The sequence below is a fragment of the Alkalihalophilus lindianensis genome (genome assembly GCF_032843265.1).
GTDB lineage: Bacteria > Bacillota > Bacilli > Bacillales > Bacillaceae_D > Alkalihalophilus > Alkalihalophilus lindianensis.
This window is the reverse complement of record NZ_JAWJBA010000007.1, coordinates 1-115,343: the sequence shown is the minus strand read 5'-3', so window position 1 is coordinate 115,343 and position 115,343 is coordinate 1. Positions and strand designations below refer to the sequence as shown.

General features: G+C 40.2%; 93 protein-coding genes, 1 tRNA gene, 2 pseudogenes and 1 riboswitch (1 of these 97 running past the window's edge). Of the genes and pseudogenes, 19 read left to right on the top strand and 77 right to left on the bottom strand.

All coding sequences use genetic code 11. The annotated features are described in order from the left end of the window. Together RYX56_RS17935 and RYX56_RS17930 are read right to left on the bottom strand one after the other, a co-directional pair. On the bottom strand, window positions 1-210 hold the 5' portion of the coding sequence (locus tag RYX56_RS17935; RefSeq protein ID WP_317123415.1) for a YlbF/YmcA family competence regulator. The gene continues 147 nt to the left of window position 1, outside the view; 210 of the gene's 357 nt are visible here — the first part of the coding sequence; it begins with the start codon at window positions 208-210; the stop codon falls past the left edge of the window. 115 nt (window positions 211-325) lie between these two features. Continuing rightward, window positions 326-1,465: a DUF445 domain-containing protein gene (locus tag RYX56_RS17930; RefSeq protein WP_317123414.1), complete on the bottom strand. Its 1,140-nt coding sequence runs from the start codon at window positions 1,463-1,465 to the stop codon at window positions 326-328. 144 nt (window positions 1,466-1,609) lie between these two features. On the opposite strand from RYX56_RS17930, the gene RYX56_RS17925 reads away from it, so the two are divergent. The 5 genes from RYX56_RS17925 to RYX56_RS17905 all read left to right on the top strand — a co-directional run bounded on the left by RYX56_RS17925 (window position 1,610) and on the right by RYX56_RS17905 (window position 4,800). Beyond that, window positions 1,610-2,077 carry a hypothetical protein gene (locus tag RYX56_RS17925; protein ID WP_317123413.1) on the top strand — a complete coding sequence of 156 codons (468 nt, stop codon included), beginning with the start codon at window positions 1,610-1,612 and terminating at the stop codon, window positions 2,075-2,077. A 70-nt stretch (window positions 2,078-2,147) separates the two neighbouring features. Continuing rightward, window positions 2,148-2,363, top strand: coding sequence for a YheE family protein (locus RYX56_RS17920; RefSeq protein ID WP_317123412.1), 216 nt, complete (start codon window positions 2,148-2,150; stop codon window positions 2,361-2,363). 52 nt (window positions 2,364-2,415) lie between these two features. Continuing rightward, complete coding sequence (locus RYX56_RS17915; protein WP_317123411.1) at window positions 2,416-2,589, top strand: hypothetical protein; 174 nt, start codon at window positions 2,416-2,418, stop codon at window positions 2,587-2,589. 111 nt (window positions 2,590-2,700) lie between these two features. After that, complete coding sequence (locus RYX56_RS17910) at window positions 2,701-3,588, top strand: PucR family transcriptional regulator (protein ID WP_317123410.1); 888 nt, start codon at window positions 2,701-2,703, stop codon at window positions 3,586-3,588. A 111-nt stretch (window positions 3,589-3,699) separates the two neighbouring features. Next, complete coding sequence (locus RYX56_RS17905; RefSeq protein ID WP_317123409.1) at window positions 3,700-4,800, top strand: ABC transporter ATP-binding protein; 1,101 nt, start codon at window positions 3,700-3,702, stop codon at window positions 4,798-4,800. Between the two features lie 44 nt (window positions 4,801-4,844). Here RYX56_RS17905 and RYX56_RS17900 read toward each other — a convergent pair whose 3' ends face one another. From RYX56_RS17900 to RYX56_RS17845, 12 genes and pseudogenes are all read right to left on the bottom strand, one after another. After that, complete coding sequence (locus RYX56_RS17900) at window positions 4,845-5,081, bottom strand: hypothetical protein (RefSeq protein ID WP_317123408.1); 237 nt, start codon at window positions 5,079-5,081, stop codon at window positions 4,845-4,847. 74 nt (window positions 5,082-5,155) lie between these two features. Continuing rightward, window positions 5,156-5,359, bottom strand: coding sequence for an alpha/beta-type small acid-soluble spore protein (locus RYX56_RS17895; protein ID WP_012957684.1), 204 nt, complete (start codon window positions 5,357-5,359; stop codon window positions 5,156-5,158). Between the two features lie 144 nt (window positions 5,360-5,503). Then, complete coding sequence (locus RYX56_RS17890) at window positions 5,504-7,453, bottom strand: AMP-binding protein (RefSeq protein ID WP_317123407.1); 1,950 nt, start codon at window positions 7,451-7,453, stop codon at window positions 5,504-5,506. Between the two features lie 66 nt (window positions 7,454-7,519). Then, window positions 7,520-9,049 (bottom strand): acyl-CoA carboxylase subunit beta, encoded by a 1,530-nt coding sequence (locus RYX56_RS17885; protein WP_317123406.1) that lies wholly within the window; start codon window positions 9,047-9,049, stop codon window positions 7,520-7,522. 11 nt (window positions 9,050-9,060) lie between these two features. Beyond that, complete coding sequence (locus RYX56_RS17880; protein WP_317123405.1) at window positions 9,061-9,843, bottom strand: enoyl-CoA hydratase; 783 nt, start codon at window positions 9,841-9,843, stop codon at window positions 9,061-9,063. Further along, the gene (locus RYX56_RS17875; protein WP_317123404.1) at window positions 9,843-10,760 is read right to left on the bottom strand and encodes a hydroxymethylglutaryl-CoA lyase; all 918 of its coding nucleotides are present in this window, start codon (window positions 10,758-10,760) and stop codon (window positions 9,843-9,845) included. The genes RYX56_RS17880 and RYX56_RS17875 overlap by 1 nt, the downstream gene beginning before the upstream one ends. A gap of 63 nt (window positions 10,761-10,823) precedes the next feature. Further along, window positions 10,824-11,036, bottom strand: a complete 213-nt coding sequence (locus tag RYX56_RS17870; RefSeq protein WP_317123403.1) for an acetyl-CoA carboxylase biotin carboxyl carrier protein subunit — start codon at window positions 11,034-11,036, stop codon at window positions 10,824-10,826. Next, on the bottom strand, window positions 11,033-12,394 hold the full coding sequence (locus tag RYX56_RS17865; protein WP_317123402.1) for an acetyl-CoA carboxylase biotin carboxylase subunit: 1,362 nt from the start codon (window positions 12,392-12,394) through the stop codon (window positions 11,033-11,035). Before RYX56_RS17865 ends, RYX56_RS17870 begins: the two co-directional genes overlap by 4 nt. An 80-nt stretch (window positions 12,395-12,474) precedes the next feature. Further along, on the bottom strand, window positions 12,475-14,121 hold the full coding sequence (locus tag RYX56_RS17860) for an AMP-binding protein (protein ID WP_317123401.1): 1,647 nt from the start codon (window positions 14,119-14,121) through the stop codon (window positions 12,475-12,477). 40 nt (window positions 14,122-14,161) lie between these two features. Further along, window positions 14,162-15,307, bottom strand: a complete 1,146-nt coding sequence (locus RYX56_RS17855) for an acyl-CoA dehydrogenase (RefSeq protein ID WP_317123400.1) — start codon at window positions 15,305-15,307, stop codon at window positions 14,162-14,164. A gap of 316 nt (window positions 15,308-15,623) precedes the next feature. Further along, window positions 15,624-16,022 (bottom strand): universal stress protein, encoded by a 399-nt coding sequence (locus RYX56_RS17850; protein WP_317123399.1) that lies wholly within the window; start codon window positions 16,020-16,022, stop codon window positions 15,624-15,626. 17 nt (window positions 16,023-16,039) lie between these two features. Further along, window positions 16,040-17,493: pseudogene (locus RYX56_RS17845) on the bottom strand (SulP family inorganic anion transporter). Between the two features lie 230 nt (window positions 17,494-17,723). Here RYX56_RS17845 and RYX56_RS17840 point away from each other — a divergent pair. Beyond that, window positions 17,724-19,103, top strand: a complete 1,380-nt coding sequence (locus tag RYX56_RS17840; RefSeq protein WP_317123398.1) for a sodium-dependent transporter — start codon at window positions 17,724-17,726, stop codon at window positions 19,101-19,103. Between the two features lie 49 nt (window positions 19,104-19,152). Here the strand turns inward: RYX56_RS17840 and RYX56_RS17835 are convergent, their stop codons facing one another. The 12 genes from RYX56_RS17835 to RYX56_RS17780 form a co-directional block, all read right to left on the bottom strand. Further along, on the bottom strand, window positions 19,153-20,355 hold the full coding sequence (locus RYX56_RS17835; RefSeq protein ID WP_317123397.1) for an aminotransferase-like domain-containing protein: 1,203 nt from the start codon (window positions 20,353-20,355) through the stop codon (window positions 19,153-19,155). A gap of 68 nt (window positions 20,356-20,423) precedes the next feature. Then, window positions 20,424-22,403: a sensor domain-containing protein gene (locus RYX56_RS17830; protein ID WP_317123396.1), complete on the bottom strand. Its 1,980-nt coding sequence runs from the start codon at window positions 22,401-22,403 to the stop codon at window positions 20,424-20,426. Between the two features lie 338 nt (window positions 22,404-22,741). Further along, a complete protein-coding gene (locus tag RYX56_RS17825) occupies window positions 22,742-24,550 on the bottom strand; it encodes an ABC transporter ATP-binding protein (protein WP_317123395.1) in 1,809 nt (602 codons plus the stop codon). A gap of 15 nt (window positions 24,551-24,565) precedes the next feature. Beyond that, window positions 24,566-26,317, bottom strand: a complete 1,752-nt coding sequence (locus RYX56_RS17820) for an ABC transporter ATP-binding protein (protein WP_317123394.1) — start codon at window positions 26,315-26,317, stop codon at window positions 24,566-24,568. 175 nt (window positions 26,318-26,492) lie between these two features. Further along, the gene (locus tag RYX56_RS17815) at window positions 26,493-27,005 is read right to left on the bottom strand and encodes a YusW family protein (protein ID WP_317123393.1); all 513 of its coding nucleotides are present in this window, start codon (window positions 27,003-27,005) and stop codon (window positions 26,493-26,495) included. Between the two features lie 142 nt (window positions 27,006-27,147). Continuing rightward, on the bottom strand, window positions 27,148-28,557 hold the full coding sequence (locus RYX56_RS17810) for a SpoVR family protein (protein WP_317123392.1): 1,410 nt from the start codon (window positions 28,555-28,557) through the stop codon (window positions 27,148-27,150). Between the two features lie 138 nt (window positions 28,558-28,695). Then, entirely contained in the window at window positions 28,696-30,432 is a 1,737-nt protein-coding gene (locus RYX56_RS17805; protein WP_317123391.1) for a phospho-sugar mutase, read from the bottom strand. 163 nt (window positions 30,433-30,595) lie between these two features. Further along, window positions 30,596-32,263: a glycerol-3-phosphate dehydrogenase/oxidase gene (locus RYX56_RS17800; protein ID WP_317123390.1), complete on the bottom strand. Its 1,668-nt coding sequence runs from the start codon at window positions 32,261-32,263 to the stop codon at window positions 30,596-30,598. Between the two features lie 142 nt (window positions 32,264-32,405). Further along, on the bottom strand, window positions 32,406-32,930 hold the full coding sequence (locus RYX56_RS17795) for a FixH family protein (protein WP_317123389.1): 525 nt from the start codon (window positions 32,928-32,930) through the stop codon (window positions 32,406-32,408). Window positions 32,931-33,035: 105 nt separating this feature from the next. Then, window positions 33,036-34,583: a GNAT family N-acetyltransferase gene (locus tag RYX56_RS17790; protein WP_439108511.1), complete on the bottom strand. Its 1,548-nt coding sequence runs from the start codon at window positions 34,581-34,583 to the stop codon at window positions 33,036-33,038. 96 nt (window positions 34,584-34,679) lie between these two features. Beyond that, window positions 34,680-35,162 (bottom strand): chemotaxis protein CheX, encoded by a 483-nt coding sequence (locus tag RYX56_RS17785; protein ID WP_047973911.1) that lies wholly within the window; start codon window positions 35,160-35,162, stop codon window positions 34,680-34,682. Window positions 35,163-35,215: 53 nt separating this feature from the next. Further along, entirely contained in the window at window positions 35,216-35,914 is a 699-nt protein-coding gene (locus tag RYX56_RS17780; RefSeq protein ID WP_317123387.1) for a DUF2225 domain-containing protein, read from the bottom strand. A 241-nt stretch (window positions 35,915-36,155) separates the two neighbouring features. Between RYX56_RS17780 and RYX56_RS17775 the strand changes: the two genes are divergently transcribed. From RYX56_RS17775 to RYX56_RS17760, 4 genes are read left to right on the top strand one after another with little or no spacing between them, the layout of a single operon-like run. After that, window positions 36,156-37,310, top strand: a complete 1,155-nt coding sequence (locus tag RYX56_RS17775; protein WP_317123386.1) for a glucose-1-phosphate adenylyltransferase — start codon at window positions 36,156-36,158, stop codon at window positions 37,308-37,310. A gap of 16 nt (window positions 37,311-37,326) precedes the next feature. Then, entirely contained in the window at window positions 37,327-38,433 is a 1,107-nt protein-coding gene (glgD, locus tag RYX56_RS17770) for a glucose-1-phosphate adenylyltransferase subunit GlgD (protein ID WP_317123385.1), read from the top strand. A 23-nt stretch (window positions 38,434-38,456) separates the two neighbouring features. Then, a complete protein-coding gene (locus RYX56_RS17765) occupies window positions 38,457-39,896 on the top strand; it encodes a glycogen synthase (RefSeq protein WP_317123384.1) in 1,440 nt (479 codons plus the stop codon). Continuing rightward, a complete protein-coding gene (locus tag RYX56_RS17760; protein ID WP_439108509.1) occupies window positions 39,880-42,318 on the top strand; it encodes a glycogen/starch/alpha-glucan phosphorylase in 2,439 nt (812 codons plus the stop codon). The genes RYX56_RS17765 and RYX56_RS17760 overlap by 17 nt, the downstream gene beginning before the upstream one ends. Before the next feature lie 96 nt (window positions 42,319-42,414). Here the strand turns inward: RYX56_RS17760 and RYX56_RS17755 are convergent, their stop codons facing one another. The 10 genes from RYX56_RS17755 to RYX56_RS17710 all read right to left on the bottom strand — a co-directional run bounded on the left by RYX56_RS17755 (window position 42,415) and on the right by RYX56_RS17710 (window position 53,894). Next, a complete protein-coding gene (locus RYX56_RS17755) occupies window positions 42,415-43,272 on the bottom strand; it encodes a carbohydrate ABC transporter permease (RefSeq protein ID WP_317123383.1) in 858 nt (285 codons plus the stop codon). Further along, on the bottom strand, window positions 43,256-44,158 hold the full coding sequence (locus RYX56_RS17750) for a carbohydrate ABC transporter permease (RefSeq protein ID WP_317123382.1): 903 nt from the start codon (window positions 44,156-44,158) through the stop codon (window positions 43,256-43,258). Before RYX56_RS17750 ends, RYX56_RS17755 begins: the two co-directional genes overlap by 17 nt. 103 nt (window positions 44,159-44,261) lie before the next feature. Further along, on the bottom strand, window positions 44,262-45,518 hold the full coding sequence (locus tag RYX56_RS17745) for an ABC transporter substrate-binding protein (protein ID WP_439108510.1): 1,257 nt from the start codon (window positions 45,516-45,518) through the stop codon (window positions 44,262-44,264). 35 nt (window positions 45,519-45,553) lie between these two features. After that, entirely contained in the window at window positions 45,554-47,674 is a 2,121-nt protein-coding gene (locus tag RYX56_RS17740) for an amylo-alpha-1,6-glucosidase (RefSeq protein ID WP_317123380.1), read from the bottom strand. A 94-nt stretch (window positions 47,675-47,768) separates the two neighbouring features. Next, on the bottom strand, window positions 47,769-48,788 hold the full coding sequence (locus RYX56_RS17735; RefSeq protein WP_317123379.1) for a LacI family DNA-binding transcriptional regulator: 1,020 nt from the start codon (window positions 48,786-48,788) through the stop codon (window positions 47,769-47,771). 129 nt (window positions 48,789-48,917) lie between these two features. Continuing rightward, complete coding sequence (locus RYX56_RS17730) at window positions 48,918-50,195, bottom strand: MFS transporter (protein ID WP_317123378.1); 1,278 nt, start codon at window positions 50,193-50,195, stop codon at window positions 48,918-48,920. Window positions 50,196-50,284: 89 nt separating this feature from the next. Next, window positions 50,285-51,325: an ArsR/SmtB family transcription factor gene (locus tag RYX56_RS17725; RefSeq protein ID WP_317123377.1), complete on the bottom strand. Its 1,041-nt coding sequence runs from the start codon at window positions 51,323-51,325 to the stop codon at window positions 50,285-50,287. Window positions 51,326-51,444: 119 nt separating this feature from the next. Then, complete coding sequence (locus RYX56_RS17720; protein WP_317123376.1) at window positions 51,445-52,188, bottom strand: glycerophosphodiester phosphodiesterase; 744 nt, start codon at window positions 52,186-52,188, stop codon at window positions 51,445-51,447. A gap of 187 nt (window positions 52,189-52,375) precedes the next feature. Next, window positions 52,376-52,525: a YfhD family protein gene (locus tag RYX56_RS17715; protein ID WP_317123375.1), complete on the bottom strand. Its 150-nt coding sequence runs from the start codon at window positions 52,523-52,525 to the stop codon at window positions 52,376-52,378. Between the two features lie 94 nt (window positions 52,526-52,619). Continuing rightward, entirely contained in the window at window positions 52,620-53,894 is a 1,275-nt protein-coding gene (locus tag RYX56_RS17710) for a GntP family permease (protein ID WP_317123374.1), read from the bottom strand. 228 nt (window positions 53,895-54,122) lie between these two features. Here RYX56_RS17710 and RYX56_RS17705 point away from each other — a divergent pair, with 228 nt between their 5' ends. Further along, on the top strand, window positions 54,123-55,499 hold the full coding sequence (locus tag RYX56_RS17705) for an alanine/glycine:cation symporter family protein (protein ID WP_317123467.1): 1,377 nt from the start codon (window positions 54,123-54,125) through the stop codon (window positions 55,497-55,499). 67 nt (window positions 55,500-55,566) lie between these two features. Further along, the gene (locus RYX56_RS17700) at window positions 55,567-56,211 is read left to right on the top strand and encodes a class I SAM-dependent methyltransferase (protein ID WP_317123373.1); all 645 of its coding nucleotides are present in this window, start codon (window positions 55,567-55,569) and stop codon (window positions 56,209-56,211) included. Between the two features lie 32 nt (window positions 56,212-56,243). Here RYX56_RS17700 and RYX56_RS17695 read toward each other — a convergent pair whose 3' ends face one another. From RYX56_RS17695 to nfsA, 5 genes are all read right to left on the bottom strand, one after another. Next, on the bottom strand, window positions 56,244-56,870 hold the full coding sequence (locus tag RYX56_RS17695; RefSeq protein WP_317123372.1) for a fumarylacetoacetate hydrolase family protein: 627 nt from the start codon (window positions 56,868-56,870) through the stop codon (window positions 56,244-56,246). A 17-nt stretch (window positions 56,871-56,887) separates the two neighbouring features. Beyond that, a complete protein-coding gene (locus RYX56_RS17690; protein ID WP_317123371.1) occupies window positions 56,888-57,949 on the bottom strand; it encodes a tartrate dehydrogenase in 1,062 nt (353 codons plus the stop codon). A 113-nt stretch (window positions 57,950-58,062) separates the two neighbouring features. Further along, complete coding sequence (locus RYX56_RS17685; protein WP_317123370.1) at window positions 58,063-58,959, bottom strand: manganese catalase family protein; 897 nt, start codon at window positions 58,957-58,959, stop codon at window positions 58,063-58,065. 71 nt (window positions 58,960-59,030) lie between these two features. Then, entirely contained in the window at window positions 59,031-60,209 is a 1,179-nt protein-coding gene (locus RYX56_RS17680) for a pyridoxal phosphate-dependent aminotransferase (RefSeq protein ID WP_317123369.1), read from the bottom strand. Between the two features lie 86 nt (window positions 60,210-60,295). Continuing rightward, window positions 60,296-60,398: riboswitch (SAM riboswitch) on the bottom strand. Window positions 60,399-60,493: 95 nt separating this feature from the next. Continuing rightward, on the bottom strand, window positions 60,494-61,252 hold the full coding sequence (gene nfsA, locus RYX56_RS17675; protein ID WP_317123368.1) for an oxygen-insensitive NADPH nitroreductase: 759 nt from the start codon (window positions 61,250-61,252) through the stop codon (window positions 60,494-60,496). 166 nt (window positions 61,253-61,418) lie between these two features. Between nfsA and RYX56_RS17670 the strand changes: the two genes are divergently transcribed. After that, window positions 61,419-62,621, top strand: a complete 1,203-nt coding sequence (locus tag RYX56_RS17670; RefSeq protein WP_317123367.1) for a DUF418 domain-containing protein — start codon at window positions 61,419-61,421, stop codon at window positions 62,619-62,621. A gap of 12 nt (window positions 62,622-62,633) precedes the next feature. Here the strand turns inward: RYX56_RS17670 and RYX56_RS17665 are convergent, their stop codons facing one another. From RYX56_RS17665 to RYX56_RS17635, 7 genes are all read right to left on the bottom strand, one after another. Next, window positions 62,634-63,086, bottom strand: a complete 453-nt coding sequence (locus tag RYX56_RS17665; protein WP_317123366.1) for a GNAT family N-acetyltransferase — start codon at window positions 63,084-63,086, stop codon at window positions 62,634-62,636. A 108-nt stretch (window positions 63,087-63,194) separates the two neighbouring features. Next, a complete protein-coding gene (locus tag RYX56_RS17660) occupies window positions 63,195-63,923 on the bottom strand; it encodes an IucA/IucC family C-terminal-domain containing protein (RefSeq protein ID WP_317123365.1) in 729 nt (242 codons plus the stop codon). Beyond that, window positions 63,898-64,740 carry an ABC transporter ATP-binding protein gene (locus tag RYX56_RS17655; protein ID WP_317123364.1) on the bottom strand — a complete coding sequence of 281 codons (843 nt, stop codon included), beginning with the start codon at window positions 64,738-64,740 and terminating at the stop codon, window positions 63,898-63,900. The genes RYX56_RS17660 and RYX56_RS17655 overlap by 26 nt, the downstream gene beginning before the upstream one ends. Before the next feature lie 27 nt (window positions 64,741-64,767). Then, entirely contained in the window at window positions 64,768-66,750 is a 1,983-nt protein-coding gene (fhuB, locus tag RYX56_RS17650) for a Fe(3+)-hydroxamate ABC transporter permease FhuB (protein WP_317123363.1), read from the bottom strand. A 1-nt stretch (window position 66,751) separates the two neighbouring features. Next, window positions 66,752-67,750 carry an ABC transporter substrate-binding protein gene (locus RYX56_RS17645; RefSeq protein WP_317123362.1) on the bottom strand — a complete coding sequence of 333 codons (999 nt, stop codon included), beginning with the start codon at window positions 67,748-67,750 and terminating at the stop codon, window positions 66,752-66,754. A 157-nt stretch (window positions 67,751-67,907) separates the two neighbouring features. Then, window positions 67,908-69,083: a sporulation protein YhbH gene (gene yhbH, locus RYX56_RS17640; RefSeq protein WP_317123361.1), complete on the bottom strand. Its 1,176-nt coding sequence runs from the start codon at window positions 69,081-69,083 to the stop codon at window positions 67,908-67,910. Window positions 69,084-69,388: 305 nt separating this feature from the next. After that, window positions 69,389-71,284 carry a PrkA family serine protein kinase gene (locus RYX56_RS17635; RefSeq protein WP_047974129.1) on the bottom strand — a complete coding sequence of 632 codons (1,896 nt, stop codon included), beginning with the start codon at window positions 71,282-71,284 and terminating at the stop codon, window positions 69,389-69,391. Window positions 71,285-71,465: 181 nt separating this feature from the next. Here RYX56_RS17635 and RYX56_RS17630 point away from each other — a divergent pair, with 181 nt between their 5' ends. Then, window positions 71,466-73,325 carry a transglycosylase domain-containing protein gene (locus tag RYX56_RS17630; protein ID WP_317123360.1) on the top strand — a complete coding sequence of 620 codons (1,860 nt, stop codon included), beginning with the start codon at window positions 71,466-71,468 and terminating at the stop codon, window positions 73,323-73,325. 39 nt (window positions 73,326-73,364) lie between these two features. Here RYX56_RS17630 and RYX56_RS17625 read toward each other — a convergent pair whose 3' ends face one another. From RYX56_RS17625 to queG, 6 genes are all read right to left on the bottom strand, one after another. Next, window positions 73,365-73,922 carry a YufK family protein gene (locus RYX56_RS17625; RefSeq protein ID WP_317123359.1) on the bottom strand — a complete coding sequence of 186 codons (558 nt, stop codon included), beginning with the start codon at window positions 73,920-73,922 and terminating at the stop codon, window positions 73,365-73,367. Between the two features lie 71 nt (window positions 73,923-73,993). Next, window positions 73,994-74,299, bottom strand: a complete 306-nt coding sequence (locus tag RYX56_RS17620; protein WP_047972836.1) for an antibiotic biosynthesis monooxygenase family protein — start codon at window positions 74,297-74,299, stop codon at window positions 73,994-73,996. 313 nt (window positions 74,300-74,612) lie between these two features. Further along, entirely contained in the window at window positions 74,613-75,086 is a 474-nt protein-coding gene (gene trmL, locus RYX56_RS17615; protein ID WP_317123358.1) for a tRNA (uridine(34)/cytosine(34)/5-carboxymethylaminomethyluridine(34)-2'-O)-methyltransferase TrmL, read from the bottom strand. Window positions 75,087-75,230: 144 nt separating this feature from the next. Next, window positions 75,231-76,163 carry an amidase domain-containing protein gene (locus tag RYX56_RS17610; protein ID WP_317123357.1) on the bottom strand — a complete coding sequence of 311 codons (933 nt, stop codon included), beginning with the start codon at window positions 76,161-76,163 and terminating at the stop codon, window positions 75,231-75,233. A gap of 110 nt (window positions 76,164-76,273) precedes the next feature. Further along, entirely contained in the window at window positions 76,274-76,804 is a 531-nt protein-coding gene (locus RYX56_RS17605; protein WP_317123356.1) for a methylated-DNA--[protein]-cysteine S-methyltransferase, read from the bottom strand. Window positions 76,805-76,852: 48 nt separating this feature from the next. Next, window positions 76,853-78,031 carry a tRNA epoxyqueuosine(34) reductase QueG gene (queG, locus tag RYX56_RS17600; protein WP_317123355.1) on the bottom strand — a complete coding sequence of 393 codons (1,179 nt, stop codon included), beginning with the start codon at window positions 78,029-78,031 and terminating at the stop codon, window positions 76,853-76,855. A gap of 74 nt (window positions 78,032-78,105) precedes the next feature. Between queG and RYX56_RS17595 the strand changes: the two genes are divergently transcribed. Together RYX56_RS17595 and RYX56_RS17590 are read left to right on the top strand one after the other, a co-directional pair. Further along, window positions 78,106-78,789 (top strand): B3/B4 domain-containing protein, encoded by a 684-nt coding sequence (locus tag RYX56_RS17595; RefSeq protein WP_317123354.1) that lies wholly within the window; start codon window positions 78,106-78,108, stop codon window positions 78,787-78,789. Window positions 78,790-78,880: 91 nt separating this feature from the next. Further along, the gene (locus RYX56_RS17590) at window positions 78,881-79,321 is read left to right on the top strand and encodes a Dps family protein (RefSeq protein WP_317123353.1); all 441 of its coding nucleotides are present in this window, start codon (window positions 78,881-78,883) and stop codon (window positions 79,319-79,321) included. Window positions 79,322-79,406: 85 nt separating this feature from the next. Here RYX56_RS17590 and RYX56_RS17585 read toward each other — a convergent pair. The 3 genes and pseudogenes from RYX56_RS17585 to RYX56_RS17575 all read right to left on the bottom strand — a co-directional run bounded on the left by RYX56_RS17585 (window position 79,407) and on the right by RYX56_RS17575 (window position 84,458). After that, window positions 79,407-80,820: pseudogene (locus RYX56_RS17585) on the bottom strand (NAD-dependent succinate-semialdehyde dehydrogenase). Between the two features lie 109 nt (window positions 80,821-80,929). Continuing rightward, window positions 80,930-81,538 carry a DUF3298 and DUF4163 domain-containing protein gene (locus RYX56_RS17580; RefSeq protein ID WP_317123352.1) on the bottom strand — a complete coding sequence of 203 codons (609 nt, stop codon included), beginning with the start codon at window positions 81,536-81,538 and terminating at the stop codon, window positions 80,930-80,932. Window positions 81,539-81,644: 106 nt separating this feature from the next. Then, entirely contained in the window at window positions 81,645-84,458 is a 2,814-nt protein-coding gene (locus RYX56_RS17575) for a 5'-nucleotidase C-terminal domain-containing protein (RefSeq protein WP_317123351.1), read from the bottom strand. A gap of 452 nt (window positions 84,459-84,910) precedes the next feature. Here RYX56_RS17575 and RYX56_RS17570 point away from each other — a divergent pair, with 452 nt between their 5' ends. Then, window positions 84,911-86,539: a PAS domain S-box protein gene (locus RYX56_RS17570; protein WP_317123350.1), complete on the top strand. Its 1,629-nt coding sequence runs from the start codon at window positions 84,911-84,913 to the stop codon at window positions 86,537-86,539. A gap of 34 nt (window positions 86,540-86,573) precedes the next feature. Here the strand turns inward: RYX56_RS17570 and RYX56_RS17565 are convergent, their stop codons facing one another. The 13 genes from RYX56_RS17565 to RYX56_RS17510 all read right to left on the bottom strand — a co-directional run bounded on the left by RYX56_RS17565 (window position 86,574) and on the right by RYX56_RS17510 (window position 101,925). After that, on the bottom strand, window positions 86,574-86,939 hold the full coding sequence (locus tag RYX56_RS17565) for a rhodanese-like domain-containing protein (RefSeq protein ID WP_317123349.1): 366 nt from the start codon (window positions 86,937-86,939) through the stop codon (window positions 86,574-86,576). A gap of 46 nt (window positions 86,940-86,985) precedes the next feature. After that, window positions 86,986-87,111 (bottom strand): polysaccharide deacetylase family protein, encoded by a 126-nt coding sequence (locus RYX56_RS17560; protein WP_317123348.1) that lies wholly within the window; start codon window positions 87,109-87,111, stop codon window positions 86,986-86,988. A gap of 11 nt (window positions 87,112-87,122) precedes the next feature. After that, a complete protein-coding gene (locus tag RYX56_RS17555; protein ID WP_317123347.1) occupies window positions 87,123-87,428 on the bottom strand; it encodes a polysaccharide deacetylase family protein in 306 nt (101 codons plus the stop codon). Between the two features lie 276 nt (window positions 87,429-87,704). Next, window positions 87,705-88,070: a YidH family protein gene (locus tag RYX56_RS17550; RefSeq protein WP_047973082.1), complete on the bottom strand. Its 366-nt coding sequence runs from the start codon at window positions 88,068-88,070 to the stop codon at window positions 87,705-87,707. Between the two features lie 386 nt (window positions 88,071-88,456). After that, window positions 88,457-89,284, bottom strand: a complete 828-nt coding sequence (locus RYX56_RS17545) for an SPL family radical SAM protein (RefSeq protein WP_317123346.1) — start codon at window positions 89,282-89,284, stop codon at window positions 88,457-88,459. Window positions 89,285-89,850: 566 nt separating this feature from the next. Then, entirely contained in the window at window positions 89,851-95,397 is a 5,547-nt protein-coding gene (locus RYX56_RS17540) for a GH32 C-terminal domain-containing protein (protein ID WP_317123345.1), read from the bottom strand. Window positions 95,398-95,524: 127 nt separating this feature from the next. Next, window positions 95,525-97,042, bottom strand: coding sequence for a glycoside hydrolase family 32 protein (locus RYX56_RS17535; RefSeq protein ID WP_317123344.1), 1,518 nt, complete (start codon window positions 97,040-97,042; stop codon window positions 95,525-95,527). Beyond that, on the bottom strand, window positions 97,029-97,721 hold the full coding sequence (locus tag RYX56_RS17530) for a YesL family protein (RefSeq protein WP_317123466.1): 693 nt from the start codon (window positions 97,719-97,721) through the stop codon (window positions 97,029-97,031). The genes RYX56_RS17535 and RYX56_RS17530 overlap by 14 nt, the downstream gene beginning before the upstream one ends. A gap of 15 nt (window positions 97,722-97,736) precedes the next feature. Beyond that, complete coding sequence (locus RYX56_RS25770) at window positions 97,737-98,315, bottom strand: PfkB family carbohydrate kinase (RefSeq protein WP_336623180.1); 579 nt, start codon at window positions 98,313-98,315, stop codon at window positions 97,737-97,739. Beyond that, on the bottom strand, window positions 98,272-98,688 hold the full coding sequence (locus RYX56_RS25765) for a PfkB family carbohydrate kinase (RefSeq protein WP_336623179.1): 417 nt from the start codon (window positions 98,686-98,688) through the stop codon (window positions 98,272-98,274). Before RYX56_RS25765 ends, RYX56_RS25770 begins: the two co-directional genes overlap by 44 nt. 31 nt (window positions 98,689-98,719) lie before the next feature. Further along, complete coding sequence (locus RYX56_RS17520; protein WP_317123343.1) at window positions 98,720-99,568, bottom strand: carbohydrate ABC transporter permease; 849 nt, start codon at window positions 99,566-99,568, stop codon at window positions 98,720-98,722. Window positions 99,569-99,573: 5 nt separating this feature from the next. Then, a complete protein-coding gene (locus RYX56_RS17515) occupies window positions 99,574-100,518 on the bottom strand; it encodes a carbohydrate ABC transporter permease (protein WP_317123342.1) in 945 nt (314 codons plus the stop codon). Window positions 100,519-100,626: 108 nt separating this feature from the next. Further along, the gene (locus RYX56_RS17510) at window positions 100,627-101,925 is read right to left on the bottom strand and encodes an ABC transporter substrate-binding protein (RefSeq protein ID WP_317123341.1); all 1,299 of its coding nucleotides are present in this window, start codon (window positions 101,923-101,925) and stop codon (window positions 100,627-100,629) included. Between the two features lie 530 nt (window positions 101,926-102,455). Here RYX56_RS17510 and RYX56_RS17505 point away from each other — a divergent pair. Next, complete coding sequence (locus RYX56_RS17505; protein ID WP_317123340.1) at window positions 102,456-103,454, top strand: LacI family DNA-binding transcriptional regulator; 999 nt, start codon at window positions 102,456-102,458, stop codon at window positions 103,452-103,454. Window positions 103,455-103,533: 79 nt separating this feature from the next. On the opposite strand, the gene RYX56_RS17500 is transcribed toward RYX56_RS17505, so the two are convergent. From RYX56_RS17500 to RYX56_RS17475, 6 genes are all read right to left on the bottom strand, one after another. Further along, window positions 103,534-105,912 (bottom strand): GH32 C-terminal domain-containing protein, encoded by a 2,379-nt coding sequence (locus RYX56_RS17500; RefSeq protein ID WP_317123339.1) that lies wholly within the window; start codon window positions 105,910-105,912, stop codon window positions 103,534-103,536. A gap of 339 nt (window positions 105,913-106,251) precedes the next feature. Beyond that, the gene (locus tag RYX56_RS17495; protein ID WP_317123338.1) at window positions 106,252-107,586 is read right to left on the bottom strand and encodes a glycoside hydrolase family 68 protein; all 1,335 of its coding nucleotides are present in this window, start codon (window positions 107,584-107,586) and stop codon (window positions 106,252-106,254) included. A 55-nt stretch (window positions 107,587-107,641) separates the two neighbouring features. Continuing rightward, the gene (locus RYX56_RS17490; protein ID WP_317123337.1) at window positions 107,642-108,973 is read right to left on the bottom strand and encodes a glycoside hydrolase family 68 protein; all 1,332 of its coding nucleotides are present in this window, start codon (window positions 108,971-108,973) and stop codon (window positions 107,642-107,644) included. Window positions 108,974-109,707: 734 nt separating this feature from the next. Further along, the gene (locus RYX56_RS17485) at window positions 109,708-110,997 is read right to left on the bottom strand and encodes an ABC transporter substrate-binding protein (protein WP_317123336.1); all 1,290 of its coding nucleotides are present in this window, start codon (window positions 110,995-110,997) and stop codon (window positions 109,708-109,710) included. 68 nt (window positions 110,998-111,065) lie between these two features. Next, window positions 111,066-112,238 (bottom strand): response regulator, encoded by a 1,173-nt coding sequence (locus RYX56_RS17480; protein WP_317123335.1) that lies wholly within the window; start codon window positions 112,236-112,238, stop codon window positions 111,066-111,068. Continuing rightward, window positions 112,216-114,024 (bottom strand): cache domain-containing sensor histidine kinase, encoded by a 1,809-nt coding sequence (locus RYX56_RS17475; RefSeq protein ID WP_317123334.1) that lies wholly within the window; start codon window positions 114,022-114,024, stop codon window positions 112,216-112,218. The genes RYX56_RS17480 and RYX56_RS17475 overlap by 23 nt, the downstream gene beginning before the upstream one ends. Window positions 114,025-114,840: 816 nt before the next feature. Here RYX56_RS17475 and RYX56_RS25835 point away from each other — a divergent pair. Next, window positions 114,841-114,927: a spore germination protein GerPB gene (locus RYX56_RS25835; protein WP_369293553.1), complete on the top strand. Its 87-nt coding sequence runs from the start codon at window positions 114,841-114,843 to the stop codon at window positions 114,925-114,927. 246 nt (window positions 114,928-115,173) lie between these two features. On the opposite strand, the gene RYX56_RS17470 is transcribed toward RYX56_RS25835, so the two are convergent. Further along, window positions 115,174-115,255 (bottom strand) — tRNA-Leu (locus RYX56_RS17470). Window positions 115,256-115,343 lie beyond the last annotated feature (88 nt).

The following is a 115,343-nucleotide window of genomic DNA, read 5'->3' as shown; positions in this document are numbered from 1 at the left end:
TTGAGCTTGTTGAGCTTCTTCTTCAGAAATCTGAATACCTTGCATTTGCTTTTGTTGAAGCTCTAACTGCAAGTTACGGAAGTTCTCAAGCATCTTTTTCGCGATATCATCCGCTTCAATTTGTTCATGCATTGATTGAAGTGCAGAGAATTCTTCACTTTCAGCAATTGCTTTCTTTAATTCATGAGCCTTATCGTATACATTTGACATTCTATAACGTCCTCCTAAAAAAATAGTCTTTACGACTATAACATGTCTAAACCGACAATTCATCCTATTAGGCGAATTTAAACAATATTTACAGTCTCACTCTCTCATAGTCACTTTACCCGAGTAACAAGACAACTAAACCTTGAATAAAGCCAATCATTCCACCTAATAAAGCACCTAAATAGGTAATCATTTTAAATTCTCTCTTAGAAATCGTTAATACCAGCTCCTCTAAACGTTCTACAGAGAAAGCCTCCACCTGTTCCCGTACGATCTCTTCAAGATGTAATCTCTCTAACAATCCTTCTAAGTGACTTGCTAATAAATCAGATGTTGCATCCACCATTTTCGGTACCCATTCAGTCAGCAAGCGTTCCTCGAATGAGCCGGTCCACTTATAAAATGGCTGCTCGATCCATTGATAGAGGGGGACATTTTTTTCAATTGAAGACGTAACATACTGAATAATATCTTCTTTATTAAGATGGGATTCAATCATTGCTACATCTTTTTGCTTTAACTTATGCCATTCCTTGTGCAAAATATCTTCGACCATCCGTTTTGTTCCCGCATCACGCATAAACTTCATCAGTTCCGGCTGTAATTTATCGACAAGTCGCTCATTGCCTAGAAACATCGAAATCATATTTCCAAGTGTGCCTTTATTTAATAAGAAGCGGTCAATCATCTGACTTAATCGTTCTTTTCCTTCCTCGCTACTGAAGAGAGTTTGTCCTCTTTCTAATAAGAAAGTCGCAACAAGTGGTACACTCTCATCTAACTTCTTACTTACACCAACAGGTAACACTTCTCCAATTGGTTGATGACGCCTCTCTGCAAAAAAGCGATTGTAACTTCTTTCAATAATCTCTTCTGTTTTTTGGACAAATGCTTGCTTTGGTTGGTCCACTCCTAATTTTTCTTCTAGTATGTTTGCTACAGTTTGCTCACTGCGGAGCAGCTTTTCTAGCTCAGAACGTAACCACTCATTCATCGCATCCATAAAGGCTGTGCTCTTCAACTTATTTCCAAGGCCTTCTGCTGTTAATAAGTACTGTACAACCATTTGACCAAGTTGAGTTGCAAGCTCTTGGTGTCTTTTGGGGATTAAACCCGGTGTAAAAGGAACCTTCCATTTCCCAATTCGTTTTTCAGTATAAGGTCTAAATAACATTTTAATTGCTAATGAATTGGTCATGCCACCGATAACAGCTCCAATAACCATCATAAATCCAATAAACCATGCAGTATGCAACTAGTGTCACCCTTTCTGTGAATCACCCTATAGGCACATATCACATAGTATACGATATCAAGCTCCGTGTTCGCTAGTTCAAGATTTGCTTTAAACTGGATATTTGTCTCTTTCTTTTGATTAAGAAAAAAGGAGGAAACTGCGATGAAAATCGTTAGTCTCTCGTATGATAATTGGGAAAAGTATCGTCGTCCACTTATTCGTTTTTCAAAAAGATATGATAAATCTCCTCGACAAAGCGTTTATTCATGGATCTTCCAATTGAAAAAACATCATATTGAGGATGCTGGTACTTCTATTAAAATCGCTCTTTGGGAAGGTAAAATTATTGCCTGCTCGGTTGTCTCACATTATGGTTCGAAGTTATCTAGTATGCTTATCTCTCCTAAATATAAACAAACTCACTTGTTGGCAAACTTAACAGAGGCAACACTGCAAGACTTAGGTGTATTGTATAGACGAATTCGCTATAATGATGAAGCAGGAATTAAAATGGCTCTGCAAGCTGGACTCGTCTGTTTTTCTTATTTAGAGGATCGTGATAGGCAGGTGTATCTATGGTTTGGCGGTGGTCATTGGCATTCCGATGATATTTCTGAAAAAGAAGCCTAACACAATAAACCCTGGCGTGATATAGTAAATGTAATCGCTTTAGTACAGTCGCATCAGGGAGGTTTTTTAAATGATTTCTCATTTTCAGTGGAAAGAAATTCGTAATAATTTAGTCCGACGTGAATGGGCCTTTTCCTTTTTCCATCAAGGTCTTTATCATACGGGATCTTATCATAAAGACGGAACGATTGAGTGGAGTAATCCCATTCCCTCAGATGAAAAGAAAAAAGAGCTTGAGCCTAAAATTCATGATTTAATGCTTTATCATGTATATGAAGAACATTAATGCATAGATTGTTTACTCCTAATCCATCCTATTTAAAAAGGAGGGATGAGCGATGTCAGACAAGAAAAAAGAATCATGTAATGAAGGACGCGACGAATTTTTTATGGATATCGATCGGATGATTAATGAGGGGCTTGGTGGCGGAGTTGTCAATGAAACACACGCCGGAATTATTGAGGAAACAAGAGAATTAGAAAAAGAAGATCGTCCAAACGAAAATAAATAAGAAACACAAAATCCTTCTCAATTAAATGATGAGAGGGATTTTGTGTTTTTTAGGCGGGCGTTGTTTGATATACTTCAAAAACAGACGGATTCAAACGAGGTGTACGGAACGATGTTAAACGACAAACTAAACCGCTTATTTGAAGGGGCTCTTGTCCCCCAAAAGCTAACCCCTCCCCATCCAGATGTATTATGGCTTGTAGATGAGAGTGGCAGACCTACTGGCTTTTGGAAAAATCAACTAACGGAAAAAGAAAAAACACTCTTAATGCTTCTTTATAAAGAATACCAGCATACACCCACACCAACTAATGAGGTCGACAAGCAGTGGGCAGAATGGTTACTAGAAGAAGGTAACGTTCCAAATGGAGTAGAACACGTACATTTGGTTCATTTTTATTTAAGTGAAGTACTTGACGATTATGAAGCCTTCACGTCGACCTGGCATGATGCATACCCCCATGTCAAAACACTGCTATGGATCAATCAACAATACGGTGTTCTTGTCTTAGACGGAGCAGACCAAGAAGAAGCAATAGAATACGAAAACTTTGCAGAAGCGATCTCAACGGACTTCTACGTTGATTTATATGTTTTTATTGGTATCCAATCAAACGTATCCGACTCAAGGGAATCCTTTTTTAGGCAAGAGCAATCCTTTCACTACCTCTTGAGTAAAAGTCGCACGAAGCATGTGTATCAGGAACACGAAGTCCTTCCACTTTACTTGATGCGCTTTGTCCCCGAAACAGAAATAACTTCATTACTTGATCGTTTAATTACGGCAGATTTACTTGAGGATAAAGAACTTCTATCAAGTATTACGACCTATTTTGAGCATAACTTAAATACAACGCAAGCTGCTAAAGCTCTTCATATGCACCGTAATAGTTTACAATACCGGATTGATAAGTTTGTTGAACGAACAGGAATCGATATTAAACAATTTCCCCAGGCTACTCTTGTTTATTTCCTTCTATTGCTCCATAACCATTCTTAAGTGAATAGTCAGAGTGCACAGTTTGAACAGAAAAGCTTGTGCACTCTGACCATAGCACACAAGAAATGAAAGGGGTTACAATGAGAGTACAAACAAGCAGGGGGAATTAAAATGGCAGATATCCACTTGAAAAACATTTATAAAATATATGATGGTGATGTAACAGCTGTTACCGATTTTAACCTTGATATTAAAGACAAAGAATTTATCGTATTCGTTGGTCCGTCTGGTTGCGGTAAATCAACCACTTTACGAATGATTGCAGGACTTGAGGATATTTCAAAAGGAGATCTATATATCGGTGATCGCCGTGTAAATGATGTTGCACCAAAAGATCGCGACATTGCGATGGTTTTCCAAAACTACGCTCTTTATCCACATATGAACGTTTATGAAAATATGGCATTTGGATTAAAACTTCGCAAATTTAAAAAAGATGAAATTGACCGTCGTGTTCGTGATGCTGCAAAGATCTTAGGACTTGAAGAAATGCTTGATCGTAAGCCTAAAGCCATGTCTGGTGGACAACGACAACGTGTAGCCCTCGGCCGTGCAATTGTTCGTGACCCACAAGTATTCTTAATGGATGAACCATTATCTAACCTTGATGCAAAATTACGTGTTCAAATGCGCGCTGAGATAACAAAGCTTCACAAGCGTCTTCAAACAACGACAATTTATGTTACACATGACCAAACAGAAGCAATGACAATGGCCTCTCGTATCGTCATTATGAAAGACGGCTTTATTCAACAAGTTGGTTCACCTAAAGAAGTTTATGACAACCCTGAGAATGTCTTTGTTGGTGGTTTCATCGGTTCTCCTTCTATGAACTTTATTAGTGGCAGAATTGATGGGGATACATTTAAAGTTGGAGATGTATCAATCAAAGTTCCAGCTGGTAAGCTCTCTACTTTACGCGAGAAAGGTTATATAGATAAAGAAATCATCCTTGGAATTCGTCCTGAGGATATTCATGACGAGTTATTATTCATTGAATCTTCACCTGAAACGAAAATTACAGTGGATATTGATTTAGCAGAGTTAACTGGGGCAGAAACGGTGCTTTATTCTTCACTACATGGTCAAAACTTTGTTGCACGTATCGATTCACGTACAGACATCGCGGGCGGCCAATCCCTTGATTTAGCATTCGATATGAACAAAGTGCACTTCTTTGACCCAGAAACAGAACTACGCATTCGTAATTAATCCAATCAAAAGCGACTTTACCATCTCAGTGGTAAGTCGCTTTTTTATGATTCCATAAAGATATAGATATATGAGGACTTACACGCCTCACAGCCTACATAATGCGGGCATCCATTCTCTTGAGTTGGGCTTTTCGTCTCATTTGTTAAATCATATTCTTCGTATGCACTGTAGTCATCTTGGTAATCATAAATGCGTCCATAGATTTTCAAAGACTGACCACACCCATCGCATGCTCGCATAGATGAGATTAATCCATTACAAGCAGGACACATCGCCATCCTTTTAACCTCCCATTCTCTAGTAAATAAAGAAGAGGTGAGCGAACTCACCTCTTGTAAGCCATTATATTTGATTATTTTTGGTACCCACCCATTTGTTGTTCAGCCATTTGAACTAGACGTTTAGTGATTTCACCACCTACAGATCCGTTAGCGCGAGCTGTAGCGTCTGGTCCTAGTTGTACACCAAATTCAGAAGCGATTTCATATTTCATTTGATCAAGTGCTTGTTGTACGCCAGGTACTACAAGTTGATTTGAGCTGTTGTTGTTAGCCATGTTTCTCACCTCCTTGTGTACTCATAGTTTGGTTTTTTTCAATTGACTTATGTACAGTATTTTAATTATTTTTTTGGTAATTAGCGGTAAATTGGAATGTAAAATGAAAAACGGATAAGACACGATGTCTCATCCGTTTTTCTCCTATTTCTTCACGTTTTCTTTTAATTTCTCAATTTCCCTTAGCACTTGTGGGTTTTCTAGAGCTGATAGATCGCCTGCCTCCAGTCCAAGATAAGCTGTTTTGATGGCACGACGCATCACTTTCGCATTACGTGTTTTAGGAAGATCACTCACAAAATAAAGATCTTTCGGTTTTAATGCTTTTCCAAGTTTTTCTGATACAAGCATTAAAAGCTCATGTTTAAGAGAGTCAGACTCAGACAAATGTTGTTGAAGTACAACAAAGCAAATAGCTGCTTCCCCTTTCACTTCATCAGGTATACCGATTGTCCCTGCTTCTTTTACTGCCTCATGTGCAACTAACACCGATTCCACTTCGGCAGGCCCCAAACGCTTACCTGCAACATTTAAAATATCATCGGAACGACCTGTAATTGTCCATTGGCCTTCACTGTCTTTAATGACCCAATCGCCATGAACCCATGTTTGGTCAAAGCGATTCCAATACGCATTCAAGTAACGTTCCGGATCGCCCCAAAAGCCTTTTGTCATTCCAACCCAAGGTTTTGTAATAACTAGTTCACCAACCTCATTCGTAACCGGCTTGCCATTTGGATCATATACATTAGCCGCCATTCCTGGTAGAGGAGAATTAAAGGTTATAGGACCAATCGGACGCACTAACACATTTCCAAGAATGCCTCCTGCTATTTCTGTTCCACCCGAATAGTTAAAAATCGGGATCTTTTTCTGCCCAACACGTTCAAATAACCACATCCATGGCTCAGGGTTCCACGGCTCACCGGTTGAACCAATCACTCGTAAAGTTTCCAAAGAGTGTTGATCGATATTCTCTTCATCTTGTCCCATTAAAGAACGAATTAATGTTGGTGAGATACCTAAATGAGTAACTTTATGCTTAGCAACAAGCTCCCAAATCCGATCAGTCTTAGGGAAATCTGGTGTTCCCTCATATAACAAAATTGTCGCCCCATTGACGAGACCGCCATATACGAGGAAGGGCCCCATCATCCAGCCCATATCTGTATACCAAAAAAGGACATCTTCTTTTTTTACATCCATCCCTATCCCAGCATCAAAGGCCGCTTTAATTGGAAAGCCACTATGTGTATGCACAGCCCCTTTTGGCTTCCCTGTGGTTCCGGATGTATATAAGAGCATGAGCGCATCTTGGCTATCCATTTCCTCTGTCTCTTCATAACTCTCAGAGTTACGCATATCTTGCCAATCTACATCTCTTGTTTCATTCCATTCAATATTGGCCTTCAGCCTTCTCACTACTACGACTTTTTCCACGGAAGGCGAAAGCTCTGCTGCACGGTCGGCCTCTTCTTTCATCATCACAGCCCTACCTCGTCTCATAAACCCATCTGCTGTGATCAATACTTTTGCCTCGCCCGCGTTCAGTCTAGTTGCGACAGCTTCGGCACCGTACCCTGAGAAAACAGGAGCAAACACAGCCCCCATTTTTGAAATGGCCATCATCGCAATAACGGTTTCAGGAAGCATCGGCATATAGATTCCAACTACATCGCCCTTCCTCAAGCCAATCTTTCGCAATCCTGCTGCCACTCGGTCCATTTCTTCTTGCATGTCTGAAAAAGTAAAGGTCCGCGTCTTTCCGTCTTCCCCTTCCCATATAAGTGCCTTCTTCTCAACCATATTAGAGTCTTCCGCCCACTTACCGATCGATAGATGAGCAGCATTTAGGGATCCATTTTCAAACCAAACAGGCCACTCAATTCCATTAGCATCATTCAAAGTTTTCGTATAAGGCTGGTACCAAGGAATATCTAATTCTTTTTCTGCTTCAGACCAAAACCAGGAAACATCCTCAATCGTTTTATTGAAAAAAGAATCATAATCTGAATGTCCTAGTTTTTTCATCCACTGATAAAGACGGGTTTTCTCTATATATTCTGATGTGGGATGCCATACAGTCTTACTCATCTTATATCCCCCTCACTTTTTGAAAAACGGACACATAGATTCACTGTGCCCGTTTAAATGGATTGTTTATACTGGGTAAACTGGATGCTTGCGGTGAGTGAAATCTAATTCTTTTGTACGATAAGCTTCAAGACGAGTTACTAATTCCTTACGCAAATCATTACCTTGGACAATGCCATCAATGACCATTTCTGAAGCCAATCGATAAACGTCAATATTCTCTTTATATTCTTTTCGTTTTTCTTCTACGAATGCTGCTCGCTCTTCTTCAGGAAGCTCAGAGATTTTCTTAGCATAAACAGCGTTCACTGCTGCTTCTGGCCCCATAACAGCTATTTGTGCATTCGGCAATGCCAGACAACAATCCGGTTCAAATGCAGGACCAGCCATTGCGTAAAGACCAGCACCATAAGCTTTTCTAACGATGATGGAGATTTTAGGAACAGTAGCTTCTGACATCGCAGAAATCATTTTAGCCCCATGACGAATGATTCCTGCTCTTTCTACTTTTGTACCGATCATAAAGCCAGGAATGTCTGCTAAGAAGACAAGCGGAATATGATAAGCGTCACATAAATTGATAAACTTCGCTGCTTTATCGGCTGAATCATGGAACAAGACCCCGCCTTTAGCCCGCGGTTGGTTAGCAATAATTCCAACTGGCTTACCATCCATACGAGCAAGTCCTGTAATCAGCTCTGGTGCGAAAAGCTTTTTAATTTCAAAGAATGATCCTTCATCGATCACTCTCTCAATCAAGTCATGCATATTAAATGGGGCATTTTGGTTTTGAGGAATGATCTCATCAATGCTTTTTTCAAATTGTTTCGGCTCAGCTGAAACCTTCTCAGGAGGCAATTCGCCGTAGTTTGCAGGAAAGTATGATAAGTATTCACGTGCCATTGAAATCGCTTCTTTCTCCGTTTTCGCTAGCACATCTCCACATCCTGAAACCGAGCAATGCATCTTCGCACCACCCATTTCCTCAAGTGATACTTTTTCGCCAATAACCATTTCAGCCATTCGTGGAGAGCCAAGGTACATCGATGCGTTCCCGTCCACCATGACAACAATGTCACAAAATGCTGGAATGTAAGCCCCACCTGCTGCAGATGGTCCGAATAATAGACAGATTTGCGGAACACGTCCAGATAGTTTAACTTGATTGTAAAAAATGCGTCCTGCTCCTCTACGTCCTGGGAACATTTCAACTTGGTCCGTGATACGTGCACCGGCAGAATCAACAAGATAAAGCATAGGAACGTTTAATTTTTCAGCCGTTTCCTGAATGCGGATAATCTTCTCAACCGTTCTTGCTCCCCAAGAACCTGCTTTAATAGTTGAATCATTGGCCATCACACAAACGGTTTGACCGTGAACTTTCCCAATCACTGTTACGACACCGTCAGCAGGTAATCCATCTGCTTGGCAATTGGCAAACAAGCCATCTTCTAGTTCAACACCCTCGTCAAATAATTGCTCTAAGCGTTCTCGTACAAATAACTTACCTTTTTCTGCATTGCTTGCGTGGTATTTCTCAGCTCCACCTTTTTTGATTTCCTCTACTCGCTCTTGTAATACCTCTTCAAATGACATGCGAACGCCTCCTATTCTCCTTTGTAGTTCGGTTTACGCTTTTCTTTAAAAGCTTGTAACCCCTCTAGTCGGTCCTTTGTTGGAATCGTTTGCTCATAAGCTAGCTTTTCAATTTCAAGTCCTGATGCAAGATCTACTTGCATGCCAACCTGAATCGCACGCTTCGCTTGTTTAATTGCAATCGGCCCATTTGAAGCAATCTTATCTGCAAGGGCATAAGATTGTTGCAAAAGTTGATCTTCGGGTAAGACTCGTTCGACAAGTCCAATGGCCAGAGCCTCATCAGCCTCCACCCTCGCAGCACTAAAAATCAATTCCTTTGCTTTTCCAAGTCCAATTAGCCTCGGCAGACGCTGTGTGCCACCAGCTCCTGGAATAATGGCTAAAGCCGTTTCTGTTAAGCCATAGCTGGCACCACTTTTCGCAAAACGAATATCACAACTAAGAGCGAGCTCAAGTCCGCCCCCAAAAGCTCCTCCATTCATTGCAGCAATTGTTGGTTGAGGGAGAGCTTCGACTTTATCCATTAACGTGCGGATCAAGGTAACAGTTTCCTTTACTTCTATTGGATTCATTGTCGCTCGCTCTTTTAGATCGGCTCCTGCACAAAATACCTTCTCTCCTGCATTTGTGAATAGTACCACTCGAACCTCTTCATCAAAAACGAGCTCATCAAGTGTGGAATGCAGCTGCTTTAACATGTGAACAGAGAGAGCATTGGCTGCTTCAGAACGATTTAATGTAATTAGAGCTATACCATGCTCGTTTTTTTCTATTAATACATTTGCATCCATTACACTTCCTCCTTACAAGAACCACTTGCTAATCGTGCTTGTAAATTATGACTAGGAAGTGCTCTCCCTACCTTTTGATGAATGAATTCTGCACTATCTAATAGTTGGTTAAGAGATACATCTGTGTCCACACCTAGTCCATTAAAAAGATAGATCATGTCTTCTGTTGCTACATTTCCAGCAGCACCTGGCGCATAGGGACAACCACCAAGTCCAGCTACCGCTCCATCAAAACGACGAACACCTAGTTGATACGCCTGATAGACATTGGCAAGTGCCGTTCCTCTCGTATCGTGTACGTGCAGAGCTAATTTATCGATAGGAATGGTATGAGTTAAAGCTTTAATTACTTCTTCTATTTGATTTGGGGTTGCAACACCGATTGTATCTCCTAAGGATAGTTCATCAATGCCCATTTCCATTAATTTTTCTGCTGTATGTACTACACGATCAATGGAAACATGACCTTCATATGGGCATCCAAATACAGTTGATATATACCCTCTAACTGACTTTCCTGCACCCTTCGCATCACTCACAACCGATGCAAGCACCGGGAACGTCTCATCCATTGATTTGTTGATATTCTTTTTGTTATGCGTATCGCTCGCAGACATAAAAACGGACACTTCATCAATATTAGCTTCTAATGCGCTCTCAAGACCTCGTTGATTCGGTACAAGAGCGGCATAGGTCACGCCAGGCTGCCTGTTTATTTGCTTGACTACATCAAGGGAATCAGCTAAAGCAGGAATCCACTTTGGGTGTACAAATGAAGTAACTTCAATATAAGAAAGACCTGTTTGGGATAATTGATTAATCCAGGCAACTTTATCCTTGGTTGAGATCATCTGTTTTTCATTTTGCAGACCATCTCTTGGTCCAACTTCACGTATCAATACTTTTTCTTGTAGCACCAAAATCCTCCTTCATAGGGCAAGCTGAAGTGTTAAGGTCACTTCAGCTTGCTCATTCATTTATTATTCAAGCTCGAGTAGAACCTCACCTTCATCTACAAATTCCCCTTCAGGCTTGTGAATCACTTTCACTGTTCCTGAAACTTCAGCTGCAACAGGGATCTCCATCTTCATTGATTCTAAAATAGCTACATCTTGACCTTCTTCTACTTGGTCCCCTTCTTTCACTAACATCTTCCATACATTCCCTGCCATATTTGTTGTTACTTTCATCATGATCGTTTTCCTCCTTGGGCTGGTTGTAAATTTTCTGCAACAAAAGCAGTCGTCGCTTCACCTCGTTTAAATACAGGGTGAGCTATTACTTCTTTTAACATTGGAATATTAGTTTTAATGCCTTCAATTGTGTATTCCTCAAGCGCTGCCACTAATCGTTCAATTGCCTCGTCTCTTGTAGGAGCTGAGACGACAAGCTTTGCAATCATTGGATCATAAAATGGTGTGACAGCTGAACCAGCGCTCACCGGACATTCATGACGAATGTATGGTGCTTCTGGCAAGTTGATGTCTGTGATCGTTCCTGGTGATGGGAAAAATGTTTTTGGGTCTTCTGCGTAAATACGAACCTCTATCGCATGCCCCTCAAGCTTTATTTCCTCTTGCGTGAAACCAAGTGTTTCCCCAGCAGCAATTCTTAGCTGCCACTCAACTAGATCAAGACCAGAGATTTCCTCAGTCACTGGATGCTCCACTTGAAGTCTTGTATTCATTTCTAAGAAATAAAACTCTTTATTCTCATCTACCAAACATTCAATCGTACCAGCATTTGCATAACCGATTGCTTTAGCTGCAGTAACAGCCATTTCACCCATTTTCTTACGTGTCGCTTCATCTAAAAATGGAGAGGGTGCTTCTTCTACTACTTTTTGATGACGACGTTGCACAGAACAATCCCGCTCCCAAATATAAACAGTGTTGCCTTGTTGGTCAGCTAATACTTGGATTTCAATGTGACGCGGATTTTCGATGTATTTTTCAACAAACATCGCTCCATCCCCAAAGAAAGATTGCGCTCTTGTTTGATTTCCAGCAAAAGCTTTCCTACATTCTTCTTCATTGTGAACAATTTGCATGCCAATTCCACCACCACCTGCTGATGCTTTTAACATCACCGGGTACCCAATACGTTCGGCTACTTCAGCAGCTTCATCGACATCCTTCAGTGCATGTTCAATCCCTGGCACTACTGGAACTCCAGCAGCTTCCATTGCTTTTCTCGCTTCAATTTTACTGCCCATTTTAGCGATGACTTCCGGAGATGGACCAATAAAAGCAAGGCCTTCTTCGACACAACGTTTGGCAAAGGCGCTGTTCTCGGATAGAAGTCCATAACCAGGATGGATCGCCTCAGCACCACTTTCTTTTGCTATTTCCATAATCTTATCTACTTGTAGATAACTTTCATTTACACGCGGCTTCCCTACTAAATAAGCTTCATCAGCTAGCTTTACATGAAGAGCATGCTCATCTGCTTCAGAGTAAATAGCAACTGTCTTAATTCCCATACGTTGACATGTTCTGATGACTCTAGCTGCAATTTCGCCTCGGTTTGCAATTAATACTTTCGTAAACATCCTCTCACCTCTTAAGGAGGTCAGATGAATGCCGAAATTAATTCGACATCATCCGACTAATTTTGATAACGCTTACAATACTATTCATTGGTTACACGGCTAAATGTTTCTTCTGCTTGTTGTCTTAATTTAAATTTTTGAATCTTACCAGAAGCAGTCATTGGATACTCATCTACAAAAGCAATGTAGCGTGGAATCTTATAAGCTGCAATTTTACCCATGCAGTCCTTACGTAATTCGTCAACTGTTGTCGATTCTCCTTCTTTTAATTTAATCCAAGCAGACACTTCTTCACCGTATTTCTTATCTGGAATCCCTACGACTTGTACGTCTAATACTTTTGGATGCTGATATAAAAATTCTTCTATCTCACGAGGGTAAATATTCTCACCACCGCGTATGATCATATCTTTTAGTCGACCTGTAATTCGGCAATATCCATTTTCATCCATCACTGCAAGATCACCAGTATGTAACCAGCCGTCTTCTGAGATCGCAGCTTTTGTAGCTTCTGGATTTTTATAATAGCCCTTCATTACGTGATAGCCTCTTGTACATAGTTCACCTTGTACACCTCTTGGTACTTCATCATTCGAACCAGGTTCAATAATTTTCACTTCTACATTCGGCAAAGCACGCCCAACTGATTCCACTCGTAACATAAGTGGGTCGTCCACCCGGGTTTGAGTAATAACAGGGGATGATTCCGTTTGGCCATAGGCAATCGTAATTTCATTTGCTCCCATTTTTTCAACTACAGCTTTCATTACTTCAATAGGACAATTTGAGCCAGCCATAATGCCTGTACGCAAGCTTGATAGGTCATATTGATCAAACTCAGGGTCATTTAGTTCACTGATAAACATCGTCGGCACACCATGAAGTCCTGTACACTTCTCTTTTGAAACAGCTTCTAGCACCGCTTTTGGATTGAACTCCTCCACTGGCACCATCGTCGCTCCAACAGAAACACAAGCAAGAGTTCCAAGGACGCAGCCAAAGCAGTGGAAAAAAGGAACAGGAATACAAAGTCTGTCTTCATTCGTTAAATTCATGCAACCAGCAATATTCACAGCGTTATTGGCTAAATTATGATGTGTCAGCATAACCCCTTTAGGGAAGCCTGTGGTTCCGGATGTGTATTGCATATTAATCACATCATCTTTATCAAGACTATCCATTCTCGCATCTAGCTCTTCTTCGCTAACCGTCTCTCCAAGCTTCATTAATTCGCTCCATGAGTACATCCCAGGATAAGCTTCATCCCCAAGAAAAATGACATTTTTCAACTTAGGTAGTTTACTAGATTGTAAGTTTCCACGAGGGGCTCCCTTTAATTCAGGAACGATTTCATACAACATCTCCACATAAGAAGCATCGCGGAATTGATCCATTAAAATAAGGGTTGTTGCATCAGATTGCTTAAGTAAGTATTCAAGCTCAGATGTTCGGTAATTCGTGTTAACAGTAACTAATACAGCGCCCATCTTTCCTGTTGCAAATTGACTTGTTAGCCATTCAGGTTTATTGGTCGACCATATTGCCACATGTTCTCCGCGTTCAATACCAAGAGCCATCAATCCTTTGGCAGCCTTGCGACATTCTAAATCAAATTCTTCATACGTATACCTCAAATTTCGATCTGAGTAAACAACGGCTTCTTTCTTTGGTTGTCTCTTCGCTACATCTTCTAATAGCTTTCCAATAGGCACTTGAATATCTGACATCTTAATCCCCCTTATCATTTAAGTGGAACTACCATCTCTTTTAACGGCAGCCTAGTTGTCTTGAAATAACTAGTCGTTGAATCTCAGATGTTCCTTCACCGATTTCAAGCAGTTTAGCATCACGTAACATACGCTCTACTTCATATTCGCGCATATAGCCGTACCCACCATGGATTTGAATCGCTTGATTTGATGTGCGAGTCGCAGTTTCAGATGCATAAAGTTTCGCAAACGCAGCTTCTTTACCAAACGAACGATTTTGATCTTTTAACCAAGCTGCCTTCATCACCATGTTACGAGCAAGCTCAATTTCCATCGCCATATCCGCTAACTTGAATTGAATCGCTTGGAAGCTAGAAATCGTTTTTCCAAATTGCTTACGTTCTTTTGAGTAAGCGAGCGCGCGTTCAAAAGCAGCTTGAGCAATCCCTACACCAAGAGCAGCAATAGAAATTCTTCCTCCGTCTAATGTGTAAAGGAATTGTTTAAACCCTCCTTGTGGGTCACCTAATAGATTCTCCTTTGGTACACGAACATCCTCTAAAACGAGCTCACAAGTATTGGATGCACGAACACCCATTTTTTCATAATTACTATTAATCGTGAATCCTGGAGTGTCTGTAGGTACAATAAGCGCCGAAATGATGTTTTTACCTTTTTCGTCCTTACCTGTGACTGCTGTTACGATTACCGTTTTTGCAAAGCTCGCATTCGTAATCCAGCATTTTTCTCCATTAATCACATATTCATCGCCATCAAGTACAGCTTTTGTTTGTGTGCCACCAGCATCAGAGCCTGCATTTGGTTCCGTTAAACCAAATGAACCAAGAGTCTCACCCGATGCTAATGGTGTTAAGTATGTTTGTTTTTGTTCTTCTGTGCCAAAGTAGTAAAGTGGACTTGCTCCTAGCGAAACAGCAGCTGCATAACTTAACCCTGTTCCCCCACAAGCACGACCTATTTCTTCTACAGCTAATGCATATGAAACGGTATCCCCGCCAGAGCCTCCATATTGTTCTGGGAAAGGGATCCCTAACAACCCTAGCTCACCCATCTTTTTAAATATGTCTTCTGGAAACTCAGCACTTGCATCTCTTTCTTCAGCTCCAGGAGCAATTTCATTTTGAGCAAAATCTCTTACCATATCACGGATCATTTTTTGTTCTTTCGTTAAATCAAAGTTCATCGCATTTCCTCCCTAATCGTTCTCCATTTAATTCTGAGCGGTTGTTCAGATTTTAAGTAAATAAAGCATTTAATGAAAGCGCATTCAAAAAATATGTCGTTTTTTATACTGACTAGTTAGTTTTTGAGTTGCACTCCTTTCCTTAATGAAATTCTCGACCCTCTTTATTATACAGATAATGTATGTTTAATTCAAATTTTTCTGAATGTTATTGCCGTTATTATGACTTTTAGATCCTTTCTCCCATTAATTAAACCAACAAACAAAAGTTTGTTGGTTTTAAAAAAAGTCGTACTCATTTTACTATTAATACAGGTCATTTCGCTCGTTTAGCTACCTTGTGACTAACACTGCCTAATACAAGCTCTTGAATGCCATCTAAGCCACGACTTCCAACAATTACAATGTCAAAACCTTGTTCATTTGCATGTTTAATAATAGCAGGGCCGGATTCATCATGTAATATTTTAATGGTATAGTTTATTCCTAACTCTTCCGCCTCTTTTGTGACCCCAATTAATAACTCTTTACGCTTTTGATCGACACTTAGTGAATTCCAATTGCTTAATACATCATGTTTTGCTTTGTTTCCATCTACAACATACACAAATTCAATCATCGAATCCCTATTGCATTGAGCAATATTTAACGCATGTTCCCCAGCTCGCTTTGAATATTTGGAACCATCATATGCTAATAAAATTCTTTTGTACATTCATTCACCTTCAAGGTTTAATGTCCACCTAATTTATTGGCTAGTTTATTCACAAGTTCTGAGCTATCTTCATTTAGTCCTTTAATATTAACGTTTACTCCATTTTCTTTAAATTTATATACGATCTTATCAATTGCAGCCACTGCAGAATCACCAAATGTGAGCTCGAGACAGATCGATAATGACATCTTCAACGGTTTCTTTATAATCAAACTTATTAATGAGATCCGTAACTGATGCAAAAAAGAGTTGTCCATCTAGTTTATACATTCTTATGTTATGTTCGGGATGAAATGAACTTTCTACTTTCACATTGGATATTTTTGATACGAAGAAAATGGCACTTAACAGAATACCTGCAAACACACCTATCGCTAAATTATGAGTAATGACAACTGTTAATACGGTAACAATCATTACTACAGCATCCGTTCTTGGGACGATATGAATTGTTTTAAGGGAATTCCAATCAAATGTACTAATCGAGACCATAATCATAACACCTGCTAACACAGCCATTGGAATTTGGACGACTACATCTCCTAACACCACAATTAAAAACATCAAAAAGAGACCCGCTACTAGTGTTGATAATCGACCTGATCCTCCTGATTTCACATTAATGACTGATTGGCCTATCATTGCACACCCTGCCATCCCACCGAAAAGCCCGACCGCTATATTGGCTATACCTTGACCTCTACTCTCAATATTCTTCTCGCTTTCTGTATCGGTCATATCATCGACAATAGACGCTGTTAAAAATGATTCAATTAATCCTACAGTAGCCAAAGCTAAAGAATAAGGGAGAATAATCATTAATGTTTCCATATTAAAAGGAACATTGGGAAATAGAAATGTCGGGAGTGTCTCAGGGATGGCCCCCCATATCTCCAACTGTCCACGTTTGCATATTTACCAACACAACTACTGAAGTTACTACAACTATTGCTACAAGTGTGGAAGGGACGACTTTTGAAATGAAAGGAAACAGGTAAATAATAAGCAATGTTAAGATGACGACTCCATAAATCATTGGACGCTCTCCGATAAAATATTCGAGTTGAGACATGAAGATGAGGATGGCTAGCGCGTTAACAAATCCTACCATAACGGATCGTGGAATAAACCTCATATATCGCGCAAGTTTAAATACTCCAAAAAGAATTTGCAAAACACCAGTTAATATCGTGGCGGCAAGTAAATAGTATAGACCATGGTCAGCAACTAATGACACAATGACAAGCGCCATCGCCCCTGTAGCAGCGGAGATCATTCCTGGCCTTCCTCCAACAAAGGCAATCACTACTGCCATAACAAACGATGCATAGAGACCTACCATCGGATCTACACCCGCGATAATTGAAAATGCAATCGCTTCAGGGATTAAAGCAAGGGCTACTACAACTCCTGATAAAATATCTCCTTTTATATTTCCTTGCCATGATCCTTTATAGCTACTTTCATCCACCGTACTCCCTCCTTTATATGTATAGTATTTATTAATACAGCCATTTTATTTATCAGTTTGAAAATAGTATTCTAATCAAAGATTCGTTACTTTTTACTAACAGAGATCTCTTTATGAAGCATTTGTATGAGAAATACCTAAAAAGTCAGAAAATTCCCTATTCACATTTAAACTTTTATGCTATAGTAAGTTCACGAAATTATTTTATTGTATTAAAGGGGGAATACGTTGTGTCACTAAAGGAAAATGTAGGTCGTGAGCAATGGGGCTCAAGGCTAGGATTTATTTTAGCTGCGATGGGTTCTGCAGTGGGGCTAGGTAATGTATGGCGCTTTTCTTATGTAACCGGAGAGAATGGTGGAGCAGCCTTTTTACTTATTTACTTAGCTTGTATTTTATTAATTGGTATTCCAATTGTTATGGCAGAGTTCACAATTGGACGTAAGGCAAAAAGTGATGCAGTAGGTTCTTTTGAGAAACTAGCACCAGGAAAGCCTTGGATGATTGCTGGTTTATTAGGTGTCGGAGCAGCATTCATGATTCTTTCCTTTTATGGGGTCATCGCTGGTTGGATTTCTTACTATTTCGTTAATTACTTAACAGGAAACCTTTGGAGCCCTCCAGAAGGTGGATATGAAGGTTTTTTTGTAGACTTCATTACGAATCCTTATCATCCGCTATTATGGCAGTTCTTATTTATGGCAGCCACTATAGCAATCGTCTTTATTGGAGTTAAAAAAGGAATTGAGCGTTCAAACAAAATCTTAATGCCATTATTAGGTATCTTATTAATCGGTCTTTCAGCTTATGGATTAACACTAGGTGGAGCAAGAGAAGGGCTAGCATTCTTATTTAGCCCTGATTGGAGTGCACTAGCAGATCCTAACATTTACTTAGCTGCACTAGGTCAAGCATTCTTCTCCTTAAGTCTTGGTATGGGGGCCCTTATTACGTATGGTAGTTATTTGTCAAATAAAGAACGCCTACCTGGAGCAGCAGCAAGTGTCGCTGGTTTAGATACATTATTTGCGATTGTTGCAGGGATCATGATCTTCCCCGCCGTATTTGCTTTTGGAATCGAACCTTCTTCTGGCCCTGGTCTTGTCTTTATGATTATGCCTGATGTGTTCGATAGTATCTCGATGGGTTGGTTATTCGGATTATTGTTCTTCTTCTTACTGGTAGCCGCTGCGCTATCTTCAGCTGTTTCGTTACTTGAAGTTGCCGTTGCTTATTTCATCCGTCGCTTCCAGTGGTCACGTCAAAAAGCTGCAATTATTATTGGTTTAATTATTTTTGCACTAGGAATTCCGTCGTCATTAGGTCAAGGTATCCTCTCTGATATTTCGATAATTGGTGGTCGTGACATCCTTGATTCCATTGACTTTATTGCTTCAAATATCTTTTTGCCACTAGGCGGTTTAATGATTGCCTTATTCATGGGTTGGGGCTTTAAGAAAGCGGATGCTCTTGCTGACTCAGACTTTGGTGATACGTGGTTAGGAAATGCGTGGTTATTCTTGCTTCGCTATTTCGCACCAGTTGCTATCTTCATTATTTTCCTTAGCTCGGTTGGGCTACTAGATATGATTCTAAATCTCTTCCGATAAGTAAACAAAAGCGTGTGAGCTATCCAGCTCACACGCTTTTTCTTAGTTGTTAGGAATAAATATGAGGGCTTTTACTCTTTTCTTTTAATAACTCTAGTAATAAGCCCATGCCTTTTTCAATTTTCTCAGGCGTAGCATGCGTATAATTTAAACGCATCGTATTTTTTTGAGCGACATCTGCATAGAACGGTTCGCCTGGTACGTAAGCTACACCTGCTTCTACTGCTTCTGTTAATAAACCCGTTGTATTGATCTCCGGAGCTAATTCAAGCCAAAGGAACATGCCACCTTTTGGCTTAACAAAGCGCAATTGATCAATATTTGCTCTTTCAATGCAGTTTACCATGACGTTCATTCGACTCTCATACACTTTAATTAACCCTTGGATATGAGCATCTAAATCAAAATTCACGCATAACTGATAAAGGGCTTGTTGAGAGAGTGAATTAGAATGAAGATCATTCGCTTGCTTAGCTTGAGCCATCATTCGAATCACTTGGAATGGACCAGCAATCCACCCTGTACGAAGAGCCGGAACTGCCGTTTTTGAGAAAGTACTCGTATACAATACTTGCGTTCCATTATCTAGTGCTGCAAGAGGAGTATAGGTTTCATCTTGACGGAATTGAATATCACCGTACGGATCATCTTCTAAAATGATCACATTCCCTCGTTCTGCTTGTGTCAGTAATTGTTGTCTTCTCTCTAACGACCATACTCTTCCTGCTGGATTTGAGAAGGTTGGTACCACATAGATCGCTTTTGGCTTATATTGTTTCATCTTCGCTTCTAAGTCATCAGGTAGCATCCCGTGGTCATCTGAAGCGACTGCAACGACTTTTGCTTCATACGATTTAAATACTTGAAGAGCAGCGAGATAAGTTGGATCTTCTGTTAAAATGACATCCCCTGGATTTAGCATCACACGCGAAAATAAATCAATCGCCTGTTGGGAGCCTGTGGTTAGCATAACATTGTCCGCAGAGAAATCCGTTATTCCTTTTCTACGCATTCTTTCTAAAATGACTTCACGCAATGGTAAGTACCCTTCTGTTTCCATATATTGAAGTGATTTTTTACCACTGTCAAAAACACGACCAAATGCCTCCTCAATTCCTTCGATCGGGAAGAGCTCATCATCAGGTAAACCACCTGCAAATGAAATGATATCTCCTCTTCCTACGACCTTTAAAATATCACGAATGGCTGATGATTGTAGATGACGGACTCTCTTTGCAAACGCGTATTTCATCTGTGACACCTCTAACATTTTATATTTGGATAATAGTTCAATAGTATCTGATTTATTAGAAATGTCAATCAATTTCTCGCTGTTTGTAGTGGGAAAGCTTCTGCACCTTTTAATTTTGTCAATAAATCTGCAAATGGAAGTGGTTTTGTCCAGACAAATCCTTGCATTTCATCACACTCTAATCGTTGCAGGAGGGCGACATCATCAAAGGTTTCCACCCCTTCAGCAATCACTTTCATCCCCATGTTATGCCCCATTGAAACAATAGATTTGATAATCGTTTGATTGGTTTTCGTTTGAACCCTTAAAAACGACTTATCTATTTTTAATTTATCAATGGGATATTGACTTAAATACTGCAACGACGAGTAGCCTGTACCAAAGTCATCAACCGAAACGGCAACCCCTAATTCTCGAAGGGCAATCAGCTTTTCCATCACCTGTTGCTCATCTTCCATCGCCACGGACTCGGTTATTTCTAGCTCTAAAAATGATGGATTAAGTGTAGCATCAGAAAGGGCTTTTGTGATGATTTCTACTAGATTAGGTTGGACAAATTGAACTGGTGATAAATTTACCCCCATGCGAACTGGTCGATTTAATTCTTTTGCAAGGTTTGCAGCATAGTGACACGCTTGTTCAATTACCCATTTTCCAATAGGAATAATTAAGCCGGTTCTCTCTGCAACTCCAATAAATTCCAAAGGGGATACTTGGCCAAGTGCAGAACTATTCCAGCGTAACAAGGCTTCGACACCGGATAACTGTCCAGTAGCCAAGCAGGCCTGTGGGTGAAAAGCCAATGAAAATTCTTGCTTCGATACCGCATGCCGTAGCTCGTTTTCAATAATCATCTCACGAATGGAACCTGTGCTCATTTCCTTTTCATACACTTGAATAGATCCATGCGTAGAATCTTTAATCGTATGTAGGGCAACTTCCGCTTGTCTAATTAACTCATTCACATCCATGGTGACCTGATTAGACATACTAATTCCCGCACAAAGATGAACATGGAAATAAAACTCATCTAATTGCAGAGGTTCATCAAAGCAATGCAGGATCTCTTCAACCATTGAAAGGATAGACTCTTCCTCTATTTTAGTCGTAAAAGCTATAATAAATTCATCCCCATCTAAGCGAGCTACAAGAAGATTCGGGGCACACTTTTGCTTCAGAATCTCACTTACTTCCTTTACTAACCGATTACCTGCTTCAATCCCCATTGCGTCATTTACCGTTTTCAAACGATTCAAACCTATTGTCGCTACAACAACAGACTCTTCACTCTTAAGCTCACTAAGTTGTCTTGTTACCTTTTCTTGAAATGCTCGACGATTCATTAGTCCTGTCACTTCATCATGATAAGCTAAGTAGGTAATTCTATCTTCTTGTTGCTTACGCTCTGTGATATCCCGTAGTGCAACAAGGCGAACTTCTTTTTTCTTATAGGGGTAAGGACGACCTTGAACCTCGACATAGATGGTCGAACCGTTTTTATGTAAACCTTTCAATTCAAAGGGCTCTTGTTTTCTATTAACAATTGCATCTTGAGCTTTAGTCCATTCTTCAGGGGAAATTAGTTCAAAGACGGATAAATGAATCAATTCTTGACGCTTATAACCAAACAATGTTGCTGATCTTTCATCAACGTCGATAATTTTACCAAGATCATGAATTAAGGTGCCTTCAAATCTCGTATTTACAATTTGCTCTAACTGTTGCTCAATTTCACTCATTAACTCTAAACGATTATCAGCAGGATAAAGCAAGAGATAGGAATATCCTTTTATTTCTTTTAGCTGGTTTTTATAGACTATGAAAGCTTGTCCTTGTAATGTTAGTTCTTGCTTGGTCACTTGGTTTGGTGACTCAGCAAGCTGATGTAGGACCGTTTTTAACTGCTTCATCGGATGAACCAACAACTTTTTTGTGCAGTCATTATAAGAAATGATTTTATTTTCATCAGAGACAATTGCAACCGACAAATTGAGGTCTGTACACACCTGAAATATAGGAGACCACTTCTCCCCCTTTTCACTTTCCATCTTTCATCCCTCCTTACATCACTTCTATTCTGTTCTTACTCACCAATCTAATCCTATTATACCATGCAGCAAGGCTTTTCTTTTACAATTAGTACAAGTATTTACATAAGAGGGAGTATTAAGAACCATATTAGCTAAAGCGAACGATGCTCCTGCCTTCTTTGTTACGAAAAGGCACATTCCTCCCCCACCTAACCACTAGCTTCGTCCTTATCGTGTTTTGAGGAAGGGGTATCCTACCCATAGGGAATGAAAAGCTTTCATTTTGAAAAGAAGATTTCTTTCACAAGAAAAAAGACTTATAAATGGACGAACCATTTATAAGTCTCCTTCATCAGTTATTCAGCGGTCATGGCCGCATATTGTGATTGAACCAGTTTGAAATAAATACCTTGCTTGTTCATCAATTCATCATGAGCCCCTGCCTCCATTACCTCACCATGGTCAAGAACGATGATATGATCTGCATCACGAATCGTCGATAAACGATGAGCAATCATGATCGCGGTACGATTATGCAAAAGCTTTTTAAGTCCTGCTTGAATCGTCAACTCTGTCTCTGTATCAATACTTGCTGTTGCCTCATCTAAGATTAGAATTTTCGGATCAGCAAGAAGAGCTCTAGCGAAAGATAACAGTTGTCTTTCACCTACCGACAGCACATTCCCTTTCTCCTCTACTTCTGTTTTATAGCCCTCTTCTAATCTTTCAATAAAGGAATGCGCCCCAATGGCTTTAGCTGCAGAAATGACTTCCTCATCTGTAGCCGTTGGCTTACCGAACCTAATATTATCCATGATCGTCCCAGCAAATATGAAGGTATCTTGTAAGACATAACTAACATTTGTCCGCAAATCATCTAATTTCAAATCTCGTAAGTCCACTCCATCTAAGGTAACACTCCCTTTAGTAGGGTCATAGAAGCGGCTCATCAAATTGACAATCGTCGATTTACCAGATCCAGTATGTCCTACAAGAGCAATCGTCTGCCCTGCTTTAAAGGTAAGGTTGACTTCATGCAGAGCTTTGCGTTTGTTATCATATGAAAACTCAACGCCTTTAAACACGATTTCTCCTCTTACATCTTTAATCGTCTTAGCATTCTCTTTTTCTGGAACTGACGGTTTCTCATCAAGGAATTCAAAAATTCGCTCAGAGGAAGCCATCCCAACTAATAATTGATTGTAAACTTGCCCTAAGCGAGAAATTGGCTCCCAGAACATCCCAAGGTAAAAAGCAAACGAAACGAAGACGCCAATTGTCACAGCACCGGTTTGATAAAGATGTGAACCATACCAAATAAGAACGACTGCGCCAATCGCACTTGCCATCTCAACAAACGGACGAAACATCGCGTTCATCTTCGTGGCCGTCTTCCAACTCTCAAAGTTATCGGTATTGACTCGATTAAAAAAGTCCATATTCTCTTTTTCTTGTGAATACGCTTGAGTAACACGAATCCCTTGAATACTCTCATTTAAATGGGAGTTCAGCTTTGATTGACGGACCCTCACTGTTTGCCAAGACCGACGTATCTTTCGGCGAAGTTGCGTCGAGATCATAAACATAATCGGAAGAACAATTAATACTAAGATTGCAAGCTCTGGGCTTAATGTAAATAAGATGATAATAATCCCCACAAGCATAATAATATCCATTAATAAGTTCACTACACCATTTGTGAATAAATCTTGCATCGAGTTGACATCATTAATAACTCGAACGAGAATAGACCCGCCAGAGCGTTGGTCGAAGAAACGGTGGGAAAGCCTTTGAATATGTTTGAAAAGAGCTTTTCTAATGTCATAAATAATATGTTGTCCCAGCTCATTCATCCATCTAATTCGAAAGACATTGGCGACATATGCTACAAGGTATAGCGCAAGAACAATCCCCGCATACGTATAAATCAGGGATAAATTATTCTGGTCAATCGCTCGATCTAATGCATATACCCCAATAAAAATCGGTACAATTAACCGAACGGCTGTGGCAAGTAACATGACAATAATTGTCTTTGGTAAGAGTGTCCAAGCATAAGGCTTCATGTAGCCTAACAGTCGAAGCATCTGCATCCAGTTGAAGGGCTTTTCGATCACTTGTTCCGTCGAATAATGAAACCTAGCTTTCTTTTCTGTATGTTGCATAATGGCTACACCTCCTTATGCTTGCTGCAACACATATTCTTGGTCTTGATTTTGGATATCATAAATTCTTTTATATAGACCATTTTCTTGTTGTAATAATTGTTGATGCGTCCCTCGCTCAGTGATCTCACCACGGTCTAGAACGAGAATTTCATCAGCATGCTTCACAGACGAAATGCGATGAGCAATGATGAAAGTCGTGCGTCCTTTCATTAACTCCCGAAATGCACGCTGGATTTTCACTTCCGTTTGCATATCAACTGCACTTGTAGCATCATCTAAAATGAGAATACTCGGATTCATAATAATTGCTCGTGCAATCGCAATACGCTGTTTTTGCCCACCAGACAAGCCGAGACCACGTTCCCCTAGCACCGTATCATAACCATCAGGAAGTTCCGAAATGAATTCGTGAGCATCTGCCCGTTTAGCTGCAGCGATAATGTCCTCCATCGTAGCTTCTGGTCGACCATAGGCGAGATTGTCGCGAATCGTTGATGAGAACAAAAAGGTTTCTTGCATGACAACCCCGATATTTTGACGCAGCTGAGCTAGTGAGTAACTCTCAATTGGTTCTTCATCAATAAGAATTTCGCCTGCACTTTTTTCGTAAAATCTCGTAATCAATTGGGCTATACTCGATTTTCCAGACCCAGTGGCTCCTACTAACCCAATGGTTTTCCCTTCTGCTACATGGAACGTTAAATCCTTTAATGCAGCACCTTCTTTTTCCCCGTAATGCAAGGAAACCTGATTAAACGATACTTCTCCAACTAAGCGCTTCATCGTACTGCTCTCATTAGCCCCATCAAGGCGCTCTTCTTCATCTAGAATTTCTAACAACCGCTCTCCGGATGCTTTCGATTGAGAGAACATATTAATGATAAAGCCTAGGTTCATAATCGGGCCAATGATGTACCAGACCAAACTAAAGAAAGCAACAAGCTCACCAGGCTGTAAGCTACCTTGAATGACAAGATACCCTCCAAAGGCTAATAAGAACACAGCCGAAAGATTTCCGATAAACTCCATCAAAGGAAAATAATTTCCCCAGATCTTGGAGATATCTAAATGTTTCTGTTTATAATCATCATTTGTGTGATCAAAACGGTGAATCTCTTCATTTTCTTGAGAAAGGGCTTTAACGGTATGAACACCACTAACATTTTCTTGTACCTTCGTATTAAGCTTTGCGAGAGATTTACGAATCCCTCGAAAGCCAGGATGGACACGTTTATCAAATTTCCAGACCACAATTGCCAAAAACGGCAGCATCGCCATTGTCACAAGCGTTAATGGAACAGAATAATAGAACATAACCCCCATACTAAAGCCAACAAGTAAAACAAAGTTAACGAGTTGTGCACACCCAAAGGAAAGGAAAAAACGAAACGTTTCTACATCCCCTGTTAATCGGGACATGAGATCCCCAGTTTTCGCATTATCATAGTAACGAAAAGGTAAATATTGAAGCTTTTCATAGAGTGAATTCCGTAAGCGATGAACCGCTGTAATCCCAAATAAATCTCCTAAGTATTGATGAATGTAGACGGTAACCCCTTTGATTGCCATCACAACGACCAATCCAACAACTAAGTATGGAATTAAATCATAATTTCCAGCTAAAACAGCATGGTCAATTGTATATTGCAAGATGATCGGATACATAACCGTCATTCCCGTCACTCCAAGAAGGGCAACAAGAGACCAAATAAAATAACTCTTATACGGCCAATAAAAGCGCTTTAAACGTTTGAACGTCTCCATTGAACCACCTACCTTTTCCTATCCAAATTCTTTCAAATTCATTCGGTACCCGAATGAACCAGTGAGCAAATCTAATCATACTTGGAAAACAAGCCCTAAGTCAACAGTCTATTTTAAATTTTCAGTCATTGATTTCCAATAACAAACGCACCACCGAAGTGATGCGTTTCATCTATTATTGATCTCCTTGATGCTTATACTCTTTTTCTGTACCATCTGTAAAATCAATATCTAGCTCAAGTTCTGTATAAGATGGATCAAGATTAAAGGCTGAAATAACTTGTTCAATCACTTCATCATCACCCGTTGACTGATCAAAATCTAATTGAGAGAAGTAAGCCTCTAGCTCTTGCATCGCTTCATCACCTTCAAGGTCGATTCCCTCTAAGTCATTACGATACTTCGCCTCCACACCATCTTGTTCGTTTTCATAATCAACATCAATCTCTTGATTATCTGGGTACTCAACATCTAATTCAAAATGTGTGAATGAATATGCCCCGCCACCTGCCATCTCGTCTGATTCATCAGCAGGAGCTTCTGCTTCTTCATTATCATCAAACATTGAGTCATCCTCTTCTACTGGTGCATCTGCTGGCGGCTCAGACACCTCATCATTACCTCCGCAAGCTGCTAAAAACAATACCATACCTAAGCTTAATAAGAACAATTTAATAGCGTCGTTCATGTATAATCTCCTCCGTTTTTTGTTTTCAATCATATACCCTCATGACTAATGTACAAACCTTAGTGTAAACAAGAGTTGGAATGATTATACTTTTCCTCCAAAAGAAAAAAGCCACCTCCTTAAGAGATAGCTGCATAATCGATTATAAATACTTACGATGCACCTTTTTGCCATCATAGATAAAGACGATTCGTTTCTCATTAATGATCGATTCAATATGAACAGAACGTCCCCACAACTGATGCATATATGGAAGGACTTTTTCTAAATAACTAACATCAAGCTCTGTTCCTTCATACGAATGGGTAATGTAGAGCTCTCCATTTTTTAAATAGTCTCCATCTGTGACCGTTAAGTAAGGGAAACCTCCATTAACACGGGAAGAAGCGAGTTGATCACGCACATGCTCCCACGCTTTATCGACTACTTTATACTCCGCTCCTTGTTTCTGGAACAAATACATATCCTCTCGCATGACAAGATCCTTCGTTAAATAGTTACGGATAAAAGAGATATCAGATTCAATTTCTCGCACCTCGTACATCTTCTCTCGCCCACTACCTGGCTTTACCCTTTGTCGTTCTTGCATATCTTTTGTTGGGTTATTATAGCGTTCTTCGATGTCTTCAAATATTTTCAGTCCTAAATAATACGGATTAATCGATGTCTTAGAAGGTTGAACGACACCTGCATTTAATTTGGCAAATTCAATCGTTTCCGAACTGGTTAAATCCATCTCACGAAGAATCCGTGAATGCCAGAAAGACGCCCAACCTTCATTCATAATTTTTGTTTCAAGCTGCGGCCAGAAATAAAGCATTTCCTCTCTCATCATCGTTAAGATGTCACGCTGCCACGGCTCAAGTTCTCTACTATATTCTTCAATGAATAAGAGAATATCTTTTTCGGGACTTGGTGGGAACTGACGTTTATTAACTGGCTTCATTTCTTCTACTTTTCCTTTTTTATCAAGTGTCCATAGATCATCATACTCGCCCCTAGCTTTCACTGGCTTCGTATTTTTATCATCATCTATACTCCAGGCAAGCTTTGGACGAACGAGACTTGGGTCAATATGTTCTTGGATCGCTAGCACCGCATCGAGAAAATTTTCTACTTCTTCCTTTCCGTATACATGTTCATAATGAGCAATGCGATCAGCAGTAGCACTCATACTTTCAACCATGTCTCTACGGGTATTTGAGAACCGGACGTTGTTTTTAAAGAAATCACAATGAGCTAAGACGTGAGCGACTATTAGTTTATTTTGAATTAAGGAATTGCTATCTAATAAGAAGGCATAGCAAGGATCTGAATTAATAACAAGCTCATAAATTTTACTTAGTCCAAGGTCATACTGCAGCTTCATTTTGTGAAATTGCTTTCCAAAACTCCAATGTGAATAACGTGTCGGCATTCCGTATGCACCAAATGTATAAATGATTTCAGCAGGACAAATTTCATAACGCATCTCATAAAAATCAAGTCCGAAGCCTTCTGCAATTTCTGTTATTTCAGCAATTGCACGCTCGAGCTCCTTCCAGTTATCCATATCTAAATCCCCCTCCTTGAAACTTGCTTCCTTCATTTTATGAGAGAGTAAGACAATTCATGAGAACTATTGAACCTGTAAAAAGAAAAGCACTCAAGACTTTATACTAGTCTTGAGTGCTCCACGATTGGAAACATGTTAACTATTTGCATGAACGCGGTTCATAACCGCTTGTTCTAATGCTTGTAAGCTTTGTTTGCTCTCTTCATGTGTAGCTCTTTGAACGCCAAAGTAAAACTTTACTTTCGGCTCTGTTCCGGAAGGGCGAATGCAGAACCAAGAACCGTCCTCAAGTTTGTATTTCAACACATTTGATTTTGGCAATTCGATTGCACTGGCTTGGGCAATTGAAACATCTTTAGACTCGCGGGACTGATAGTCTTCAATATAGACAACTCGATTTCCGTTTAGCTCAATTGGCGGCTCTTCTCTAAAGGAAGCAATAATCGAATTGATTTTTTCTACTCCTGCCTTCCCTTTAAGGGTCAATGACTGTAGAGATTCTTGGTAATAACCATATTTCTCATACATTTCAAGTAATCCTTCGTAAATAGACATGTTACGAGATTTGTAGTAAGCAGCCAACTCTGCTGCTGCGAGACATGCTTGCACCGCATCTTTATCACGGACAAAGTCACCAATCAAATATCCATAGCTTTCCTCATAACCAAATAGGAAAGTATGTTCACCAGACTGTTCAAATTGACCAATCTTCTCACCAATGAATTTAAATCCAGTCAATGTATCCAATGCCGTTATTCCATAGTGTTCAGCAATTGTACGCCCTAACTCTGACGTAACAATCGTCTTCATGACTATACCATTAGCAGGCAATGTACCCTGCTTTTCTTTTTGACTTAAAATGTAATCAAGTAAGAGTGCTCCTGTTTGATTTCCGGTCAGAACAATGTACTCACCGTCGTTATTTTTAACAGCAAGGCCAACGCGATCGGCATCAGGATCTGTTGCTAGTAACAAATCTGCTCCTTCTTTTTCACCATATTCAATGGCTAACGCAAAGGCTGCATGCTCTTCTGGGTTAGGAGAGGTGACGGTAGAAAATTGAGGATCAGGTAATTCCTGTTCTGCAACAACTGTCACATGAGGAAATCCTACTTCACTCAATACACGACGAACAGAAATGTTCGCTGTCCCATGTAATGGTGTAAAGACAATTTTTACATCTTTTCCTGATTCCTTTAATAAGTTAGGTTGAACAAGAATCGATTTTAATTCTTCGTTATACGCATCATCAATTTCATCAGAAATCACTTGAAGTAAGCGTTGACCTTTTAATTCCATTTCATCTGCCACTTCAATCGTAAGTTCGTCTTCAATGCTATTGACGTAATTCACCAACTCATCTGCAGGCCCCGGAGGCAATTGACCACCGTCTGGACCATACACTTTAAACCCGTTATATTCTGGCGGGTTATGGCTTGCTGTAACTACAATACCACCAAATGCATTCAATTTACGTACAGCATAAGATAGTTCTGGTGTTGGACGCAGATCATGAAATAAGTATGTTTGAATGCCATGCTTTCCTAGTGTTAACGCCGCAGCCTTAGCAAACTCTGGTGATTTATGTCGTGAATCAAATGCAATGGCCACGCCTCTTTCTTTTGCCTCTTGACCATGTGCACTAATATAGCGAGCTAACCCTTCCGCAGCTCGACGAATAGTATATGTATTCATACGGTTTGGTCCTGGTCCAATCTCACCACGCATACCACCAGTTCCAAATTCTAAATCCTTGTAAAAACAATCCTCAAGCGCCTGCTCATCCTCTTCAATCGTCGTTAGGGCATCTTTTAATTCTGTTTCTAGAGCAAAAAAGTTGTTCCATTTTTCATACCGAGCTCTCCAATTCATCTCGTGTTCCCCCTTTATAATCGCATCTCCGACTAATAGTATATACTATTCCACACTATAGAGCCGAACCCTTTTAGGAATTTTCCATCCCCTACTTTATCCCTACCCCAGCACCCTCTACCTAAACAATACCCAAAAAGAAAAGAGCACAAATTCGCGCTCCCTACATAGAATGCTCTTCACACACTACCGGTGTCCTCGCATAGTAGATTTCATCATTAAGTTCCTTCTCATACTTCTCAGTCACTTCTTCACTCCACTCAAACACTGCTTTCATATAGCGAAGGACAGCTTCTTTATTTTGAATCACCCAGTCAATATTAAAGAAAAGCGCCCCCGTTCTTCTATTAAAGAAATCAATCGGTGTGACAACCATCTCTTCTTCAATCCCATATCTTAATTGAGCAAGTAATTCTTTTGGAAGATGAAACGCTTCGGCATGTTTTTTTGTTTGTCTAAGCTTCGCGAAGACTTTGGTCACGTTTGAGCCATACAGCTTTGATAAGGAATACGCTTGTGCCTCGCTTAAGCCCAGACTCACCCCTTCTCTTGTATGCTCTTTTATAAATGATCCGAATTGGTCGATGCCTCCAACATGTCCACCTGACAATGTGATCGATTCAGTTTGACAGGTAACAGGTATGCCTATTTCTCTGCATACAGAATCGACAATACGCTCAGCCATTTTTCGATAGCCGGTTAATTTTCCACCTGCAATGGAAATCAATCCAGATTCAGATGTAAAAACTTCATCTTTTCTAGAAACTTCAGAAGCACCTTTACCCTCTTCAAAAATGAGCGGTCTTAACCCTGTCCAGCTTGATTCCACATCATTGTGTGTAAGGTGCAAGGAAGGAAACATAAAGTTAGCTGCTGCTAATATGTAGTCTCGATCAGCGATGGTCATTCGAGGATTCGCAATTTCCCCTTCAAAATAAGTATCCGTCGTACCAATGTAGGTTTTCCCATCACGAGGAATGGCAAAGACCATTCGTCCATCTTTTTCAGTATCAAAATATACAGCTTGACTGAGAGGAAAACGAGAATGATCTATTACAAGATGAACCCCTTTTGAGAGTCTAAGATGCTTTCCGATCTTTGAGCGATCTTGTTCCCGTAAGGTGTCGACCCATGGCCCTGCTGCATTAACTATTTTCTTAGCAAACACTTTATGTGCTTCTCCTGAAAGTTGATCAACTATTACTACGCCGATTGCTCGTCCATCTTCATATAAGAAGGATTCAACCTTCATATAGTTAATAGCAATCGCGCCACGACGGACAGCTTCCTTCATCACTTCAATCGTCAATCTTGCATCATCCGTACGATACTCTACATACACCCCTCCCCCTTTTAATTTCTCTTTTTTTAATAAGGGTTCGCGCTTTAGAGTTTCTTTTTTACTTAACATATGTCGCCTTTCGCCTTTACGTACATCAGCAAGCCGATCGTAGACATTCAGACCAAGCGACGTCGATATCTTGCCAAATGTACCATCCTTAAAGATCGGCAACAACATCCACTCTGGCGATGTAACATGAGGGGCATTTTCATAGACAACCGCTCTTTCTTTTCCTACTTCAGCTACGAGTTTCACTTCAAGTTGCTTTAAGTACCTCAAACCACCATGTACAAGTTTCGTTGAACGGCTAGATGTCCCAGCTGCGAAATCTTGCATTTCTAATAAACCTGTAGAAAGTCCACGTGAAGAAGCATCGAGGGCAATACCAGCTCCTGTAATTCCACCACCAATAACCAGCAAATCTAGATCTTTTGTTTTCAACGCACTTACATATGACGAACGCATTTCACTTGAGAACGTATGTGTCACTCTCTTCACCCCTCTACCCTTTAAAAAAGACCACAATCATTTACAGAGTCTCCTTCGCCCTGCTGAATGTTGTAGTCTCCGTGTTTCCGAACTCTTTTTAATGTATAAATATTATAACGCTATTGGTATTATTTGAAAAGTATTAAGGACTAGGTGTTGACATCGCTTCCATTTCCTTTTGTAAAAATTCTGGCAATGGTTGATCTAAAGTGAAATGATCACTCGGGTCACGACTTGTGTCGGCGATAATTGCTCCATCTACTGTTAAGAAAAATTGGTTTCGGTACACGTGTCCACCTCTACTCGCTTCAACCATGCCAATCCACGTACCAGGAAGAGAGAAAATGGCTTCCGTTTCGTATAAGCCGCCTTCTACACGATGCATCACTTTCTCCAAATGATGTACAGTTTCCGGTCTATCTAACACCAATGTAACATTGGCATCTTCTATCGGACGGCCTTGTTCATCTTCTAAAAATAGATGAAGATCAACAGCCTCACCCGTGCGATACAGCTCACTCAATCCCACTACATCCATCGACCAATTGGTCACTACCTGTTCCTTTGTTTCTCCTATTTGAAACAAAAAGAATATCGATCCTACCATAAATAAAAAAAAGATAATCGGCGTTAATAGTTCAGGTTGCAGCAACTTCCCAAGCTTCATATCATTACCTCCCATTTATGTCTTCATCTTAACCAATAAAGGAGGCAACTAAACCCATTAAGAGACAGTGAAATAGCCACGTGAAGCTTCACGTGGCCAAAATAATTAATCTTGTTTATAAACAATCTTATAGACGTCATGTCTACGATCGCGAAGTTGATTCACACTTCCGGCACGACGATGACGACGCAAGATTTCAAGGTCTACATCTCCAACGACAACTGTAGAGATATTTGGATTACACTCACCTACAATCCCATCACGGGCAAAGGTAAAATCAGATGGACTGAAGATGCCTGATTGCGCGTATTGAATATCCATATTTTCTACTTCTGATAAGTTACCTACTGTACCAGATAAGACGGTATATACTTGATTTTCAATGGCACGCGCTTGAGAGCAGTAACGTACGCGTAAGTATCCTTGACGATCATCTGTACAGAATGGAGTAAAGATAATGTTAGCACCTTTATCAACTGCAATACGACCAAGCTCAGGAAATTCAATGTCATAACAAATTTGGATCGCGATTTTTCCGCAATCGGTATCAAAAACATTGACACGATCGCCACCATGAATTCCCCAGAATTTACGCTCATTAGGAGTGATATGCAGTTTGTATTGTTTTTCAATCGTTCCGTCACGCCGGAATAAATAAGCAATGTTATAGATCTTGCCTTCTTCCTCTACAAAATGCGACCCTCCGATGATATTAACGTTGTACTTAACGGCTAGAGTCGTGAACAATTCAATATAGTCTTCTGTGAATTCCGTTAGACGACGAATGGCACGACTTGGACTCTTTTCTGGTAGAAAAGAAAGCAGTTGTAAGGTGAAAATCTCTGGGAAAACAGCAAAATCTGATTGGTAACTCGCTGCAACATCCGTATAGTATTCACACTGAATCGCAAAATCCTCAAAGGATGAGATTTTTTTCATTTCATATTGAATCGTTGTAATCCTTACTGGGAAGGACGTTTTAAATTGACGCTTCGGTGATTTCGGACGGTAATCAATATTATTCCATTCCATTAATGTCGCATAACGCATAGATGCTTTGTCATCTTCTAAATAGTTTTGGTTGATTCGCTTTAATGAAAAACCATTCATTACTTGGAACGTTAAAACTGGATCATAAAGATTATGCATCGTTACTTCTTCCACATATTGTCGGGGTGTTAGTTCTTTTGCATGTGTATGGTAGTTTGGAATTCTACCACCGATAATAATACTTTTTAAGTTAAGTTCCCGCGCTAAGTCTTTTCTTGCCTCATAAAGCCTACGACCAATTTTCATACGGCGATATTTTGGGTGAACCATTACCTCAATCCCGTATAAATTATAGCCTTCAGAATCATGGTTTGTAATATACCCCTCATCTGTGATCTCATCCCATGTATGCTGATCATCATACTCATCAAAGTTAATAATTAAACTCGAACAAGAACCAATGATTTCACCATCATACTCTACACAAAATTGACCTTCTGGGAAAATATCAATATGACTTTGAAGATGCTCTCTCTTCCATGGCTCCATGTTTGGAAAGCATAATTTTTGCATATTTATAATCGCATCGAAGTCTTTTTCTTCGATGGTACGGATAATCATTCTTTTCTCAAATTTGGAAACATCGATTTCTGACACTTTCATCATCTCCTTTACCATAACATCCATGAGTTTACCCGTTTTTTGTCGATTTGAACACTCTTTTCACTTAGAGAGCTAAAACAAAAAAGAAGACCTGCTCTAAATAGCAGATCTTCTCAATGAATCATCTTCTGATACGGAAATATGAACTCGAATATCACCTATCGAACTTCCTAGTGGCACTGTAATATATGGATAGCTTGAGTGGAATTTTGATTCACCCTCATTGATTACTGGAGGTGTTACATCAATGATACACTCTTCTTTAGAAAGTTCAGTTGCCGTCGTCCCTGCAACCCAATTTCCAAACTCTTGTACAGCACTCCAACCCATATTATCTAATTGTTGTACTTCCATACCACCCATCATTGCACTCACTATATTAATGGCTGTTTCTGTTGAAAAGGTGCAGATAATCTGACCTTTTAATTCCCCTTTCACTCCTAAGATGACTGAAATATCATTTGATGGAACCGACCCACTACCAGCAGTTGGTCGTAATATATCTACTTCGACACCTAGATGTCCCGTTAAAATCGATTTTGTTGCCCGGCAAATTGCATTTACATATTGTACATTCAAAACGTCAGACCTCCTCTAATTAGCTAAAACCCTACGGTAACTTTCTTTCATTATTAATGATTATCTACTTCTTTGATGTCCTGACGCATGATGTACCATTGCTCTCTAGCCATTTCTACAAGATTGGCTTCTAGCGCGCGATTCTTATGATGAATCACTTCACTAAAATAACGTATCGCTTCCGCTTGATTTCCTAGCTTTCTTGATAACTCTGCAATCAAGTAGAGAACGCGCATATCCGTCATCTGACTCCCAATATAATCAGCATGTTGATAAGAATCTTTATAATATTTCATTGCTTGCGCTAAATAACGTTCCTCTTCCTTGTGGTTACTTGTTCCTCTATATAACCAAGCCAATCGTAAACAAAGCCCTGCTATCACAATAGATTTCTCTTTTTTTAAGGAAGCTGAGATTAATCCGAGTTTCATCGTTCGGATCGCATCGCTTGACGTTCTTTCTCCACCAAATTCTTGCCTCTGCCAAAGAGAGAACTGATCTTTTATCGCTTCTTTTGTTCCTACAGAGAAAGTAGAAGAAAACATTTCTGTAGAAGCAAACCCGCAGTGAGGGCAGACAGAAACCTCGTAATAACTTGGATTCAGACTAGGATCTTTATATTCTGTAAAAAAATCACTATGTAATTTTTTTACTTTCACAAAGCGAGTACGTAGTCTTTTAGTTACAAACATTTGGTTACAGGCCATGCATGTACATTCTTTGTCATAAAGCGGCTTTATCTCACCATTCACAAGCCTCACCTTAGTTCTATAGTTTTATATTCATTTTAGTATAAAAGATCCATGATTCGCTACTCTTTTTCTTATATCGACATAAAATAAATTATATTTATAACTTTTTGCCTAATTATATTTTATTTATTTTTATTGCATTACTAGGAATGGTAAGCGTTTGCACAGTCATAGAGTAGATAGGAAGAAAGGTTGGAGAGATTTTGCTATATGTAAGATGATGGAAAGTGGGGTTGTAAAGATGACAACGAATAAAAAAGAATGTGTTGCTATGCTACTAGCTGGTGGAGAAGGAAAACGCCTTGGTTTACTGACTAAAAAAATGGCAAAGCCCGCTGTCTACTTTGGGGGCAAGTACCGGATTATTGATTTCCCTCTTAGCAATTGCACAAATTCAGGAATTGATACGGTTGGTGTGCTTACTCAGTACGAGCCTCTAGCCCTTAACACCCATCTTGGGATTGGTACGCCTTGGGGTCTTGATCATAGAAAAGGAGGCCTCACGGCCCTACCACCATTTGTGGAGAAAGCAGGTGGCTCCTGGTATTTAGGGACAGCAGATGCCATTTATCAAAACATGTGCTTTATTGAACAATACGATCCGGAGTACGTTCTTATTTTATCAGGGGATCATATTTACAAGATGGATTACGATAAAATGCTCACCTATCACAAGGAAAAACAAGCAGATGTGACAATCTCCGTCATTGAAGTTCCTTGGAATGAAGCAAGTCGCTTTGGCATTATGAATACAGATGCTTACTATACGATTACAGAATTTGAAGAAAAGCCCCTTACTCCTAAAAATAATCTAGCTTCAATGGGCGTTTATCTCTTTACTTGGTCCTATTTAAAACAATTTCTTATGGCCGATGCGAGCGACATAGATTCTGAACATGACTTCGGTAAAAACGTTATACCTGCCATGCTTGATGATCATTGCAAGCTTGTAGCCTATCCTTTTTCTAGCTATTGGAGAGACGTTGGAACCGTTCAAAGTTATTGGGAAGCTAGTATGGACTTGCTAGATCCAGACTCTCCTCTTCGTCTTAATGAAGATAACTGGAGAATTTATTCTGCGAACCCTAACCAGCCACCTCAATATGTAGCTAATTCAGCTAAAGTTAGTCAGTCCTTCATTAATGAAGGGTGTCTTGTATATGGAAGACTTCATAAAGCGATTCTGTTTCACGGAGTGGAAGTTGGCAAGCATAGTGTGGTTAGTGGCACAATATTGATGCCTAATGTCAAAGTCGGTCAACGTGTTCAATTAAAAAATGTCATAGTCACAGAAGGAACGACTATACCAGATGACACAGTTATCACTTCACAAAAAGAAGAGATTATCGTCATTGATAACGAAACAAAATTTGAAGCGTTAACGATGTTGACGTAAGGAGGCTGTTTATTCATTGAACAGATTAATGGGAGTAATTAACTTAGATGCTGAACAAGATTTACTTGGTGAGCTTACGTATTTTCGCTGCGGAGCCGCTGTACCATTTGGTGGGCGTTATCGTCTTATCGACTTTGTTTTATCCAATATGGTGAATGCGAATATGTCAGAGATCGCCGTCTTTACAAGAAGAAAGTATCGATCACTAATGGATCACTTGGGGAATGGAAAGGCATGGGATCTCGACCATGTAAAAGGAGGCCTATTTATTTTACCTCCAGATTGGAATGATCCAACTGATATTTCTAAAGGAGAACTCCAGCATTTTCATAATAATCGCGATTTCTTTGCTCGTGGCCATGCTGATCATGTATTAATAACAGGCAGTCAGCATGTAAGCAGGATTGATTTTGAGGAGGTATTTAACCATCACCTTCATACAAAAGCTGATGTGACGGTTGTTTATCAGCATAACCCAAGTATCTTGAGTGACAATCGTTTTTCTAAAAAGTTGGTTATAGATGAAAAAGGACATGCAACAGCTCTTTCTAATGACTCAGATAACCCAAATCATTATATGAATACGTACATCATTAAGAAGGATCTTCTTCTTGATCTAGTGGACTCTTGTATATCAAGAGGTAAATCATTTTTATTTGAAGATGGGATTATGACGAATGCAGATCGACTGCATATCACAAGCTATTCCTATAATGGCTACTTAGCTGTTATTGATTCATTACCTTCTTATTATCAAGAAAGTATGAAACTACTTTCTGATCAGCATTTTGCTCAATTATTTTTATCAAAAAAACCATTATTGACCAAAATAAAAAACGAGCCGCCAACGGTTTATAAAAAGGGCTCAAAGGTAAGGAATTCCATACTCGCTAATGGCTGTGTAATTGAAGGAGAAGTCACCAATAGCATTCTCTTTCGCGGGGTAAAAGTAGAAAGTGGTGCCATTATTGAGAACTCCGTTATTATGCAACGGTGCATCGTTGAAAAAGGAACGGTGCTTAGAAATGTCATCTTAGATAAAGATATTACCCTCACCTCAAATAAGACCTTAATAGGTGCTAATACGCAACCTTACGTTGTAGCAAAGCGAAAGGTGATCTAAATGCTAAAGGAGAGAAACCTTCAATGAAAGTAGTCATGGTTGCAACAGAATGTACACCCTTCTTTAAGACGGGAGGCCTTGCAGATGTAATTGGTTCGCTCCCGCATGCTTTAAGTGCATTAGCTCATGAACTGATTGTCTTCCTACCAAAATCGACATCGATCCCAACTCCTATTCTATTACAACTTGAATGGGTTGATACCTTTTTTGTTCCTGTAACATGGCGTAATCAACATTGTGCCATCCTATCTTATAAAGAGAAAAACGTGACTTACTACTTTATCGAAAATGACTATTACTTTGATCGTAAGCCCTTCTATGGCCAAGAAGATGATGGCGAACGATTCACTTTTTTTACACACGCAGTCCTTGAATCGATGGAAAAACTAGCTCTCCATCCTGATGTGCTACATTGTCACGATTGGCAAACAGGATTACTTCCTGCTTACATTAAAGCAGGAGCCTATTCGCACAAGGTTAAAACGGTCTTTACTATTCATAACCTTAGGTACCAAGGCGTCTTCCCTCATTCGATCTTTAATGAGTTGCTTCACTTAGATAAGCAACATCAAATAGGTCTTGATCACAACGGGGCGATTAACTTTATGAAGGCCGCTATTGTTCATGCTGATTGGATTACAACCGTCAGCCCTACGTATGCAAAAGAAATTCAATCATCTGCTTTCGGAGAAGGGCTTGATTCTTTAATTAGAGAAAGGAATCATTCTTTAACAGGCATTATAAATGGGATTGATGAGGGATATTTTAATCCGGCGACTGATTTTCATATCCCTGTTACATATCATCATCAGCCTGAACGAAAACGAGAAAATAAAAAAGCCCTTCAAGATAAACTAGGCTTAACAATCAGCGAGCACACTCCACTCATTTCTCTTATTTCAAGATTAGTAGAGGAAAAAGGTGTATCTCTTGTCACTAATACGATCGATGACTTACTACAAGCAGAAGATGTCCAATTTGTATGCTTAGGTTCAGGAGATCCTGTGATTGAAGAGCAATTTGAACAGCTTGCACAGCGCTACCCTGACCGTGTTGCTTTTTACCGTGGCTTTAATGAAGAACTTGCCTCATTTATTTATGCTGCCTCTGATTTTCTTGTGATGCCCTCTAAATTTGAACCATGCGGGCTAAGTCAATTAATTGCTCTACGCTATGAAACAGTGCCTATTGTACGCGAAACGGGAGGCTTAAAAGACACAATTCTTTCTTTTAATGAGTTTACAGGAGAAGGAAATGGACTGAGCTTCACGAATTACAAAGAAGAAGACTTTCTTTATACGGTGAGGCGTGGCTTGTGGCTATATAGAGAAGAAGCACTGTGGAAACAGTTGCAACACAATATATACACGTCAAAGTTCGACTGGAGTCAATCGGCAAAAGCGTATGAGGATGTCTATAAACATGTAGTAAATGAAGGAGCGTGGGATGAAACCGATGAATAAAGAGACCTTTGCAGCTCAATTCCAAGAAAAACTATTAACCACGTTTAGTAAGCGTCCAGATGAAGCAACCAACAAAGAAGCATTCCAAGCCATTGCCCTTCTTGTCAAAAAAGAAGTGAATAGTAACTGGCAGAAAACAAAGCAAGTTCATTTAAGTAACGACGAAAAACAAATGTATTATTTCTCAATGGAGTTCTTGTTAGGTCGTTTACTTGAAACGAACCTCTTAAATCATGGGTGGTATGACGTATGTTGTGAAACTTTACATGATTATAACTTTGAGCCAAGTGAGGTATTTAGTGAAGAAGCAGATGCAGGCCTTGGAAACGGCGGCCTCGGTAGATTAGCTGCTTGCTTTCTAGACTCATTAGCCTCCCTCAACTTACCTGGTCACGGGATTGGCATTCGATACAAGTACGGTCTTTTTCAACAAAAAATGGTCAACGGCTATCAGGTTGAACTGCCTGACTATTGGTTGAAAGACGACTACATGTGGGAGACGAAACGGTCTGAGAAGGCGATTGAAGTTCGCTTTGGAGGAGAAGTGAACCCAACCTATGTCGATCAAAAGCTTACATTTGATCATGTAGAGTTTGAGCGCGTGTTAGCCGTCCCTTACGATGTGCCAGTTGTTGGCTACGGAACAGATAATGTGAATACGTTAAGACTTTGGAGCGCAGAGTCGACGACTAACCCCTTTCATTTCAATTCGGTTCACGGAAAAGACTATTACCACTACTTAGATTACAAACGGTCGGTAGAAAAGATTTCTGAATTTCTCTATCCGGATGACTCGTCCTATGAAGGGAAACTTCTACGTCTCAAACAACAATACTTCTTAGTATCCGCTGGCGTTCAAAGCATTCTCAATCAATTCAAAAAAACCGAACAGCCAATATCGGAACTACCAGAAAAAATATCCATTCAAATTAACGACACTCACCCAACGCTCGTTATTCCTGAATTAATGCGTCTTTTAATGGATGAAGAAGGATTAGGTTGGGATCAAGCTTGGGATTTAACAACTAAAACAGTTGCCTATACCAATCATACAACCTTAAGTGAAGCCTTAGAAAAATGGCCTGAACAAATGGTAAAAGAACTCCTCCCTCGCCATTACATGATTATTGAAGAAATCAATGAACGTTTCTGCCAAGGAATTTGGTTTGATCACCCAGAACTGCGTGAACAGATTGCCGATATGGCGATTATTTCCTATGGTCAAATTCATATGGCTCATCTTGCTATGGTCGGTAGCTATAGCATAAATGGTGTAGCTAAACTGCACACTGATATTTTAAAGGAACGTGTCATGAAGCCATTCCACACCCTTTTTCCAGATCGTTTCAACAATAAAACGAATGGAATTACTCATCGACGTTGGCTTTTGCATGCCAATCCAGAGCTAGCAAATTTATTAAATGAAACCATCGGAAAAAACTGGATTCATGAACCGAAAGAGCTTATTAATCTATTAAAATATGTAGCTGATCCTAGTGTTCAAGCAGAGCTTGCACGGGTCAAACGAAAAAACAAACGTCACTTAGCAAGTTACATTAATCAGCATTATGGAATTCTTGTCGATGAGGATTCAATTTTTGATGTTCATATTAAGCGGCTTCATGGTTATAAACGCCAACTATTGAATGTATTTCACATCTTGCACCTTTATCATTTATGCAGAGAAAACCCATCACTAAATTGCACCCCAAGAACCTTCATCTTCGGAGCAAAAGCGGCTCCAAGCTATCACTTCGCCAAGCACGTCATCAAGTTAATCACAACCGTTGCAACAAAAATTAATAACGATCCTTTGATCAAAGATAAATTAAAAGTTGTCTTCCTAGAAAATTACAATGTTAGTCTAGCTGAGAAAATCATCCCAGCCGCTGATGTAAGTGAACAAATTTCGACCGCTAGTAAAGAAGCCTCCGGAACAGGAAATATGAAATTAATGATGAACGGAGCTCTAACCATCGGTACACAGGATGGTGCTAATGTAGAAATTGGTGCAGCAGTTGGCGCAGATAATATTTACACATTTGGTCTGAGCGCAGAGGAAGTCTTTGAATACCAAGCAACCAACAAATACCGTGCAAGAGATTACTACAACAGTGACCAAAGGCTACGAACAGTCATCGACCAGCTAGTCAATCAATCCTTTACTCAAGATGACGTCGAGTTTAAAGACATCTACTACTCACTGCTTTTTAATAATGATGAGTATTTCGTCTTGCGCGATTTTGATAGCTATGTAGAAGCACAACAATTAATTGACCAGACCTATCGTGATCAAGCTTCCTGGTTAAAAAAGAGTGCCACAAACATCGCTCATTCGGGCAAATTTTCAAGTGATCATACGATTATGGAATACGCCAATGACATATGGAAGATCAGCCAATCTCATTATTCAAAAAGCTGATCAATCCAAATGCTTAGGATACCCTCCTAAGAATAAAATTTATATTCATAATGATAGATAGTAAAAAGGAGTGTCACATCGGACACTCCTTCATTTTTATTTATCTCCTCGAAAAGATAACCCATCCAAAAAGAATCGACTAAAGAAAATGTAAATAAGCAATACTGGTAATGTGAAAATCATGGATGCCGACATAACATAGTTCCAAAACGACACATTCTCTGATTGAAAGGCATTAAGTCCAACTGGTAATGTATACATGCTCGTTTCAGACATAACGATTAATGGTCTCATGAAATCATTCCATAGCGCCATGAATACAAATATCGCTTGTGCAGCTAGTGCTGGCTTAGCCATCGGCAGAACGATTCTAAAGAATGTTCCCATCCTACTTAGTCCATCTATTGCGGCAGCCTCTTCTACTTCTCTCGGGAAGTTGATGAAGAATTGACGCATCATAAAGATAAACGTGGCATTAACCATAGCAGGAACAATCATCCCTTGGTAAGAGTTCAACCAACCTAACTCCTTTAAAATAAGATAGTTAGGAATCATGGTGACTTGACCTGGGATCATAAGAACGGCAAGCACTAGGACAAACAGTGTCTTCTTACCTGGAAAACTCAAACGAGCTAATGCATAACCAGCCATTGAGTTAAATAGAATATTAAGCAATGTTCCAACTACTGCAATTACAACACTGTTGAATAACCAGCGGATAAAGAGTGGCTGGGTACTAATAATGTAGCGATAGTTATCAAGTGTCCAATTTTCAGGCAAGATGGAAAATCCACCTACGATCTCATTCAAAGGTTTGAACGAAGCAAAGAATGCCCATAAAAAAGGAGTTACTGTTACAACTGCATAACCTATAAGAATCGAATATAGTATGAACTTTCCAATTTTTAAATCTTTCAATGCTCTCACTCCAGACGTATTAATACACTTGTTCATCCTTTTGGAATTTGCGCTGAATGAGTGTTGCAGCTAAGATAATGACCGCTAACAAGAAAGCAAGCGCTGCTGCGTAACCCATTTGATCGTACGTATTGAACGCATATTGATAAATCAACAGAACGATTGTCAGTGTCGAGTTATCAGGCCCACCTGTTCCGCCTGAGAAGATATACGATTGATCAAAAAGTTGGAACGTCCCAATAATCCCCATAATGACTACAAATGATGTAATTGGTCGTAACATCGGAACCGTAATATAGCGGAATTTTTGGATCGCTGATGCCCCGTCAAGCTCTGCAGCTTCATATAAACTTTCCGGTACATCCTTCAAACCAGCTAAATAAATAACCATATAAAATGGAGCAGTTGCCCAAATGTTCATAATCATAATGGCAATCAACGCAACCGACGGATCTCCTAGCCAGTTATAAGTCGGTAAGCCAATCGTACTTAAAAATTGGTTTACTAGACCATTTTGATTGTTATACATGAACATAAAAATTAAAGCCAACACAGCTGATGATGTTAAGGTTGGTAAAAAGAAAATGACACGGAAAAGGTTCGTTCCCTTAATCCTTGCGTTCAAGCAAGCTGCAAGAATCAAGGCAAGGAGCGTCTGAACAGGTACAACAACCGCTACATAAAAAGCAGTGTTGCGTAGAGCAATTCCCGCCCGAAAATCATCTGAAATTCGAACGAAGTTATCAATTCCTACAAACTCAGAAATTCCTCCAAGTAAATTCACTTTCTGAAAGGATAGAATCACTGCATAAATGATTGGTAGTAAGATAAACACACCAATAGTCAGTAATGCCGGGCCCATGAATAAATAGCCCTGACCTGCTTCACGCATGTGCTTTTTTGATGGTTTTTTTATGGCCATGGTGGTACTCCTTCCCAAAGTCGATTCATCTCACTTCAACATACTAGAATCAACTAAGCGGTTTATGGTGTAGGTGGGAGGTTCCCACCTACACCATAACGCTCTATTGAATTTCACGGTTTGCTACATCTTCTGCTTCTTTTAATGCCTCACCTAAATCACGTTGCCCTAAAAATGCACTAATAAATTGGTTTCCAAAATTATTATTAATGATCGGTAAATTCGTATCATCAGACCAAACCGTCGCATATGATGTTCCAGCTACAAATGGACCATAAATTTCATCATCTGTATAATCAAGCGTTTCAGCTACAGATGCACGCGTCGGCAATGTTAATCCACTCGCCGTCCATGCTTCCATTCCTTCTTTGCCAGTTAAGAATTCGATCAATCTCCAAGACGCTTCTTTTTTATCACTTGCCGCATTCATTACATAAGAAACAGTAAACGCCATTGTGCCTTGCTCTCCATTAATGGTAGGGATTTCAGCAACCCCGTAATTAACATCTGGGAAATTCTCATCAAGGAATGGAATCGTCCAGTTTCCTTCCATAATCATTGCTGCTCTTCCAAGTGCGAACATTTCTCCACCATTATCAGATCCTACTTCAGATGGCTCTGCTGCTGTTCCTGCTTCATTTCTCATATCAACAACTGGTTGCAACGCTTCAACCACTGCAGGGTCGCCAAACGAAGCTTGGTTGTCGGTTACTACTTGGCCACCATTCGATTCAGCCATGAACATAAGACGGGCTAAATCTGGCACGACTCCGTAACCATACGTGCTATCTGTGGTAAGGGCTTCTGCCATTTCTTCTAGCTCCTCCCATGTTGCGGGCGGTCCATCAAATCCAGCTTCTTCTAATAAATCTTTATTGTAGAAGAGAGCCAATGTGGATGTATCCTTTGGAAGTCCATAAATCGTCTCATCGTCTCCACGGAATGCATCTAACAGTGGCTGTTCAAAATCATCTAAATCAAAGTCCTCTGAAATATACTCATCAAGAGGTTCAACCACTCCCGTTTCAATTAAGCCAGGAGCTTCAAATGCGTCTAAATAGAACACATCAGGTCCATCTCCACCAATTAAGCGAGTACGCAAGACATCCATGTATGAATCAGGAATCGTACTAATTGTTACTTCTATATCAGGATTTTGTTCCTCAAACAGAGCAATTGTCTCATCTAAATACTTCTGCTCTTGTGGTGATGATTGCCAACCTGTCAAGGTAATTTGGGTGACTTCACCATCGTTTGAATTCTCTCCAGAAGTACTTTCTCCGCCGTTATTCCCGCAACCTGCAAGAACACTACCAAGTAAGACTGTACTAATCCCCATTGTCATAAACCATTTTTTCATCATGCTTTCCCCTCTCTTATTTCCTTTTATATAGGTTAATTTCTAGATGACTTCGACTTTTTTTGATCAACTAATTGTAGATCTAATCCTGTTGTATTCTTCTCAACAGTCACTTTCAATTCGTGATCTTCTCTTCTAACTATGAGATCTAATTGTCCTGATGCAATCGTTACATTACGAAGCACTAGTTCATTCATGCTCTCTGGTAGCACGGGGTTTAGGGCGATTGTTTTCTTAAGTGTATCAGGATACAAACCGAGCATTGTTTGAACCATCACTAGAGGTGTACCTGCTGCCCACGCTTGTGGTGAACAGGCGACTGGATAAGGGATAACCGGCTTCCCATCTGAATAGCCACAGAATAATTCAGGTAAACGATCATTATCAAAGTACTGAGCAGCCTTGATTAACCCATCAATTACAGCATTTGCCTGCGTGTGGTGGCCAAGCTTACCCATTCCAAGTAAAATCATGCTGTTATCATGTGGCCATACACTTCCATCATGGTAGCTCATTGGGTTATAACCCGCTTCACCTTCACCCATTGTACGAATGCCATAGCCTGAGAACATTTTATCTGAAACAAGCATGTTACTTACGGCTTGGGCTCTCCCTTCAGATAACATTCCGGCAAACAATACATGTCCTGGATTTGTTGTCAACGTTCCAACTGGCTTTTTGTCTTGATCAAGGGCGATCGCATAAAATTGTTGGTCCTCCATCCAAAAGGCTGCTTCAAAAGCTTCCTTCAGTTGGTTCGATTCATTCACTAATTGCTTTGACTTTTCAATGTTACCGACTGCCTCAAATAGCTCTGCCATTCCTTGTTTCGCTTGGTACACATAGCCTTGTACTTCTGCTAGCGCAATCGGAGTTTTAGCATAATCCCCATTACGGTGTACAACCGAATCAGCTGAATCTTTCCAGCCCTGATTAGCAATTCCTTTAGATGACTCTTGGTGGTATTCAACAAATAAATCTCCATCACGATCCCCGTACTCATCAATCCACATCAGAGCATTTTCAACATTCTCTGTAAGCTCATTAAATAATTCCACATCGCCTGTCCATTTAATGTATTCAGAAAGCAGTATTAAAAACAACGGCGTCGCATCGATTGTGCCATAGTAAGGAGTAAATGGAACTTGGTTCGTATTAGCCAATTCTCCTTTTCTAAGTTCGTGCATAATCTTTCCTGGTTGCTCATCTCTCCAAGGATCAAGCTTCGTACCTTGGAAGGCAGCCATAGTACGCAACGTTCCTTTTGCTACCTCAGGTTGGAATGGGAGCAGTTGCAATGCTGCAATTAAGCTATCTCTTCCGAAAGGAACAGCAAACCATGGCAAACCAGCTACTGGAAATGATCCATATCCTAAATCCGTCAATAGCACACGCATATCTGAGACACCACGATCAACAAGACGTTGAAGCGGTAAATGATCCGTTTGAAGTTTAGCAATGTTGTTATCCCACTTTGCATGACTTTCTTTTAACTTTCGGCTAGCTTCATCTACAGGTAAGATGACTGGCTCTTCATTGTTTTCAATTGGTGCAATCGCTAAAACGATTGACTCTCTTTGCCCATGAGCAAGCTCGAATCCGAATGTTAGATCGCCTAGATCCGTTACTTCTTTTGCTTGCTTGCTCCACTGGATCACCGTCTGTCTGGAGATTTGATCTGCCCCTTCATACATGAAGCGTAATTCGTTTTCTCCTTGTTTTACGCCTGTTTTGTTGCCAATCTCACCATGTTGAAATCCTCTTACGATGAACATATCTTGAAAATCAGCTTCCATATGAACACTTAAATCAAAAGAGACAGGCTTCGGGTAGTAGTTGGTTACGATCAATTCCTCATAACAAACACCATCATAGATAAATCTCTCACGCTTCAATTCAACAGACTCGCGCCATAAAATCAATTCCCCGTCTTCCTCCATATGAGGATTCGTTAATATAAACGATGAGCGGTAGGCATCATCAGAATTTGACGTGAGCAAAACCGGCTCTTGTTGATTGATTCGTACATCAAACTTACTCAAATAGCGAGTGTCTTTCGTATAAAGTCCTGCTCCATATTCATGGCCTTTTGGGATATTTCCTTTTTCATCTGTTAATAGGAATAGATCATTTTCTTTTATTACTCGATAGTTCATTTGTCTCTCTCCTCTGGATGATTTCTTCCAAAACGTTTCGGAGCATGCTTTAAAATAAAATCCAAAACGTTTTGGATTCAGTGTACAAGAAAGCTTATGCTTTCTTGTTAAAGTCAGTAGATTGACGTATTTTTAAATTACTTTTTAGGATACGAGCATTATTGGTTTCGTTCTCTGCTAATAAATCAATAAGAAGACCTGCAGCCTCATAGCCTATTTGATATTTGTCTTGTGCTACCGTCGTTAGACTTGGAGTCGCGTATTCAGCTAGAACGATATCATCATATCCAATCACGGATAATTGGGAAGGCACCCGAATGTTCAATGTTTTAGCTGCTTTTAAAACGCCTAATGCCATTAAATCACTTGCACAAAATATAGCGGTTACATTCGGATGGTTTCTTAAAAAGTAAAGAGCTACTTTTTCTGCTTGCTCTTCGCGGAATTCACCATTTAAGATCCAATCCTCTTTTATAGGGATTTCATTTTGCTCTAGAGTAGCAAGATAGCCTTCCTTACGCTTCTGACTTACAAAGGCCTTTTCATGACCATTCATCATCGCAATTTGTTGATGTCCTAAATCAATTAAGTATTGAACAGCCTTTTTAGCACCGTCTACATTATCAGTAGACACATAACCTACTTTATTACCTGTAATCGGAACATCTACTACAACGCAAGGAATATCACTTTCAATTACTTCCTCTAGATAAGGATCATCTGTTTTGATCCCTTGTAAAATAACTCCTTCAACTCGGCGTTCACGACATAATTGCGTATAGCTTTTTACCTTTTGCTGAGCTGAATTGGTATTAAATAAGATCAGATCATAATCAAGTTCTGCCACACGATCATTGATCCCACACAATACCTCAAACGTAAAATTATCTTTTGCCCCTTCACGACTTATCTCTGAGACGAGAAGGCCAATCGTTTTCGAACGATTCATAACCAGACTTCTAGCTACAGCATTCGGGCTATACTTTAATTCTTTCGCCACTTCCTGTATACGCCGTCTAGTCTTTTCACTCACGTCACTATATCCGTTTAAAGCTCTCGAAACGGTTGTGATCGAAACGCCAGCCACCCTCGCAATATCTTTAATTGTAGTCACGATAACCTCCAAAACGTTTCGGAAACTTTTTATAGTAATAACGCTTTCTTAACGATGAGTATACTAGACCTCCTCGAAAAATGAAAGCGTTTTTTTAATGTTCTTATTATTTTCTTTAATATATCTAATTTAATCTGCTGTACGTAATGCTTTTGCTTTAAACAATATAATGAAGCAAACAACAGCTAAACCAACTGCACTAACAAGCATGATCAGCTCTATAGCTATGCCTATCGCTAAAAATAAAGACGTCACCAGATAGGAAACTGGTAATAAACCCATTGAAGCAAACGATGTTAAGCTCATCACTCTACCTAAGTATTCTCTTTTTGTATGGCTTTGAATAACGGCAATCAACGGTATATTAGTGACACTAATGGCGACTCCCAGTAAAATAATGAAGAACATACTGCTTATAAAAGTTGTTGAAAGGCTAAAGCCTAGAAACATTAGCCCTAAAGATGACATCGCCAAAATGGAAATTAGACCTCTCTTCCGTTGAATATTCAACAGCCCAACGCCCACTCCACCTACTAGCATTCCAGCAGCAATTCCTCCATTTAAAAAGGCATACGTAACTTCATCCCCGTTTAAAATACGAGAGGAGAATAACGGCACCCCAAGCTGCAAGGGGCCACTAAAGAAAAAGTTCAAAAAAATGGTCGAAGTCATTAATGCTAGTAGGAAAGGACTTTTCCTTACATAAGCCAATCCACCTTTAATGGCTTGAATCATCGTCTCTTTTCTTTGTACACCCTTTGAATGGACTGCTTCTCTTTTTTCTGGCATCTTTTTCTTAATAAGAAGATCAATCACCCCAGCCATTATGAGTGAGACCGCTGTGATTGTAAAAATGAGGACGTATCCACCAACTGCTAGCATCGTTGCTGCAAGGAGTGGTCCCACGATCATAGATCCTTGACGTGTCATATCAATTACTGTATTAGCTCGAGTCAACTGCTCTTCTTTCACGGTTTCTGGCAAAATTGCACTACTAGCCGGCCAGAAAAACGCATCCAAAATACCGAAAACGAAAGCTAATGCAACAAGTGGCCAAATCGTATAAGCATCATAAAACAGGAATCCTATCACACCAAGGAGTAATACACCTTTAAGAAAATCCGAGAGAAACATCACCCATGCTTTACTTATCCGATCAGCAACCACGCCACCAATTAACATAAACAAAAGCCTTGGAACACTTGAGGCAAAGAAGACAATACCAAGCATCGCTTCTAATCCTAAATAATCAACAACATACCAATTCGTTGCTACCATAAAAAAAGAAACACTAAAACTAGAAACAAGTAGCGTTAGAAATAATAGAACAAAGCGATACTCTTTAAATACAGAAGGAACTTTTACTTCTTGCACCTCTTTTTCATTTACTACTGATGCTTCTCCCATCGTAGCCTCCCTCATTTTCATTATAGTTGTAAATTACTTTCTATCACGATCGAATGTTCAACCAAAAAAATAGATGAGGTTCTCATCTATTAAATTAACATTCGTTCTAAAGACCTTATTACTTGCCCGATTTCCTCTTGATTCACTTCATAAAATACTTTGTTCTCTCTTCGAATCGCTTGCACAAATTGTCTTGCAACCAAAGCTGACAAGTGATGGGAGATTGTTGAATTGGATACTTCTAGGTGTTGAGCTAACTCATATCCATACATTGGTTGCTTCTTTAATAGTTGCAGCATTTTAAACCGCTTCTCATCTGTTATCGTCCGGATCGCATCTAATGTTTCCTTTTCACCCCTGCCAATATCCTGAACTTCGAGATGACGCGCACCTAAAATAAAAGCGGTTAGATTCATCTTTTTTACCGACATAAAGAGCATCGAATAATCAGCAAAATAAGATGGAACGACAACAAGTTCTTCCCACTCCTCAACATCAATACCATATTGTGTAATCAACCCGCTCATATAGCTTTCATTTCGTTTTAAACTCAGATCTCCTACATTCGTCAGCCACACCTGTTGTTTCTTTAAAATATCTGCTTCAATTGATTCATAATAATGATAATAAAACCGTTCAATCAGTTTTATCAAACGCTGTTTCGTTTTTGAACCATCAAAAATGAGATAACTCAGCTTCCACTTTTCTGTTTCAGGCAAGTTCAACTTCTCTAAGAAAGAGATCACTTCACTCGGTTCTTTATAATTGGTTAACTCTTCATCGGGTCCATAGCCTGTATGTGTGAAATGAGTAAACAGTTCCTCATCAGCCAAATTATGCATCGCACTTAGGAACACATGAACATCTTTGTAAAGCCCTTCTTTAATTACCCATGGAATAATCGTAATAGCTAGAAAACTTTCCTGGTGAAAGAACGTTTCTAACTCATGCTTCATCTCACTAGGGAGCTTTTTTCTTGTTTCTTCAATCCACTTTTCCATTTCCTTTGATACTTGCCCGTTCAAGTCCTCTAATTCATTTAAATATTCATGACTCACCACTCTTAACATACTAACTAATAAGTCGACAACCGGCGATTGTAAAAAAGTTACTTTATTTATTGAACCCATCTAAACACCTCCAACTTCTATCGAATCAGATGTTCGATATATATAGAATTATATGTAAGAGAAAGATAAAATGTCAATTACTAAATGGAAAAAATCCCATAATAAAAAACGATAAAGAGTTACTCCTTATCGTTTAATTGCTCTCGTACTTGCAGGGCAAGCTTAGGGTTGTCAGTAAAAATCCCTGCACATTCCCACTCCATATACATTTTTAACAATCCCTCGCTATTGACTGTATAAGGCCTAATCTTAATTCCAGCATGAATCAACGCTTTAGCTTCTTCTTCTAATAATAAAGGAGACATAAAATGATACCCCGAAACACCTACTTCTTTTACATATCTTTCTGGCTTATATAATGCTGCTGTCACGATGACTGCTGATTCAAGTTCTGGCGCCACTTTTAGAGCTTGCTGGATCACATTGTGGTCAAAAGAAGAAAGAATGACGCGCTTTGTTAGCTCGTACTCATGTAAAAGAGGCAGAATGGTCTTCACGACATGGTCACGCTGCGTGATCGCTCCTTTTAGTTCAATGTTCAATGTCATCTCTTTATCGCTTGCCCAAATAAGCACTTCTTCTAACGTTGGAATTGTTTCCTCAGTAAACGCCGAGTCAAACCAAGAACCAGCGCTTAGGCTTTTTAATTGTTCAACGGTATGAGCACCCACATAACCTGACCCATTCGTCGTACGGTTCAAGGTCGCATCATGAATCACAACCGGCACTAAGTCTTTACTTAGCTGGACATCAAATTCAATTCCATCCGCACCTAGCTTATACGCTGCTTCAAAAGCAACCATTGTATTTTCCGGATAATGAAGCGAAGCTCCGCGGTGGGCAAATATAGCTGTTTTATTCACGTAGAGGTCTCCTTTTCTAAATGAATTTCAATACTCTTCATCTACTGATCTTTACCTTTTTTAATCTTATTCCCATCCCTAGTTAGAAATCAACCTTCTGTCCATCATGATATGAATATCTTCTATACAATCAAAAGAAGCCTCCCTTTTAAAGGAAGACTCCGTTTAATGACTTACCCTGTACATACTACTGATTTCTCTGTTTTTCAGCTCGCTTGTCCGCTTCATTCATTCGAGCCATCGCTTCTTTATCTTCTGCATCTGCTACTTCTGCTGAATATTCAACATCATCATATGGTCCTTGTTGCTGGTATTGCTTGTTCTCATTTTTTTTCATCGTTATACCCTCCTAAATTTGATAAGCAGATCTGTTTTCACTTATCGAAATTAGTATGTACGAGGATGGAAGGAAACTATTCAGCTACTTGTTATTAGCCAAAGAATAGGAATCCAAACACACCAAATATCAATGTTGAAATCACCACAATAACAACCCCGATTAATGTTTCATACGGCAGGAGTTTAAAACGCTCTTTCATTACCATTCCAACACTGGCTCGTGTAATGTGGAAAAATGTTCCGTGAGGCATGTGATCAAGCACTGTTGCTCCAGCATGAACCATCGCAGCTCCTGCTAAGGCATGAATGCCCAGTTCTAAAATCGTTGGGGCAAACACATTACCGGCTACTGCTGTAGCGGCAGCTGTCGACCCTGTAGCGGCAGACATTGTAATACCAGCAATCGGTGCTAGGAAATAAGCAGGTAAGCTTAGTGCATCAATTCCATGTAATATTTGATCAATTAGAGCAGAGTGGGCGATTATTCCCGCTAACGTTCCTGTTCCGAGTAACAAAATCGCCACTCCTGCCATTTTCTCAAGTCCAGAATGGATATAATGATTTAAATGTCTTCCTTTACCCATCACAAGTGCCCCTATTACCCCACCTATTGGTAGAGCAAAGAGAGGGTCAATATGTATGCCAAAGAGAGGTTGCAAAAGCAATAGAGCAATCGCTACTCCTGGAGCGGCAAGAGCTTTAGCTAAAATTGGTGATTCACCGACAACTTCATTTGGAAGTTCGTTCTCCTCTACAGCATCTCCAACATTACGAAGTTTACGTGCTAGCACGTAAGTAATGGCGATCCCGCCTAAAGCTGGGACAATCCCGACAAACATCACAGACGTTAAAGGGACTTGAAATGCTTCTGCCGCTGCGATTGTATTTGGATTGGGTGAAATGATATTTCCAGCTTTTCCACCTCCAGATATGGCAAGCAAGACCGCCATCTTTGACAGGTTTGCTCTTTTAGCAATCGATAAGGCAACTGGGGCCACGGTTAAGATGGCTACACCAATAAATACGCCTACACCTGTCAACACCATTGTCGCCCCTGCAACAGCAAGTAAAGCCTTTGTTTCGCCAAGCTTATATAAGATCGATTCAGCAATTGTTTTTGCAGCACCAGATTCGATTAACACTCCGGCCAGAATCCCCGCAGCCAAAACCCTTAAGACAACCCCTACCATCCCTTCTGCGCCGCCGATCATTAATTCAACCGTTTCCAGTAAAGTGGCGCCACCAATTACTCCGCCAATTAAAGCCCCAGCCATCATTGCATAAGCAGGTGCTACTCTTATTAAAATTAATCCAATTGTCGCAACCAATGCGAGTAATGTTCCAACTATTGTTAACTCGATATCCATCTTTTACTCACCTAACGTCCACTTCAATTCTCAAAACTTAATAGTACTTCTTTTCTATGAAAAAAACTAGTTATGTTAGAATACCTTCCGAACTAGTTGAACGTCGACATGATGATTGCTAATATGGCAACTACCTTGTCTTTTAGCCAAAATATATTTTGAGCTTGACAAACTCGTTATATTTTCGGAATATTAATACTATTAATGCAATTAAAAGGGGGGTTTATGATGGAAGAAGAAAGCCGATTAATCCAGACGATTAATGAAATTAGTGGGTTCGTATGGGGCCCACCGCTTCTGATCTTATTAGTCGGAACAGGTATTTATCTTACATTCCGTCTCGCATTTCTTCAATTTTCGACTTTGCCTTATGCACTAAAGCTTGCTTTTAGTCGTAAGCAAGACAAAAAATCAGAAGGAGATATTTCTCATTTCCAATCTCTGATGACTGCACTCGCTGCTACAGTTGGTACCGGTAATATCGCCGGGGTAGCAACCGCTGTTGTCATCGGGGGGCCGGGTGCTGTATTTTGGATGTGGCTATCTGCCATTTTCGGTATGGCTACAAAATACGCAGAGGCTATTCTAGCCGTTAAGTACCGTGAAAAAGATAAGAACGGTCAAATGGCTGGTGGACCAATGTATTACCTTGAAAAAGGACTAGGAATGAAATGGCTTGGTGTAACCTTTGCCATTTTAGCTGCTATCGCTGCCTTTGGTATTGGTAATACGGTTCAATCAAACTCAGTAGCTGCTGTTATTGAGAGTAATTGGGGTATTAACCCTTGGATCACCGGTATTCTTCTTGCCATCTTCACAGGTCTTGTTTTACTAGGTGGGATTCGCAGTATTGGTCGCGCCGTTGCTTTTATCGTACCTTTAATGGCTTTATTCTATGTTGGTGCTGGTCTTATTTTAATTTTAAGCAATGTGACACTTGTTCCTAGTGCAGTAGCATTAATTTTCACTGATGCCTTTACTGGTCAGGCTGTTGCGGGTGGAGCGATTGGGGTCGTGATTCAATACGGGGTAGCTCGTGGTGTATTCTCCAATGAAGCTGGTCTAGGTTCTGCTCCGATTGCTGCTGCTGCGGCAAAGACAGATTATCCAGGACGTCAAGCGCTTGTATCGATGACTCAAGTCTTTATTGATACGATTATTATTTGTTCAATCACTGGTATTGCTCTTGTAATGGGTAATCTTTATACAGGTGGAGAAACGGGTGCGGCGCTTACCTCTGCGACATTTGAATACTTCTTAGGACCAGCAGGGGCCATTGTTGTTGCTGTAGGTTTAGTATTCTTCGCCTACTCGACGATTCTAGGCTGGTCGTACTATGGGGAAAAATGTTTCTATTACCTTTTCAAATCACAAAAATCTATTGTTGTGTATCGTGTGTTATTCGTATTAGCAGTTGCATTAGGTGCAGGTGCAAGCTTAGACGTTGTTTGGGGCGTTGCCGACATTATGAATGGTCTTATGGCTGTTCCGAACTTAATTGGTCTTCTTGGTCTATCAGGTGTCGTTGTAGCTGAGACGCATCGTTTCTTAAAACAGATGCGACAAGAAAAGGCCGAAAGCAAAGCCTTAAAGCAAGAGGGATAAAAAAGTGAGCAAGCGGCCCTGTCAAGTTTACTTGGCGGGGTTTTAAATGACGTTAGGAGGTCTACAAATGAAACACTCAGATATCATTCCTTTTTACGGGGGAGAACATCCAGAAATGTTTGAAATTGAACGAAGATGCATGGATAGGCAGGGTAAAGTAATAGAAGCATTAGACCAACTGTTACCAAATGGAATGGTTTTAGATGTTGGTGCTGGGAATGGGTTCACAGCAGAGCAGCTACAATCAAATCATCGCACCATTGTAGCTATCGAGCCTGACCCATTAATGATTGATTCGACTAAAGCGATCATCTGGTCAAAAGGCACAGCACAAGACATTCCCTTTCACATAAGTACATTTGATGCTGCTTACTCTACTTGGGCCTTTTTCTTTGAGGGTGTTGCAGACCTTGAGAAGGGTCTAGATGAAATGAAGCGAATCGTGAAAGAGGACGGGCTACTAGTCATTGTAGATAATTACGGTGAGGATGAATTTTGCTCACTTTCTACAAATCCAATTGCAAGTAATGTGGATTATTGGGTCAACAAAGGTTTTGAGTATCAAATCATTCATACTTCCTTTTCTTTTGATTCGGTGGAAGAAGCACGAAAACTACTGAGCTTTTACTTTGGTGAAAATGCTGCTACAATCAATAAAACCGAATTCGAGTATAAAGTGGCGATGTTTATAAAGAAAAACACTAAAGAATAGAAAAAAGGAGCCCATCAAAAATGGCTCCTTTCTTATTTCATTTCAACGGTAAACCTTCCTTTGCACTCTTCTCCCCAATAGAACTCAAAATGGTCACCATCTTGAATCGGCCCTACTCCTTCAGGGGTACCCGTATAGATGAGATCCCCTGCACTTAAGCCAAATACATCCTGACATTCCGTGATGATCGCTTGAAAATCAAACATCATGTCTTTTATGGTTCCCTCTTGTACCGTTTCCCCATTTTTCACTAGAGAAAATGTAATCTCTCTACATTCCTCAACTCCCGGAAATGGAAATGGATCAGTTGTAATCGCAGCATTCGGAAATCCTTTTGCTCGTTCCCACGGTTGTCCCTTTTTCTTCAATTCACTCTGAACATCACGTAAGGTAAAATCAATCCCCAGCGACATAGCGCTAACTACATCCTCAACAAGATCTCCCTTTTTCACCTGTTGATCGATATGTAATACAATTTCAAGCTCATGATGAATCTCCCCTTTATCAACAGGAAATGCAATCATATCGCCTTTTGCATAGGCCAATGAGTGTGTAGGCTTTGAAAATAAAATAGGAGAATCAGGTACTTCATTTCCTAATTCCACTGCATGTTTTGCATAATTTCGTCCAATACAAAAAATATTCTTTACTTCGCTCATCTCTAACACTCCTAACCTTATGTAAGTTGCTTAATTCTTGATACTATTTCATCTGTCACTTCACTTGTCGTGGCCTTACCACCTACATCAGGTGTTTTAATGCCAGCTTCTGTGACATCCTCCACAATGTTCAGTAGCTGTGTCGCAAGTTCAGTTTCTCCAAAATGGTCTAGCATCATTTTACCTGTCCAAATTTGACCGATTGGATTGGCAATCCCCTTCCCTACAATGTCAGGTGCTGATCCGTGAACAGGTTCAAACATTGAAGGATAGCTCCCATCAACATTCAAATTGGCTGCAGGTCCAATCCCTATACTTCCCATCACAGCTGCGCTAATGTCGGTTAATATATCGCCAAATAAATTGCTTGCTACGATAATATCAAACTCACTAGGCTTCGATACTAAAAAAGCAGCTAAGGCATCAATATGAGCTGAGCGCTTTTCTACATCTGGATAATCTTTTCCAACTTGATCAAACACTTCATCCCAAAATGGCATCGAAAACACAATTCCATTTGATTTCGTCGCACTTGTGACATGTCCTTTTCTCGTTTTTGCTAACTCAAAGGCATAGCGCATCGCACGCTCAGTTGCCTTTCTAGTAAATACAGCGTTTTGAACGACCACTTCATCCTCACCTGAGTGAATACGTCCTCCCACTTCACTATATTCGCCTTCACTATTTTCGCGCACAACAATTAGATCAAACCCGTTAGGATTGATGACCATCGGAGTAATACCTCTTAATTGCTTGGCATGACGTATATTTAACGTTTGCTTAAATCCTCGACGAATATTAATTAAGAGTCCCCATAACGATGTATGGTCAGCTACAAGATTTGGATTTCCAACTGCTCCTAAAAAGATGGCATCATGCTGACTGAGTTGATCAAGTCCATCTTTTGGCATCATCTCACCGTGCTCTAAATAATATTCACAGCTCCACGGATACCATGAATGCTCAAATTTCAAGCCACCATGCACTTGGGCAATTACATCTAACACTTGGGTGGCATATGGCATAATTTCTACTCCAACCCCATCTCCTGGGATTACACCTAATTTTATCTTTTTCACACTAACACTCCTCTCCAAGTTGTATTTTATAGAAAAATTCTAAAAATTGAAAGCGCTTTGTTCCTTTCAATGAATAAAGCGCACAGTTTCCTTTAAACTGTGCGCCCGTTAGATTAAATTCCTGCAGACCGTTGCAAACGTTTAACAATTTCATCAAAATCTTCTTGTGAAATACCAGGTGCAAATTCTTCTGGAATCTCTTCTAAATCAGGCATCGGCGCTCCAGCAGGTGCACCAACTATTACTTCTAACTGGCCTCCTTGTAAGGGATGGTCTCCTTTCCAGATCTTGTCAATATCTCGGTAATCAGTTGCACTCCATGTATATAATTTACGATGAAGACCTTCTGCTTCAAATTTACGGGTAGTTTCGAATGCCGCATTATCTAAATTTGGAATTGGAAGCATCTTCGTTATATCTACTCCTGTAGCAATCTCAATTGCCTTTGCATAAGCCATAACATGTACCCCTCCGCGAACAAGCAAATACCCAATCATCTCACGAGCTACCGGGTTACTCGTCATTTCGTACACGCGCATCTTGTGTGTTCTCGCTCCGCACTCTAAGAAGAAATTATGCAAGAGATCCAGAATTAAGTTCCCACTATTAAACACATAGTCTCCTCGCCAAGGTGCCCCCATTGAATCCATCGGAAAGGAAGTTTGTGCTGTGGAAATAAAATGATAGGTGTTCCTTTTATCGGTAGCTGCTCTCATTGGGGCAATATCCGGGCCACCTGGGAAAGTTGTCCCTTCAATCATTAAGTTAATCGTATTGGAAACAAGCTCTACATGGCCCAATTCTTCTGCTGTAATACTTGCCACCAAGTCAAAAAAAGGTTTTAACTTTTTCTTATTCCTGAAGTTAAACGACTGAAACAAATAATTATTCAATGTCGACATTTCTCCGTATTTCCCACCGAGTAATTCTTGAACAGCGGCTGCTGCATTAGCATCAGGAGCTTTAGGCTTTGGTAGTTCAATAGCTAAGCGATTATAGCGAGTAAACAAAACAACCCCTCCTACCCCACATATAGTAACTCTCTATCATGTATGAGAGAGGTTGTTTGTCTTATAACCTTTTATTTAGAAAACAGATGAAGAGCACCGATTCGCTCCATCGCTTCAGTTAATGTCGCTTCATCCGCCAGCAGTCCAATCCGTACAAAACCTTCTCCGTACTCTCCAAATCCAATACCTGGCGCTACAACGACCCTTGCTTCATTTAATAAAATGTCCGCAAATTCTTCAGATGTATAGTTTTTTGGAACAGGGAACCAAGCAAAGAAAGACCCACGTGGTGCTTCCACTTCCCAACCTGCTTTGAGTGCTGCCTCTACTAATGCCTTACGACGTGATTCATAGGTAGCAACAAGATCAGTCACACATTGTTGATCAGAAAGCAATGCATGAGCAGCCGCCTCTTGAATCCCACCAAATATACTGCAGAAAAGATGATCTTGTAGCTGTTCAATCGCGCGAACGACGCTTTTGTTTCCAACAACAAAGCCCACACGCCACCCTGCCATATTGTAAGACTTAGATAAAGTCATTACTTCTACACCGACATCTTTTGCCCCTTTTAACTGCAAGAAACTCAGAGGCTTTACTCCATCAAAACCAATGGCGCCGTAGGCAAAATCGTGAACAATACAAATATCATGTCTTTGTCCAATTTCAATGGCATCTTGAAAGAGCGTCGGCGTCGCAACAGCTCCTGTTGGGTTATTTGGATAATTCAAGAACATCAATTTTGCTTTCTTTAATGTATCCTCGCTAAGCTTTGAGAAATCTGGGTGGAAGCCCAATTCTTCTAATAAAGGCATCATATGCATGCTTGCCCCACTTAACTCTACGCCTGACCAATAATCTGGATAACCTGGATCAGGAACAAGAGCCAGATCTTCTGGATTCAACAAGCACTGGCTTAATTCAATAAGCCCTGTTTTGGCCCCGCCGAGTACAGCAACTTCATTCGCAGGATCAATTTCTACCCCGTACTCTCTGTAATAATAGTCGGCAACCGCTTCCTTTAAAAAGGAGTGACCCGCAAATGGTGCATATTTATGATGAACAGGATTTTCGGCCGCTTCTTTTAATTTATCAACAATGTGAGTAGGTGTTGGCTGGTCCGGATTGCCTTGTCCTAGATTAATCACATCATCATGCTTACTACTAATTTCATTTACTTTTTTCACTAGCTTCGCGAAAAATTGACTGGGCAATCGTTTCATTGCCTCAGATTGTTCAAACGTTTTCATCTCTCTCACCTCTATCATTCTATCTCTCAATAAAAAAAGAGCCCTTTTCAAATTCTGAAAAAGGCTCTTGTCCGAATAAGACAATTCGCTTATCTCTCAGAATACAAGATTCTGCAGGAAGGAGCACCTTTCCAAATGGCGGTTGCTGGACGTCGTCGGGCCTGTTCCCTCGGTCTCTCTTGATAAGTGATGATTATTCATTTTTGTCTAACGCCCTATGAAAGCGCTACACATTATGTAATTACTCTTTATGAATGAGAGTTTACAGAATTGTTAACGATTTGTCAATCTTTGTTGCTAGAATATAAAAATCCTTGCTTCTTTAAAAATGTATCTAGATGAGCTCGCTTTGGTGTTGAAAAATGCGCTGACATCATTTCACTCCATGTAGTCACACGTTTTCCGCTTGTTCGATCTGTGTAGTAACGTTTCATTTCTTGATCATATTTTTCTAGGGCTGCATCAATTTGCTCATGGTTATACGTTTCATAATGCACAGAAGCCGCTTCAGGTAATCTTGGCTTTTGGGTAGGATCTTGATTAGGCTGTCCTACACATAACCCCATCACCGGGAACGTATAATCTGGTAGAGAAAGTAACTCACTTACTTCATCTGGCAGGTTACGAATGCCACCAATCATCACTCCACCGAGTTCATAGGACCTTGCAGCCACTAACATATTTTCAGCAACAAGCGCCGCGTCCACAGCACCAACAAGAACTTGCTCAATTCCACTAACTTCAAAACTTTTCTGATGAAGCTCACTTGCTTTTTTCAAGCGACTAAAATCTGCACAAATGACAAAGAAGACAGGACATTGTGCAACATATGCTTGATTTCCGACTAACTCTGCTAGCTTGTCTTTTTTCTTTTGGTCTTGAATCACAACGATACTATACGCTTGAACATGATGAGAGGTTGGTGCCCATCTACCTGATTCTACAATATTCTCGATTTGCTCTTGGCTCACCTTTTCATTTGTAAATGATCGGATAGAGCGATGGCTTTGAAGTAACCGTATTGAATCATTTTGCATCATCATCAACCCTTTACTAGTATTTATTCATTAGTTTACATGAAAAGGGCCGATCATCAAAAGAAGAAGGCTCAGTACTTTTAATGAACGAACCCCTTGTTCGCTCATTAGAAATATTTTACAATGAAACTATTCACTTCAACTTCAGCTTATTAGAAAAGGAGAAAACCTCATGACCACACGAGCAACTTCGATCCAAGATAACGAACGAATTGCCTCTCTTGATATGATGCGTGGCCTCGCATTGCTAGGAATTCTATTAGCTAATAGTCTTCATTTTCAATACGGTCTTTTTTTGATTCCTAGTCTACATGATTATTACCCACTCGGTACGATTGACCGGATTACTGAGAGCGCCATCTTATTTTTGGCAACAGCTAGCTTTTATACATTATTCTCCTTCTTATTTGGTTATGGTATGGCTCTCCTGAAAGAAAGACTCGAACAACGAGAGCTTCGCTTTGGCACCGTCTATTTCAGAAGAATGGGTATTTTACTAGCCGTTGGATTCTTACATTATCTTTTTATTTGGGATGGCGATATCTTATTGACCTATGCGCTTGGAGGCATGCTCCTCTACTTTTTCTTACGTCTAAAGGAGAAGGGGCTTTTGGTTTGGTCATTAATCCTTCTTTTGTTGATGGCCACTAGCATAGGCATGCCAGAAGATGAATCGACCCTTGTTGTGGAAGATTCATTAGCTTCCTACTCAGTTATTGAAAAGGAAGTGCTCACCTCAGGAAGTTATGCTGAAGTTGTTCAGTTCAGGTTAACGGAGGATATGTTTGGTCTAGGAGGATACGGTCAAATCCTTGTTATCCTAAGTGCGATGATTGCCGTCATTGGTATGTTCTTATTGGGTGCTTTTGTCGCAAGAAAGAAATGGCTTCTTAACATTGATACTCACCGTCCACTATTGAAAAAGGTTTGGTTGATTACTCTTCTTGTAGGATTTCCGGCTAAAATCCCTCATGCATTTATCGGAGATTCCTATCAATATGAGATGCTCCATATGACGATTGGTGGACCCCTTGTTGCGATGTTCTATGCAACGAGCATTGCCCTACTTGCCACGAACCCTACAGCGAGAAAATGGTTACAGCCTTTTGCTATGGTAGGTCGTTTGTCACTTACGAACTACTTGATGCAGTCCATCGTTTTTACGACCCTTTTCTATGGATACGGATTTGGACTTTTTAACAGCCTTGGTTATTTTGTAGGAGCTATCCTTGCGATTGTGTTCTTCTTGTTACAAATTCTGTTTAGTAAATGGTGGATTACACACTTTAAAATGGGACCGTTTGAGTGGTTCTGGCGTGCTGGTACGTACTTAGAAATCCCAAAATTAAAACGAGAATCCCGATTAAAAAGCTGAGGGCTACACTCCTCAGCTTTTCTTATAGATAAAGGTCTCAAGCACTAACCCTTCGATTGTCCGTTCATTTTTAAAAGGTTGAAACCCTTCACTTTTGTATAAGTTTACAGCAGGAAGATTGTGACTAGCCGTCGTTACAAAAATAGGTGCCTGAGCTCTCTCTTTTACTTCTTGTATGAGTCTTCTGCCAATCCCTTTCCTAAAAAAATTGGGGGAGACAATCACTTTATTTAGCTCCCAATAACCTGCCTTCATATCAATTGCTACAGCTCCCATTACATCATGGCCATTCGTAGCAACATACCACTTTAGGGAATCAACTAAAAGGTCTTTGGTTGTCTCTACTAGCGGAGGTAGTTTCGAATAGTTTATGAGAGCCGCTTCCACTTGATAGGCTTGCTGCTGTAAGTCTATTAATTTCAAAGCCATGTCTTCGCTTAAATCGAAATAATGATTTATTCTCATCAAAAGCTCTCCCTCGGTTTATTCGGACTCTTCTTTCTCTTATTCGATTTAAAACGTAAGGTTTCCTACTTTTGAAAAAAAATAAGACATCCAATTTCTTTGGATGCCTTACTTCATTTTTGGACAAGACGTACACATTACCTTGTCTGCTGAACATTTATAAGCAAAACAGCAGGTTAGCCTTCCCTCTTGTTTCTGCTCCTGATAAAAGGGCGCAAAAGGATTCTTTCTCAACCCGAACAAGTCTCCGCTCGCTTGACCTATCCATTGAAAATCTTCTTGCACACGAGTCGGATCTGCTTTTTCAGGCAGAACGGTGTGATAGAACCACTTTATATACGCAAATGCATTCTCCCATAGAGTAGCAGTTGGAATACCTGTTTGCTTATGAAGAAGTTGCCATAAAGGAGTAAGATGTTCAGCAAATAACTGAGTAAATAACGTCTCAATTTGTCTAGAACCTTCCTCACCCTTCTTTATTTCTTCATAGTTTAGTTGAGCGATATGGATAGAAGGTAGCCACCATTGCTCAGAAGCTGAATCCGAAAGATGCAAATCATCTTTGCTCCATGCTAAACGCTTATTGTACACCGTCATCATTAAAAGGGCCGGTAAAGTGATGATGAGACTGTATCGCTTTGAAAACATGGAGGCAGCGACTAGTAAGTCAGGAGCATTTACTTCTTTTCTTACACTTTCTAAGTAATGAATAAGAAATTCCTCATCAAATAACTTGCGAACGGCACACGATAAAGGATGTGTTTGGTTTAAATCTACCGTCAGACGAGTCGATTGAAGGGCACTAACTTCATCAGCTAAGAGCTTTGTATGGACCAAACGAATCAACCTCCTGTTTGACAATACATCTTCCTCTACCATGCGGGATACATAAAGGTGTGCCAAATAAGGGATCGGCCGTCACTTGGCACTCCATTTTAAACACTTCTCGGACTAATTCACATGAAATCACTTCCTCCGGTCTCCCTTGGGCATAGATTCCTTGATCTTGAATCGCAATAATATGATGGGCGTAACGGCAGGCTAAGTTTAGATCATGTAACACCATCACAATCGTCCGGTTTTGGGTCTCATTTAGTTCAAATAACAAATCTAAAATTTCAATCTGATGAGTCATATCTAGGTACGTAGTCGGTTCATCTAATAATATGATATCTGTATCTTGAGCAAGCGTCATCGCGATCCAAGCACGTTGACGCTGCCCTCCTGATAAGGAATCAACAGGCCGGTCTGCAAACTCTGTTAAATGAGTGGCTTTTAGTGCATACTGGACCTTTTCTTCATCCTTTTCTGACCACTGTGAAAACAACCCTTGATAAGGGAATCTTCCTTGCTTGACTAACTGCATAACCGTTAAACCCTCTGGTGCCTCAGGTCCTTGTGGGAGGATAGCTAGCTGTTTGGCTATGTCTTTTGTCGATTGCTTATGAATTGATTTTCCTTCAAGGATAATGGATCCTGCTTGGGGTTTTAAAAGTCTGGCTAATGAGCGAAGTAAAGTGGATTTCCCGCATCCATTCCCCCCAATAAATACCGTGATTTCTCCAGTAGGAATTTCTAGATCTAATTGATCAATCACCACTTTTTCGTCATAGCCTAACGTTAATTCATTTGCAACGATTGCCTCTTTCTTCATCTAAGCCACACTCCCATCTTCTAACGATTATGTTTTTCTTAGTAAATATAAGATATAGGGGGTTCCAAGTACTGCTACAACAAGACCTGCTGGAATTTCTTTTGGTGCTAAAATAAATCTTCCTACCAAGTCAGCCGCTACTAACAGAATTCCTCCAAGAAGTAGCGATAACGGAATTAAGCGCCGATGCTCCACCCCAACAAGCCTACGCACAGCATGAGGAGCTAAAAGGCCAATAAAACCAATGGTACCGACAACTGAAACACTCGCAGCTCCCATCGCTACCCCTAAGCCGATAGCCATAATCCTCGTCTTTCCAACATTCATACCAAGCCCAGTTGAAACATCATCACCAAAGGCTAATAAATCTAGCTTTCTAACAAGTAGCCATCCAAGCGGAATCGTAATGCAAGCCATTAAAAAGACAATTTGCAGTTCTGACCAGCTTTTTGCGTACGTAGAACCTGCTAACCAAGCTAGAGCAGGCGCTACACCCATCTTCGCTTTAACAACCATAATTTGAATAATGGCTGCTCCAACGGCTGAGACGGCCACCCCCATTAAGGCTAAGAGAATTGGCTCCCAATTTGACCTCCACGTGACGAGCAATATAATGGCAATTGATAGTGTAGCACCGATCATTGCAGCGAATGGGAGAAATTGTATCGATGCTGCTGGAAATAAAACAAGAAAGACCATTGCACCGGCACCACCACCAGAGGTAATACCCAATACCGTAGGATCTGCTAAAGGATTTCGCAGCACTCCTTGTAGTAAAACCCCACACATCGCCAGTAACATTCCGACCACAAAAGCAGTGATAATACGCGGTACTCTAAACTGCCAGACAAACGGTGATAAATAAGCTTTATCCATCCAGTCTTGTAAACTAAAAAATGAGCCAGCCCCGTATGAAACAGAAAGTAAAAAGACCCCTAGAGCTAAGGCGACACTTCCAGCTACTAATAATGAAAAGGGAGCAGCAACAACATTTCCGCCTAATTTTGTTTGTCTTCGGGAATGCTTTCTCCCAGTTTTATATGCCAAATACATTAACCACGGCCCCCCAATTAAAGCGGTCATCGCCCCAACTGGAATTTCTTGTCCGGGTTGAATCCATCTTGCCAGAATATCAGCAACAATTAATAGAATCGCACCCCATAGAAAAGAATGAAGCAAGATTGCTCGGTGTCCTTTTATCCCCATCATTCGAACAAGATGAGGAGCAATGAGACCAACAAAACCTATAGGGCCAACAACACTGACCGTTGTTGCAGCAAGTAAAATCGCACTGACCCAAGCAAGACCCTTTACCCGTGCAACAGGTTGTCCTAACGATGTGGCAACATCCTCTCCCAATGTGAGCACATCCAGGCTTCTTGCATTTAATAGAGCAACGATCACACCTAACAATATTAAACCAATGGCAAATTGTACTCCTGACCAATCTAGCTGGACAAGTGTACCCGCTCCCCATAAAAACAATCCATTTGTCTCATTTTCAAAGATTAGTTGCAAGCTGCCCGTAACGGAAGAGAACAACAATGCTACTACCATACCAGTTAGAGCAACGCGCACTGGCTCCATTGCCTTCCCAACTAACATCATCACTAAAATGGCTGCTGTAGCTGCTCCTAGAAAAGCGACAAGAAAAGGATAGCTACCAAGCGTACCTGGAAAAAAGACAATCGAACCGATAACAAATAAATGCGCTCCAGCATTCATCCCGAGCGTACTCGCTGATGCAAGCGGATTTTTCGTAATCGTTTGCAACAATACGCCCGCAACAGCCAATGCACCTCCCGCTAAAATCCCAATTACTACACGAGGAAGACGAAGTCCAACTACTACATCTTGCACACGTCCAACACTCCACACCTCGGTTAATAGCGTCATAATCGAATAACCTGCCTGCCCTTGACTAAGATGAAGGAGGCTAAATAAAAATAGGAGAAGGAAGCCCCCTCCAAAAAGGAGAATGGACTTCCGTCTAGTTGTTGAATCTAACATGCTACTCTTCATCCACTACTTCAACAATACGGTCAACAAGCGTCATTGCTGATAGTGGACCTCCAAATAACCAAGAATCGCCACCTAATGGGTACAGCTGATCATTTTGAACAAAGTTTAGATTTTGCCACACACTATTTGATTGAAGTTGATTTTTAAACACATTATCATCATCTTGTACAACATAGAAGAAGTTAGCATCTTCAACCGCTGGTAAGGCTTCTACATTAACTTCAGCATAGCCATACATTTCAAATTGACCAGAATCATAGACATTCTCTAAGCCAACTTCCTCAAAAATCTTCGTCGCCATTGCATTTGGTGTAAACAAGCGGAGTGTAGGTGCTTGATTTGCACTAAATGCTTGCGTAAGGACAAACTCATTTGTTTCTAAGTTAGCAGCTTCAATGTCTGCTCTTGCTTCTTCATATTTAGCATCAAGCTCACTAAGAACGCTTTCTGCCTCCTCTTCCTTTTGAACTACTTTTGCAATCGAGCGGAATGTTTCTTCCATTTCATCATATTGACTGACCGATTCGTCAGTAGGGTATGGATCGAAAAACAATGTCGGTGCGATAAACTCTAGCTCCTCTTGAATCGCCTCATGCCTGAAGCCAGCTGTAATAATTAGATCTGGATCAAGCTCTGCGATCATTTCAAGATTAGGTTCTTGACGTGTACCTACATCTACGACTTCCTCATCCAACTCTTCATCAATATCGACCCAAGTGTTATAACCTTCAATATCTGCTACTCCAACGGGCTGAACACCTAAAGCTAGTAAATCTTCAACATACGTCCATTCTAGGGCAACCACTTTTATAGGTGCCTCTTCAAAGTTTTTCGGACCAAACGCATCCTCAACTGTAATTACATCTGTACTTTCTGTTTCCTCGGTAGACTCTGTTTCTTGTTCCTCTTCGACTGTATCATTGCCCCCACAAGCTGTAAGTACTGCCATTAGAAGAACGAGTGCTACTAAACGAATTATGCTTTTCATTGTTTATTCCCCCGTACTCTATGTATATTATGATAATGATTATCATTAACACTGTAAGTATACTCCGATTAGTAAAAAGGATCAATAGATAATTGAGATAAATTATCATTATTACACACTTAAAAACCATCCAGCACTTATACTGGATGGCTCAACATTACGTCATAGCCCCTTCTTCCTCTTTCTTAAAGAAGGTTTTCATCGCGTGATAAACATCGCCTTTTTCCTTTAAAATGTGATGGCGGAAGCGTCGGTCATCAATGTTCTTATACGCACTCATTAAAGTGGAGTGACGGCTGTATTGATTGACTTCTCCGTAGCCAAACATACTGCTCTTCTCCATTAATTCCTGGACTAATTTTAAGCATCTAGCATTATCACTCGTTAAGTTATCACCATCTGAGAAATGAAACGGATAGATGTTATAGCGCTTAGGATCATACTTCGCATTAATAATCTCAAGTGCTTTGCGATAGGCAGATGAGCAGATCGTCCCCCCGCTCTCTCCTTTTGAGAAGAAATCCTCTTCTGACACTACTTTCGCTTCTGTATGATGGGCGATAAATTCAATATCAACCGTTTCGTATTTTGTACGCAAGAACCGGGTCATCCAGAAAAAGAAGCTGCGTGCCATATACTTTTCCCAGCGCCCCATACTACCACTTGTATCCATCATCGCAAGTACGACAGCTTTCGATTCTGGTCTAATCGTCTCGGTCCATGTTTTAAAACGTAAATCATCATTATAAATCGGAATAAGACCTGGTCTACCTTCTAGAGCATTTCGTTTAATGGCTGATAAGATCGTTCGCCGCTTATCAACATTACCCATTAATCCTTTTTTACGAATATCGTTAAAGGAAATATCCTCTACAATAATTTCTGCATCTTCCTTCTTCTGTAGGTTGGGCAGCTCTAGTTCTTTAAATAGCATCTCTTGTAGCTCCATAATCGACACTTCAGCTTCAAAGTAATCCTCTCCGGCATCTTCACCAGCACCTTGACCCTTTCCAGGACCCTGCTGTTGCTTTTGGGCATTCGGATCGCGAGCTACAACATCGCCTACTTTACTATCACCCTTCCCTTGACCAACATGCTTATTTTTATCATAGTTATAGCGTATTTTGTACTCATCTAATGAACGAATTGGAATTCGAATTACTTCACGTCCATTAGACATAACAATGTTTTCTTCACTCACTAAATCAGGAAGGTTTTTCTTAATCGCTTCTTGTACCTTCTCTTGATGACGTCTTTGATCTTGATGTCCCTTTCGATGGAGGGACCAATTCTCTTGAGACACGACAAAGTTATGTTTATTAGGATCTTTCACACCATTTCCCCTCCTTGTATACTCCATCCTTTTTATGCAAAATCAAAACCGATTTCATCAACGGAATGTGTCACATATTTTCCAATTCAACATATACTGATCTCGAATCGTCCCCTTTATTTAACAATCAATTAGATAGGGGCTTATAATATCCTATGCAGACAGGGATAAGAGTTGCTAATAAATTCTGACAAATTATCTTGTACAAGCAAAAAAACTTATGCCATTCTATTAATGTTCTTAACGAAATGACCACGTATAAAAGAAAATGTCATCATCTCACATTAGAGATGATGACATGGCTATTAGCGATTCAACAAGCTTCCTACATAACGTAACAGTTCATTAGCCGAAGTAGAGTTATAACCGTGTTCATCAATTAAGCGGGCAATAACCTCATTTACTTTCTTGAGCTGTGATTCATCTGGTGTTTTCACAGATGTGGTGATCTTCACAATATCCTTCAAGTCAGCAAATAGCTTCTTCTGAATCGCTTCGCGTAAACGCTCATGCGAGTTGTAATCAAATTTTTTCCCTTTACGAGCATAAGCTGAAATGCGGATAAGAATTTCTTCACGGAATGCTTTTTTCGCATTCTCTGAAATGCCAATTTGCTCCTCAATCGAACGCATTAACTTCTCATCTGGCGTCATTTCTTCACCCGTTAATGGGTCGCGTAATTTATTTTTGTTGCAGTATGCTTCTACATTATCTAGATAATTGTCCATTAATGTTTTCGCAGACTCATCATAAGAGTAGACAAAGGCTTTTTGAACTTCCTTCTTCGCAATCTTGTCATACTCTTTTCTCGCAACAGCAATAAAGTCCATGTAACGCTCACGGTCTTCTTGTGAAATCGATGCATGCTGATTAAGTCCCTCTTTAATAGAACGCAACACATCAAGCGCATTGATCGATGTTAATTGTTTTCTAATAATCGCAGATGAAATTCGATTAATAACATAACGTGGGTCAATTCCACTCATTCCCTCATCTGGATGCTCTTGTTTCAATTCTTCTAGGTCCTGAGAATTAAAGCCTTCTACACTTTCTCCATCATATAAACGCATCTTCTTCACGTGGTCGACACCTTGTTTCTTAGGGTCTTTTAAACGAGTTAAAATCGTGAAGATCGCAGCAACCTTTAGGGCATGTGGAGCGATATGAACATGTGAAAGATCACTATCTGAAATCATTTTCTTATAGATTCTCTCTTCCTCACTCACTTTTAAGTTATACGGAATCTTCATCACGATAATTCTGGAGTGAAGGGCTTCGTTTTTCTTATTGGAAATAAATGATCTATACTCCGATTCATTTGTATGAGCAACGATGAGCTCATCGGCTGATATCAAAGCAAATCTTCCAGCTTTGAAATTCCCCTCTTGAGTGAGTGAAAGTAAATGCCATAGGAATTTCTCATCACATTTCAACATCTCTTGAAACTCCATCATTCCTCGGTTCGCTTTATTCAACTCTCCGTCAAAACGATAGGCCCTTGGATCAGACTCAGACCCATACTCAGCAATCGTCGAAAAGTCGATACTTCCAGTTAAATCGGCAATATCTTGTGATTTCGGATCTGAAGGGCTGAAGGTTCCAATTCCTGTTCGCTTATCCTCTGAGAAGAAAATTCTCTCTACCATTACATCTTCAATCCGGCCACCATACTCTTGTTCTAACCTCATCATATTTAAAGGTGATAGATTCCCCTCTATCTTCACACCATACTCGTCAAAGAAATCAGCACGTAAATGTTGTGGAATTAAATGCAGTGGATCTTCATGCATCGGGCATCCTTTTATCGCATAAACCGCCCCTGTATCTGTACGCGAATACTGCTCAAGCCCTCTTTTTAACATCGTGACAAGAGTCGATTTACCACCACTTACAGGACCCATTAACAGCAAGATCCGCTTACGAACATCGAGCCTTTTTGCTGCCGAGTGAAAATACTCTTCTACTAACTTTTCAATTGACTCTTCAAGACCATAGATTTGATCACTAAAAAACGAATATTTTTTTCCGCCGTTTTCTTCTTCCACACCAGCATCTTTAATCATATGATAAACGCGGGAGTGTGCCGTTTGTGCAACATACGGTTTTTCTTTTAGTAATTCTAAGTAATCAGCAAAGGTTCCTTCCCATTTCAACCGCTCTTCTTCTTCTCTGAAATTTTCAATCTTTTTTAAGATATCCATTATTATTTACCCCCATCCTCGTGGTCAAGAGAGATTAATACACTTTATGCACAGGCCCAAGTGAACATGCATCCCATTTCAAAAATTGACGTTTTTCCCAGTCAACTCGCTCAATTCATCACCAAACTACTCACAGTCATGGTACAATCATGATTGATTAATAGGAAAAGAGTGTAAAAAGATGAAAACATTTTTAGGTTGGTTCCTTATCATCCTGCTGTTTACTGGTTTTTCTTTTTTATTTGTAGAAGCCACTGCAGAAATTAAGGATATTCAAACACTAAGTGAAGTATTCGAGGAGCATGTTGCGATCGATGAGATCCATTTACCTGCGAATAGTTATATGTATGATCGAAATGGCTCGGTTATTTCAGAGATTTATAACGAGGGTAACCGAGAGTATGTAACATATGAAAAAATTCCTCAACAAGTCATTGATGCTTTTATCGCAACTGAAGATCGTCGGTTTTTTGATCATAAGGGATACGATGCTACTGCCATTATTCGTGCAATCGTCATAAACGCCAAAAGCAATGATATTGAAGAAGGCGCCAGTACAGTAACTCAGCAACTTGCTAGAAATGTCTTTTTAAGCCATCAGCAAAATTACAACCGCAAGTTAAGCGAGCTCTTATATGCTCATGAAATTGAAAAACAATATACAAAAGAAGAAATTATTGAACTCTATTTAAATACCATCTATTTTATGAATGGTGTCTATGGATTTGAGGCTGCAAGTCAATTTTATTTCAATCAACCAAGCTCAGAACTCACCCTTGCTGAAATTGCTTTCTTAAGCGCAGTACCCAACAATCCGACCCACTATGACCCAATCAAAAATAGTGAGAATACAAACTTAAGAAAAGAATGGATCTTAGAAAAGATGGTAGAGGCAGAAGTCATTACTAGCGCAGAAGCCGAGGTGGCAATAGCCGAAAAGGTGACTGTGAGTCCGCGTGAAAAAATTGATCAATTCCCTGATTATGTAACCTACATCCATCACGAACTAAAAGAATTAATCGCCCATCAAGAAGGTTTTGATAAGCGTTTAAACAAAGCTGGCTCAGAAGAACAAAGAGAAGCTATAGAGCAAGAATTAAATGTACGAGTGAACATCCTCTTGCAGCAAGGCATCCACATTGAAACAGCGCTTGAACCTTCGATGCATATTAAAGCAAATCAAGTCATTCAACATCGCTTACCTCAAAGTGATGTGCAATCTTCTGCAGTCATTATTGATCATTTACGAAATGAACTTGTGGCCATGACTGCAGGAAAAGAGTATCAGAAATTTGACTTCCACCGGGGTTTCCAAATGTATCGCCAACCAGGTTCAGCTATTAAACCCATTCTTGTATATGCACCTTACATAGAGGAACATGACGTCCCACTGCAAAGCTCCATTAATGCAGATAACTTTTGTCATAGTGGTTATTGTCCAAAAAATTTCGGAGGAGCTCAATACGGGAATGTGAATATGACAACCGCATTCAAGCATTCCTACAATACACCTGCTGTTCGTATTCTAGATCGAGTAGGAATAGAGAAGGCTTTTTCTTATCTTGATTTGTTTGAATTTGAAAAAGTAGTAATAGAGGATCAAACATTACCGTCCGCCTTAGGCGGCTTTGAGCATGGTATGTCTCCGCTCGAACTGACACGTTCATATACTCCCTTTGCTCGAAATGGACTCTATTCTCCTGCTCATGGTATCCGTGCTATTAAAAACAGCGAGGGTGATATTCTTTATAGTTGGGAGCAGATCGAGCACGAGCTTTGGAGTGCTCATACTACGGAAAAAATGAGAACATTATTAGCTGAAGTTGTAAAAAGTGGAACAGGGAAGCGTGCAAGTATTTCATCAAGCTATGTTGGAGGGAAAACAGGAACGACTAATGATTACATTGATATGTGGTTTGTAGGGATGAATGATCAATACACAACAGGGGTATGGGTCGGGAAAGACCGATGGGAATCTCTCTCTTCCATCTACAGCCATTCTCCACATCTTACCATTTGGCAAGATATCATGAGCAACTAAGAAAAAGGACAGCTGCATAATACTGCACACTGTCCTTTTTTAGATTGGTAGACTCGCGATAAAACTGTTATAAAGCTTAACTAATGCATACGTAACAGCTATTAAAAATGTACTCCAAAAAATAACGTGAAAAAAGATCAGACCAATTAAGCCCAGCACTGAAAGAGAATCACTCACTCTGTAAACAAAGTAGATAAAATAAATAAAACAAGCAGCCACAAAGATCGCGATTAAGTATAAGATATCATGAGTAAGGGCAACGGAGGCGATACTGAATGCCATAAAGATTGTAGAGCCAATTCTAATTTTATTTAGCTCAATCCCTTCTTCATCTCGCGAGAAAAAGAGCATTGATAATTCTACAGTTGTATCTGCAATAAGCTTCAGTGCTGAGAACACCATAAAAAAGAATAACATTAATAAAAATAATAGCGTTAATTTAATACCGCTCTCAGAGAAAAACTCCCGCATCCCCTCATACACACCGAGCTCAACAAGTTGAGTTAAAATGAAAGACTGAGTGTACAAAGCAAACGTTAAACTAAATATCAAGATGGATATTAGAGGGAAATGACTAGTAATATAACGGTTAGACATCTAACATACGTCTCCTATCTCTTTATAAACAAACGATTCAAAAAAGAAAAAACAGCAGGTTAGCCTGCTGCTTAGGATTGATGAATGACCGTGTAGGCATTTAATTCGTTTCCTGTTGTCGGCCCTTTTTCCTTTGATTCACGCTTTTCTTTATGTGCATTCTTAAAGGCATCACTATGTAACCATTCTTCGTAATGTTCTTTTGTTTCCCACTTAGTGAAGACCACTTGCTTTCCATCTTCATCTTCATTTCCTAGAAACATAAATTCTAGACACCCTGGAACTTTCTTCATGTTCTCAGCAGCATTGCCAAAACGGCTGGAAAGATGGTCTTTGGCTTGTTTTGGAACATGTAATTCGTTCATTACAACATACATCGAAATTCCTCCTTTGTCATTCGCTCCCTTTTAGTATAACGGTTTCATTGTGCGTTGCAAGCCAAACGAAAAAAAACATGAGCGTCATAAGCTTGACAAACATTTTGCCTTGCTTTTATTTCATTATCCAACAACTTGCTTTATAATAGAAACTAATGTTGACTCACAAGGAGGAATAATCATGGGTACAATCCTAATCCTTGGTGTCTGTGTAGCGTTTTTAGCGGCAATTTTTGCAGCTGGCTACGAAGACAATCCACATAAGAACTAACAAAAATCGACCGTACTCTTGAAGTATGGTCGATTTTTCATTTTACGATAATCCTTTAAAGCCTTGTTGACGAATCGCTTCATAGATAACAATTGCAGCTGTGTTTGAGACATTTAACGAACGTACTTTGTCAGTCTGAGGAATCCTGAAGCAACGCTCAAGATTACGGTCAATAATGTCTTGAGGAATGCCTGTCGTCTCACGTCCAAATACAAAGAAATGATCTTTCTCATCATTCGAATAATCAAATTCACTAAAATTCTTTGTGCCGACCGTTTCTATAAAATAAAATTCGCCGTCCTTATATGTCTCAAATAACTCTTCAAGTGAATCATAATAATGAATATCAACACTTGGCCAGTAGTCACACCCAGCTCGTTTTAGCATTTTATCATCTGTTGAAAATCCAAGTGGTCGAATTAAATGTAAGGAAGTATTTGTACCTGCACAAGTTCTAGCGATGTTTCCGGTGTTTGCTGGAATCTCAGGCTGGTAAAGAACAATATGTAAACCCAAATGGCACACCTCTATTTCTACATTTTCATTTTCAGTTAACGACTTTCAATTAACCATTTTTACATAACTCATAGTATACCACTTACGTCTCTATGATCAAACAACAAACCGCCTGCCAGAAGACAGACGGTTCGACTTATTCAACTACACTACAATATGAAAAAATTTATATTTGATGTTAGGCGTCCATGCTGTTGAATCCTCATAAGCCCAGTAACGCATCCGACTATTCGTTGTTTGCGCATTTACTAATGGTTCCCCGTTACCATCTTTAGCCACCACAATGGTAGTATGCTGCCATCTGCCGTCCCCATTAAAATCATAACAAATCACATCTCCAACTACGAGGTCACGAGCACGTTCGCGCTCTACTCCTTTTAAGCCCGTTTTGGCTCCGCTTAAATACCAGCGAAAAGAATGCGCCACTGACCAACTGTAGCTCCAATTATTCTTTTGCAGCCACCATCCACTTGCCCGATTCCCCCCTCCAGTCATTGGGGCACCTCCTGCTCTAAGGCATTGAGAGATGTAATTGGTACAGTTATCCTTGAACTTCTTATAAGCGGGATTATAATCATTCCACCAACGCTCGGCGTATTTTACTGCCTCTAGTCGATTATATTTAGAGCGATGCCCTGCTAGCTCTCTCGTGTCTAAAAACGTCAATGGCGAAGACTCTACTTTCTCCTCCTTAGTTTGTCTTTTAACTTTCCTCTCCTTATCCTCTTTCAAAACTCCTTCTTCGAAAATGGCACGACGCTCCTCAACCATTTCAGTTGAATGGATTTTCTTTTTAATCTTGATAAATTGCTCATATTTCACCACATAATCGACGATTTCTTTATCGCCGATTAGTTGTTTACGTAAAATCGTTCCCGAAGCTTTTGAACGAATGATCTCGCCTCCACGCTTTTTTAGTGAATCATGTCCACGGACCCAACTGACATAATCTTCATCGCTTTCAATGATTGAAGTTTGGTCTTGGTCTCGCTCCTCATTATAATGTGCAAGCTGGACATATCTCTCGTTTTTTCTCTCAATCAACTCATGGATCGGTTGAACCAAGCGTTTCTCCATATGCTCACCTCGCCCACACTTCTTACCTGCTTCATTTTATGATGCAACACTTGTACTTCATTCCACTCCAAAACAAAAAGCCCCTTAATAAAGAGGCTTCATTTTATCTATTAAGAAATTTTCTCCATTGCTCCCTCGAGACTCAGTAACAATTCTTTTTTATCTAATCCTCCACCATAGCCGACCATTGCACCGTTACTTCCAATCACACGGTGGCATGGAACGATAATCGGTACCGGGTTCTGATTATTGGCTCCACCAATAGCACGAACCGCTTTCGGGGCTCCAATTAATTCAGCTACTTGTTTATAAGAACGTGTTTCACCATATTGAATCTCTTTTAAAGCACCCCAAACCTTCTGTTGAAAAGGAGTGCCAGCAAGGTCAAGAGGAACATCAAAATCTACTCTTTCTCCATTAAAATAATCCTGTAATTGTTCACACACTGTTTTCAGAGTGTCTTCACATTGAACTAATTCGCCTGTGATACCTTGCTTTCGTAACCTAGCCTTAAGAGCTGCCGTACACGTATTAAGCTCACCGAAGTGAATATGACAAACGCCACGGTCTGTTGCAACGATTGTAAGCGTACCAAGTGGACTATCCATTTCATTAACAAAAAGCCTTGATTGCGTTGCCATGTTAGCCCTTCCTTCCAATTGTCCAGTTTTCATCATCTTACCTTATAATTAGGTATTTTTACCAATCATCCGATTTTCATTTTCAATCATATTTAACGCTTTTTCGATTTCACAGAGCACTGCATCGTCTTTTTCGCGCTCTTTCGCTAATACAAGCCTATTTTCCTCTTCCTTACAGCTATTCGTGCTGTTTCGACTAATCTTTCCAATTGCCCATGCAGCCGTTCCACGAATGACCGGACGAGGGTCATTTTTCAAAAGATCTGCTAAAATCGGCAATGCTGATTCATCTTTAAAGTGTGCTAATGCAATGATCGCATTTCGTTGAATTGGTTTTTTTCCTCTCCAAGAGCCCGAGACGTGACCAAACTTCTCTTTAAACTCACGATTACTAATCGTTAGAAACGGCTTAAGAAGGGGTTTTGCTATCTCTGGGTCAGCTTCCATTTCAGGGTGGTGATGAAAGTCTTTCCCCTTATTTTCAGGACATACCTGCTGACATGTATCACATCCATACAAACGGTTACCCAGTTTTTCTCTATATTGTTCAGGAAGAAATCCCTTTGTTTGTGTTAAATAAGCGATACAAGCTTGAGAGTTTAATTGCCCTCCTTGAACGAGTGCATCAGTCGGGCAAGCATCGACACATTTATTACATGTGCCACATTGATCCGTTAGCGGTATATCAGCTTCAAAGGGAATTGTAGTAACGACCTCACCTAAGTATACATAGCTGCCAAACTCAGGTGTAATAATGGCACAATTTTTCCCACTCCACCCAATACCTGCTCTACTAGCAACTTCTCGATCAGAAAGAGCACCTGTATCAACCATCGATATTGTTTTTGCATCCGGAATCTTATCTTGTAAAAATTGCTCAATCTTTTTTAAGCGATCTCGCAATACATCATGATAATCTTGACCCCAAGAAGCCCGACAGAATATGCCTCTACGCTCCTCTTTCGTATTTTTGGGAGCACCTTTCATCTTTGAAGGATAAGCTAGTGCAATCGAAATAATCGTCCTAGCCTCTTCTAAATTTCGATTAGGGTATACCCGTTTTTCTATATCAGGCTCTTCAAAACCAGATTGATAGCCTAGCTCTTGTTGAGTAAGAAGCCGGTCTTTTAAAGTCAAAAAAGGATCGGCGGTCGTGAAACCGATTTTATCAACTCCGATAGTCTTACTATATGCAATTAGTTCTTCTTTTAATTGGGCGAGTATCATGCCCCATCACCTTTCTTCTACCAATTCCACCTTTATGCTACAATACGTACAAAACTATTGGTGGAGGTAGTCCTATGTTAACAGTTCAAATTGATCCAAGCATAACTTCCGTGATCCCTACGTTTAAGCTTGGCCTTATATCATACCATTCTATCGTGATTAGTGATTCACCTCAAATGTTAAAAGGGCGTTTACAATTTTTTCAAGAAATATTACAAATGGAATTAGATGAAAAAGAACTAACTGAATTTCACGGAGTCAAAGAGTGGAGAGAGGCTTTCAAGACATTAAAGATCGACCCTTCTAAGTATCGTCCTTCTCATGAAGCTCTTTTACGTCGAATAAAAAAAGGCAATTTCCTGCCCTCCCTTCAATCAGCTGTTGACCTTAACACTTTCTTTTCCCTTCAATATCAAGTACCGTTTGGCATCTATGATCGAACTAAGTTGAAGGGGGACCTTTCGGTAAAACTCGGTCAAGAAGGTGATGGCTACGAAGGTATGAATGGTCGATACAATGATATGAAAGGAAAATTGATTACGACAGATCAACTCGGTCCTTTTGGTAGCCCGATTGTCGACTCGAAAAGAACAAGTGTTTCAGAGCTCACCACTTCAGCTATACAACTGATCTATTTAAAGCCTTCAATGGAGGTCGCAGAAGCTGAACAACTTGTTCAAGCAGTAGCCTTAATGTTTACTCAAGTTCACGGTGGAGAAGTCCTGCAAGCATCTGTGATCAATTCGTTAAATTCCTAAACATTGGAAAAAATCCTTGTTCTTATGTTTAGTAGCACGGTATTATGGGTATGTATAAAGAGACTATACAAAGAGAGGACGATGTTACATTATGAGTCAAGATAAAGTTTCAGTTATTCTAAACAAACAAATTGCCAACTGGAGTGTTCTTTTTGTAAAACTACATAACTATCACTGGTATGTAAAAGGTCCACAATTCTTTACATTACACACAAAATTTGAGGAGCTCTACAACGAGTCTTCTACGTATATTGATGAGTTAGCAGAGAGATTATTAGCTCTTAAAGGTCACCCAGTTGCGACAATGAAAGAGTTTTTAGAGATATCTTCTATTGAAGAAGCAAAGTCTGGTCTTTCAGCTGAAGAAATGGTCAGCGATTTATCTCAAGATTTCACTAGGTTAATTGATGAATTAAAAGAAGGTATGGATGCTGCTGATTCTCTTGGAGATGAAACAACAGCTGATATGTTACTTGCGATTCACCAATCACTTGAAAAACACAACTGGATGTTACGTTCATTCTTAAAATAAGATGTCTAACGAGTTTGAGGAATCCCTCAAACTCGTTTTTTTTCTTCAACAAAAAGGGTGCTCTTCATCTGAGCACCCTTCTCTCTTATTCAAAAGCAAGTGAAATGTATTTCACCTCTAAGAATTCATCCATTCCATGATGACCACCTTCACGTCCTAATCCACTCTCTTTAAAGCCCCCAAATGGCGCTTGTGGAACAGATGGTAAGCCGTCATTAATCCCAACAATACCGAATTCCAGCTCTTCACTTAAGCGCACAGCCTTTCCGATATCTCGTGTGAACAAATAAGCCGCTAATCCAAATGGAGTACCGTTCGCCCGTTGGATGACGTCCTCTTCCGTTTTGAAAGTCGAAATTGGAGCAAGAGGACCAAATGTCTCTTCCCTCATGCACTTCATCTCTTCAGTGACCCCTCGTAATACAGTTGGACCAAAGAACTGACCCTCTGCCTCTTCTCCTCCAAACACAACTTCTGCTCCTTTTTCTTTGGCATCTTTAATATGCTCACGTACCTTTTGAACGGCATCTTCATCAATCAACGGACCGAGATCGACACCTTCTTCAAGCCCATTACCGACTTTAAGTTCAGAAACAGCTTCCTTCGCTTTTTCCACAAACTGATCAACAACATCTTCATGTACATAAATTCGATTAGCACATACGCATGTTTGCCCTGCATTGCGGTACTTCGAAGCAACGAAATGAGAAACAGCTGAATCGAGGTTCGCATCATCCATGACGATGAATGGTGCTTGACCTCCCAATTCCAATGAGATTTTCTTCATTGTCTTAGAAGCACCTTCCATTAGAATTTTACCTACTTCAGTGGACCCTGTGAACGTTAATTTCCGTACACGAGAATCATCTTGCCAAACACCAGCAATCGCTTTTGCATCTCCCGTGACAATATTAATAACACCTTCTGGTACTCCAGCTGCCACAGCCAATTCTCCTAAACGAAGTGCCGTTAAAGGAGTTTGTTCAGCTGGTTTCACAACAACCGTACAGCCTGCAGCAAGAGCTGGAGCTACTTTTCTTGTTATCATAGCTGCTGGAAAGTTCCAAGGCGTAATAGCTGCTACCACCCCTACTGCTTGGCGTTGAACAAAGATTCGTTTATTCTCTGCTGAAGCAGGAATCGTTTCACCGTAGATTCGCTTGCCTTCCTCTGCATACCATTCAATAAATGAATTAGCATAGCCAATTTCACCTCTAGCTTCTTTTAAAGGCTTTCCTTGTTCTTTTGTCATCATCTCAGCTAGCTCTTCCGTTGCCTCTTCAATTTTACTGAACCAATTCATAAGCACTTTACTGCGTTCGTTTGCTGTTTTCTTAGACCACGTTTTAAAAGCTTTATAAGCAGCATCCACAGCTTTTTTCGCTTCCTTCTCCCCACCATTTGGGGGCCGTACCTACTTGATCGCCAGTGGCCGGATCCGTGACCTCAATTACGTCTAGTTCTTCCCCCACCAACGAACCACCAATTAACATTTTCATAAAATAATCCCCTCTTTTTTCTTCACCAAGTTAGTATTCGACATATACTCTTGCTGTTCCTTTTCACAAAACGCTTTAAACCGGCAGCTTAAAAAAGAGGGGAATATTCTTAATAGATCATCTGCCCTAATGGACCGTCTTCATCGATAATATCTTGAATCTCATAGACTGGGATCACAAAATAAGGAATCCCGAATGCGTAAGGTAAGAGATCATACAATTGAAAATAAATAACTAACGCTTTATCAGCTAGATAAAAATATTGATATGGCGCGATGCCTTTAAAGGGGGTTAAGAGGGGAAGATCACGCTTTTTAATTTGTTCTCGAATGATATTATTCAATCGCTCTACATAGGGAGCACCTGGGTTAAACAGCTCCTTTAAGCGATAAACCTTCCCAGTTTGAATATTCATGGTTAGTGAACGTAAAATAATAAGTCCATGAGCACCACCAGAATAAGAGTAGTGACTATTTGTTAAGCTCACAATGTTGCGCTCATTGGTTTTAATTTCGAATCCTCCTGTAATTTCGGTTTCAGGATTTTCATAAAAGCCCTGCTTTTTAATCATCGTTTCAACTTGCTGATGAATTCGTTCATTTAGTTTTCGTTCAACCGTATGATCGACTAAACCTGCAAGTCGTGGATAATATACATCTAACCTTGGCTTGATCAAATGGTGGGTAACAATATCTACAGGCAATATCGATGTATTCACATGATTCCCCTCCCTTTTCTTATACTTAATGTCTATGCATCACTCACTAGCTTCAAGTCAAACAGCAAAAAGAACATTGCGCACGGCAATGTTCTCTAATTAGAAATTAATTAAACGCTGGATGTTTAACGGCTTCAAAGCCTTTAAACTGATCACGTTCACCCTCTACTGTTACTTGCTCACCGTGGAGGGAAGGATTTGATACGAGCCCAAATGCCTTACGATCTTGTGGTGAGAGTTGAATGATCATCATGTTTTGAGTATTTGTTTCGTTCGGATCATCTGCAATTAAAACACTTAAATCATCATAGAAGTTCGGTGCTAGGGCAACATGGTTTTTAGAACGAGCATTCCCTACCACATACCCTGTTACTTTGACTTCTCCTTCAGCTTGACTTAAAGCGTCAGTAACGGATAAAGATTCTTCTGGATACTCTTCTTCATCCCCAGGCTCCTCTACTGCTTCTTCTTCAAAAGTGAAAGCAGAAGGATCTCTCATACCTGGTGTACTGAAATAAGTTTCAAGAGAACCTGTAATCGATACATATTTGCCTACATGACCAGGATGAGAAACTAAGTTTAATCCTGTTCGAACCGCGTTCCCACTCGGTAATTGTACAGGTAACATCTTTGCGCGATCAGTCTCATTTGGGTCATCTGCTAATAATAGATTAGAAGGAGCGTGTGTACCGTCTCCTAACACCACTTGACTAGAATTAATTGAACCTACAATATAACCACGTACAGTAGCTATCCCTGTATTAGTCGAAATAGCTTCAGCAACCGTTACAAAGCGGTCTCCATCCGGAAGGTCTACCCCTTCAATAGATATACGCGTACCTTCTGTATAATCAATTGACTCTTCTTGTTTCTTAATGTATTCCACCGTTGCTTCCCAAACGGTTCCCTCTGATTGAGAAAGAGTCGATTCATTTAAACGGTAAAAGCTTTGACCATGCATATAATCGTTGTAAGCAACCGTGTAAGTCGCATCAAGATCAAGCTCTATCCCATCTTCATCAAACAATAAAACATCTTGCATGCTAGAACCATCTTCAGCTGGAATTAATTGATAATGAAGACCCGACGCTTGCAAATCTACGCCGCGGTGGTAACTAGATTGAGAAAGGATGACTTCCTTCATTTTAGCACCCGTTGTTTCAACCACCACTACTTCATTAGCAAAACGATCAAGGGCTTCAATTTGCTTATCTGTAATGTAACCCGCTGGAATTTCACCAGTTACTGAAGAACCATTTAATAAGGCAATATCAGCATTTGCCTTGTTACGAATGGCATCTGTATAAAGATTTCCCATTCCAACATCAGCAAGCTTCTTATTGGTTGAGAAAAGACCATTTTCTGTTGCTCCAATAACCTCACCAGGCATGGGACCACTTGGATCGATCGTAATCTTAATACGGCCTTCTCGCTTATAATTAATAGCTTCTTCATTAGCCGTCAGTTCTTTTGCATACTCAATCATAGCTGAAGTCATTTGACCCACTAAAGCATTAAGGATCGTTCCTTCAAACTCATAACCAGAACCGCCTGTTCCAATATAGTCAGGAACAGCAATTGTGTAACGCTCATCCAAATCAAGAGCTTGTCCATCTTTTGTTAGCTTAACATCTAATAGATTTCCAACAGGACCTGCGACAATCTCATACTCTAAACCAGAGACTTGTAAGTCAATTTGATTGCGATCTCCACGAGAATAAGAGAATGCTAGCACTTCTTTAATCGCATGTCCTGTCATTTCATAGACCATAATTTCATTTGCAAATGGCTCAATCGCATAAATATCACCAACTGTGATTTCACCAGCGGAAATACTATCTCGAATCCCGCCATTGTTTGTGATTGCAAAATCTGTATTTGCATATGAACTCATAGCATCAGTCCAGAAGTTCCCAAGAGGAGCATCATGCTCATAACGACCATCTCTTGATAATCCTGTATCTGAACGTCCAATGACTTCCCCTAAAAGCTCATCCATTTCGTCATTGTATTCATCAATAATCGCTTGAACCTCTTCATCAACATTTGTTAATTGACTCACATTTTGAAGAAAACCTTCTGTTAAAACGACTTTTTCTGTTTCAGTATCAAGTTGAAGAGTTAAATTCCCAATAAAATTAAGGTTACCATTCGTTTGAACAATAGGTGTACCATTCACTACAACTGGAGAGTTAAGGAGAGTATGACTGTGCCCACCAATAATCACATCAAAGTAATCTACTTCCTCTGCTAGGCGACGATCATCAGCGTTTCCGATATGAGTTAAAGCGACAATAATGTCAGCTTTAGCTTCAAGTTCCTCTTGATAATACTTTGCCACAGCTGCGTAATTAGGATCAAAATCAATCCCAACGATTCCAGCAGGAGCTGTTGACGGCGGTGCTTGAGTTAAGGTAAAGACCGCAACAGCTACTCCGTTTACATCTAAGATCTCATATGGTTTAGGTTGCTCAATAGGAATACCAGAATCAAATACGTCCATATTTGCTGCAAGCCAAGGGAAATTAGACTCACTCATACGCTCTGCAAATACTTCTTGACCATAATCAAATTCATGATTACCAATCGTCATGGCATCAAGACCTGCAAGATTCAAAATGTCAATAATCGGCTTTCCATAATTTAAGTCCACTACAGGATTTCCACTAAAGATATCACCTGCATCTAAATACAAAGAATGCTCCGCATCTTGACGTTGTTCTTTGATATAAGCTGCAGCTTTTCCAAAACCATCAATACTTGCATGAATATCATTTGTATAAAGAATCTGTAAATCTACAAAATTAGTATCTGATTGCTCAGCTTGAGTTTGATTAAACGAAAAAGGAATTGTTAGCAGAACTAGACAAAATATAGCAGCCATCCACTTTTTCCAATGAACTGAATTGAATGTGCTCATTAATTTACCCTCCATTAAATTGTAGTATGAATGGCAATGCCCCAACCTCCTTTGAAACCTTAATCGACATTCCAAACATGCCTTTATTCGACACTTTTTACCATTCATTATAAGTCTAGCATTCATTTTTGTTAATTTGGTATAGCCTAAATTAACTTACAATTACAAATTTCAGCGTCAATTCACCAAACTTTTGCACTACGTAGGGCATAGATAATGGATCGAAAGAATCAATTTAGGATTTATTGATAATTACTGCTAAGTCATCTTCATCTAAGAAACAAAAATGATCATTTCATTGTTAGATAGAAACATTCTTCATAAAATATGGATTTCTATAGATAACTAAAAAGTATTGTTTTTCAAAACTTATCTCGGTATGATTAAGGTCTAATAGACTATACAAAAAGCTTTTTTGTCTTTACTAAGAAAAGAGAGAAGGCGACTGTTTCATGAACTATAAAAAGAAGATGTTGTTTCTATATATTATTTTAGGTGTACTCTGGATCGTTGCCACCGACTACTTAGTCTTACAATTAGATTTAGACACCTACCTTAATATACAAAAATTCAAAGGTATTATCTTTGTTATTTTAACTGGCCTATTTATTTACTACGCCTTAGGCAAAAAAGAAGAAGTAGAACTCCTAAAAAATGAAAAAGAGAAACTTAACACCCTCATTAATTCAATGGTAGACTTTGTAAACTTCAAAGACGGAGAAGGTCGTTGGATCGAATCAAATGATTTTGGATTAAAGCTCTTTCAATTAGAAGGTGTCGATTACCGAGGAAAAACCGATGCCCAACTCGCACAATATACAGACTTTTACCGAGATGCTCTCAATTATTGTATGAATTCGGATGAAGAAACGTGGGAAACAGGGACAGTGACTCGTTGTGAAGAAGTCATCCCCTTACCTAATGGATCAGAAAAAACATTTGATACGATTAAGGTCCCTTTATTTAAACAAAATAATGAACGAAAAGGGTTAGTCGTGATCGGTAGAGATATAACGCAGCGTAAACAAGCAGAGCAGCAGTTAAGAGAAAGCGAACTAAAGTATAAGTCCCTTTTTAAATACAATCCTGAACTAGTCTTTCTGGTCGACTTATGTGGAGGAATCACCGATCTAAATCCTAAATTCGAACCGCTAACCAACTATCAAAACCATGAAGCTATTGGCAAGCCAATCTTTCAATACATTTGTGAGCAAGATAGAGAACGTATTTACCAATCATTTAGAGCAGTTGTGAAAGATAAAACGGCAAAACGGGATCACGAAGTTCATATTTGTCATAAACAAGGAAAGAAAGTAGTTGTGCATTTTGCCTTAGTTCCTATTATTATTGACGGTAACATTACTGGAATTATCGGTTATGCTAATGATATTACTCAAATCTTAGAAACCGAAGAAAAATTAAAAACGACTGAAAAGCTTGCGGTCATTGGTGAACTTGCTGCTGGGATTGCTCATGAAATTAGAAATCCTCTCACCTCTTTAAAAGGGTTCGTGCAGATGTTTCAATCTGAAAGTCAAAAGGAAAACTTCATTCATAACATTATGATAGATGAACTAGATCGCATTAATACGATTGTGAGTGAATTGCTTGTCTTATCTAGACCACAAGAAATTACTTTTTCAAAAAAAAATATCAATGATTCAATAAAAGATGTGCTAACCTTGCTTGAATCCGAAATGAACTTACATGGTGTGACTGTAGATTTGACTATGTTAGAGAATCCACTACTCTTAGATTGTGAGCCAAATCAATTAAAGCAACTCTTTATAAATATCATTAAAAATTCAATTGAAGCCGATGCTACCAACATTGCAATCGGAGTTTTAAAGCAAAAGGAATCCATTATAGTAAATATTCACGATAATGGCCAAGGGATCCGTGAAGAGCGAATTAAAAGATTAGGTGAACCTTTCTATTCTGAAAAAGAAAAGGGAACCGGTTTAGGCCTAACTGTTAGCTTTAAAATTGTAGAAGCTCACGGAGGTAAGATTAAATATGTTAGTGAAGTTGGCAAAGGTACACTCGTGACGATAACCTTCCCACTGAATAAAAAAGACTAGAACACTTATGTGCTCTAGTCTTTTTTGGGCCTACTTATCCTCTCCAAGCAGACATTCCACCTCTAACATTGGTTACATGTGAATAACCTAATTTCTTTAAAGTACCACATGCTTTATTACTTCTCATCCCGCTTTGGCAAATGACTATTATTTCTTTATCTTTAGAGAGTTCATTGTGACGCTGCTTAATTTCGTTAAGTGGAATATTTTTCGCTTGCTTTATGTTACGACCTTTATATTCCATCGGTGTTCTCACATCAATGAGTTGTATATCCTTGCGATTTAACTCGCCTTTTAATTGATCAGTCGTAATTTGTTTAACGCCTTGAGCCGGCAAGATACGCTTCACGACAAACCAAACAACAAAAGCAATAAACACTCCTTGAATAACTAATTCCATCTTACTTTCCCCTATTTTCTCAGCAGGTTCATCTACTGTACAATTATTATAATACTTTAAATGAGTACCCTTCCTCTTTAAGCTCCTTAATTAAAAGTGGTAGAATACGTAAAGTTTGTTCAAGCTCGTGTAAAAGAACAATCGAGCCGTTTCTTACACGTTTTTTAACCAATTCAACGATCCTTAGGGTCTCTCTTTAAACAGCCAATCAAAAGAAGCTACATCCCACATCACCAACTTTAGATCAGATCGGACATTCAACGTGTCTTCATTAAACTGGCCAAAAGGCGGTCTGAAATACTTAACTGTTTGACCAGTAATCTTCTCGATTTGGCGTTTACTTGTTTCAATTTCTCTTCTTTGATCAATTGCCTGTAATGTAGAAAGATTAGGATGTCTATGTGTATGAGCGCCAATCACATGCCCTTCTTCTAATAGGCGGTCCAATGGTCTCTTATGGTGAAGCAGCCGTGTTTGGAAAAAAAACATAGCCTAGGTTTCCCCTTCAATCTGATCATAATATCTTTTTAAATAGGCTAATGGAATATTTATAGTTCCTCCCACAGTTAACTTATGGGCAACTGGAAAGTCACGAACATCGAGTAGGAGAATGTAATCTTTTTGTATTACTTTTTCAAGCTCACTACAATTCAAGCCAAAAACAGCAACATATCTTTTATATAGAACGTACATGGTTACTAGTAACCTAAGTATAAAACGACCGTCATCATAACACCTCATTTTGATACTGTACCAAGTATCAGTTTACGTATTTAATAATAAGACGGAGTAATATACCATAAATAATATCAGAATCATAAAAACGACCACAGTCATATAAACAATAATTTTAAAAGACGAATGAAAAGTTTGAGTATTAATGGTTTTTCGATTACGAAAATAAATATAGGTGGCTAAAATGATGGTTAAAAGTCCTAAGACTAGTGAAAACCCACTAATAAACATTGCAAGTGCATTATCCATATATTCGTGCAACGGTGTGTTAAAATGCAGTGTCGTTGCCAAAAAGCCTATTCCAATAATAGCAATGGCTGTTCTAATCCACGCTAAATATGTTCGTTCATTCGCCAAATGCTGCTGAATATATTTTGATTCATTCGTTTGATTCATAAGACCCTCCGAACTAGTACAGCCTCTTATGTACATCTAATTAAGAGGCTGCGCTCATTCATGTATTAAAAGAACCCCATAAAATATAACCCAACATTGTAAATAACAAAGATAGCTCCTACCAGGAACCATAAGTAAACAGCCGGTCATATAGGTGGTTTTGATTTTAGTTGCTTCTCACCGTCTATCTTACTCTTTGTTATGCCTCAATGTGTAGTGTTACATGTGTTTTTTTCTTGTTTGGACATACCTAAGCCCCCTTACTCATTAGTTTATTATCTAATTTCAGTTGTATATAAAAAGTACCATATACCCATATAGGTATATGGTACTATCTATTAAAATAAGAGAAGCAACCTTTTACAGTTGCTTTAAGAAAGCTATGGTTAAAATGGCATAAATCCTTCTTTACTAAATAAAATCTGTTCTGTTGAAAAAGCTTTTTTCATTTGTTCGTAGGCATATTCATGTGTCCTTTTTCCATACCATCTCTCTGCCTCATCTTCCGAGTACAATTCTTTAATCTTAAGTCTCTCGGTTCTCTTACCGTTACTGCCATCACCTGTATAGAAATCATCAATGACAATTCGGTTAACAAGAGCAGCCAGCGTTTCTGGAAATTCTTTTGAAAATGGGAGTACAGGTGCTACCGCAGCTTGCACAGGCAGACTGTTTTTTTGAAGCTCGCCGATTGCTTTAAGCCTTGCTTGAATAGGAGGGGCTTGTGGTGAGAAGCTTTTACGTACCTTATCTAGATCTGTCTCCACTGTCACACTGATGCGCAGCTTATCTTTAAGCTTTAAAAACAAATCAATGTCTCGTGTGACAAGCGGGCTCCGTGTCTGCACAAAAAGAAAATCCGGCGGCATCTCTACCATTGCTTCAAGCAGGGCCCTTGTTATTTTTTCTTTATACTCAACCGATTGATAAGGATCTGTAGCAGATGCCATAAAGATCGTAACTTCCTTCCCCCGTCTTCGCAGGTTTCTCATTTCACGAATATACTTTTCATGAATACCTTTTTTAATATCAACCCACTCGCCCCACTCTTCCCCTCTAAATAAGCCAACGGGACTCTGTCTTACATAACAATAAGAACACCCAAATAAGCAGCCGGTATAAGGGTTAAGAGAATGCGTATATCCATATAAAAATCCGCTAGCAGCTGTTAATATTTTTTTCGGTTCCTTGTATGCAATGTGGTGTCGAGTCAACTGAGATCCCTCACTTTCTATGTCTTCATCTTATTCCCTATACTGCAAATTACAATCATTAACTGCCAATATAAAAAAAGACCCTAACCATCGTCAGAGTCTTAGAGTATGTATAAGTGCTACCAATGCACCTGCAGCTGGTTTCTATCCGGATCATAGATATAAAAGTAAGCATGACCGTTGTCTTCTTTTATATCCTCTAGGTTGACTTCATGATTAATTAAGTGCTGATGAAATTCCTGAAGCATAGGAGTGGTGACACCAACACTAAAAGCAGATTCCCCGTTCACTCGGACTTATATAAGTTTTTAAAATGAAAAGCCCTTTTAGAATTAGCTAAGAGGGCTTTATTGCACAAACAAACCTGCTTCGTTATTATACGAGCAATTGACTCTATACCTTCTTGTAAGGTTCAGGCAGCGACCAGGCACCATAAAAAACGCAGCTCAGTCTAATTCTAAGCTGCGCGTTAATAAAAGCAAGGTACAGCTTTCTTCTTAATTTTTATATTCCGCTCGCTTGCTGCTAACTCCTTTTATCATGTCAAAACCGGAATGGAATACGTTCTAGTTTGTTTTTTGAAAACCCTTTCTCTTTCCTGGATTTTCTTTTCCTTTTTCTTTTCCTTTTTCTTTTCCTTTTTCTACATCTTGCTTTTCTTCTAAGCCCGTTACATCAAATGGAGTACTTGGGTCAACTGGAACATTTACGTTATCAAGGTTGATATGTCCCCAGCTTTCTGTTGCTCGGTCTACCACTTTCAAATACAAGTCTTCCCCAATAAACTCGGAGGCATCCCACCGTACTCGGCGATATTGTTCCGAGTTGTGGCCAGTCGCTTTCATGAGATATTCATCATCAGATGATCTCACTAATGCAATATAAAGCTGTTCTGGAATGTTTCCTCCTGCTACTAAGAAGTCTATCTGGCCATTACCACCTAAGATAAAATTCTGCGACTTCATGACCCCAGTTGCCCCGTCTCCGTCTTGATCCGGATGGAAACCCCAATAATGATAATGGTTCACATCAATATCTGTATGAGCTTGGTTAAATGGACCGCTCCAATCCCAATCGTAACGATCGGTAATATGTTCATCTGTAAACGCATTACCTTTTGTGATCCATCCCGTTAGATCGCCTGTTTGGAAATCATGATTAGGCAAGTTAATCGATTCTGGAGCTACTTCAGGATCAGGCCAATAAGCTGGGACCGTCTCGCCATAAGCAGAGCCTAGCTCCCATACTTCCATTGACTTAATTGTCACTTCTCCCTTTTCACTCCATAACTCTAATCCAAGTGCATCAGAACGAGTCGGGTACACTCTTGATGTCAAACTCTTATGGCTATTTGCATATGCTTCGACCATTGAACGGTCTAAGTAAATATGGAGTTTCAAATTTTCGTCTTCTAATTCCATAATATCTCCTTGAATTCCTTTGCGAACATCGGGATCTAAACTAGACTTATTTCGATCAATCGTATACATCGAATTCTCATAGTCATAAAAGATTAGCGTTTCCTCTTCTCCATTTTCACTGCGCCTAATTTTGATTCCAAATTCACTCGAATTTCCTTTGTCTACTTCTAACATAATCTCTAATAGATCTCCTTGAACATCTGATAAGAGCTCATTTGCTTTTGAGATCTTCTTATTTTTAAATGAAGCTAATTGCTTCACTCGTAGCTCCTGTAGCTCTTTAATTGGTTCGATTCCAAGTTGATTATCATCTCGAAGCGTCAGGGTTAATGGCAGTCCGGCATTATGAGCCCAACCTGCATCATGCTGCGCTTGCTCCGAGCGTCTGCCTTGAGCAATGCTAAACAAAATCGAACGGCCATCGTGATTGACAAATCCGCTTGGACCGGTGAAGTGCTCAGCCTTATCGAAGATTCTCGGCTCCGTGTGATCAGGAGTAAACTCTAACGTTTCCTTATTCCACGTTCCGATCCAATGCCAGACATATTTGATGTTGTGCGGACTGTAGCTTTCATACCACGGATTGATGAATAACACATGTTTGCCTGTGTCATGCCCTTCTTCATCTTTTAACGGCAAGAATACAGGCAACTCCCAAACTTGGCCGGTTTCAGGATAGTTCTCGTAATCCCCGACAAAAAACGGTTTTTCATATGTCCAGTTTTCCAAGTCGGTTGATGTATAAAGAAGAGCGGTTCCACCTACACTTTTGTCGCCATTTCGAATCCCAGAACCGACTAATTGATACCATGTATCCCCCTCTTGCCACACATACGGGTCTCTAAATTGTCCGTACCATACTTTCCCTTCATCAGCATGTAAATTGGGTGCTTGAACGGTTACAGGCTCATCATACATTTCCCACTTTGGCAAGTTAACATCTCCGTCTTTGGCAAATGTACTTTTGGCAAGACCGGTCATTTGGTTGGGAACTTTACTATCATCACCTGCGGTAAACAATAGAACCGGCAGACCATCTTGATCAAACGTCGCGTCCCCTGACCAGACTCCATCCGGTGTTACCGATCCTCCATCCGGTGCTAGAGCAACAGGCATATCTTTCCAGTGGACCATATCATCACTAACGGCGTGTCCCCAGTGAATATGGTTCCAGTAGGGTCCTTGCGGGTTATGCTGATAGAAGATATGGTACTTGCCATTAAAATAAAACGGCGCATGCGGCTCGTTCATCCAATGTTCAGGTGACATAAAATGATACTGTGGGCGATGCCGGTCTCCATCAAAGCGTCTACGGTCCATGTCTATATTTGGGGTTGGGTGCTCGCCATTTTCAAACGTCTCCACATAGTTGTTGTAAATCTTGCTTACCTTTTCCGCACTGAAGGAAGCGTTATGAATGTTCACTTCATCGATTAAGCCATTAAACATGTTTGCAGAAAACGTCCCATTAATAATGGCCGGATGATTATGCTTTCCGATGATCAGCGGCTCATTTGACGGCGTGATATTGGCATGTAACGGCGTTTTCATCGTTCCTGCCGCCTCGCCGTTTAGATACAATCTAAGCTCACTCTTTTCTTTATCATAGGTGGCGACAATATGGGACCATATAAACTTTTCTAGCGGCTTATCTTGATCTGCCCAAAGTTCCATCCATTCCCCGTTCATGCCGACCTCGAATGACCAGCTTCCATGTCGGCCCATTCCTAACGCATACCCTTCGTTTTTGCTCATATCATGCTGGTTTACAATGATTGACTTTTTGCCTTCATTTCCCCATTCATAGGCTCTTGGAGCTACCCAAGCTTCAATGGTAAGGGCATCGGTGATTTTAGCAAACTCACTTGCTTTCCTTTCAATATAAGTAGAATAGCCATCAAACAACAACCCGCTGCCGACAATCCCATCTCTCCAAAGCGGATCGGAAGACGGCTTATCAACCGCATCATTAAATACATAGTGAATATCGTCTTTCGTTTCACTCACTTGGTCTAAGGTCGTCTTTCCTGCTCCTTCGTCAAAAGGCCAATAGGAGACAGGGCCATGATGCATGACGTTAACATCATCGACATTAATGTGCGACCAGCCGCCAGAATCATCGTTATCTACGATTAACAAATACAGCTCATCTCCAATGTACTCAGAGGCATCCCAAGTGACGCGGTGGTAATTCTCAGAATCATCAAACCACTCGTTCGTTTGACGCATTAATTCTTGATCATCAGCCGCTCTCATTAGAGCAACGTATTGATTTTCAAGATCGTTTCCTCCACCAATTAAAAATGTAATCTCCCCCGTCCCAGCTAGAACAAAGTGGCTTGATTTGATTTTGGCCGTCTTATCATCTTTCCCCCAAAGGTGATAGTCACCTTCTTTATTAATCGGTTCAGGATGCCAGTAGTCGACTTCTGATGTGACATCATCATCATTATACGTTCCTTCTAATACCGTCCAACCCGTTAAATCCCCGGTTTCAAAGCCTGGATTTTCTATCTCGTTCGGGATGACACTTTCATTGGAATGAAGCACTTGAAAATCATCGACATTAATATGGCCAAAACCGCCAGAGTGCTGATCCACTACTTTAATAAATACCGCTTCCCCTAGATATTCAGACGCATTCCAAGACACTCTCCGATACTGCTCTGTATTACGTCCAGTCGCTCTAAATAACTCTTCTCCCGTTTGGGCCTTCACCAATGAAACGTAGAGATTGTTTTCATCTTGGCCGCCCCCTACGAGGAAGCTAATCGTTCCATTTCCATCTAACCTAAATAAGCTTGATTTCATCACACCAGTACGGAGGTCAGAACGGTCATCACGCTCGGTGCCTGCAAATCCCCACACATGGTATGTGCCTTCTTGATGAAACGGCCCGCCCCAAAATTGAGCTTCATCCGATACCACCCCATCAAAGGCACTTCCATGTGTGATCCAGCCAGTTAGGTCACCTGTTTCAAAACTAGCATTTTCAATGTCTGTCGGCAAACTCTCGACATCGATTTCACTAGGATCATAGCCATAACTTCGTTTAAATTCATTTTGATACCCCGGTGTAAATTGAGCTCGATCAACTTGATAGATTTCAAATTTTTTCAGATGAATCGTGCCGCTATCCGCAAATAATTCAATCCCTTTGCTGGTTGGATCAGGGAAAATCTGTTCCGTAAACACGACTTCACCATCGTTTATAAACACTTCTACAGATGAACGATCCACAAACATATGCAGTTTGAGCGGCTCGTTATTCGATTCTAACGAAGCTGTATGCTTAGCTGCGAAATCAGGGTGGAAATCGATGATTCCTGATTGGCCTCGATCGACATATACTTCTTTCTGATCCTGTTGATAGCCAATGGCGGTATACTCTGAATCACTTTTTCTTACATGAAAACCGATCTCATTGGCTGTCGATTGCTCAAGGTCAATTTCTGCGATGATTTCTAACGTATCTCCTTCAATCTCAGATAACAGAGCGTTTGTACCTTCTACAGTCTCATTCGTCCAGGTCATTTTTTCTCCACGCAGCGATTCTAATTCAGTCACAGGAGCCTGTGCTAAACGAATTCCCGCTTCCGTTGATTCTAATCGAAGCTCTCGAGGCAGTGTCATCGCACTTCTCCACGGATCTGTCGGGGTATTACCCGCATACTTTGGCGGACTCATCCATCCAAGCAAAATCGCACGGTCATTTGGGGTGTTGCTCCATGTCACACCTGCATACATGTCAGCCCCATAGTCGAACCACTTGATTTCTTCCTCATCTGGAATGAAGGTCTCTCCTTCAAACTCGCCGATAAAATAACCCATTCCTTGCCCGCCTGTCGGTCCATTTTCCACACTCGTTAATAGGACCCATTTTTCCTGAAGTCCTTTTTCTGTTTCAACCGGCAGCTTGAACAGATCCGAGCATTCCCATATGCCGAGATCTCCATTTACCGCTGGGTTTTCAAAGCGGCCTGCCTTTGTCCAGTCCTTTAAATTGGGAGAGGTATAGAAGTCCACTTGTTTGCCGCTAGCAATGACAAAAACCCACTCATTCTGCTCATCATCCCAAAAAACTTTCGGGTCTCTGAAGACACCGTGTCCGCCATGACTCACCTTCGTTTCTTCCGGCATATCGATGACAGGATTATCTTCATACTTTTCCCATGTTCTTCCTTTATCGTTGCTGTAGGCTAAACCAACTGTTTGCTGGTCTTGGCCAAATTCATATGAAAAGACAGCGACTAACGGCGGCCCGCTACCATCGCCAAATCTGCTTGTATCGTTCTCATCGACCACTGCACTTCCTGACCAAATAAAACCATTTTCATCTGGGTACAGTGCGATCGGCATATGCTCCCAATTCACGAGGTCTGAACTAATCGCATGGCCCCAATACATCGGCCCCCATACTTTATCGGTCGGGTTATGTTGATAAAACAAATGATATTCTCCATCGACATACACCATTCCATTTGGATCATTCATCCAGTTTTTTTCAGGTGTGAAATGAAACTGCGGCCGAAACGTTTCATCATAATAATCTTCAGGCAATGCATTTTCAGCTCCTTCCTTTTCAGGGGTTTCTGTTTCTTCAGCTGAAACAGGATACAGCAAAACTGGCTGACTAACAAGTAAAAACACTAGAAACAATAGGATCGATTTTCGGACCTTCCTTACCCTCATATCCTCTTCCTCCTAAATTTAATTATAATCCAAACCATTTTATTTCCACTCTTTATTGTAAGCGCTTTCTAAATAATCTATATGACAGCCTTAGTCCGGTCCCATCCCAAACTAAGGCTTGCATTGTTTAAACGGCAGCACTTGAGTGTACCAGCTCTTCGCCAATACTTTTACGTAAGCCCCATTTTTTTAATTTCTTAATCAAAGCCGTTCCATCTGTAAAAAACTCAATACCTGTAGAGGCCTGCCCTGGATAAAGCCTTGAGGTCATGACCTTCTCACCGCCATTGATAAACACCTCAATCGACGATTTATCGATAAAAATCCGCAAGTGAAGCTCATGATTTTTCAACTCAACAGGAGCTTTCCGAATGCCATCTAACCCTTTTCCCGTCTTATTGCGGTCAAGAGTTAAAAAACCTTCCTCCACATCATATTGCACAACCGTCTCTTCCCCTTGCTCTTTATTGACCCGTACTTTCAAGCCAAACATAGAGGACTCTTTTGCATTAAACGTTACATCGAGCTCAAGACAATCACCTGAGACGCCATCGAGTATTTTTTCGCCATCGATGAGAACATTTTCAAAGACCACCGTTTTCTCATTTCGTAATGATTCCACCTCTGGCATTGGTTTGCAGATGATCTTCCCATCTTGTATGAACAACTGCCGCGGCAGTGTCATCGCCCCTGCCCAATTAAATTCTTGTTCAGGCATTTCACTTTCCCACATCGCCATCCAAGCGATCATTACTCTCCGCCCTTGATTATCAATCGTCGTTTGCGGAGCATAGAAGTCAAAGCCATAATCAAGTAATTTGAAGCTGCCATGATCGAGCTTTCCTGTTTCATAATCGAGTTGGCCGATGACATACCCCGACTGGTGAAGATTAAGGTAAAGATCATTAGCCGGTTCCATCCCTTGCGGCGACATTACGAGGACATCACAGCCATCAAGGTAAAAGAGATCAGGACACTCCCACATAAATCCAAAGTTCCCTTCTCCTTTTGCTGCCACATTCACAAACTCCCACTCTAGTAAATTAGAAGAACGGTACAGGAGAACCTGCCCTGACTCGTCTTTTGTTCTGTTTCCTATGACACAATAATACTCGTCACCGCGCTTCCATACTTTCGGGTCGCGTATGTGATTGGGATGAATATCCCCATCAGGTGCTGCTCCAATAACCGGGTTATTCGCTAGCTTTTTAAAATTCACACCATCATCGCTGACAGCCAGACATTGGACTTGCTCTAAATCCGTATCATGGTTCTCCCCTGTCCAAATATGACCTGTGTACATCAGATAAAGCTTTCCATCTTTTTCAATCGCACTGCCTGAAAAACAACCATCTTTGTCATACTCTTCACTTGGCGCAAGCGCAACCGGCAGATGCTCCCACGTCGTTAAATCTTTGCTTTTCACATGTCCCCAATGCATCGGTCCCCAAAGAGCCGAATATGGATGATGCTGATAAAACAAATGGTACTCTCCGTTGTAGAAGCTAAATCCGTTTGGATCATTAATCCAATAAGCAGGTGCCGCTACATGATATTGGGGTCTCCAGTGGTTGGTATCCACCTCTTCCTTTATTTGATGTATCGATGCTGTTGCTTTCTTAACAGCTTCTTCATGTCGTATCATTTCGTACCTCCCATATATCATTTTTAACGTCTCTCTCTCGTTGCCGCCTATGCTCTTCTTGACCATCTTTCTTTCCCTCTTTCTCATCTAGAATCGGAGTGATCATCAAGATCGTCAACATCCCAATGAGACTAGCTCCATAAAACGGAATCATTCCTGGAATCGATCGAATCACCAAAGAGAATAAGCCTAATCCGGCAACAAACCCTCCAGTGCGAACCGGATGTAAAAAACTGACCATAAAAGCCCGCTTAATCGTGGCCCGCACCCCTTGAGGCCGAAGCGAAAAAACCGGCATGATATAGAGTGCCACGATGCAGTAAAGCAGAAACAAAAAGACCATTCCATACTGTAAAATCACGCGCAGCAGACCTTCCATTGCCTGAACAATCACCATATTTATCATCAACACTGCACCAACTGCGACAGTCGCGATCATCAACAGATTGGCTTTTACAAAGGACTGTTTATAGACAGAAGCGAAATATGAAAACGTTTTGCACTCTTCTGTTCTAACCCAGCATTTGAGAACGTATAGCATCGCAACCGTTGCTGGAAATACCCCGAATAGACCAAGACCCATTACAACAAACAGCAGCCATATGAGATTTAAAATGGCCAGTTTCATCAACCAGTCACAAACTTTGTATATCCCTCCTGCCACTCCACCTATTTGCATAGTTATCACCCCGTTTTACTTCACCTCATTTAAAGTGGGCAGGGCAGGTATCGCCCTGCGTCGTGTGGTTGTGATAGCCCCACATTTACCCGCAAACTGCCCCATTTCTACTACCTTTGTTACATTCGATAAAAAGACTTCTAGATCAATCCGTTTCGATTCGTTTTGCAAGAAATACCACAATCCGCCAACAAAAGCATCTCCAGCTCCAGTCGTATCTTGCGCATCAACCTTTACTACTTTTACCTCAAACATAGAGCCCGCAGTATAAATACTTGAACCTTTCGAACCTTTCGTCACGATGACAAGTTTATTCGCTCCGCTAAACAGGGTGAGGATGGCTTCTTGTTCCTCTTCAACACCCGTTAATAATAAAAGCTCTTCCTCACTGACTTTTACAATGTGCGCTCGGTTGAAATAACGACGGATATTCTCTTTTTCTGTTTCGGGATGATCCCAGAGGGGAAGCCGCACATTCGGGTCAAAACTGATGATGGCCCCTTTTTCTTCAGCTATACGAAACGCTTGGGCCGTCGCCTCTTTTACTGGATTATCGATCAGCGATACCGAAGTGAAAAATATCTCCTTCCTCAAACCATGCTTCCTCTATTTCGTCCGCAGTCAGCATCATGTCAGCAGATCGATCTCGGTAAAACATAAAATCTCTTTCGCCGTTTGCCTGATTGGAAACAAAAGCAAGCGCCGTTTTATACACATCACTTTTTACTAGAAAACGAGTATCCACACCCGCATTTCGCAGCTCCTTCTCAAGAAAATGACCGAAAGCATCATTTCCGACTTTCCCGATAAAGCTCGCCCTTCCTCCGAGCTTTGCAATTGCAGCCGCCACATTCGCCGGAGCACCGCCTGCTGCTTTTTCAAAATCCACGACTTCCTTTAAGGATTTTCCTTTTTCCTTTGGCAAAAAATCAATTAATAGTTCTCCTATGCTAATGACTTTTCCCAATCCCTGTCACTCCAATCACGTCTTGAACACCTTAGTTTTTCGAACCAGTATGGGTTAATCCTTGAATATAATATCTTTGTAAGAAAATAAAAATTAATAACATCGGAATCGTAGTGACCGTCAGTGCAGCCATCACCTGCCCCCATTGGATTGGTGGCTGGTTCATGAAATACTGAAGCCCGATTTGAATCGTTCTCATCCGATCCTCTGTCGCGACCACTAACGGCCATAAAAAATCATTCCAATGGTTAATAAACGTGAAAATAGCAACAGTTGCAAAGATCGGCTTGGATAGCGGTACAATGATCTTAAAAAAGATGCCGATTTGTGAACACCCGTCAATCTTCGCCGCTTCCTCAATTTCCTTTGGAAAATCTAAAAAGAACTGTCTGAATAAAAAGATACTAAAGGCATTGGCTACAAACGGAACAATTAAACCAGTATAGGTGTTGACCCAGCCAAGGTTATAAACGAGAACATAAAGCGGGAGGAAAATACTTTCAGGCGGAATAATCAATGTCGCAATGATTACAGCCAGCCAGAAATGACGAAGCGGAAAATGAAATCGCGCTAACGCATAACCTGCCATCGAATTGACAACTAACCCGCAAAACAATATCCCGATTGTATAAACTAAGCTATTTAACATATAACGAAACAAATCAACCCGCTGAAACGCCGCAATATAGTTGGCAAAATAGCCTCCTTCTGGCGCTGCCGGTGGTAAAAACGCCCTAATCGAACCAATATCTTCGAAAATTTGAAACTCATTTTTCAATGAAGAAACCAGCATCCAAATAAGAGGAAATAAGAAGAGAAACGCTAGGATCGTCATAAAGACGTATAGCATCGTATTTTTGATCAGCTTTCTTTTTCTCATGACGGTTACCCTCTTTCCTCTGCAACGACCTTACGTTGGATGATTGTAATGATTAAGACTAATATCGTGAAAATAACGGCCATCGATGACGCATAGCCAACATCACGGTAGTTAAAGCCAACTTCATAAATGTGATAAACAAGCGTTTTCGTTGATCCTAAAGGCCCGCCTTGGGTCATAATCATCGGTTGGACCAATAATTTCACAGCGGCAATCGTGATCGTCACGAAAATAAAAACGGAAACATTGCGCAGACCTGGCAATGTAATGTTCCAAAATTGCTGCCAGGGGGTTGCCCCATCAATCGAAGCAGCTTCATACAAATGCTTCGGAATATTTTGTAACCCAGCAAGGAAAATCAACATTTGAAATCCAGCCCCTTGCCATACCGACATCGCAATAATGGAATTCATCGCTTGATTAGGACTTGTTAAAAACGGCTGCGGCGAAATGCCAAACGCCCCTAGCATTTCGTTAATTAAGCCTTCATTTGGGTTATATAAAAACGTCCATAGGATTGATACAACAACTAATGACATCACGACTGGACTGAAATAAGCTGTACGGAAAACTACTTTCATTTTGATTTTCTGATTTATGAGTAACGCTAAACCTAACGCGACTGCCATTTGGATTGGCACAACGAGCAGAGCAAAATAAGCGGTATTTTTAAACGCCTGCTTAAACTCTGGATCTTGGAAAATATAAGTAAAGTTTTCAAGTCCAATAAATTGGATCTGATTTGGTTTTAGTAAATAAAAATCTGTAAAACTATAATAAAAAGCCATTCCCATCGGATAAAGTAAAAAGACCGTTAGCAATAGTAAGGCAGGCAGTAAAAATATATATCCATTGATTACCTCTTGTGACTTTTGAGTTTTCAAGTTAAAGCGAGCTTTTGTTTGTGCTCGTATTCGACTCTTTAGTTTTAAGTTTTTATCCACTTCCATTACCTATCACTCCACATCAAGGCATTTACCAGAGGGCGGCCCGAGTTTCCAGGCACCCTCTGAGTGATTTCAAAAAGGTAAAATGCAACCTTTTTCGAAAAATTTTTTTTACTTATTAAATCTACGTAGTTCGCGTTCTACGCGTTGAACTTGCTGGTCTAATACTTCTTGTGGATCTTCACCAAGCGCTGCTGCGTGCAGGGCTTGGGCAAATGCGTCTGTTAAAACCGGATAGGCTGGTGTTGTCGGACGAGCGTGTGCTGTATTTACCACTTGGTCACGCATCACCTTTTTCGGTAACTCGTTGTATGATTCCATGTTCTCAAACGCCGACTTACGAGCTGGAGGCATTCCTGTTACTTTTGATAAGCCAATGGTTGACTCTTCATTTGTCATCCATTGCATTACTTTATACGCTGCTTCTGGATGCTCTGCTTGGGATGAAACGGCATAAGCCATACTGCCTGATGGCGATTTCGGAACTTCGCTGTACGGATACGGCATCATGCCATAGTCCAATCCTGCATTTTCTGCAGAGAGCCCAATCCAAGGTCCTCCAAGAGCCATTGCCGCTTTCCCTGATTCAAACTGGGTTTCTGAAGGAGTTAAGCTGACAACGCCCTCTTCAAATAAACTCTTCACAAATTCCAGTGCTTCAACCGATTCGGGTCCATTTAAATAGCCGTCTACGGTCGTACCATCTTCTGAAATTAATGATCCGCCATTCGACCAAACAAACGGTGCTCCCATATAGGTGTACCACTCACCTACTCCATAATCCATAAACAAGTTCAATCCATAACGATCATCTGTTGTTAATTGCTTCGCTGCTGCCATAAACTCGTCCCACGTCCACGCTTCTTCAATGGTAGTCGGAGCTTCAATTCCTTCTGCTTCAAAAATTTCTTTATTATAATAAAGAACCACTGACGACTCCATGGCCCCTAAAGAATACAATTCGCCATTATACGTACCTTGTTCAATAATCGAATCAACAAAATCCGCGCGATCTTCTTCTGAGATGAACTCCGTTACAGGCGCGATAATATCGGCCTCGGCATAACTAGCAACGAAAGGACCGTCCAGCGCCAATACATCCGGTAGATTGCCAGCAACCAATGCCGCGTTTAAACTGTCGTTGTACGAGCTGCCACCATCATCCATGACCACCTCAACATTGATATGGATCTCGCTTTCATGGACTTCGTTAAACGCTGCAACCCGATCTAAATTGTAGTTCGTCTCACCTTCACCAGACTGGTGAATCCACATATCCAGTTCGATCACACCTGCAACCTCTTCCGGGGCGCTATCGCTTTCATTTACAACATCTTGATTGTTGCTGCAACCTGCTGCCATTAAACTAATAATCAACATCATTCCAAAGATCAGTCTTGCTTTACTCACTGTAATTCCCCCCTACTTTTTTTTCAAAAACTATTAACCTTACAAAGCAAAGTGAACCTTTACAGCCCTCTTTGAAAGAGCTTACACAAAGTATATAAGCAGACACATATATGTGTCAAACGTTTTCACACAAATTATTATTAAAATTTTCCAATTATATTCCTTTAAACCCCTGTTATTACAGCAAAAGTCTATATTTCAATTCTAATTATCTACTATTCCCACTTAAGAAAATCACTATAAGTAAGAATACGTTACCACACTAATATCAGTTTAATGTTAGAATTCTAATATATCACTAAAAATCCGCCTACTATTCTCATAAAAAACTAGATATAACTCATCTTCACCTTCTTTTCATTCAAAAAATATATGTCATACGTTACCACATTTATGATACACTATTAACATCCTTATCAATATTTATGGAACACGAAATACTTTTTCTTGTTTATTTCTGTCATTGTTTGTTACTTTAAAGATAAGAACGTTTACATACACTAAAGAATTCTTAGACAAAGGAGATCGCTATGGTAAGTATAAAAGATGTTGCAAAAGAGGCTGGTGTCTCAGTCACGACTGTGTCACGTGTCATAAATAATAGAGGCTATATCGGGAAAGAGACACGAAAGAAAGTCGAAAAGGCCATGGCTGCTATTGATTATTCTCCAAATCAAATTGCCCGCGCACTTCAAAGAAGTCAGTCGTATCTCCTAGGAGTGATCGTTCCTGATTCTGAACATCCGTTTTTTGCTGAACTTATTAAAAACATTGAGTTATTCGCTTATCAGCACAACTATAAAATTCTGCTCTGCAACTCATTGGATGAGGCTGAAAAAGAAGCGAATTACATAGGCATGCTGAAAGAAAATCGTGTCGATGGCATTATTATGTGTAGCCAAACGCTGGATATTGAAGAATATAAAAAGGTGAAGCTACCGATCGTATCGTTTGATCGAATTATGTCAAACAGCATCCCTTATGTAGGATCAGATAACTTGAACGGGGGCACGATTGCGACTCAACATTTAATTGAAAGCGGTTGTAAACAATTACTCCACATATCTGGTCCACTCGATATTGATGTGCTGCCAAATAGGCGTGCTGATGCTTTTAAATTAACTTGTATGAAACACGAGATTCCTTTTAAGGTAATTGAGCAAGAATACAGTCGAAAAGCTTTCTCTCTTTACAAAAACTATGAGACATTCATTGAAGAACAAGTAGCCGATGAGCTTGCCAAATATGATGGTGTATTTTGCAGCAATGATATGCTGGCATACGCTCTATATATTCACGCCAAGAAAAACAACATTCCAGTCCCTGATCAATTAAAAATTGTAGGCTATGACTATATGTCCTTTACACGTATACTTCAAGATCCGAAGCTAACAACCATAAAGCAGCCAGCAGACCGCCTTGGACGGGAGCTATGTTCAACGTTAGTCAAGATGATTGAGGACAAGGAAGGTTACAAGCCGAATAACACGATTGTGGATGTCGAGCTGATAAAAGGTGACACGACGTAATGACCCCGCGCTTTGATCGGGCACCTTTGAATGGAAAAAGGGTCAGTCCCCCGTACGCAATTGGGGTCTGACCCTTTTTTTAATAGGCGCTTCCCATTCTCCACACATTCATTTTCTTCACTTCCGACTCTCCTTCTGAAAATAATTCTAAGAAAAGGGAATCGTCTCTTGATGGGTAGACGCGTGTTGTTAAACTATTTACGCCATTTATATAAGCTTCCACCATAGAACGGTCAAGAAAGACACGGAGACGTAAAAGATCGCCTTCAAACTCAACCTTTCCTCCTTGAATCCCTTTTTCCACATGATCTGAAAGACTAGAGCGCTCGCGATCGACATTCATCGTTTGTTCATCAAAACGATAAAATAGAAGCGTTTCTTCCTTCTGATCTGGTGATTGCCTTATTTTTATCCCTACTTTTTGAGCTGCTTTTCTTTCTATTTCCAATTCAATTTCAAGCATGTCTCCACTTAGGTCTGCTATTTGTTGGTTCACATCTTCTATCGTAGCAGGAGTGTTAAGTGCATAAAGGTGCTCTTCTCTTAAACGTTCTACTTCCTGAACCGGTTCCACCCCTAAACGATGGTCGTTACGAAGCGAAAGGACAATTGGTAAGCCGGCATTGTGAGCCCACCCAGCATTGTACCGGCTTTCTTCGGTTCTTCTATCCTGTGCAATCGAAAACACAATGGCTCGGCCTTGACCATCGACCATTCCGCTTGGTCCTGTAAAGTGTTCACCGACATCTAGCAGATTCGGCTCCTCATTATCAGGGATAAACTGATAATTTTCCCCATCCCAAGAACCGATCCAATACCAGACATATTTCACCGCATGTTCACTATCGACGTCAAACCATGGATTAATGAGAAAGACATATTTTTCTTCGCCATTATCGTTTTCCCCAATCGGTAATAGCACGGGAAGCTCCCACACATCCCCCGTTTTTGGATAGTCAAGGACATTGCCGATCATTAGAGGATGCTCATACTGCCAATCGATTAAATTTTCTGATGTATAAACAAGCGCCGTTCCTCCAACTGATTCCTCGCCATTTTTGATTCCTGAACCAACAAGCTGGACCCATTTATCTCCAGATTTAAAAACAAACGGATCCCTAAATTGCCCATGCCAAACCGTTCCTTTTTCCGTTTGAATCTCTTCTTCTTGAATGGTGACAGGTTCTGGGTGCTTGATCCAATTCTCTAAGTCAGGATGTTGATCCTCTAAAAACGTACTTCTTGCTAAACCCGTCATTTGATTAGGCATCATACTGTCATTCCCTGCGGTAAAAAATAACGCCGGGTTGCCTTCATCATCAATAATCGAATCTCCGGACCATACACCATCAGGGTCGACTTGACCGGCTTCAGGGGCTAAGGCAATCGGCAAGTCTCTCCAGTGAATCAGATCATCACTGACAGCATGTCCCCAGTGAATACCGCCCCAATAAGGTCCCGCTGGATTAAACTGATAAAATAAATGGTACTGTCCATTAAAATAAAGCGGAGCATGGGGTTCATTCATCCAATGCTCTGGGGGTGTAAAATGAAACTGAGGTCGATGGCGATCACCATCATATCTGCTTCTTTCCCAGGCAAGTTCAACGCTTGGGTCAGGAAGCTCACCAACTTGAGCAAAGCGTTCCTTAACAAAAGCAGGTTCAATTGCCTTTTGATAAATGGTCACCTCATCTATCAACCCATTAAACATACTCGCATCAAAAGTATCACTTATTTTAGCAGGGGCATTATTTTTTCCGATTCGAAGTTCTTGATCAGGTAAGGCGATCTGAGTATGAGGCGGAACCTCTAGATGGCCTGCTTGTTCACCATTCCGATAAAGGACGGCTTCATTTCGTTCTTTAGAAAAAACAGCAACAAGATGGGACCATTCATTGCGCGGAAGTCTAAATTCCTCATCTGCCCATACTTCTAGCCATTCCTCCCCTGTCCCGAATTGGAACGACCAAGCTCCATGACGAAACACACCTAATTGAATGCCTTGATTTTCTTCTTGGTTGTGATAACTAAGAATCGAAGAAAGCTTTCCCTCATTTCCCCACTCAAATGCTCGAGGTGCTACCCAAGCTTCAATAGTCATCGCATCTTCTGGGATATCTAATGTCGATGCATCTACTGATACCCAAGTTGAGTATCCATCAAACAATAAAGCATTTCCTGAAATCCCCTGCTTCCATAGAGGATCACTGTTTGGTTTATCAACTGCGTTATTAAACACATAATGAATGTGGTGTTCTTGATTGGAACGTGCTTCAACAGTTGTTGTTCCTGTTCCTTCATCAAATGTCCAGAAGGCAGTCACACCCTCTAAAGATTCATCTTCTTCTCGAAGTTCCTCTTCCACTTGCTCTTGCTCGTCATTTGAATTACTTATAACAAACCAGATGACCAGCGCTATAACAATCATAAATAAAATTACGTGATAACGTTTCATGATGCTCCTCTCTTTCTTATATGAAAACTAGTTGAAAGCAGCCTCTCACTTTTTCTCATAAGCTGTTTTCGCATACTTTGTTCTTCACGAGTTCAATGATAAGGATCATTCGTTTCCCGGCAGATACACCAGTGCTACAATAGAAGCGACTATAATAGAAAGAACTATCACCTCTGCTAAAAAATATTTGCCATTCTTATCTTCTTTTACATTTTATTTTAAATACCCTCCAATTAAACTCCATCTCTTGAACAAAGCCTAAGCTATATTCTCTTTAACATGAACAAAATGGTCAGCTAATAGCTTGTACGATTAGCCGACCATTCTATACTCATTCCCTTATTTGATCCATCCCTGTGGTCTTTCTCTCTTAATTTCCGTACGATCACCATCAATAGAGATCTCTACGGTCGGAGCCATCGTCCCACCCCAGTGTTCGAACTGGAATTCTGGAGACTGGTGGCCGACCTCATTAATATCCATGTCACCTAGATCACCAAAATGCGCAAAAGAGATAACCTCTAAACTAGGCAGTACAAGCCATGAATACGCTTGATATGGATTTTCTGGAGGATTGGCGATAACAAGTCCGCTCCCGTTTAGGGGCTTATATCCTCCGATTAGCGTGTCCGAAACGAATCCGTATAACCCTTCTGGACCTTCAAGCCCCGGAGCATACTTATTAATGTGAGTGTCGGTAAATAGATAATACTTATCGTCCTTCACAATAATATGTGGACGCTCCAACTCATCGTTCACACATTTAGCCTCCATTAAAGGAGGAAGCATTTTAATGTTAGAGAAATCGCCGTTAACCACTTCGGAAATGCCGATGTTGCCGTTGAAGTGTTCAGAACCGTTTGGTGCCGTGTGCTCAGGGCTGCCAAAATATTCAGGTTTGCACGTACGTTCAGAAACCGCTCCACCTGAGTTACCTTCAAAAACAATATATTCCTTGCTCGTTTTAGGATCTTTAAACCACTGTGGATCCCGGAACGCATAACCGCTATATCCGCCCTCTATAGCTTGCTCATAAGATTGGTAGTGCTCTCCGTCTGGCTCAAATAAAATGCTGTGTTCGTCCCAATTCTCGAACCTAATGCCGTCTTTATCGGCGGTAACGTCACCTATAGACATGGCCATACGCTGCTCATACGTTAACCTTTCTTCGCCATTTCTACCTGTTGCTGTGTAAAAAGCGTAGATTTTACCTTTATCAAACATAGCCGAACCTGCCCATTCTCTGGAACCAAGCGAATCTCCATCTGGGAACAGTTCACCGCCTAGCGTCCAATCCTTCCCGTTACGGGAATAAAAGTATTGAATTTTAGCAATGTCGTGGACTTTACCCGGCAGCACATCACTTGGTGCAGTTAGTGCAAAGAGTACTTTATAGCCTTTAACTCTCGCGATATTACCGTCACGGTCAGTAAGTGGCCACGAATCCCAAATATGATAGTCAGACGTCATTTTTTCTAACTCCTTGATGTCCGTATATGGCAAGGTATTGCTTTTATCTAACTTGATTTGCGAAGCTTGTTCACGAGTCCAGTTAACAGTCGTGTCTGTGACCTCCGCCTGAACAGGATTAAAGACGGAAACAGCAAAGGTGATCGCCAAAGCGAGACTCGCTAGAGCTTTCCTCTTTTTTCGAACACTTTTTTTGATAGTCATGTGATTGCTCCTTTGTTTTAATAATTTTCGTTCATCAGTAACATATTCACCCTACTTACCTTAAAGATCTACCGTAAGGACCGAATGGCTTGATTTCCCCCGCTTGCATTTCTTTCACAATCTTTGTTTTATCACCGTCAAAGGACACCTTTAGCGTCGGTGCAAATGTTCCACCAAATTTAACTTGACCATTTTCATCTAAAGGTTCATTAATGAAGCTGATGACCTGACCATCTGGAGCCGCCCACCAAGAATAAGCTTGAAACGGTTTTTCTGCTGGATTGGCAACCACGAGACCTGTGCCGTTGACTGGCTTATAATCTGTACGCAAGCCTCCCTCTCCGACAAATCCGTACAATCCATCGGGACCGGTTAAACCTGGTGCAAACGTAAATTCATGACTGATTGTAAGCAGGTAGTAAGTGTCGTCTTTTACCACAACATGCGGACGTTCTAACTGATGGTTAACCCCAACCGACTCAAGAAGTGGAGGTAATATTTCTAGCTTAGTTACGTCGTTATCAAGCACTTTTGCAATCCCGATATTTCCGTTGTAAAATTTCGCATGCTCCGGAACGTTATGAGTTTCGCGGTATTCTTTATCCCCGATATTTTCAGGTTTGATATGATTTCTATTGGCGCCAGCCTGACCTTCCCAAATAATGTATTCTTCGCCTGTATTCGGATCTTTGAAGAAAAACGGATCGCGGAACCCCGTGATGATATTTCCGTGCTCTTGGAACTGTTCGATCGTTTCATAATGATGGCCGTCTGCTTCAAGAAGAATTTGGTGAGTACCTTCATTCGTCAGATGAACGCCATTTTTATCTGCACTGATATCAAAGGTCGTCTTAGCGAGGCGCTGCTCGGCTCTTTGCACCCATTCGTCTTTATTAAATTCTTTACCACCATTAGCATTCATATCAGTAGTAGCTGTATAAAAGAAATGCACTTTTCCTTTTTCGTCCAACATAGCTGAACCAGCCCATTGCATGTGTCCTAACGCCTTGTCATAATCGTATGGAATTCCAGCATACGTCCAATCTTTACCGTTTCTAGAGTAGAACATGCCGATTCTTGCTTCAGTATGACGGTCATGCCAAGTATAAGTACGCGGTGCAACCAATGCGAAGGCGATTCTGTAACCTTTCACGTTCGCAAGGGAACCGTCTCTGTTTTGAAGCGGCCATGTATCCCAAACCCACACATCCGGTGCTACGTCTTCAAAGTCCGAATCGATGATTGGGGCTGTCGTCTCTTCCGTCAGAGCCACTTTCTCTGCTTGCTGTCTAGACCATATTGATGTGTAATCATCCTCAATATTCCAGCTAGAACTCGCAGCGACGCTAATGCTTGTCAGACTGCTTGCTAAAATCGCCGCACACAAAACTAATTTTCCTACCTTTTTACGAATTTTGATTTTCATTTGTTTTCCCTCTCTTTAATTGATTAATATTTATTCATTTACAAACAACTATTTTTTCATTATTGCCTCCCTTCATTTTTGATGGATAACAGACCTAAAAGGTTCATAGATTCCCTTAAGAGTATTATTCGTCTAATAGATCTTAGGGTTTCCTTTAGAAAACCAGTAACGTCTCCACCACCTGTTGTTCATATATTGAATTATAATTAAATCTACCTTTTGGAAATACGGTTTAAATTGAGGAAAAATTAGTCTTAAATTGATCCTGGGGAAGTAACGGAACAGTTCTCATGCTAGATTTGTTGTGCAGTGGTATGGGGGTTTTATATTTACTAGAAACTCTAGGCATTATGAAATTTAATTGCTGATAAGGAAGTTGTTTGAGTCGGACATGCTATTTATTGAGGGAGGATTTTTTCAAGAAGTGTAATTAGGCTTTTGTAGAATCTAGCATATACTATTTTATAGCATATTCATCGTTTTTGGTGGCTAAGGAAGCAGGAGAGAATATCTCCCTGCCGTGCTCCACCTATCCTTCAGATTTTATTACTAACTTAACAAAAGATTGAGCTATGTAAATAAAGTCCTGCTCTATTTCATCAGAAGAACAGGACTTGTTTAACTTCGATCAGATTCGGAGAGTGATAAATATGAGGAGCAAATCTAAGAAAGCACAAGCCCCCCCCCCGCTTCCGTCATTTCCTTGCAGCCTTTTCCCAAGACTTCTGCAACTCTTGCAGCAGTTGATCATGATTAATCCGTTTATCGATATAAGCTTGCATGGCGAGCCCGAACTCATGGTCGAACTCATCCCTAGCTCCCCCCGGGTATTTAAACCAGTTGAAGGACAACGTCTTCCCATCCTTGGCATAAAGAATAATATCGTTTGCGAGCGGTCCTAAGTCGTTTGTCTCAATATGTTTAAACGCCGGGATAAATTTGAATTGTTCGGTAATAAACTGTTTTCCTTCTTCAGAAGAAACCATCCAGTTTAAAAATTTCTTTGCTTCTTTCTTCTTTTCAGGGGGCGATTGTTTATTCACGACCCAGTAATTAGGGACACCGACCGCTAAGGCATCGTTTTTAGGGTCGTCATTTATCGCGATTGGCAGAAATCCTATGTTCATCTTTGGCGATTGTTGATCGAGCATCGGTTGAATCCAGTTACCTTGCTGTATCATCGCTGCTCTCTCAGTGGCAAATAGGTTCACTTCCATGTTGTAATCTGTAGTCAACGGATTTTCGTTTCCGTACCTAATTGATACATCCAACAACCTGACTAGGTCTTTAAATGTTTGATTATGTTCAATGTCTAGCGTTCTGTCATTCAGGCCTTTAATAAAGGCATCGGGGTCTTCCTGTTGAGCAAAGGCAATATTTATAAGGTGGCCTAATTTCCACTTTTCATAATATCCGATTGCAAAAGGGGTGATGCCTGCCGCTTCCAATTTTTCAGCTGCTGCGATTAATTCAGTAAGTGTTTTGGGCAACGTTTCAATGCCTGCCTCTTTAAATAAATCTTTATTGTAAATGAATCCGTACCCTTCAAGGCTTATTGGCATTCCGTAAATGTTGTCATCAAATGTCATTGGTGCTAGTGCCTCTTCTAATGCATATTCAATCCATGGTTGATCAGAAAGGTCTTCCAAATACTCACTCCACATTTTAGCCTCTTCGTATCCACCGTTCGTAAAGATATCAGGACCTTTTCCGGCAGCTAACTGTGCGATTAGATCGGTACGGTCATCGACTCCTCCGCCTACGGTACGAACGATTAGTTCCACGCCTTGATTTTCCTTCTCATAAGCTTGAATCATCTTTTCAAACTGTGTGGAAATTTCGACTTTCCGATTCCACACTTCCAACGTAATTTTTTGATCTTCACTTATCGTTTCCTTTTTCACTATTTCATTGCCAGCTTCGCACGCGAAAAGTGAGAGAATGAGGATACCAATCCAAAACAATAGCAACATCTTTTTATTCATCTTTTCCCCCTCAAGTAATCTTACTATTTATAAACACTCCCTTGTTTTAAAAGCCGAAACGAATCTATTTAAACTTTTCTGTTTTGCCTTTTCTTCCTATCCCGGTACTGAATCGGTGTCATTCCAACCATTTTTTTGAATAGCTTCGAAAAGAAGTTTCCGTCCTGATACCCAAGCTTTATTGAAATCGAGTACACCTTTTCGTCCGTTTGAATTAACCACTGTTTCGCTTGTTCAATTCTAAGTTGAGTGACATATCCAGACAAGGTCACACCTTTCTCTTGTTTGAATCTTCTTGAGATATGTTCGCGACTCAGGAAAAAGCGGTTGGACAGTTTTTCTAAACTCAACTCTTCTCTATAATACTTGTCCACATAAGCGACAATGTCATGCATGCGCATCTTATCATCAACATGGGTCAATCGGTTTATGGATTTGAAGTTTAGATCGTCCATCTCCCTTTGCGCAGCTTGATAGGACGAAGGCAGTTCTTCCAATAATATCAATGGAATACTAACATAACGAATGGGAATATCAAAGTGAAGGCTGATCCACTCTTCTATCGCTAACCACTTACCAGGTAAAGTCATAACGACACAGAGATGATGATCATTCAATAACGCAAAGGCATTTCCCCACTTACGATCACAAAGCTCCTTACCCAACAACTGAATATAAGAATCCAAATCGTGCATCTGGTAAAAGGAAATTAAAGCAAGATCGTATCTATCAGCTTGTGGAAGACACAATGAAATTTGTTCGGCATCAAAAGGTTCGCCATTACAAGCTTGCGTTACCACCCGGTTCAAACGCAAGCTTTTGACATCTTCATAGATGCCCGACTCTTTGTTTTGGCGTTCCTCCTCTTCACTTTTCCAAGCATTCACAGCACCGGACAATGCTTGATTGAGCGCATCAACTTCAATCGGTTTCAACAAATAATCGAAGCTGCTGTACTGAATCGCTTTACGCATGAATGAATAGTCGTCACACACCGTAACCATAATCACTTTACCCGGATAGGAGAGCGCATCTAGCCACTCGATTAATTCAATCCCACTCATTTCGGGCATTTTCACGTCTGTAAAAATGATTTCCGGCGTTTCCCGTTCAATCAACCTTTTTGCCTCTTTGCCATTGTTTGCTTCCAATACCGTCGTAATCCCATATGTTTGCCACTGTCCCAAGGAACGAATGACATCCCGCACATTGAATTCATCATCCACCAACAGAGCTTTCATGTCTTTCTTCCTCCTTTGCACGTAATGGAATCTTAAGCCTCACGGAAAAGCCTTGTCCTTGCTTCTTATCTATTTCCAGTCCTGCTCCCGGTCCGTAATTTAGAACTAATCGTTCTTGGATATTTTTCAGACCGATATGCTCGTTTGAATCGGTTCCTTCATCACCGGGCTTATAGGTTTTTTCTCTTAACGCCTTTAACTCTTCATCCGTTGGACTCGGTCCATCATTTTCAACAACCAGATATAAATATTCTTCTCGTATTTCGCCATAAACGTGCAAATGAGCATCATAAACTCCCTCTTCATAACAGTGTTTAAAGAAATTTTCAACGAGCGGTTGTAGAATCATACTCGGAACTCTAATATCAAGAATCGTTTCGTGTATATTAATCGAGTAGCTTAAACTCGTTCGAAAACGCTCCATTTGAAGATCCAAATAGGCTTTTATATAATCCACTTCACTTTGAACCGTCACCCATTGATCTGCACGAATGGAGTATCGCATCATTCGAGAGAGGGACGTCACATATTTATACACATCCGGAGAATTAGACCTTAAAGCAACCGCACCGATAGACTGTAATGAATTATATAAGAAGTGCGGATTCACTTGAGACTTTAGAGCCTTAAACTGGTTCTTCCTATTTTCAATCTCCAATTTATATTCACGTTCAATGTGAAGATTAATTCGGTCCATCATACCCTTTATATGCTTTTCTAGATGGCCAATTTCATCTTCTCGTTGATCATCAAACAGAACGTCCTTATCCATATTCTCGCCCTCAATTTTCCGCACTTTCCGGCTAAGGAGTTTGATCGGACGAGTAATTTTGTAAGAAATAATGACAACCATCAACAAACCCAAAAATACTACTCCCACACCGACTATGATATTTGCATGGGCGGTTTGCCTCACCTCATTGAATAAGAACTCGCTCGGGGTGATTTTAACTAATTCCCATTGATCTAAAGGCCCTGACAAGGTTTTGGACAAAATAATATCCCCATCATCAGAGTATATTTCCTCTTGATTGATCTTTGACCGTATTACGGTAGGGATAGGTTTTCCGATCAAGTCTTGATCACTTGCATAAATGATCAAACCATCGGAATCCATTAAGAATGCCGACTCTTTCCCCCCTTGGATGAGACGATTACTGATACGGATATATTCATCCATATCGATATCAATCGTAATGATGCCAAGAAGTTCATTTGACAGGACATCCATGACTTTATGATGAATCGTCAAAACCATCGTATTATCCGACTGGGGGATGATCGCGGCATCGGTATAATTCTCAATCTGATGCGGCGGCTCAATCACAAAATTCCCGTCAGAGTTTACGAGATCCTGAATAGAGCTTTGCTTCAATAAATCCGGTTGATGCTTTCGGGCACTTATCATCGCATTATAAACAGAAAACGAATTTTCTTCGTTCGCAATATAATACCGGACTTGGCGGATTTCTCTTCGCATCAAATAAAAAGTCTTCAGGGCTTTTTCAATAATCAACGGGTTCGAATAAACAGAATTTTCAACATCACTGTCTGAAATTCGAAATAAATCAGGATTTCGATACAGCATATACGGAAGTTGAATTATGTCCTGAAAATATTGTTCGAGATGTTCCGACACCTCTTGTATTTGATGATGACTGCTTGCAAGCTCATACTGCTCTATATTCTTCTTCGTATAACCATAAATCAAAAGCACAGATAAGAAATACGGGAAGATGATAAACAGAATAAGCATAATCAAGAGCCGACTTTGAATGCTTTTCACTAAAATAAAGCTCCTTTCACTAAAAAACGATTGCCTTGTAGTCTGCAATCGTTCTTACCTAACGCTACTCCTAGCCACTCAGAAGGAAATATCAAAACAATTGAATGTTGCTCACCGTTTCGAATTCAACCCAAACATAGTTAGCCGTTGGGTACAACTATTTGGAAACGGCAAGGATGAGAGATGCAAACAACCAATTTATAAACCTCAGAAGCTAATAAACGATCTTAAGAGAATGACTCCGTCCCTAAAGTAATGTTAGCCCATCGTCTGACTTAATATTCTGTTTATTGTGAAAGGCTGCTCATTTAATAAATCTGCTTAGTTTCTTTTCCGGTCATTCTATAACCTCTCTTTCAAAACGCCCCGCCCACCTTTCAGGTCTCACTCAAAGTTAGGATGACAGATTTAGGTACTGACATATTTTATAAACTTCTTTAGAGAATACCATAAACTGCAAAGTCCTTGTATTTACTTAGCGCAGATAGAACCATATGTATGACTGTTGATTATTGTCCCACCATACTAAAATCACATATTTTTACCATAAGATGTATTATTTCACTTCTAAAGGAGTGTGACTAAACATGGGGACGGTTCTTTTGCTTTTAGAACCCTCCTTTTTACATTTATCGCACTAATTTCTCACAGCAAGGACTTTTTTTGAGCGGGTTTCATTTAATATAGAAGAAATTTAAGAGTTAGATCGATTATAGGGTCTAAACGTAAATGATTCGGATGTATCGACCAAAACATTACGGGAGCAATTTAATGGTTGGAGGTATATAACTTATACTTTTTCTCATTAATTAGAGGATCAATAGATTATCAAATTCTTCTGTACTCCAAATAGGAAGTGCTGGGATGATGAAAGCATTATCCAACTACCTACTTGCACCATGAAATTCATTTTTGTAATATTCTATTGTTGCTAGCCTTAAGCTTTTCAAATAGCAGTTCCTAAAAATTTATTTAAAAGCTTCTTCATCCCTCATGGTCTTCCGAGTCATTTTTAATTCCTCTTCGGTTACTTCTTCACGTCTTCCCACAACAACAACTTCCTAAAAAGCAGCATGTTCATCGTAAAAAACACAAATAAAAAAAGACCTCAACATAATCGTTGAAGTCTTGATATTATTGGGTTCTTGATACCGGTGGTCGGGGTCGAACCGACACTCCAGAAGGAACACGATTTTGAGTCGTGCGCGTCTGCCAATTCCGCCACACCGGCATAAAAAAAAGAATGGTGCGCCCTGAGAGATTCGAACTCCCGACCTTTTGATTCGTAGTCAAACACTCTATCCAGCTGAGCTAAGGGC

What these genes read in the sequence shown, in the direction of transcription:
- RYX56_RS17925 (WP_317123413.1), top strand. Translation starts at nt 1,610, where the DNA reads ATGAAAATCGTTAGTCTCTCGTATGATAATTGGGAAAAGTATCGTCGT.
- RYX56_RS17920 (WP_317123412.1), top strand. Translation starts at nt 2,148, where the DNA reads ATGATTTCTCATTTTCAGTGGAAAGAAATTCGTAATAATTTAGTCCGA.
- RYX56_RS17915 (WP_317123411.1), top strand. Translation starts at nt 2,416, where the DNA reads ATGTCAGACAAGAAAAAAGAATCATGTAATGAAGGACGCGACGAATTT.
- RYX56_RS17910 (WP_317123410.1), top strand. Translation starts at nt 2,701, where the DNA reads ATGTTAAACGACAAACTAAACCGCTTATTTGAAGGGGCTCTTGTCCCC.
- RYX56_RS17905 (WP_317123409.1), top strand. Translation starts at nt 3,700, where the DNA reads ATGGCAGATATCCACTTGAAAAACATTTATAAAATATATGATGGTGAT.
- RYX56_RS17900 (WP_317123408.1), bottom strand. Translation starts at nt 5,081, where the DNA reads ATGGCGATGTGTCCTGCTTGTAATGGATTAATCTCATCTATGCGAGCA.
- RYX56_RS17895 (WP_012957684.1), bottom strand. Translation starts at nt 5,359, where the DNA reads ATGGCTAACAACAACAGCTCAAATCAACTTGTAGTACCTGGCGTACAA.
- RYX56_RS17890 (WP_317123407.1), bottom strand. Translation starts at nt 7,453, where the DNA reads ATGAGTAAGACTGTATGGCATCCCACATCAGAATATATAGAGAAAACC.
- RYX56_RS17885 (WP_317123406.1), bottom strand. Translation starts at nt 9,049, where the DNA reads ATGTCATTTGAAGAGGTATTACAAGAGCGAGTAGAGGAAATCAAAAAA.
- RYX56_RS17880 (WP_317123405.1), bottom strand. Translation starts at nt 9,843, where the DNA reads ATGGATGCAAATGTATTAATAGAAAAAAACGAGCATGGTATAGCTCTA.
- RYX56_RS17870 (WP_317123403.1), bottom strand. Translation starts at nt 11,036, where the DNA reads ATGATGAAAGTAACAACAAATATGGCAGGGAATGTATGGAAGATGTTA.
- RYX56_RS17865 (WP_317123402.1), bottom strand. Translation starts at nt 12,394, where the DNA reads ATGTTTACGAAAGTATTAATTGCAAACCGAGGCGAAATTGCAGCTAGA.
- RYX56_RS17860 (WP_317123401.1), bottom strand. Translation starts at nt 14,121, where the DNA reads ATGTCAGATATTCAAGTGCCTATTGGAAAGCTATTAGAAGATGTAGCG.
- RYX56_RS17855 (WP_317123400.1), bottom strand. Translation starts at nt 15,307, where the DNA reads ATGAACTTTGATTTAACGAAAGAACAAAAAATGATCCGTGATATGGTA.
- RYX56_RS17850 (WP_317123399.1), bottom strand. Translation starts at nt 16,022, where the DNA reads ATGTACAAAAGAATTTTATTAGCATATGATGGTTCCAAATATTCAAAG.
- RYX56_RS17835 (WP_317123397.1), bottom strand. Translation starts at nt 20,355, where the DNA reads ATGAAATACGCGTTTGCAAAGAGAGTCCGTCATCTACAATCATCAGCC.
- RYX56_RS17830 (WP_317123396.1), bottom strand. Translation starts at nt 22,403, where the DNA reads ATGGAAAGTGAAAAGGGGGAGAAGTGGTCTCCTATATTTCAGGTGTGT.
- RYX56_RS17825 (WP_317123395.1), bottom strand. Translation starts at nt 24,550, where the DNA reads ATGCAACATACAGAAAAGAAAGCTAGGTTTCATTATTCGACGGAACAA.
- RYX56_RS17820 (WP_317123394.1), bottom strand. Translation starts at nt 26,317, where the DNA reads ATGGAGACGTTCAAACGTTTAAAGCGCTTTTATTGGCCGTATAAGAGT.
- RYX56_RS17815 (WP_317123393.1), bottom strand. Translation starts at nt 27,005, where the DNA reads ATGAACGACGCTATTAAATTGTTCTTATTAAGCTTAGGTATGGTATTG.
- RYX56_RS17810 (WP_317123392.1), bottom strand. Translation starts at nt 28,557, where the DNA reads ATGGATAACTGGAAGGAGCTCGAGCGTGCAATTGCTGAAATAACAGAA.
- RYX56_RS17805 (WP_317123391.1), bottom strand. Translation starts at nt 30,432, where the DNA reads ATGAATTGGAGAGCTCGGTATGAAAAATGGAACAACTTTTTTGCTCTA.
- RYX56_RS17795 (WP_317123389.1), bottom strand. Translation starts at nt 32,930, where the DNA reads ATGAAGCTTGGGAAGTTGCTGCAACCTGAACTATTAACGCCGATTATC.
- RYX56_RS17790 (WP_439108511.1), bottom strand. Translation starts at nt 34,583, where the DNA reads ATGAAAGTGTCAGAAATCGATGTTTCCAAATTTGAGAAAAGAATGATT.
- RYX56_RS17775 (WP_317123386.1), top strand. Translation starts at nt 36,156, where the DNA reads ATGACAACGAATAAAAAAGAATGTGTTGCTATGCTACTAGCTGGTGGA.
- RYX56_RS17765 (WP_317123384.1), top strand. Translation starts at nt 38,457, where the DNA reads ATGAAAGTAGTCATGGTTGCAACAGAATGTACACCCTTCTTTAAGACG.
- RYX56_RS17760 (WP_439108509.1), top strand. Translation starts at nt 39,880, where the DNA reads ATGAAACCGATGAATAAAGAGACCTTTGCAGCTCAATTCCAAGAAAAA.
- RYX56_RS17755 (WP_317123383.1), bottom strand. Translation starts at nt 43,272, where the DNA reads ATGAACAAGTGTATTAATACGTCTGGAGTGAGAGCATTGAAAGATTTA.
- RYX56_RS17750 (WP_317123382.1), bottom strand. Translation starts at nt 44,158, where the DNA reads ATGGCCATAAAAAAACCATCAAAAAAGCACATGCGTGAAGCAGGTCAG.
- RYX56_RS17745 (WP_439108510.1), bottom strand. Translation starts at nt 45,518, where the DNA reads ATGAAAAAATGGTTTATGACAATGGGGATTAGTACAGTCTTACTTGGT.
- RYX56_RS17740 (WP_317123380.1), bottom strand. Translation starts at nt 47,674, where the DNA reads ATGAACTATCGAGTAATAAAAGAAAATGATCTATTCCTATTAACAGAT.
- RYX56_RS17730 (WP_317123378.1), bottom strand. Translation starts at nt 50,195, where the DNA reads ATGGGAGAAGCATCAGTAGTAAATGAAAAAGAGGTGCAAGAAGTAAAA.
- RYX56_RS17725 (WP_317123377.1), bottom strand. Translation starts at nt 51,325, where the DNA reads ATGGGTTCAATAAATAAAGTAACTTTTTTACAATCGCCGGTTGTCGAC.
- RYX56_RS17715 (WP_317123375.1), bottom strand. Translation starts at nt 52,525, where the DNA reads ATGAAAAAAAATGAGAACAAGCAATACCAGCAACAAGGACCATATGAT.
- RYX56_RS17710 (WP_317123374.1), bottom strand. Translation starts at nt 53,894, where the DNA reads ATGGATATCGAGTTAACAATAGTTGGAACATTACTCGCATTGGTTGCG.
- RYX56_RS17705 (WP_317123467.1), top strand. Translation starts at nt 54,123, where the DNA reads ATGGAAGAAGAAAGCCGATTAATCCAGACGATTAATGAAATTAGTGGG.
- RYX56_RS17700 (WP_317123373.1), top strand. Translation starts at nt 55,567, where the DNA reads ATGAAACACTCAGATATCATTCCTTTTTACGGGGGAGAACATCCAGAA.
- RYX56_RS17695 (WP_317123372.1), bottom strand. Translation starts at nt 56,870, where the DNA reads ATGAGCGAAGTAAAGAATATTTTTTGTATTGGACGAAATTATGCAAAA.
- RYX56_RS17680 (WP_317123369.1), bottom strand. Translation starts at nt 60,209, where the DNA reads ATGAAAACGTTTGAACAATCTGAGGCAATGAAACGATTGCCCAGTCAA.
- nfsA (WP_317123368.1), bottom strand. Translation starts at nt 61,252, where the DNA reads ATGATGATGCAAAATGATTCAATACGGTTACTTCAAAGCCATCGCTCT.
- RYX56_RS17670 (WP_317123367.1), top strand. Translation starts at nt 61,419, where the DNA reads ATGACCACACGAGCAACTTCGATCCAAGATAACGAACGAATTGCCTCT.
- RYX56_RS17665 (WP_317123366.1), bottom strand. Translation starts at nt 63,086, where the DNA reads ATGAGAATAAATCATTATTTCGATTTAAGCGAAGACATGGCTTTGAAA.
- RYX56_RS17655 (WP_317123364.1), bottom strand. Translation starts at nt 64,740, where the DNA reads ATGAAGAAAGAGGCAATCGTTGCAAATGAATTAACGTTAGGCTATGAC.
- fhuB (WP_317123363.1), bottom strand. Translation starts at nt 66,750, where the DNA reads ATGTTAGATTCAACAACTAGACGGAAGTCCATTCTCCTTTTTGGAGGG.
- RYX56_RS17645 (WP_317123362.1), bottom strand. Translation starts at nt 67,750, where the DNA reads ATGAAAAGCATAATTCGTTTAGTAGCACTCGTTCTTCTAATGGCAGTA.
- RYX56_RS17635 (WP_047974129.1), bottom strand. Translation starts at nt 71,284, where the DNA reads ATGGATATCTTAAAAAAGATTGAAAATTTCAGAGAAGAAGAAGAGCGG.
- RYX56_RS17630 (WP_317123360.1), top strand. Translation starts at nt 71,466, where the DNA reads ATGAAAACATTTTTAGGTTGGTTCCTTATCATCCTGCTGTTTACTGGT.
- RYX56_RS17625 (WP_317123359.1), bottom strand. Translation starts at nt 73,922, where the DNA reads ATGTCTAACCGTTATATTACTAGTCATTTCCCTCTAATATCCATCTTG.
- RYX56_RS17620 (WP_047972836.1), bottom strand. Translation starts at nt 74,299, where the DNA reads ATGTATGTTGTAATGAACGAATTACATGTTCCAAAACAAGCCAAAGAC.
- RYX56_RS17610 (WP_317123357.1), bottom strand. Translation starts at nt 76,163, where the DNA reads ATGGAGAAACGCTTGGTTCAACCGATCCATGAGTTGATTGAGAGAAAA.
- RYX56_RS17605 (WP_317123356.1), bottom strand. Translation starts at nt 76,804, where the DNA reads ATGGCAACGCAATCAAGGCTTTTTGTTAATGAAATGGATAGTCCACTT.
- queG (WP_317123355.1), bottom strand. Translation starts at nt 78,031, where the DNA reads ATGATACTCGCCCAATTAAAAGAAGAACTAATTGCATATAGTAAGACT.
- RYX56_RS17595 (WP_317123354.1), top strand. Translation starts at nt 78,106, where the DNA reads ATGTTAACAGTTCAAATTGATCCAAGCATAACTTCCGTGATCCCTACG.
- RYX56_RS17590 (WP_317123353.1), top strand. Translation starts at nt 78,881, where the DNA reads ATGAGTCAAGATAAAGTTTCAGTTATTCTAAACAAACAAATTGCCAAC.
- RYX56_RS17575 (WP_317123351.1), bottom strand. Translation starts at nt 84,458, where the DNA reads ATGAGCACATTCAATTCAGTTCATTGGAAAAAGTGGATGGCTGCTATA.
- RYX56_RS17570 (WP_317123350.1), top strand. Translation starts at nt 84,911, where the DNA reads ATGAACTATAAAAAGAAGATGTTGTTTCTATATATTATTTTAGGTGTA.
- RYX56_RS17565 (WP_317123349.1), bottom strand. Translation starts at nt 86,939, where the DNA reads ATGGAATTAGTTATTCAAGGAGTGTTTATTGCTTTTGTTGTTTGGTTT.
- RYX56_RS17555 (WP_317123347.1), bottom strand. Translation starts at nt 87,428, where the DNA reads ATGTTTTTTTTCCAAACACGGCTGCTTCACCATAAGAGACCATTGGAC.
- RYX56_RS17550 (WP_047973082.1), bottom strand. Translation starts at nt 88,070, where the DNA reads ATGAATCAAACGAATGAATCAAAATATATTCAGCAGCATTTGGCGAAT.
- RYX56_RS17540 (WP_317123345.1), bottom strand. Translation starts at nt 95,397, where the DNA reads ATGAGGGTAAGGAAGGTCCGAAAATCGATCCTATTGTTTCTAGTGTTT.
- RYX56_RS17535 (WP_317123344.1), bottom strand. Translation starts at nt 97,042, where the DNA reads ATGATACGACATGAAGAAGCTGTTAAGAAAGCAACAGCATCGATACAT.
- RYX56_RS17530 (WP_317123466.1), bottom strand. Translation starts at nt 97,721, where the DNA reads ATGCAAATAGGTGGAGTGGCAGGAGGGATATACAAAGTTTGTGACTGG.
- RYX56_RS17520 (WP_317123343.1), bottom strand. Translation starts at nt 99,568, where the DNA reads ATGAGAAAAAGAAAGCTGATCAAAAATACGATGCTATACGTCTTTATG.
- RYX56_RS17515 (WP_317123342.1), bottom strand. Translation starts at nt 100,518, where the DNA reads ATGGAAGTGGATAAAAACTTAAAACTAAAGAGTCGAATACGAGCACAA.
- RYX56_RS17505 (WP_317123340.1), top strand. Translation starts at nt 102,456, where the DNA reads ATGGTAAGTATAAAAGATGTTGCAAAAGAGGCTGGTGTCTCAGTCACG.
- RYX56_RS17500 (WP_317123339.1), bottom strand. Translation starts at nt 105,912, where the DNA reads ATGAAACGTTATCACGTAATTTTATTTATGATTGTTATAGCGCTGGTC.
- RYX56_RS17495 (WP_317123338.1), bottom strand. Translation starts at nt 107,586, where the DNA reads ATGACTATCAAAAAAAGTGTTCGAAAAAAGAGGAAAGCTCTAGCGAGT.
- RYX56_RS17485 (WP_317123336.1), bottom strand. Translation starts at nt 110,997, where the DNA reads ATGAATAAAAAGATGTTGCTATTGTTTTGGATTGGTATCCTCATTCTC.
- RYX56_RS17480 (WP_317123335.1), bottom strand. Translation starts at nt 112,238, where the DNA reads ATGAAAGCTCTGTTGGTGGATGATGAATTCAATGTGCGGGATGTCATT.